109 protein-coding genes, 1 tRNA gene, 1 rRNA gene and 1 pseudogene (1 of these 112 running past the window's edge) are annotated in these 114,531 nt (G+C 44.6%); 77 read left to right on the top strand and 35 right to left on the bottom strand.

What is annotated here, in order from left to right:
- From ACN6NF_RS25440 to gyrA, 3 genes are all read right to left on the bottom strand, one after another.
- Positions 1 to 123 (bottom strand): 16S ribosomal RNA (locus tag ACN6NF_RS25440); the annotation flags it as partial.
- Between the two features lie 314 nt (positions 124 to 437).
- Positions 438 to 1,529, bottom strand: coding sequence for an HD-GYP domain-containing protein (locus tag ACN6NF_RS25435; RefSeq protein ID WP_474320315.1), 1,092 nt, complete (start codon positions 1,527 to 1,529; stop codon positions 438 to 440).
- 206 nt (positions 1,530 to 1,735) lie between these two features.
- Complete coding sequence (gene gyrA, locus ACN6NF_RS25430; protein ID WP_474320288.1) at positions 1,736 to 4,300, bottom strand: DNA gyrase subunit A; 2,565 nt, start codon at positions 4,298 to 4,300, stop codon at positions 1,736 to 1,738.
- Between the two features lie 466 nt (positions 4,301 to 4,766).
- Here gyrA and ACN6NF_RS25425 point away from each other — a divergent pair, with 466 nt between their 5' ends.
- Positions 4,767 to 5,594: a YheC/YheD family protein gene (locus ACN6NF_RS25425; protein ID WP_474320286.1), complete on the top strand. Its 828-nt coding sequence runs from the start codon at positions 4,767 to 4,769 to the stop codon at positions 5,592 to 5,594.
- Positions 5,595 to 5,735: 141 nt separating this feature from the next.
- On the opposite strand, the gene gyrB is transcribed toward ACN6NF_RS25425, so the two are convergent.
- From gyrB to dnaA, 6 genes are all read right to left on the bottom strand, one after another.
- A complete protein-coding gene (gene gyrB / locus ACN6NF_RS25420; protein WP_474320285.1) occupies positions 5,736 to 7,646 on the bottom strand; it encodes a DNA topoisomerase (ATP-hydrolyzing) subunit B in 1,911 nt (636 codons plus the stop codon).
- 31 nt (positions 7,647 to 7,677) lie between these two features.
- On the bottom strand, positions 7,678 to 7,929 hold the full coding sequence (remB, locus tag ACN6NF_RS25415; protein ID WP_007433255.1) for an extracellular matrix regulator RemB: 252 nt from the start codon (positions 7,927 to 7,929) through the stop codon (positions 7,678 to 7,680).
- 16 nt (positions 7,930 to 7,945) lie between these two features.
- A complete protein-coding gene (gene recF / locus ACN6NF_RS25410; RefSeq protein ID WP_016822439.1) occupies positions 7,946 to 9,061 on the bottom strand; it encodes a DNA replication/repair protein RecF in 1,116 nt (371 codons plus the stop codon).
- Between the two features lie 54 nt (positions 9,062 to 9,115).
- Positions 9,116 to 9,334, bottom strand: a complete 219-nt coding sequence (gene yaaA, locus ACN6NF_RS25405; RefSeq protein ID WP_016822440.1) for a S4 domain-containing protein YaaA — start codon at positions 9,332 to 9,334, stop codon at positions 9,116 to 9,118.
- A gap of 37 nt (positions 9,335 to 9,371) precedes the next feature.
- Positions 9,372 to 10,514 (bottom strand): DNA polymerase III subunit beta, encoded by a 1,143-nt coding sequence (gene dnaN / locus ACN6NF_RS25400; protein ID WP_016822441.1) that lies wholly within the window; start codon positions 10,512 to 10,514, stop codon positions 9,372 to 9,374.
- 186 nt (positions 10,515 to 10,700) lie between these two features.
- The gene (gene dnaA / locus ACN6NF_RS25395; protein WP_474320284.1) at positions 10,701 to 12,047 is read right to left on the bottom strand and encodes a chromosomal replication initiator protein DnaA; all 1,347 of its coding nucleotides are present in this window, start codon (positions 12,045 to 12,047) and stop codon (positions 10,701 to 10,703) included.
- Between the two features lie 185 nt (positions 12,048 to 12,232).
- Between dnaA and ACN6NF_RS25390 the strand changes: the two genes are divergently transcribed.
- The 12 genes from ACN6NF_RS25390 (at position 12,233) to ACN6NF_RS25335 (ending at position 23,494) form a co-directional block, all read left to right on the top strand.
- The gene (locus tag ACN6NF_RS25390) at positions 12,233 to 12,451 is read left to right on the top strand and encodes a hypothetical protein (RefSeq protein WP_155742252.1); all 219 of its coding nucleotides are present in this window, start codon (positions 12,233 to 12,235) and stop codon (positions 12,449 to 12,451) included.
- Positions 12,452 to 13,127: 676 nt separating this feature from the next.
- Entirely contained in the window at positions 13,128 to 13,262 is a 135-nt protein-coding gene (gene rpmH / locus ACN6NF_RS25385; RefSeq protein WP_007433250.1) for a 50S ribosomal protein L34, read from the top strand.
- A 260-nt stretch (positions 13,263 to 13,522) separates the two neighbouring features.
- The gene (gene rnpA / locus ACN6NF_RS25380; protein ID WP_013373922.1) at positions 13,523 to 13,873 is read left to right on the top strand and encodes a ribonuclease P protein component; all 351 of its coding nucleotides are present in this window, start codon (positions 13,523 to 13,525) and stop codon (positions 13,871 to 13,873) included.
- Between the two features lie 71 nt (positions 13,874 to 13,944).
- A complete protein-coding gene (locus tag ACN6NF_RS25375; RefSeq protein ID WP_474320282.1) occupies positions 13,945 to 14,811 on the top strand; it encodes a YidC/Oxa1 family membrane protein insertase in 867 nt (288 codons plus the stop codon).
- Positions 14,808 to 15,566: an RNA-binding cell elongation regulator Jag/EloR gene (gene jag, locus ACN6NF_RS25370; RefSeq protein WP_474320281.1), complete on the top strand. Its 759-nt coding sequence runs from the start codon at positions 14,808 to 14,810 to the stop codon at positions 15,564 to 15,566. The genes ACN6NF_RS25375 and jag overlap by 4 nt, the downstream gene beginning before the upstream one ends.
- Positions 15,567 to 15,694: 128 nt before the next feature.
- Positions 15,695 to 17,071 (top strand): tRNA uridine-5-carboxymethylaminomethyl(34) synthesis GTPase MnmE, encoded by a 1,377-nt coding sequence (gene mnmE / locus ACN6NF_RS25365; protein WP_474320280.1) that lies wholly within the window; start codon positions 15,695 to 15,697, stop codon positions 17,069 to 17,071.
- A gap of 97 nt (positions 17,072 to 17,168) precedes the next feature.
- Positions 17,169 to 19,058, top strand: a complete 1,890-nt coding sequence (mnmG, locus tag ACN6NF_RS25360; protein WP_474320279.1) for a tRNA uridine-5-carboxymethylaminomethyl(34) synthesis enzyme MnmG — start codon at positions 17,169 to 17,171, stop codon at positions 19,056 to 19,058.
- The gene (rsmG, locus tag ACN6NF_RS25355; protein WP_474320277.1) at positions 19,058 to 19,780 is read left to right on the top strand and encodes a 16S rRNA (guanine(527)-N(7))-methyltransferase RsmG; all 723 of its coding nucleotides are present in this window, start codon (positions 19,058 to 19,060) and stop codon (positions 19,778 to 19,780) included. Before mnmG ends, rsmG begins: the two co-directional genes overlap by 1 nt.
- A gap of 386 nt (positions 19,781 to 20,166) precedes the next feature.
- Positions 20,167 to 20,985, top strand: a complete 819-nt coding sequence (gene noc / locus ACN6NF_RS25350) for a nucleoid occlusion protein (RefSeq protein ID WP_474320276.1) — start codon at positions 20,167 to 20,169, stop codon at positions 20,983 to 20,985.
- Positions 20,986 to 21,171: 186 nt separating this feature from the next.
- On the top strand, positions 21,172 to 21,933 hold the full coding sequence (locus ACN6NF_RS25345; protein ID WP_474320274.1) for a ParA family protein: 762 nt from the start codon (positions 21,172 to 21,174) through the stop codon (positions 21,931 to 21,933).
- A complete protein-coding gene (locus tag ACN6NF_RS25340; protein WP_016822448.1) occupies positions 21,926 to 22,768 on the top strand; it encodes a ParB/RepB/Spo0J family partition protein in 843 nt (280 codons plus the stop codon). The genes ACN6NF_RS25345 and ACN6NF_RS25340 overlap by 8 nt, the downstream gene beginning before the upstream one ends.
- Positions 22,769 to 22,972: 204 nt before the next feature.
- Entirely contained in the window at positions 22,973 to 23,494 is a 522-nt protein-coding gene (locus tag ACN6NF_RS25335; protein WP_474320272.1) for a DUF4446 family protein, read from the top strand.
- Here the strand turns inward: ACN6NF_RS25335 and yyaC are convergent.
- Positions 23,448 to 24,053, bottom strand: a complete 606-nt coding sequence (yyaC, locus tag ACN6NF_RS25330; protein ID WP_474320270.1) for a spore protease YyaC — start codon at positions 24,051 to 24,053, stop codon at positions 23,448 to 23,450. The genes ACN6NF_RS25335 and yyaC overlap by 47 nt on opposite strands.
- 248 nt (positions 24,054 to 24,301) lie before the next feature.
- On the opposite strand from yyaC, the gene ACN6NF_RS25325 reads away from it, so the two are divergent.
- The 3 genes from ACN6NF_RS25325 (at position 24,302) to ACN6NF_RS25315 (ending at position 25,633) form a co-directional block, all read left to right on the top strand.
- Positions 24,302 to 25,252, top strand: a complete 951-nt coding sequence (locus tag ACN6NF_RS25325) for a mechanosensitive ion channel family protein (RefSeq protein WP_474320268.1) — start codon at positions 24,302 to 24,304, stop codon at positions 25,250 to 25,252.
- The gene (locus tag ACN6NF_RS25320; RefSeq protein ID WP_474320267.1) at positions 25,242 to 25,466 is read left to right on the top strand and encodes a DUF951 domain-containing protein; all 225 of its coding nucleotides are present in this window, start codon (positions 25,242 to 25,244) and stop codon (positions 25,464 to 25,466) included. Before ACN6NF_RS25325 ends, ACN6NF_RS25320 begins: the two co-directional genes overlap by 11 nt.
- A gap of 76 nt (positions 25,467 to 25,542) precedes the next feature.
- Positions 25,543 to 25,633: transfer RNA gene (locus ACN6NF_RS25315), tRNA-Ser, on the top strand.
- A gap of 210 nt (positions 25,634 to 25,843) precedes the next feature.
- Here ACN6NF_RS25315 and ACN6NF_RS25310 read toward each other — a convergent pair.
- Together ACN6NF_RS25310 and ACN6NF_RS25305 are read right to left on the bottom strand one after the other, a co-directional pair.
- Positions 25,844 to 26,161: a hypothetical protein gene (locus tag ACN6NF_RS25310; protein ID WP_474320265.1), complete on the bottom strand. Its 318-nt coding sequence runs from the start codon at positions 26,159 to 26,161 to the stop codon at positions 25,844 to 25,846.
- Positions 26,162 to 26,527: 366 nt separating this feature from the next.
- Positions 26,528 to 26,722, bottom strand: coding sequence for a YjzC family protein (locus tag ACN6NF_RS25305; RefSeq protein WP_474320263.1), 195 nt, complete (start codon positions 26,720 to 26,722; stop codon positions 26,528 to 26,530).
- A gap of 318 nt (positions 26,723 to 27,040) precedes the next feature.
- On the opposite strand from ACN6NF_RS25305, the gene rpsF reads away from it, so the two are divergent.
- The 24 genes and pseudogenes from rpsF to ACN6NF_RS25185 all read left to right on the top strand — a co-directional run bounded on the left by rpsF (position 27,041) and on the right by ACN6NF_RS25185 (position 52,542).
- Positions 27,041 to 27,325, top strand: a complete 285-nt coding sequence (rpsF, locus tag ACN6NF_RS25300) for a 30S ribosomal protein S6 (protein ID WP_007433230.1) — start codon at positions 27,041 to 27,043, stop codon at positions 27,323 to 27,325.
- A 49-nt stretch (positions 27,326 to 27,374) separates the two neighbouring features.
- Positions 27,375 to 27,866: a single-stranded DNA-binding protein gene (gene ssb / locus ACN6NF_RS25295; protein ID WP_010346813.1), complete on the top strand. Its 492-nt coding sequence runs from the start codon at positions 27,375 to 27,377 to the stop codon at positions 27,864 to 27,866.
- A gap of 21 nt (positions 27,867 to 27,887) precedes the next feature.
- A complete protein-coding gene (gene rpsR, locus ACN6NF_RS25290; protein WP_013312800.1) occupies positions 27,888 to 28,160 on the top strand; it encodes a 30S ribosomal protein S18 in 273 nt (90 codons plus the stop codon).
- Between the two features lie 528 nt (positions 28,161 to 28,688).
- Positions 28,689 to 30,428 carry an ABC transporter substrate-binding protein gene (locus ACN6NF_RS25285; protein ID WP_474320262.1) on the top strand — a complete coding sequence of 580 codons (1,740 nt, stop codon included), beginning with the start codon at positions 28,689 to 28,691 and terminating at the stop codon, positions 30,426 to 30,428.
- A 68-nt stretch (positions 30,429 to 30,496) separates the two neighbouring features.
- Positions 30,497 to 31,459 carry an ABC transporter permease gene (locus tag ACN6NF_RS25280; protein WP_016822455.1) on the top strand — a complete coding sequence of 321 codons (963 nt, stop codon included), beginning with the start codon at positions 30,497 to 30,499 and terminating at the stop codon, positions 31,457 to 31,459.
- A gap of 11 nt (positions 31,460 to 31,470) precedes the next feature.
- Complete coding sequence (gene opp4C, locus ACN6NF_RS25275) at positions 31,471 to 32,394, top strand: oligopeptide ABC transporter permease (protein WP_474320260.1); 924 nt, start codon at positions 31,471 to 31,473, stop codon at positions 32,392 to 32,394.
- Positions 32,395 to 32,407: 13 nt separating this feature from the next.
- The gene (locus tag ACN6NF_RS25270) at positions 32,408 to 33,391 is read left to right on the top strand and encodes an ABC transporter ATP-binding protein (RefSeq protein WP_474320258.1); all 984 of its coding nucleotides are present in this window, start codon (positions 32,408 to 32,410) and stop codon (positions 33,389 to 33,391) included.
- Positions 33,388 to 34,353: an ABC transporter ATP-binding protein gene (locus ACN6NF_RS25265; RefSeq protein ID WP_090889273.1), complete on the top strand. Its 966-nt coding sequence runs from the start codon at positions 33,388 to 33,390 to the stop codon at positions 34,351 to 34,353. The genes ACN6NF_RS25270 and ACN6NF_RS25265 overlap by 4 nt, the downstream gene beginning before the upstream one ends.
- A 160-nt stretch (positions 34,354 to 34,513) precedes the next feature.
- Entirely contained in the window at positions 34,514 to 35,455 is a 942-nt protein-coding gene (locus ACN6NF_RS25260; RefSeq protein WP_016822459.1) for a D-alanyl-D-alanine carboxypeptidase family protein, read from the top strand.
- A gap of 233 nt (positions 35,456 to 35,688) precedes the next feature.
- Positions 35,689 to 36,750: an LCP family protein gene (locus tag ACN6NF_RS25255; protein WP_474320313.1), complete on the top strand. Its 1,062-nt coding sequence runs from the start codon at positions 35,689 to 35,691 to the stop codon at positions 36,748 to 36,750.
- Positions 36,751 to 36,795: 45 nt separating this feature from the next.
- On the top strand, positions 36,796 to 37,224 hold the full coding sequence (locus tag ACN6NF_RS25250) for a CBS domain-containing protein (protein ID WP_013373897.1): 429 nt from the start codon (positions 36,796 to 36,798) through the stop codon (positions 37,222 to 37,224).
- A 189-nt stretch (positions 37,225 to 37,413) separates the two neighbouring features.
- Positions 37,414 to 37,716, top strand: a complete 303-nt coding sequence (locus ACN6NF_RS25245) for a MazG-like family protein (protein WP_013373896.1) — start codon at positions 37,414 to 37,416, stop codon at positions 37,714 to 37,716.
- A gap of 5 nt (positions 37,717 to 37,721) precedes the next feature.
- Positions 37,722 to 38,639, top strand: coding sequence for a DUF2232 domain-containing protein (locus ACN6NF_RS25240; protein ID WP_016822461.1), 918 nt, complete (start codon positions 37,722 to 37,724; stop codon positions 38,637 to 38,639).
- Positions 38,640 to 38,650: 11 nt separating this feature from the next.
- Positions 38,651 to 40,639 carry a DHH family phosphoesterase gene (locus ACN6NF_RS25235; protein WP_016822462.1) on the top strand — a complete coding sequence of 663 codons (1,989 nt, stop codon included), beginning with the start codon at positions 38,651 to 38,653 and terminating at the stop codon, positions 40,637 to 40,639.
- Complete coding sequence (gene rplI, locus ACN6NF_RS25230; RefSeq protein ID WP_064797509.1) at positions 40,636 to 41,079, top strand: 50S ribosomal protein L9; 444 nt, start codon at positions 40,636 to 40,638, stop codon at positions 41,077 to 41,079. The genes ACN6NF_RS25235 and rplI overlap by 4 nt, the downstream gene beginning before the upstream one ends.
- A gap of 2 nt (positions 41,080 to 41,081) precedes the next feature.
- The gene (gene dnaB, locus ACN6NF_RS25225) at positions 41,082 to 42,440 is read left to right on the top strand and encodes a replicative DNA helicase (protein ID WP_474320255.1); all 1,359 of its coding nucleotides are present in this window, start codon (positions 41,082 to 41,084) and stop codon (positions 42,438 to 42,440) included.
- A 376-nt stretch (positions 42,441 to 42,816) separates the two neighbouring features.
- Positions 42,817 to 44,103, top strand: coding sequence for an adenylosuccinate synthase (locus tag ACN6NF_RS25220; protein WP_474320253.1), 1,287 nt, complete (start codon positions 42,817 to 42,819; stop codon positions 44,101 to 44,103).
- A 230-nt stretch (positions 44,104 to 44,333) separates the two neighbouring features.
- The gene (locus ACN6NF_RS25215) at positions 44,334 to 44,990 is read left to right on the top strand and encodes a hypothetical protein (protein ID WP_090889268.1); all 657 of its coding nucleotides are present in this window, start codon (positions 44,334 to 44,336) and stop codon (positions 44,988 to 44,990) included.
- A 309-nt stretch (positions 44,991 to 45,299) separates the two neighbouring features.
- Positions 45,300 to 46,820, top strand: a complete 1,521-nt coding sequence (locus tag ACN6NF_RS25210; protein ID WP_474320252.1) for a peptidoglycan DD-metalloendopeptidase family protein — start codon at positions 45,300 to 45,302, stop codon at positions 46,818 to 46,820.
- Between the two features lie 231 nt (positions 46,821 to 47,051).
- The gene (yycF, locus tag ACN6NF_RS25205; RefSeq protein ID WP_016822467.1) at positions 47,052 to 47,783 is read left to right on the top strand and encodes a response regulator YycF; all 732 of its coding nucleotides are present in this window, start codon (positions 47,052 to 47,054) and stop codon (positions 47,781 to 47,783) included.
- Positions 47,780 to 49,540: pseudogene (gene walK / locus ACN6NF_RS25200) on the top strand (cell wall metabolism sensor histidine kinase WalK); the annotation flags it as partial. The gene yycF and the pseudogene walK, both read left to right, overlap by 4 nt.
- Before the next feature lie 65 nt (positions 49,541 to 49,605).
- Positions 49,606 to 50,943 (top strand): YycH family regulatory protein, encoded by a 1,338-nt coding sequence (locus ACN6NF_RS25195; RefSeq protein ID WP_474320251.1) that lies wholly within the window; start codon positions 49,606 to 49,608, stop codon positions 50,941 to 50,943.
- Between the two features lie 21 nt (positions 50,944 to 50,964).
- Positions 50,965 to 51,729, top strand: coding sequence for a two-component system regulatory protein YycI (gene yycI / locus ACN6NF_RS25190; protein WP_474320250.1), 765 nt, complete (start codon positions 50,965 to 50,967; stop codon positions 51,727 to 51,729).
- Between the two features lie 6 nt (positions 51,730 to 51,735).
- Positions 51,736 to 52,542, top strand: coding sequence for an MBL fold metallo-hydrolase (locus ACN6NF_RS25185; RefSeq protein ID WP_474320249.1), 807 nt, complete (start codon positions 51,736 to 51,738; stop codon positions 52,540 to 52,542).
- Here the strand turns inward: ACN6NF_RS25185 and ACN6NF_RS25180 are convergent.
- Positions 52,511 to 52,717, bottom strand: a complete 207-nt coding sequence (locus ACN6NF_RS25180) for a hypothetical protein (protein WP_013373883.1) — start codon at positions 52,715 to 52,717, stop codon at positions 52,511 to 52,513. The genes ACN6NF_RS25185 and ACN6NF_RS25180 overlap by 32 nt on opposite strands.
- A 503-nt stretch (positions 52,718 to 53,220) precedes the next feature.
- Between ACN6NF_RS25180 and ACN6NF_RS25175 the strand changes: the two genes are divergently transcribed.
- Complete coding sequence (locus ACN6NF_RS25175) at positions 53,221 to 54,456, top strand: S1C family serine protease (protein WP_013373882.1); 1,236 nt, start codon at positions 53,221 to 53,223, stop codon at positions 54,454 to 54,456.
- A gap of 86 nt (positions 54,457 to 54,542) precedes the next feature.
- On the opposite strand, the gene ACN6NF_RS25170 is transcribed toward ACN6NF_RS25175, so the two are convergent.
- The gene (locus tag ACN6NF_RS25170; protein WP_474320248.1) at positions 54,543 to 56,261 is read right to left on the bottom strand and encodes a cellulase family glycosylhydrolase; all 1,719 of its coding nucleotides are present in this window, start codon (positions 56,259 to 56,261) and stop codon (positions 54,543 to 54,545) included.
- A gap of 206 nt (positions 56,262 to 56,467) precedes the next feature.
- Here ACN6NF_RS25170 and ACN6NF_RS25165 point away from each other — a divergent pair, with 206 nt between their 5' ends.
- The 4 genes from ACN6NF_RS25165 (at position 56,468) to ACN6NF_RS25150 (ending at position 59,011) form a co-directional block, all read left to right on the top strand.
- Positions 56,468 to 57,232 carry a class I SAM-dependent methyltransferase gene (locus ACN6NF_RS25165; RefSeq protein ID WP_137079599.1) on the top strand — a complete coding sequence of 255 codons (765 nt, stop codon included), beginning with the start codon at positions 56,468 to 56,470 and terminating at the stop codon, positions 57,230 to 57,232.
- A gap of 105 nt (positions 57,233 to 57,337) precedes the next feature.
- Positions 57,338 to 57,505: a CxxH/CxxC protein gene (locus ACN6NF_RS25160; protein ID WP_013373879.1), complete on the top strand. Its 168-nt coding sequence runs from the start codon at positions 57,338 to 57,340 to the stop codon at positions 57,503 to 57,505.
- A gap of 80 nt (positions 57,506 to 57,585) precedes the next feature.
- On the top strand, positions 57,586 to 58,494 hold the full coding sequence (locus ACN6NF_RS25155) for an AraC family transcriptional regulator (RefSeq protein ID WP_474320247.1): 909 nt from the start codon (positions 57,586 to 57,588) through the stop codon (positions 58,492 to 58,494).
- Between the two features lie 28 nt (positions 58,495 to 58,522).
- Positions 58,523 to 59,011 (top strand): DinB family protein, encoded by a 489-nt coding sequence (locus ACN6NF_RS25150; RefSeq protein ID WP_474320246.1) that lies wholly within the window; start codon positions 58,523 to 58,525, stop codon positions 59,009 to 59,011.
- 80 nt (positions 59,012 to 59,091) lie between these two features.
- Here ACN6NF_RS25150 and ACN6NF_RS25145 read toward each other — a convergent pair whose 3' ends face one another.
- Both ACN6NF_RS25145 and ACN6NF_RS25140 read right to left on the bottom strand, forming a co-directional pair.
- Complete coding sequence (locus tag ACN6NF_RS25145) at positions 59,092 to 59,436, bottom strand: helix-turn-helix domain-containing protein (RefSeq protein ID WP_430209593.1); 345 nt, start codon at positions 59,434 to 59,436, stop codon at positions 59,092 to 59,094.
- A gap of 62 nt (positions 59,437 to 59,498) precedes the next feature.
- On the bottom strand, positions 59,499 to 59,843 hold the full coding sequence (locus ACN6NF_RS25140) for a helix-turn-helix domain-containing protein (protein ID WP_016822479.1): 345 nt from the start codon (positions 59,841 to 59,843) through the stop codon (positions 59,499 to 59,501).
- Positions 59,844 to 60,008: 165 nt separating this feature from the next.
- On the opposite strand from ACN6NF_RS25140, the gene ACN6NF_RS25135 reads away from it, so the two are divergent.
- The 3 genes from ACN6NF_RS25135 to ACN6NF_RS25125 all read left to right on the top strand — a co-directional run bounded on the left by ACN6NF_RS25135 (position 60,009) and on the right by ACN6NF_RS25125 (position 63,593).
- Positions 60,009 to 60,842: a DNA-binding protein gene (locus ACN6NF_RS25135; protein WP_474320245.1), complete on the top strand. Its 834-nt coding sequence runs from the start codon at positions 60,009 to 60,011 to the stop codon at positions 60,840 to 60,842.
- Between the two features lie 178 nt (positions 60,843 to 61,020).
- Positions 61,021 to 61,500 carry a 23S rRNA (pseudouridine(1915)-N(3))-methyltransferase RlmH gene (gene rlmH, locus ACN6NF_RS25130; protein ID WP_474320243.1) on the top strand — a complete coding sequence of 160 codons (480 nt, stop codon included), beginning with the start codon at positions 61,021 to 61,023 and terminating at the stop codon, positions 61,498 to 61,500.
- Between the two features lie 374 nt (positions 61,501 to 61,874).
- The gene (locus ACN6NF_RS25125; protein WP_474320242.1) at positions 61,875 to 63,593 is read left to right on the top strand and encodes a methyl-accepting chemotaxis protein; all 1,719 of its coding nucleotides are present in this window, start codon (positions 61,875 to 61,877) and stop codon (positions 63,591 to 63,593) included.
- A 128-nt stretch (positions 63,594 to 63,721) separates the two neighbouring features.
- Here ACN6NF_RS25125 and ACN6NF_RS25120 read toward each other — a convergent pair whose 3' ends face one another.
- Positions 63,722 to 64,873 carry a YhgE/Pip domain-containing protein gene (locus ACN6NF_RS25120; protein ID WP_474320241.1) on the bottom strand — a complete coding sequence of 384 codons (1,152 nt, stop codon included), beginning with the start codon at positions 64,871 to 64,873 and terminating at the stop codon, positions 63,722 to 63,724.
- Positions 64,874 to 65,002: 129 nt separating this feature from the next.
- Between ACN6NF_RS25120 and ACN6NF_RS25115 the strand changes: the two genes are divergently transcribed.
- The 4 genes from ACN6NF_RS25115 (at position 65,003) to ACN6NF_RS25100 (ending at position 69,427) form a co-directional block, all read left to right on the top strand.
- Positions 65,003 to 65,587, top strand: a complete 585-nt coding sequence (locus tag ACN6NF_RS25115) for a TetR/AcrR family transcriptional regulator (protein ID WP_474320240.1) — start codon at positions 65,003 to 65,005, stop codon at positions 65,585 to 65,587.
- Between the two features lie 395 nt (positions 65,588 to 65,982).
- Positions 65,983 to 67,947, top strand: coding sequence for a GTP-binding protein (locus ACN6NF_RS25110; RefSeq protein ID WP_474320239.1), 1,965 nt, complete (start codon positions 65,983 to 65,985; stop codon positions 67,945 to 67,947).
- A 223-nt stretch (positions 67,948 to 68,170) separates the two neighbouring features.
- Positions 68,171 to 68,812: a hypothetical protein gene (locus ACN6NF_RS25105; RefSeq protein ID WP_474320238.1), complete on the top strand. Its 642-nt coding sequence runs from the start codon at positions 68,171 to 68,173 to the stop codon at positions 68,810 to 68,812.
- Between the two features lie 87 nt (positions 68,813 to 68,899).
- Positions 68,900 to 69,427, top strand: coding sequence for a hypothetical protein (locus ACN6NF_RS25100; protein WP_474320236.1), 528 nt, complete (start codon positions 68,900 to 68,902; stop codon positions 69,425 to 69,427).
- Between the two features lie 63 nt (positions 69,428 to 69,490).
- Here the strand turns inward: ACN6NF_RS25100 and ACN6NF_RS25095 are convergent, their stop codons facing one another.
- Together ACN6NF_RS25095 and ACN6NF_RS25090 are read right to left on the bottom strand one after the other, a co-directional pair.
- Positions 69,491 to 69,871, bottom strand: coding sequence for a hypothetical protein (locus tag ACN6NF_RS25095; protein ID WP_474320235.1), 381 nt, complete (start codon positions 69,869 to 69,871; stop codon positions 69,491 to 69,493).
- 533 nt (positions 69,872 to 70,404) lie between these two features.
- Positions 70,405 to 71,493 (bottom strand): GntR family transcriptional regulator, encoded by a 1,089-nt coding sequence (locus ACN6NF_RS25090; protein ID WP_016822495.1) that lies wholly within the window; start codon positions 71,491 to 71,493, stop codon positions 70,405 to 70,407.
- Between the two features lie 290 nt (positions 71,494 to 71,783).
- Here ACN6NF_RS25090 and ACN6NF_RS25085 point away from each other — a divergent pair, with 290 nt between their 5' ends.
- From ACN6NF_RS25085 to ACN6NF_RS25065, 5 genes are all read left to right on the top strand, one after another.
- Positions 71,784 to 73,397 (top strand): xylulokinase, encoded by a 1,614-nt coding sequence (locus tag ACN6NF_RS25085; protein ID WP_474320233.1) that lies wholly within the window; start codon positions 71,784 to 71,786, stop codon positions 73,395 to 73,397.
- A gap of 1 nt (position 73,398) precedes the next feature.
- The gene (locus tag ACN6NF_RS25080; protein ID WP_031462514.1) at positions 73,399 to 74,094 is read left to right on the top strand and encodes an L-ribulose-5-phosphate 4-epimerase; all 696 of its coding nucleotides are present in this window, start codon (positions 73,399 to 73,401) and stop codon (positions 74,092 to 74,094) included.
- A 40-nt stretch (positions 74,095 to 74,134) separates the two neighbouring features.
- Positions 74,135 to 75,559 (top strand): L-arabinose isomerase, encoded by a 1,425-nt coding sequence (araA, locus tag ACN6NF_RS25075; protein ID WP_016822498.1) that lies wholly within the window; start codon positions 74,135 to 74,137, stop codon positions 75,557 to 75,559.
- 94 nt (positions 75,560 to 75,653) lie between these two features.
- The gene (locus ACN6NF_RS25070) at positions 75,654 to 76,517 is read left to right on the top strand and encodes a P-loop NTPase family protein (protein ID WP_474320231.1); all 864 of its coding nucleotides are present in this window, start codon (positions 75,654 to 75,656) and stop codon (positions 76,515 to 76,517) included.
- Positions 76,518 to 76,610: 93 nt separating this feature from the next.
- The gene (locus ACN6NF_RS25065; RefSeq protein WP_474320230.1) at positions 76,611 to 78,173 is read left to right on the top strand and encodes a sigma-70 family RNA polymerase sigma factor; all 1,563 of its coding nucleotides are present in this window, start codon (positions 76,611 to 76,613) and stop codon (positions 78,171 to 78,173) included.
- 137 nt (positions 78,174 to 78,310) lie between these two features.
- Here ACN6NF_RS25065 and ACN6NF_RS25060 read toward each other — a convergent pair whose 3' ends face one another.
- Positions 78,311 to 78,589 carry a hypothetical protein gene (locus ACN6NF_RS25060; protein WP_474320229.1) on the bottom strand — a complete coding sequence of 93 codons (279 nt, stop codon included), beginning with the start codon at positions 78,587 to 78,589 and terminating at the stop codon, positions 78,311 to 78,313.
- Positions 78,590 to 79,210: 621 nt separating this feature from the next.
- Here ACN6NF_RS25060 and ACN6NF_RS25055 point away from each other — a divergent pair.
- The 6 genes from ACN6NF_RS25055 to ACN6NF_RS25030 all read left to right on the top strand — a co-directional run bounded on the left by ACN6NF_RS25055 (position 79,211) and on the right by ACN6NF_RS25030 (position 84,646).
- Positions 79,211 to 80,710 (top strand): malate:quinone oxidoreductase, encoded by a 1,500-nt coding sequence (locus ACN6NF_RS25055; RefSeq protein WP_474320228.1) that lies wholly within the window; start codon positions 79,211 to 79,213, stop codon positions 80,708 to 80,710.
- A gap of 264 nt (positions 80,711 to 80,974) precedes the next feature.
- Entirely contained in the window at positions 80,975 to 81,589 is a 615-nt protein-coding gene (locus tag ACN6NF_RS25050) for a hypothetical protein (protein WP_474320227.1), read from the top strand.
- Between the two features lie 23 nt (positions 81,590 to 81,612).
- A complete protein-coding gene (locus tag ACN6NF_RS25045) occupies positions 81,613 to 81,939 on the top strand; it encodes a hypothetical protein (RefSeq protein ID WP_474320226.1) in 327 nt (108 codons plus the stop codon).
- Positions 81,940 to 81,950: 11 nt separating this feature from the next.
- On the top strand, positions 81,951 to 82,712 hold the full coding sequence (locus tag ACN6NF_RS25040) for a hypothetical protein (protein WP_474320224.1): 762 nt from the start codon (positions 81,951 to 81,953) through the stop codon (positions 82,710 to 82,712).
- Positions 82,713 to 83,277: 565 nt separating this feature from the next.
- Positions 83,278 to 83,856: a TetR/AcrR family transcriptional regulator gene (locus ACN6NF_RS25035; protein ID WP_474320223.1), complete on the top strand. Its 579-nt coding sequence runs from the start codon at positions 83,278 to 83,280 to the stop codon at positions 83,854 to 83,856.
- A 79-nt stretch (positions 83,857 to 83,935) separates the two neighbouring features.
- Positions 83,936 to 84,646 (top strand): SDR family oxidoreductase, encoded by a 711-nt coding sequence (locus tag ACN6NF_RS25030; RefSeq protein WP_474320221.1) that lies wholly within the window; start codon positions 83,936 to 83,938, stop codon positions 84,644 to 84,646.
- A 116-nt stretch (positions 84,647 to 84,762) separates the two neighbouring features.
- Here ACN6NF_RS25030 and ACN6NF_RS25025 read toward each other — a convergent pair whose 3' ends face one another.
- Both ACN6NF_RS25025 and ACN6NF_RS25020 read right to left on the bottom strand, forming a co-directional pair.
- Positions 84,763 to 85,830: a DUF4367 domain-containing protein gene (locus tag ACN6NF_RS25025; RefSeq protein WP_474320219.1), complete on the bottom strand. Its 1,068-nt coding sequence runs from the start codon at positions 85,828 to 85,830 to the stop codon at positions 84,763 to 84,765.
- Complete coding sequence (locus tag ACN6NF_RS25020) at positions 85,791 to 86,381, bottom strand: RNA polymerase sigma factor (RefSeq protein WP_090889178.1); 591 nt, start codon at positions 86,379 to 86,381, stop codon at positions 85,791 to 85,793. Before ACN6NF_RS25020 ends, ACN6NF_RS25025 begins: the two co-directional genes overlap by 40 nt.
- A 214-nt stretch (positions 86,382 to 86,595) precedes the next feature.
- Here ACN6NF_RS25020 and ACN6NF_RS25015 point away from each other — a divergent pair, with 214 nt between their 5' ends.
- Positions 86,596 to 86,817, top strand: a complete 222-nt coding sequence (locus ACN6NF_RS25015; RefSeq protein ID WP_474320217.1) for a hypothetical protein — start codon at positions 86,596 to 86,598, stop codon at positions 86,815 to 86,817.
- 38 nt (positions 86,818 to 86,855) lie between these two features.
- Positions 86,856 to 87,533, top strand: coding sequence for an elongation factor G (locus tag ACN6NF_RS25010; RefSeq protein ID WP_474320215.1), 678 nt, complete (start codon positions 86,856 to 86,858; stop codon positions 87,531 to 87,533).
- A gap of 62 nt (positions 87,534 to 87,595) precedes the next feature.
- On the opposite strand, the gene ACN6NF_RS25005 is transcribed toward ACN6NF_RS25010, so the two are convergent.
- Positions 87,596 to 89,041: a DEAD/DEAH box helicase gene (locus ACN6NF_RS25005; protein WP_474320214.1), complete on the bottom strand. Its 1,446-nt coding sequence runs from the start codon at positions 89,039 to 89,041 to the stop codon at positions 87,596 to 87,598.
- Between the two features lie 286 nt (positions 89,042 to 89,327).
- Between ACN6NF_RS25005 and ACN6NF_RS25000 the strand changes: the two genes are divergently transcribed.
- The gene (locus tag ACN6NF_RS25000; protein WP_164964364.1) at positions 89,328 to 89,738 is read left to right on the top strand and encodes a YjdF family protein; all 411 of its coding nucleotides are present in this window, start codon (positions 89,328 to 89,330) and stop codon (positions 89,736 to 89,738) included.
- A 145-nt stretch (positions 89,739 to 89,883) separates the two neighbouring features.
- On the opposite strand, the gene ACN6NF_RS24995 is transcribed toward ACN6NF_RS25000, so the two are convergent.
- Positions 89,884 to 90,465: a TetR/AcrR family transcriptional regulator gene (locus tag ACN6NF_RS24995; RefSeq protein WP_164964365.1), complete on the bottom strand. Its 582-nt coding sequence runs from the start codon at positions 90,463 to 90,465 to the stop codon at positions 89,884 to 89,886.
- Positions 90,466 to 90,785: 320 nt separating this feature from the next.
- Here ACN6NF_RS24995 and ACN6NF_RS24990 point away from each other — a divergent pair, with 320 nt between their 5' ends.
- The 5 genes from ACN6NF_RS24990 to ACN6NF_RS24970 all read left to right on the top strand — a co-directional run bounded on the left by ACN6NF_RS24990 (position 90,786) and on the right by ACN6NF_RS24970 (position 95,174).
- On the top strand, positions 90,786 to 91,847 hold the full coding sequence (locus ACN6NF_RS24990; protein ID WP_474320213.1) for an LLM class flavin-dependent oxidoreductase: 1,062 nt from the start codon (positions 90,786 to 90,788) through the stop codon (positions 91,845 to 91,847).
- A 26-nt stretch (positions 91,848 to 91,873) separates the two neighbouring features.
- A complete protein-coding gene (locus ACN6NF_RS24985) occupies positions 91,874 to 92,812 on the top strand; it encodes an alpha/beta hydrolase (protein WP_016324913.1) in 939 nt (312 codons plus the stop codon).
- Between the two features lie 294 nt (positions 92,813 to 93,106).
- Positions 93,107 to 94,063, top strand: coding sequence for an endo-1,4-beta-xylanase (locus ACN6NF_RS24980; protein WP_013373834.1), 957 nt, complete (start codon positions 93,107 to 93,109; stop codon positions 94,061 to 94,063).
- Between the two features lie 188 nt (positions 94,064 to 94,251).
- Positions 94,252 to 94,803 (top strand): TetR/AcrR family transcriptional regulator, encoded by a 552-nt coding sequence (locus ACN6NF_RS24975; RefSeq protein WP_474320211.1) that lies wholly within the window; start codon positions 94,252 to 94,254, stop codon positions 94,801 to 94,803.
- Positions 94,803 to 95,174 (top strand): DMT family transporter, encoded by a 372-nt coding sequence (locus ACN6NF_RS24970; protein WP_016822518.1) that lies wholly within the window; start codon positions 94,803 to 94,805, stop codon positions 95,172 to 95,174. The genes ACN6NF_RS24975 and ACN6NF_RS24970 overlap by 1 nt, the downstream gene beginning before the upstream one ends.
- A gap of 108 nt (positions 95,175 to 95,282) precedes the next feature.
- On the opposite strand, the gene ACN6NF_RS24965 is transcribed toward ACN6NF_RS24970, so the two are convergent.
- The 3 genes from ACN6NF_RS24965 to ACN6NF_RS24955 are packed head-to-tail and all read right to left on the bottom strand — an operon-like array spanning position 95,283 to position 98,918.
- The gene (locus tag ACN6NF_RS24965; protein ID WP_474320210.1) at positions 95,283 to 96,629 is read right to left on the bottom strand and encodes a GntP family permease; all 1,347 of its coding nucleotides are present in this window, start codon (positions 96,627 to 96,629) and stop codon (positions 95,283 to 95,285) included.
- 26 nt (positions 96,630 to 96,655) lie between these two features.
- Positions 96,656 to 98,194: a gluconokinase gene (gntK, locus tag ACN6NF_RS24960; protein WP_474320208.1), complete on the bottom strand. Its 1,539-nt coding sequence runs from the start codon at positions 98,192 to 98,194 to the stop codon at positions 96,656 to 96,658.
- A complete protein-coding gene (locus ACN6NF_RS24955; protein WP_474320206.1) occupies positions 98,187 to 98,918 on the bottom strand; it encodes a GntR family transcriptional regulator in 732 nt (243 codons plus the stop codon). Before ACN6NF_RS24955 ends, gntK begins: the two co-directional genes overlap by 8 nt.
- 215 nt (positions 98,919 to 99,133) lie before the next feature.
- Here ACN6NF_RS24955 and ACN6NF_RS24950 point away from each other — a divergent pair, with 215 nt between their 5' ends.
- Together ACN6NF_RS24950 and ACN6NF_RS24945 are read left to right on the top strand one after the other, a co-directional pair.
- A complete protein-coding gene (locus ACN6NF_RS24950) occupies positions 99,134 to 100,429 on the top strand; it encodes a GntP family permease (protein WP_474320205.1) in 1,296 nt (431 codons plus the stop codon).
- Between the two features lie 21 nt (positions 100,430 to 100,450).
- Complete coding sequence (locus ACN6NF_RS24945) at positions 100,451 to 101,596, top strand: glycerate kinase family protein (RefSeq protein WP_474320203.1); 1,146 nt, start codon at positions 100,451 to 100,453, stop codon at positions 101,594 to 101,596.
- Between the two features lie 164 nt (positions 101,597 to 101,760).
- Here the strand turns inward: ACN6NF_RS24945 and ACN6NF_RS24940 are convergent, their stop codons facing one another.
- From ACN6NF_RS24940 to ACN6NF_RS24920, 5 genes are all read right to left on the bottom strand, one after another.
- Complete coding sequence (locus ACN6NF_RS24940) at positions 101,761 to 102,756, bottom strand: CdaR family transcriptional regulator (protein WP_474320201.1); 996 nt, start codon at positions 102,754 to 102,756, stop codon at positions 101,761 to 101,763.
- Positions 102,757 to 103,029: 273 nt separating this feature from the next.
- Positions 103,030 to 104,148, bottom strand: coding sequence for an RDD family protein (locus tag ACN6NF_RS24935; protein WP_474320199.1), 1,119 nt, complete (start codon positions 104,146 to 104,148; stop codon positions 103,030 to 103,032).
- A gap of 105 nt (positions 104,149 to 104,253) precedes the next feature.
- Positions 104,254 to 105,201, bottom strand: coding sequence for a GNAT family N-acetyltransferase (locus tag ACN6NF_RS24930; protein ID WP_474320197.1), 948 nt, complete (start codon positions 105,199 to 105,201; stop codon positions 104,254 to 104,256).
- A 108-nt stretch (positions 105,202 to 105,309) separates the two neighbouring features.
- Entirely contained in the window at positions 105,310 to 105,771 is a 462-nt protein-coding gene (locus ACN6NF_RS24925; protein WP_474320196.1) for a MerR family transcriptional regulator, read from the bottom strand.
- Positions 105,765 to 106,493: an SDR family oxidoreductase gene (locus tag ACN6NF_RS24920; RefSeq protein WP_474320195.1), complete on the bottom strand. Its 729-nt coding sequence runs from the start codon at positions 106,491 to 106,493 to the stop codon at positions 105,765 to 105,767. Before ACN6NF_RS24920 ends, ACN6NF_RS24925 begins: the two co-directional genes overlap by 7 nt.
- Before the next feature lie 147 nt (positions 106,494 to 106,640).
- On the opposite strand from ACN6NF_RS24920, the gene ACN6NF_RS24915 reads away from it, so the two are divergent.
- Positions 106,641 to 108,593 (top strand): BglG family transcription antiterminator, encoded by a 1,953-nt coding sequence (locus ACN6NF_RS24915; RefSeq protein WP_474320193.1) that lies wholly within the window; start codon positions 106,641 to 106,643, stop codon positions 108,591 to 108,593.
- 169 nt (positions 108,594 to 108,762) lie between these two features.
- The gene (locus tag ACN6NF_RS24910; RefSeq protein ID WP_474320192.1) at positions 108,763 to 110,760 is read left to right on the top strand and encodes a fructose-specific PTS transporter subunit EIIC; all 1,998 of its coding nucleotides are present in this window, start codon (positions 108,763 to 108,765) and stop codon (positions 110,758 to 110,760) included.
- Between the two features lie 182 nt (positions 110,761 to 110,942).
- Here the strand turns inward: ACN6NF_RS24910 and ACN6NF_RS24905 are convergent, their stop codons facing one another.
- Complete coding sequence (locus tag ACN6NF_RS24905; protein ID WP_019689027.1) at positions 110,943 to 111,284, bottom strand: DUF3243 domain-containing protein; 342 nt, start codon at positions 111,282 to 111,284, stop codon at positions 110,943 to 110,945.
- A gap of 115 nt (positions 111,285 to 111,399) precedes the next feature.
- Positions 111,400 to 112,314 (bottom strand): phosphatidate cytidylyltransferase, encoded by a 915-nt coding sequence (locus tag ACN6NF_RS24900; RefSeq protein ID WP_474320190.1) that lies wholly within the window; start codon positions 112,312 to 112,314, stop codon positions 111,400 to 111,402.
- 97 nt (positions 112,315 to 112,411) lie between these two features.
- Between ACN6NF_RS24900 and ACN6NF_RS24895 the strand changes: the two genes are divergently transcribed.
- Positions 112,412 to 112,954 (top strand): hypothetical protein, encoded by a 543-nt coding sequence (locus ACN6NF_RS24895; RefSeq protein ID WP_064962829.1) that lies wholly within the window; start codon positions 112,412 to 112,414, stop codon positions 112,952 to 112,954.
- A gap of 14 nt (positions 112,955 to 112,968) precedes the next feature.
- Here the strand turns inward: ACN6NF_RS24895 and ACN6NF_RS24890 are convergent, their stop codons facing one another.
- Positions 112,969 to 113,862 (bottom strand): diacylglycerol/lipid kinase family protein, encoded by an 894-nt coding sequence (locus ACN6NF_RS24890; protein ID WP_474320188.1) that lies wholly within the window; start codon positions 113,860 to 113,862, stop codon positions 112,969 to 112,971.
- 146 nt (positions 113,863 to 114,008) lie between these two features.
- Here ACN6NF_RS24890 and ACN6NF_RS24885 point away from each other — a divergent pair, with 146 nt between their 5' ends.
- Positions 114,009 to 114,531 carry the 5' portion of an SDR family oxidoreductase gene (locus tag ACN6NF_RS24885; RefSeq protein WP_474320187.1) on the top strand. The gene runs 344 nt beyond the window's last position, so only the first 523 of its 867 coding nucleotides appear in the window; its start codon is at positions 114,009 to 114,011; its stop codon lies beyond the right edge, outside the window.

The raw sequence follows: 114,531 nt of genomic DNA, 5'->3' as shown, positions 1-114,531 counted from the left end.
GTGTTACTCACCCGTCCGCCGCTAGGTTAATTAGAAGCAAGCTTCTAATTAACCCCGCTCGACTTGCATGTATTAGGCACGCCGCCAGCGTTCGTCCTGAGCCAGGATCAAACTCTCCATTAAAGACCAACCGAGGTTGGTTATAGAAAGAGCGATAAGCTCATGTTGAAACTGACGAGATAAAATATCTCATTGTTTGATTTTGCGAACAAAATCATTTACTCACTCGTTGTTCAGTTTTCAAAGATCAAACATTCTTTGCTTGCTTTAGAGTCACTCTCGTTCCCCTTAGCAACTTTTATAGTATATCATGTTAACTAATTTTGTGTCAACATTTTTTTCAAAAGTGTTCTCCGCTTCTTTATTTCAACACTTGAAGCGACAAGAAATAATATATCATATTTTCACTATACTGTGGAACTGTTTTTTTTAAAAGCTTAGTTAAGCACAATACACTCGATATATAGCTCTCTTTGAAGCATCAGGTTAATGATCTCCCCATCTACTTGAATCAACGGACGAGTCGGGTGATCTCGATCAGCAAATATAATCTCCCCTGTACGGTTATCATTCAGACGCACCTTGGTCCCATTATTAAATTGGGTTAGCTTTTGAATAAAGACTTGCACGACACTTGGGTCCAGCTTTCCAAATGATTCTGATTTGATTTGCTCTAGAACCAGATAAGGTGATTGGGCAGGTCGGTATGTTTTCTCCAGAGTCATGGCATGGAATACATCAGCCACCCCTACGATTTTAGCGTATATGTGGATTTGCTCCCCCTTAAGGCGCAATGGATATCCAGTACCGTCCACTTTCTCATGATGCTGAAGAGCTGCCAAACGTACACCTTCGTTAATAGCCTTCACATTTTTAAGCAATTGGTACCCTAGCGATGTATGGCGGCGTACTTCTTCTTGCTCTTCTCGCGTCAGTTGGGAGGGCTTGTACAGAATGGAGGGGTCCATCTTAGCATTCCCTATATCATGAAGCAATCCGGCAAAAGCCACCTGCATCCAATCCTTTTGAGGCAACCCAATCCATTGTGCAATGGAGTAAGAGGTAAGGGAGGTTAGCACCGCATTGTGAAAAATATAGTCCACCTCGATCATAGCAGGCGGAGTATAGGTCATTACATTATAACGTTGAATATGCGCCAGCAAGGACTCCAGTTGTCCGCGCAACTCATATATAGATAAATTAGAGACAAGCACTGATTGAAACGCATTCTTAACAAGCATCACCATTTTGTCATACTCATCCTGAAATTGTTCAGATTCATCTCGCCCATCTAACGAAGCTCCCTGCGATTCAGCTGTTCCAGATCGAACAGTGGTAGGCTCGCTACTGGACTTTGCAATATCATCCGTCCCTACCTCTACTTGTTGAATCAGGAACGCCTCTAAAATCTCTAAGTCACGTGGTAGCAAAATACGCCCTTTCGGTAACAGCAAGCTGCCCATTTCAGTAAAAACGTCGCTTTGCAATTTAAGTCCTGCTTTTAATTCGGATACGGGTACAGTTGTCATGGCCAACCTCTCTGTTCTCACAACAGCTGCTCCAGCTGCCAGTTATGATGTCATTATATTACTTGGAAATGATCCTGTACATTCATTTTATGCCATTTAAAACGTACTGGTCTGAATTGGTGAGCCTGAACAAGAAAAAAAGACTCTCTTGACCAAATAGCCAGAGAGTCTCTTCAATCTAAATTTGTTGTTTCTATATTCGGGTCTTATTCGTCTTCAGAAGATTCTGATTCGTTACCTTCCGTATCTTCTGTATTCACTTCAAGAGTTGGTTCAGCAGATGATAGAGTTGGCTCCTCACCCGTTCCTCCATCCTCTAATAAATCCTCAAGCAGTTCATCTTGCTCCTCATTCTTGTTCGCACGACAAACCGTTGCAACCGAATCATCATCGCGAATATTAATCAGCCTTACACCTTGCGTATTCCGACCCATCGTGGAGATTTCCCCCATGCTAGTCCGGATCAAGGTACCACTAGCTGTAATAATCATCAAATCCTCTTCGGCTTTTACAACCTTGAGGCCGACAACTGGACCATTTTTCTCGGTAACGTTAATCGTCTTGATCCCCTTACCTCCACGGCTCTGGATACGATAATCCACAGCAGGGGTACGTTTGCCATAACCCTTGGCTGTTACGATCAGAATATCCAGGTCGGTATTGACGATATCCATGCCAATTACAGCATCACTTTCATCAAGGCTAATTCCTTTAACTCCTGTAGCGCTACGCCCCATAGATCGTACATCACTTTCAGGGAAACGGATAGACATACCTTGTGCTGTACCGATAATCATTTCCTGCTGTCCATCAGTCAGCTTCACTTCGATCAGGGCGTCATCTTCACGCAAGTTAATGGCGATCAGGCCGCCTTTGCGGATATTCGCATAGTCATCAAGAGGTGTTTTCTTAATAATCCCATGTTGGGTCGCAAAGAATAGATAACTGTCCTCCACAAATTCCTCAATTGGAATTACCGCATTGATCGACTCACCCTGTTCTATTTGAATCAGGTTAATAATCGGTGTCCCCCGAGCTGTCCGGCTTAAATCCGGGATCTCATAGGCCTTAATCCGGTATACCTTGCCCTTGTCCGTAAAGAATAACAAATGATGATGTGAATTTGTAATGAACAGGTGCTCTACGAAGTCCTCATCTTTGGTATCCATACCTACTACACCACGACCACCGCGTTTTTGACTGCGATACGTAGTAACAGGGAGGCGTTTGATATATCCAGTATGGGTTACAGTAATAATAACGTCTTCACGCGGAATGAGATCCTCATCCAGAATACTCTCTTCACCCACTGTAATTTCAGTGCGACGTTCATCGGCGAAGCGTCCTTTCAACTCATTCAGCTCTTCGCTAATGATGTTGAGTACCAGATGCTCATTCGCCAAAATTTCGCGGTATTCCATTATCTTTTGAATTAGCTCGTTATATTCGTTCTCGATCTTCTCACGTTCCAAACCGGTTAAGCGTTGCAGACGCATATCGAGAATAGCCTGAGCCTGCTCAAGAGTCAGTGAGAAACGCTCAATCAGTCCTTCACGAGCTGCTTCTGCAGTTTGGGAAGAACGAATCAAGGAAATAACTTCGTCCAGATGGTCAAGAGCAATACGCAAGCCTTCCAGAATGTGTGCTCTAGCTTCGGCCTTTTTCAGATCAAATTCTGTCCGACGACGAATAACCTCAACCTGATGCTTGAGATAATAATACAAGACATCTTTCAGGTTCAAAATCTTCGGCTCATTGTTTACAATCGCAAGCATATTGATACCGAAATTGGACTGCATGGCCGTATGTTTAAACAAATTATTCAGAACGACGTTCGGGTTCACATCTCTACGCAACTCGATCACAATACGCATACCCGTACGGTCGGATTCATCGCGAAGATCCGTAATGCCTTCAATACGCTTATCACGTACTAATTCAGCAATTTTCTCGACCAGACGAGCCTTATTCACTTGGTAAGGCAGCTCATGCACGATAATCCGTGCTTTATTGCCAATCTCCTCTATGGTGGTCTTCGCACGCATAGTCACAGATCCGCGGCCAGTCTGGTACGCCTGACGAATGCCTGAGCGACCTAAGATATAACCTGCTGTCGGGAAATCGGGCCCTTGAATGTAATCCATAAGTTCCATCGGCGTAATGTCAGGGTTTTCGATCAGTGCTTGTACACCATCGATAACCTCTCCCAAGTTATGCGGTGGAATATTGGTTGCCATACCAACTGCAATCCCGCCGACACCGTTAACCAGCAAGTTAGGATAACGTGCAGGCAATACGACAGGCTCGTTCTCTTCGCCATCATAGTTAGGCATAAAATCAACGGTCTCTTTGTTCAAATCACGGAGCATTTCCATGGCAATCTTGGACAGCCGTGCTTCAGTGTAACGCATGGCTGCTGCCATATCTCCATCCACGGAGCCAAAGTTACCGTGTCCATCCACCAACATATAACGCAGGGAAAAATCCTGCGCCATCCGCACCATCGTATCATACACGGCCGTATCACCATGGGGGTGATACTTACCGATAACTTCACCGACGATTCTTGCCGATTTTTTATAAGGCTTATCTGGCGACATGCCTAGCTCGGACATCGCGTACAGAATACGACGGTGTACCGGCTTCAGTCCGTCCCGCACATCAGGCAAGGCACGGCTAACAATAATACTCATGGCATAATCCATAAAGGATTCGCGCATTTCCACTCCGATATCCCTATTGATGATTTGCGAGTTATTTTGATCCGCCATGCTGGTCCTCCTTCTCATCCTTCAATACAGCGCTCTCTATGTGAAAAGCCTAACAAGACACTGCCTATATACTCCGCTCCTTGCGCAGGATTTTGGCTGAAATCCTCATCTGTATAATTATATTACTTTCACAAAAAGAGCACAATTAAACGCATTTGTCCTCTTTACAGCGTAAAACCCTCGTCATTCCCCTTCTGCCTGTAGCAGATTGCTATTTTCTTGTACAACTTACAAGCCCTGATTATAACAAATTCCCCTGAACTGGGGATTAGCCCCCACCCTAAGGGCCTTTTCCACATACAATACGTATACGGTCAGGGTTCTACTTAGCAAAATTCCGAAAAACGCCGTATTTCTCTATTATATCATTGTTTTACGCGCTTGTCCTTTAGTTTCCCTTGTTTTGTTAAAGGGTGTGAATTCCAGGTACATGACTCATATTTCGAAAAGAAAGGGATGAGAATACTTGTCTATTCAGCGAGTATCCAGTAAGTGGGCCAAAACAAATGCCATTCTTCCCCATCCGACATTGGCCGCTTATATACCGGAAACACGTTTGTACACGTTTGAGCATCTGAATGAAATGTTGGCGGTGTATGGAACTGTCTATATTAAGCCGGATAATGGTACTTATGGTAAAGGGGTTATGCGTGCAGAAAGGCAGACAGAGCAGCTTCCGCCGACAGAAGAAGGAGTCATCGAGGAGAGAACTTGGTATGTGCTTCGCTATGAAGTAGATATCCTCACCTTTGAAAGTCTGGATGAACTGCATAGGGTGGTTTCTTCTCGTATAAAGAAACGTCCATATTTAATACAGCGTGGAATCCCCCTTCTTCAGCATGAAGCCCGTCCCTTCGATCTGAGGGTATTAACCCAGATGAACTTGAGGCATCAATGGGAAACAACGCTTATTGTAGGACGCGTAGCTGCTCCTGACAAAGTCGTCACCAATCATCACAGCGGTGGGACAACGCGCTTTTTCAATGAACTGGTGGCTCCATACATGGATGTAAAGGAGGCCGTAAAATTGGAGCAAAAATTATCGAAAATGGGCGAGCGAGTAGCCTGGCAGCTACAAAAAAGATACCCTCGTTTAAGGGAAATCGGGTTAGATGTGGGATTGGATCAGCAAAACTATCCGTGGATTTTGGAGGTCAATACAAGACCAGCCATCAAAGTGTTCGCTTCCCTCCCAAATAAAAGCCTGTATCATAAAATATTCAGATATGCAGTAGGTTATGGCCGGTATACGCCATCCACAGGTAAACCTGTACGCTCTAAGAAAAAAGCCTAAAACATTGAAATTAAATATTCAAATCCATCCGGGCTGGTTAATGACAAGAAAAGGGACGCCCATCTGGGCGCCCCTTGTGAACTCTTTCTTCTACAATCCTAATGAACAGATAACATAGCCATCAGGACGGAATAGCACACATTAGAAATCTAGGTTTTTCACGTACTTCGCATGTTCTTGGATAAAGTCACGGCGAGGTTCTACATTGTCACCCATTAGGGTATTGAAGAGCGTATCAGCAAGCATCGCGTCACTGACAGTCACCTGCAGCATTGTACGGCTCTCTGGGTCCATCGTGGTTTCCCAAAGTTGGGTCGCATTCATCTCACCCAAACCTTTATAGCGCTGTACATTGTACTTCGCATTTTCTCCAAACTCCTTGATGATCTCGTCACGTTCCGCCTCAGAGTTCGCATAACGCACGACTTTGTTACGCTCAACTTTGAAAAGTGGTGGCTGAGCAATGTATATATAGCCCGCATCAATGATTTTGCGCATGTAGCGATAGAAGAACGTCAGCAACAATGTGCGAATATGAGCACCATCGACATCGGCATCTGTCATGATAATAACTTTGTGGTAACGGGCTTTGGTGATGTCAAAATCATCTCCGATCCCTGTACCCATTGCTGTTACCATCGACCGTATTTCATCACTGGACAAAATACGGTCCAAGCGTGCCTTTTCAACATTCAGGATCTTACCGCGAATTGGCAAAATCGCTTGAAAGTGACGATCACGTCCCTGCTTGGCTGATCCTCCTGCTGAGTCACCTTCGACGATGTACAGTTCACTAATCGAAGCGTCCTTAGAGGAGCAATCCGCCAGCTTACCTGGGAGCGAACTGATTTCCAGCGCACTTTTGCGACGGGTAAGTTCACGCGCTTTGCGTGCTGCTTCCCGGGCACGAGCTGCTTGTAATGATTTATCAACCACACGGCGGGAGACGGACGGGTTCTCCTCCAGGAATTCCTGGAGTTTCTCTGCGAACAGAGACTCGACAATTCCTCGCACTTCACTGTTGCCGAGCTTTGTTTTAGTCTGACCCTCAAACTGTGGTTCTGGAATTTTGACGGAGATAATCGCTGTCAAACCTTCGCGTACATCGTCACCGGTCAAATTGGCGTTGTTGTCCTTAATCAAGCCATTTTTGCGTGCATAATCGTTAATAATCCGGGTTAATGCACTCTTGAAACCTGATTCATGAGTTCCGCCCTCATGGGTATTGATATTGTTGGCGAAAGAATAAATATTCTCGGTATAGCTGTCGTTATATTGCAGTGCAACTTCGACTTGAATCATGTCGCGAGAGCCTTCGACATAAATCGGCTGTTCATGCAGGGCTTCTCTTTTTTGATTCAGAAACTGCACATATTCACTGATTCCACCCTCATAGTGGAATGTATCGCTGGCGCCTGTCCGTTCATCGGTCAAGCTAATTGCAATGCCTTTGTTCAGGAAAGCCAGCTCACGAATCCGCGTCTGCAGCGTATCATAGTCATATACGGTCGTTTCGGTAAAGATTTGTTCGTCCGGATAGAAGGTCGTTTGGGTACCTGTCTCTTCGGTGTCACCGATGACTCTGACATCATACTGGGGAGCACCGCGATGGTATTCCTGCTCATATACATGTCCGTCCCGTTTAACATGAACGATCATTTTGCTGGATAGTGCGTTCACCACGGATACACCAACCCCGTGCAGACCACCAGACACCTTGTACCCTCCGCCTCCGAATTTACCACCTGCGTGAAGTACGGTCATTACGACTTCCAGCGCCGATTTTTTCATTTTGGCGTGTTCACTTACCGGAATACCACGGCCGTTATCTGTAACGGTAATGCTATTATCTTTGTGAACGACAACTTGAATGCTGTTACAATAACCCGCCAGCGCTTCGTCAATACTGTTGTCCACAACTTCCCAGACCAGATGATGGAGACCCTTGGCGCTTGTGGAGCCAATATACATCCCGGGACGTTTCCGAACCGCTTCCAGGCCTTCGAGGACCTGAATCTCGCCCGCATCATAAGACGGTTGATTCATAGACATGCCTTTCACCTACTTCTATAGATTTCTATGGTTAAGCATTGGCAACAAACTGGTTTGCCCGCTTTTTGAGTGTTGTTGAGGAGATGGGGGAATAATACACCGTATTCTGAGTCACTACGATGGACTTGGCTTCCTCTTCGCCAATCATCTCGACATGCTTTTGCTGTTGGGCGTGGTTCACGTATTGTTTGGAGATTTTAGAGGATTTTTCAATCGAGATATCGAAAATAGCCACAAGCTCTGATGAGCGGATGATCTTTTCTCCACCCAGATGAATATACATAGCGATCACTCACTCCTTAGTGTTCCACATGCCCGTCGTGGACGTGATAAATATGGGCACCCTTAAGTCGTTCTGCGTTCAACGTCTCAATCCCGGTTGCCGTGATAAAGGTCTGTACCTTGCTTTGGAAAGTCTCGATCAGCTGAGTCTGACGATAGGGGTCCAGCTCGGACAACACATCATCCAGCAGCAGGATAGGATACTCTCCAATTTCCTCATGAATTAATTCAATTTCGGCCAGCTTCAAAGACAGGGCCGTCGTCCGCTGCTGCCCCTGAGAGCCATACGTATGCACTTCTCTGCCGTTAATGGCAAAGGCCAAATCATCACGATGGGGTCCCGCCAAAGTCATGCCACGGCGGATTTCCTGTTCCCTCATTTGGGATAACTTTATCATAAATCGCTCCAATAAGACAGCTTCATCTTCTTCCTCTGGCTCACCGAAGGAGGGAACATAGGTTAATTTTAACTCTTCTGTCCCACCTGCAATCCCTTCATGAATGGCCTGGGCCCACTTTTGTAGCTTTGTTATAAATTGTTTCCGCTTTTTTACAATTTTAACACCATGCTCAACAAGTTGCTCATTCCATACCTCCAGCATCAGCTGCACGGACGCCATATCTTTACCCCAAGCTTGCTTGAGCAGGTTATTTCGCTGAACCAGCACTTTCTGATATTGCTGCAAATGATATAAATACCCTGGCGCAACCTGTCCGATTTCCATGTCAAGAAACCGGCGGCGAACCCCCGGTGTTCCTTTGACAATTTCCAGATCCTCGGGCGCAAACATGACCACGTTTAACGAACCGATAAAATCGCTCAGCTTTCGCTGCTCTAGCCCGTTGATTTTTGCTTTTTTGCCTTGTGTGGATAACGAGAGATCCAATCTGATTTTCCCGTATTTTTTATCCACATCGGCAGCTAGATGGGTGGAAGTAGCCCCGAAAGAAATTAATTCCTTGTCGCGGGACGTTCGGTGACTTTTAGTCAAAGCCAATACAAAAATCGCCTCAACCAGATTCGTTTTGCCTTGCGCATTTTGTCCGATCAGCAAATTAACGGGCCCGAATTCATTCAGCTCCAGCTGTTGATAGTTCCGGTACTGCTGCAAAACAATGTTGTTCACAAACACATAGGGTCCCCCTTGTTATTCCGCACCTAAAAGGAGTCCTTGCCGTTCAGGCGATCATGCTCCTGCCGTAACCTCGAAACGTCCAATGTCCTCTACTTCTACGGTATCGCCTGGGTACAATTTTCTTCCACGACGTTCTTCTGGCTCACCATTAACGCGGACTTGTCCCTCCTGCAGCAGGGCTTTAGCCATGCCTCCTGTGGATACACAATCGGCTAATTTCAAAAATTGATCGAGCTTGATGTATTCGGTCTGTATAGATATTGGTTTCAAGGCCTGTTCATCCTTTCGCTTGTTCGGTTGGGTGGCGCTAGTTGGTTGTGCGATATGGCAGGATGATGTACAGCGCATTGCTGGAATCTGCCGGTTTTAAAATAATGGGGCTCATAATGCCAGTAAAAGCAATCGTCAGCTGCTCACTGTCAATCACCTTCAGCACGTCGAGCATATATTTGGAGTTGAACGAGATTTTGAGTGGCTCTCCCTCAAATTTAGACACATTTACTTCCTCACGCACTTTACCAAGCTCAGATGAGCTGGAGGAAATCTCAAGATCACCGTTTTCCAACGATTGCATTTTTACAATATTCGTTTTTTCCTCACGGGACAACAAATAAGCACGGTCAATAGACTCGCTCAAACTTTTTGTGTCCACAACCAGTTCTGTTTTGTAGGAAGTCGGAATAATTCTAGAAGTATCAGGATAGGTGCCGTCCAAGATGCGAGAATAAAATAACACCCGATCCACCTTAAATAATACCTGATTGTCCGCTACGACGATATCCACAAGCATATTTTGATCCGGAATAATTCTGCTGAGCTCATTGAGCGTTTTGCCTGCAATGACAACATTGCTAAAACGCAAGCCTTCAGAGGTCTCCAAATGAGCGCTGCGGGTGGCAAGGCGGTGGCGGTCCGTGGCGACAAATTTCAATTCACCCTCAGCCAGATTCCACAATACACCAGTCAAAATAGGGGTCGTTTCATGGGTAGAGATGGAGAATACCGTCTGTTTAATCATATTTTTAAGCAAATCACCTGGCACAGAGATGACTTGGTTTTCCTCAATGTTGGGAAGCACCGGGAATTCCTCAGGGTCCAAACCAACGATCTGAATTTCAGTAGCACCGGATGAGATAAAGGTTTGGAATTGGTCTTTTACCTCCATGCGGATCTCCTGAGACGGCAACTTTTTGATAATTTCGACAAAGAATTTAGCGGGCAGCACTACACTGCCGGGTTGTTCGATCTGAACGACCGTTTGGTCACCATCCTCCATTGGAATAAAGGATTGAATAGAGATGTCTGTATCGCTGGCGGTCAGTGTGACTCCCTGGTGATTCACATCCAGCTTAATACCACTCAGAATTGGAATGGTAGTCCGACTAGATATCGCTTTGGATACATGTTGTATAGCCTCGTTCAAAACGTTTTTCAGAATGCTAATCTTCATAAGTTCCTCCTACGGGTTTTAATCCTGCAAGCACGCGTTGACGCGGGCCTTATATAGGTGATGTATATCTTTAAAATATATTAGTAATAGTAATAGGCGCACTGAATATGTGGATAACTATCTGTAACCCTAATAAAATCAAGCCTATCCACATGTGTATAAATTGTGTATAGGCTCTGAACTTGTTCAGGTTGGATTTTTGATTTTTTCTATTAGGTTGTTGATAACTTTAAATAGATCCTGATCCACTTGAATGGATTTGGAGATTTTTTCGTGCGCATGAATGACAGTCGTATGATCACGTCCACCAAAAGCTTCGCCGATTTTCGGTAAAGAATAGTCGGTTAGCTCACGGGAAAGATACATGGCAATCTGCCGTGGAAAAGCTACAGCCTTCGTCCGCTTACGCGCTTTAAAATCCTCTAGCCGTAGATTATAAAATTCCCCGACTTGGTGCTGTATATCCTGAATCGTGATCATTTTTGGACGGCTGGATGGGATTATATCCTTTAACGCTTCAGCCGCGAGATGGCTTGATACATCCTGATTGGTTAAGGAAGAATAAGCGACAACACGAATGAGCGCTCCCTCCAGCTCACGGATGTTTGTATCAATTTGATTCGCGATATACATCATGGCCTCATTAGGAATATCCAGGTTTTCCGCCCGCGCCTTTTTCCGAAGAATAGCAATTCTTGTCTCCAAATCCGGCGGTTGAATGTCCGTAATAAGTCCCCACTCGAAGCGAGAGCGCAGCCGTTCTTCCAGCGTTGGAATTTCTTTAGGCGGTCGATCGCTTGAGATTATAATCTGCTTGCGTTCCTCATGAAGCGCGTTGAACGTATGGAAAAATTCCTCTTGCGTCGATTCCTTGCCCGCAATGAATTGAATATCATCAATGAGCAAAATATCAATGTTGCGATATTTATTCCGGAAACTCTCCCCGCGGTTGTCCCGGATGGCATTAATGAACTCGTTCGTAAACTTCTCCGACGATAAATAAACGACCTTGCTGGTCGGATTATGCTCCAAAATATAGTGACCGATAGCATGCATCAGATGCGTTTTCCCCAGACCTACACCACCGTATAGAAACAGCGGATTGTAAGCTTTGGCCGGCGCCTCGGCGACGGCCAGCGATGCCGCGTGGGCAAAACGGTTCCCCGATCCGATGACAAATGTATCGAAAGTATATTTGGGATTCAGCATATGGGACACAGCTTCTTCTTGAACGACAGGCTGTTGCTGAGGTTGTTGCTGAAGGTCGACCTCGGCCGGCTTGTTCTCTTCAATAACGAACTTGACCTCTAAATGTTTGCCCAAAATCTCATAAACCGTTGCTCCGACTAACTTGGTATAGCGGCTTTCAAGCCATTCCACGGCAAAAGTTGTCGGTGCAGAAATCACAAGGGAGTGGTCATTTAGTTTCGCTGCCTTGGTAGCCTTAAACCAAGTGTCGTAACTCGGCTTACTCAGCTTGGTTTGTATGATGGATAGAATTTGCTGCCATAGTTCAGAGGTATGGCTGTCCACAGACGTCACTCCTTTTAAATCCTGACATTTTACCGAATTAAGCTGCAGAGAGCTGCTCTCGGCGCTTCGGCAAAACGCCTAAAATCACAAAAATATTGTTGAAGGCCATAAAAAGACATACCGCCGCCTAAATCATGCGGCAGTGTAGTGAGAGAACGCAGCACAAAATGCCCTGAAAAATAGTAATGGAAAATTCCACTGCTGATCAGCAGAAGAAAGGCGATATTTCTCAGGAGGGAATGTGCGGCACGATCCGTTCTCTTGATCCCGCAGGCCAAAACGGGACTGCAATATGTCGAAATCAAATGAAAAATGTAGAATATATCCCCAGAATCCCGAATCCGCACAAAAATAAAAAGATGGATAAATTGAACTTGTTCACAACTTTATCCACAGGGTGTTGATAATATGGAGGGTAAAACAACATATTCACATTCAAAAGTAATATCATCATAGCAAAAGAAGCCTTGTATTTCAATGACTCGTGGTTATTTATCCACAAATTCAATCTGTTGTGTACAATTTTTATTCACAACACAAGATATTGTTTATAATTTGTTCAGTTTTCGACAATAACTCTTTTTCGCTCTAAAATGTTATGCACAGGTTATGACCATTTAAATCACAATTCCATTCTTTTTGTGGATCTGTGTATAACCTCTGTTGCCTTTTGGTTACAGTGGGTTGTTTTTATGTTGAAAATTTCCGGTAACGTTTCCGACAATATTTTTGATGACGAACTTGATGGCGGGCATCTGAAACGTCGCGGATTAAGTCGTAAATGAATAGATGAGAAAAAAGAGCGTTTTAGATTAGGAACGAAGGCTACAGTAAAATGTTGATGAATGTTGATCTGGGAGAAGAAGCGAAAAAATCGAGAATAAAGGAGAAGAAAGGAGTAGAGTGAGTGGTGGGGAGAGACGGAGAGGGATTATGAATGTGAAAAAGAGGGAGAGAATTCAGAAGTACATTGACTTTGGGCGCTATTTGTGGTTAAATGTACAAAGGTGTTTTTTGTGGAGATTGCTATGTTAGGTATATTCCATATAAAACGTATTCCTTGTAAGGAGGTGCAGCACAATGAGACCGACTTTCAGACCGAATGTCAGCAAACGTAAAAAAGTTCACGGCTTCCGTAAAAGAATGAGCACGAAGAATGGCCGTAAAGTTTTGGCAGCTCGTCGCCAAAAAGGTAGAAAAGTATTGAGTGCGTAATGCGTGCATAAAGACCACTACGGTGGTCTTTTTTTTCATAATTGAAGTATTTGTGGATCGGATTGCTTCATCTAAATGTAGAAATGTAGTGTAAAAAGAAGGACAGGTCCTGCATCCTGCTCTATATTAGATGAAGTTTTTGAAAACGGATATAAAATAAGCGAGATTACCATGTTGGAATATTGTCCATACTTCTTACTATATAAGAGGTAAGGGTTGCTTACCGATATGTGTAAAAGAGATGAGCAAGGAGAAGCGCCGTGCAAAAAAAATTGCGTCTACGAAACCGGGCGGACTTTGGGCGCGTATACCGCCATGGCAAATCATTTGCCAACCATCAGTTTGTGGTGTACTGGTTCCGCCGCAGAGAGGTAGAGCAGTTCCGCGTCGGAATTTCGGCTAGCAAGAAGATCGGCAATGCAGTTGTCCGCAACCGGATGCGCAGGATCGTTAAGGAAATCGTGCGCCATCATGAACAGGAATTGGTGGAGCAGATTGACCTGATTTTTATCGTTCGTAAGGGTGCGGTTACAAAGTCGTATCAAGAGCTGGAGAAAAGCGTGCTGCACGTTTTGCGCAAAGCCTCGCTGCTCAAGTCTACGCGCCGATAGTCAGTATCTTTGTCCTACAGGATATGGTATGATTTACGTTGGAATGGATTGGTTAAGAAAGGGGTTATGAAGTGTCGCGTTTGAAGACTCAACGAGGAAAATGGTTCCTCCTGATTGCCTTATTAGCACTTGTTGCTGTGCTGTCCGGATGTACCCAGGCGGCTCACAGTTCTTACACGACGGCAGACTTGGCCAATGGATCTTGGTGGCAAAGATATGTCGTTTACTGGTTTTCGTATGCGCTGGATACATTTGCCCAATGGTTCTCTGGAGAATATGGCCTGGCCGTACTGATTCTGGTGATCATTGTACGTACCATTATTTTGCCGCTTACACTCAAGCAAGTACGCAGTTCCAGAGCAATGCAGGCTATACAGCCGCAATTAAAAGAAATTCAAGCGAAATACAAGGATACACCTGAGCGAGTCCAGCAAGAAACGATGAAATTGTTTCAAGAAAACAAGGTTAACCCAATGGCGGGCTGTCTGCCTTTGCTAGTACAGATGCCCATCTTTATCGCGCTTTATAATGCCATTTATTATAACTCGGCATTGCGGGATCATGACTTTTTGTGGCTCCAGTTAGGTAAACCGGATCACTTGTTTATCCTGCCGATTCTAGCAGCGATTACGACTTTTGTCCAAACCTGGATGATGATGAAAATGAATCCGACGCCGCAGCAGGGACCCATGCAATTTTTGCTGTATGTCTATCCGGTTCTGATTCTATTCATGTCGTATAACTTCCCGTCTGCTTTGCCGTTGTACTGGTTCTTCAGTAATATTTACACGATTGTTCAAAACTATTTCCTTTATCGGAATAATGATAAAGACGCAGCATTAGCTAATGTGAAAACAGCTAGTCTCACGAAAACAGGTTCCTCTAATAGTAAGAAAAAAAGTGGAAAAAACACGAAGGGGGCTAAAAAGTCGAGATGACCAAAGTCGTGACATCAGGAAAAACCGTTGAAGATGCTGTAAGACAAGGACTCTCCCAGCTGGGAGTAAGCCGTGAACGGGTGACCGTAAACGTGTTGGAACAGCCGTCAAAAGGATTCCTGGGGTGGCTAGGGGTCAAAAAGGCGAAGGTGGAGCTTACGCTGCTTTCTGAGCCGTCTCCTGAAACCACACACACGGCTGAACCTCATGTATCGGCTCAAGCACCTTCTGACGTGGGACAGGCTGTATCACAAGCTGGGTCTGTTGCGCAGGAAGCACAGATGAACATGGAAGTATCCAGGGGACATATAGATCCTTATGAGGAGGCGATGCGTTTCATCCGTGAAACAGCTGCAGGGATGGGATTGGACGTCGAAGTTGATGTCCGTCATCGCAAGGATGAAAGTACACTGGATATCTCCGGTCCATCGCTCGGTATGCTGATTGGCCGCAGAGGACAGACATTAGATGCATTGCAGTACCTGACGAATATTGTTGCTAACCGTAATTCTGATAAATTTATCAGAATTGTGCTGGATGCCGAGCAATTTCGCGCACGTCGGCGGAAAACGCTGGAGGATCTGGCGGAACGATTAGCAAACCAGGCTGTTCGTTACGGCAAGGAAGTGGTACTGGAGCCAATGCCGTCCCAGGAGCGAAAGCTGATTCATGCCAAGCTCCAGCAGCATGCGCTGGTTAGAACATACAGCAAGGGGGACGAGCCTAATCGGCGCGTTGTCATTGCCAAGAAATAATCCAACGCAATGGCTCTCTGCAAGCTGCAGAAGCCATTGCTTTTTTTCTTATATTTCACACTTAAACGGGTGCCGTCCTTGATGAAGGACGGCAATGCCGTTTTTACTTGATAGGAGGTAGAAACGATATGCTGAGCGATACCATAGCTGCCATTGCAACGGCTGTCGGCGAGGGTGGCATTGCAGTTGTGCGGGTCAGCGGTCCAGAAGCGGTCACGGAAGTGGAGACTTTGTTCCGTAGCAAAACGCCCTTAAGTAAGGCTCCAACGCACACGGTTCACTATGGACATATTATAGACCCTCAAAGCCAAGAGAAGGTGGAGGAAGTTTTAGTTACCGTGATGCGGGCACCACGCTCTTTTACAACAGAAGATGTGGTAGAGATCAGCACTCATGGCGGGGTGGTAGCCGTTAAACGGGTGATGGATTTGTTACTGCTGCAAAATATACGTCTGGCTGAGCCAGGTGAATTTACGAAACGCGCTTTTTTGAATGGTCGTATTGATCTGAGTCAGGCGGAGGGCGTCATTGACTTAATTCGTTCCAAATCGGATAAAGCCTTTTCGATGGCTTTGAAACAGGTGGATGGACAGCTGTCCCAGAATATTCGTCGTTTGCGTCATGTGTTGGTGGAGACACTTGCTCACATTGAAGTAAACATTGATTACCCTGAGCATGATGTAGAATCCTTTACGTCTGAGTTAATCAAGGATAAAAGCAGCCAGGTCATAGCGGAAATTGATCGGCTGTTGCATACAGCGGAGCAGGGGAAAATTTTGCGTGAAGGGCTGACTACAGCGATTGTCGGAAGGCCGAATGTAGGCAAATCGTCACTGCTAAACACGTTGGCTCAGGGCGAACGGGCGATTGTGACCGATATTCCGGGTACGACCCGTGACGTTATTGAGGAGTATGTGACGATTAATAATATTCCGCTCAAGCTGCTGGATACAGCTGGAATTCGGGAAACGATGGACGTCGTGGAACGGATTGGGGTAGAGCGTTCGAGGACGGCAGTTAGTGAAGCGGATCTGTTGCTCATCGTTATGAATGCCAACGAACCACTGCACGAGGATGAAATGGCATTAATGGAACAAATCCGCGGTAGACAAGCGATTGTTATTATGAATAAAATGGACTTACCGGCCCAAATAGACCGGGATTTGTTGCTGCGCTATGTTCCTGAAGAGCTTATTGTGCCAATGTCTGTGAAGGAAAATGAGGGGGCAGATCGGCTGGAGCAGGCTATATCGAATTTATTCTTTAGCGGCAAGCTGGAATCGGCAGATATGACGTATGTCAGCAATGTGCGGCATATTGCTTTGCTGAAGAAAGCGCGCCAATCACTGGTAGATGCCTATGAAGCCGCTGATCAATTTGTTCCGATTGACATGATCCAGATTGATGTAAGGCTGGCATGGGAGCATTTGGGTGAGATTATAGGCGACACTGCGCATGATGCGTTAATAGATCAAATATTTTCACAATTCTGTCTGGGTAAGTAGAACATTCAAGCATGGCTGTTTTAGGCCTGCTATCGTCATAGATACACAAGAACATATTCGGGGTGAAGACTCGAATGTATAAGGAGGCAAGAGAGGTATGGGATATCAAGGAGGCGACTATGATGTGATCATCGTCGGTGCAGGCCATGCGGGCGTAGAATCCGCCTTGGCAGCAGCACGGATGGGCTGTCGTACATTGATGATTACAATTAACCTGGATATGGTCGCATTCATGCCCTGCAACCCGTCTATTGGTGGTCCCGCAAAGGGTCATGTAGTACGGGAAATTGATGCATTGGGCGGCGAAATGGGTCGAAATATCGACAAGACATTTATCCAAATGAGAATGTTAAATACTGGTAAGGGACCTGCTGTGCATGCCTTGCGCGCGCAAGCAGACAAGTTCTCTTATCAGCATGCGATGAAGGAAACGATGGAGAAGGAACCGAATCTGACCTTACGTCAAGGTATGGTTGAAGAGCTGATTATAGAAGACGGCCAATGCGTGGGTGTGATTACGAAGACGGGCACAGAGTATCGTAGTAAAGCAGTTGTCCTGACGACTGGCACCTACCTGCGCGGGAAAATCATTATGGGTGAGCTGATGTATGAGAGTGGCCCGAACAATCAGCAGCCTTCGTTGAGACTTTCTGAACATTTGAGAGAGCTTGGTTTTGATCTGGTTCGGTTTAAAACAGGAACGCCACCACGTGTGCATAAGGATACCATTGATTTTAGCAAAACAGAAATACAGCCAGGCGATGATCAGCCGAAGTTCTTCTCCTATGAAACGAAGTCCTCGGATAATGAGCAGTTGCCTTGCTGGCTGACGTATACTTCAGTGGAAACACATCAGATTATTAATGATAATTTGCATCGTGCACCGATGTTCTCTGGTCTGATCGAAGGAACGGGACCACGTTATTGCCCCTCTATTGAAGATAAAGTTGTACGTTTCAGTGATAAGCCGAAGCACCAAATCTTTTTGGAGCCTGAGGGTAAAAACACATCTGAATACTATGTTCAAGGCTTGTCAACAAGCTTGCCAGAGGATGTGCAACTAGCAGTACTGCGTACCATTCCAGGGATGGAAAAGGTAGAAATGATGCGTAACGGTTACGCTATTGAATATGATGCGATGGTACCTACTCAGTTGTGGCCTACTTTGGAAACGAAAAAAGTACCTGGCTTGTTCACAGCAGGTCAGATTAACGGGACATCTGGTTATGAAGAAGCTGCGGGTCAAGGAATTATGGCTGGGATTAATGCAGCTCGCAAGGTGCAGGGCAAAGAGCCCGTTGTACTGGATCGTTCTCAAGGCTACATTGGGGTTCTGATCGACGATCTGGTGACAAAGGGTACAAATGAGCCCTATCGTTTGCTGACATCCCGTGCAGAATACCGTCTGTTGTTGCGGCATGATAACGCGGATCTGCGATTGACTCCGATCGGGCATGATATTGGCCTGATTACAGACGAACGATACGAGCGCTTTTTGGATAAAAAACAAAAGGTAGAGCAAGAAATTGAGCGTTTACGCTTAGCTAAAGTTCGCCCGGTTGATGTAAATGAGATGCTGGAGCAAGGCGGATCTGCACCGATACAGGATGGCAGTAATTTGTTAACAGTGCTGCGTCGACCTGAGATCAGCTATGCACAAGTGGCACAAATTTCACCTTCACCTGTAGCCCTTACTGAGGAAGAGCAAGAACAGGTGGAAATCCAAATTAAGTATGCGGGCTACATTGAAAAGCAGTTGATGCATGTAGAACGCCTGCAAAAGATGGAGAAGAAGAAGCTCCCTGAGGATATCGTATACAATGAAGTTCAAGGCTTGGCCATTGAAGCTAAGCAGAAGCTTGAAAAGATCCGTCCGATGTCCATTGGTCAGGCATCCCGTATCTCCGGTGTAACTCCTGCGGATATTTCCATTTTGTTGGTTTATCTGGAGCACTATAACCGTGTAACGGCAGCGAGGGGATCTTAATGGACGCGATACAACAGCAGTTTAAGCAGCGGCTGGCAGAGCATAGCATTGTGATTAATGACGGTCAGTTAGAGCAGTTTGAAACGTATTACCGTGTGCTGGTCGAATGGAATGAAAAAATGAACCTGACGGGCATTACTGAGCGAGATGCAGTGTACACCAAGCATTTCTACGATTCTCTTTCACTTGCCTTTTATGTTCCGTTAAATGATGTGGGGAGCCTGGCTGACATTGGGTCAGGCGCTGGTTTTCCAGGTATCCCCTTGAAGATATGCTTTCCACATATTCAATTGACCATTGTAGACTCCTTGAACAAACGCATACAATTCTTAGCGCATGTTGTAGAGCAGTTGGGACTGGAAAATGTTGAGCTGATTCACAGCAGGGCAGAGGAATTGGGGCGCAAAGCAGGATATCGTGATAGCTATGATCTGGTCACAGCCCGAGCTGTTGCCCGTCTCGCGGTACTAAATGAATTTTGTTTGCCTTTTGTCCGTGAGGGAGGCCACTTTGCAGCGATGAAGGGTAGCGACCCAACCGAAGAAATCAGGGAAGCCTCCTACAGCTTGAAAGAGCTAAAGGGAAAAATCAAGCATGTTCAGGCGTTCCAACTACCTGTTGAGGATGCAGCCAGACATATGATTATAATTGAAAAAAGAGCAACTACACCACGGAAATACCCGCGCAAGCCAGGTACTCCTTTGAAGACACCTTTAGTGTAAATGTTTGAAAGAAAGTGAATGTTTCACGTGAAACATTCACTTTTTTTATGGTTTATAGATTCCTTGCTTAAGAAGGTTCCTTGCCGAATGCCCTCTACATAATTTATTCTTTTATCCTTCCGAAAAGCTGATAGAGACGATAGGATTATGACTGGAAAAGTGATAGAATAGAGATAATCGTTTTAGTATAAGTTGGCTGCTTCCCGTACTCATGATTTCATATATACATATAGGGAAGTGGGACAACAAATGTCAGGGGAGTACGTGGAGTGTACCCGCTTACGGCGCTGTTTCATATAGAAGGGTCTACAATCCCCACAAGGAACTGTTTTTCACGAAGCGCTGTTTGTATGGTGCTATTATGAAATTAGGTGGTATTATACGGAATGAAAGAACAATTTTCCAAGCTATTTGGTTTGACGGAGCGATCCAATGGGGATGAAATAAAACAAATTCCAGTTCGGGATATTGTCAGCAGTCCTTATCAGCCCCGCACCATATTTGACGACGAGAAGATTGATGAGCTATGTCAGACTATTAAGACGCATGGTGTAATTCAACCGATTGTCGTCCGTTTCCGTAATGGACAATATGAAATTATAGCAGGGGAACGTCGTTGGAGAGCTGTCACCAAGCTGGGTATGGAGACGATTCCAGCCATTGTTCGTGAGTTTAATGATTCACAAGCTGCATCCATCGCGTTGATTGAGAATCTTCAGCGGGAGGGACTAACTGCGATTGAAGAGGCTGTAGCTTATCAAAAGCTGATTGACCTGCATCAACTTACCCAGGAAAGCCTCGCTCAGCGACTTGGCAAAAGCCAATCCACTATTGCTAATAAAATACGGCTGCTTCATTTGCCGGAGAGAGTGAAAGAAGCTCTAATGGAACGGAAGGTGTCCGAGCGTCACGCTCGTGCATTATTGTCGTTAGAGACCGAAGAACTACAGTACAAGGTTTTAGATGAAGTGATTTCTAAGGAACTCAATGTGAAGCAGACAGAGGCACGAGTTGCCTTCTATAAACAAGTATCCACGACTAAAAAATCAAAGCGGATTTCCTTTACCAAGGATGTCCGGCTTGCGCTGAATACGATTCGTCAATCCATTGATATGGTGTCTGGCTCAGGGTTGGATATCAAAACAAAGGAATCTGATCATGAGGATCACTATGAGATTGTCATTCAAATTCCCAAACGTAAGTAAGGGATGAAGCGTACAGCGGCAGCAATTGCCGCTTTTTCTGTCTAACGCCAACATAAAACCGCAGCATACTCGTATTCTATTTTGAAATTGCCGTTATCCGTAAGTTAAGGACTAAGTAACGTCTTCATAGGGCTTTTGCAATCATGGAACGTAGCAGGATTCCGATTAAATTATGAGGTGAATGAAGTGTCAAAAATAATAGCCGTAGCCAATCAAAAAGGCGGAGTAGGCAAAACGACTACTTCCGTGAATTTGGGCGCCGGACTTGCTTCCCTCGGCAAAAGGGTATTGCTCGTGGATATCGACCCGCAAGGTAATACAACCAGCGGTGTGGGTATCAATAAGGCGGATGTGGCAAATTGTATTTATGATGTACTCATTAACGAGGTTGACCCTAGCGAGGCGATTATCAGTACACAGGTCGAGGGATTGGATATTATTCCGGCAACCATTCAATTAGCAGGTGCTGAAATTGAGCTGGTACCTACTATTTCTCGTGAATTGAGATTAAAAAGATCACTTCAACTCGTCAAGCATAATTACGATTTTATATTAATAGATTGTCCCCCATCGCTGGGTATTTTGACGCTCAATTCCTTGACGGCTTCCGATTCAGTCATTATTCCGATCCAATGTGAATATTACGCCCTGGAAGGATTAAGCCAATTGTTGAATACCGTGCGATTAGTGCAAAAACATCTAAACACCTCATTGCAAATTGAGGGTGTGTTGCTAACCATGTTTGACGCCCGCACGAACTTGGGTATTCAGGTGATTGAAGAAGTGAAAAAGTATTTTCAAAGCAAAGTTTATCAAACGATTATTCCACGCAACGTGAGACTCAGCGAAGCACCATCACATGGCCAGTCCATTATTACGTATGATCCCCGGTCTCGTGGGGCAGAGGTATATATTGAGTTGGCAAAGGAAGTGGTATCTTATGAGTAAACGGTTGGGAAAGGGACTGGACGCACTTATTCCCTCCCTTACAGTCAGTGACGAGGATAAGGTTGTTGACATTCCGCTCAGTCAGTTGCGGGCGAACCCATACCAGCCTCGGAAAACGTTTGATGAGGAGTCCATTAAGGAATTAGCGGAATCCATTCGTCAGCACGGTGTTATCCAACCTATTATTGCGCGTAGTGTCTTGAGAGGTTATGAGATTATAGCCGGGGAAAGACGGTTTCGGGCCTCTCAATTTTGCGGGAACCCGACCATACCTGTGGTTGTTCGCAATTTTACAGATCAGCAGGTAATGGAGATTGCCCTGATTGAGAACTTGCAGCGTGAAAACTTAAATGCAATGGAAGTGGCAGTGGCTTATCAGGGGTTAATGGATCAGTTTTCTTTAACTCAGGAAGAGTTGTCCATGAAAGTGGGAAAATCACGTTCACACATTGCTAATTTTCTTCGCTTGCTCGCATTGCCTGAAGAGGTTAAAGATCATGTTTCACGTGGAACATTGTCTATGGGGCATGCTAGAGCAATTGTCGGGCTTAAAGATCCAGACATGGTAAAACAGCTGGCCATGCAATGCATTGAGCAACAGTGGAGTGTTCGTGAACTTGAGGAAGCCGTACAACAGTTGGATCATAAGCCTGGAGAAACAAAAGCTAAAGCAAAGGTGCGAAAAAAGGACCCCTATATTGACCATATGGAAGAGTCCCTGCGCGAGCGTTTTAAAACAACTGTGAAGATCAAGCACAATAAGGATAAAGGCAAAATCGAATTGAATTATTACAGCCAGCAGGATTTGGAAAGATTACTGGAGCTATTACAGTAGTCTGTAAAAATATGGACATGTCTCCTTGAGTGAAATGGAAAGTGAGATATGTCTTTGCTTTGTCTGGAATTGCAGGAATTAGAATGGTTTTGATGGATAAACTAATAGCCTTGTGTTATTTGTCTCGCTGTTCTCAAACGTTTAAAATAAAAGGTAAGCAAAGCAGTAACATGATTTTTGAGGTAGAGGGGTAGAAACAAACATATGGCTGAATTGAATGGACTAATCATGGAGCAGCTTGCTGGAATTGTTGCAGGGATCGTACTTGTTTTGCTTATCCTGTTGATTGTTGTTATTGTACAGGGATCAAAGCTGAAGAAGATGCGGCGAAAGTATGAAACCATGATGGCAGGCAGCGGGGTAGAGAATTTGGAAACGCTGCTGATTGATTTAAAGGTACAGATGGATACGATTGAAGATGAGCAGGAAGCCCACCGTGCAAGTATGAAATCACTACGCAGCAAACTGACTGGCTTGAAGGGACATATAGGCATCAAACGCTATAATGCCTTTGGTGAGAGAGGGAGCGATCTAAGCTTCTCTCTGGCTATTGTAGACGATAATCAGGACGGAATAGTATTGACCGGTATTTATAATCGGGATGGCTCATATGTGTATGCCAAGCCTCTGGAAGCGGGACAATCTTCATATTCCTTATCACCTGAAGAGAAAGAAGCTATTACTCTTGCGCAGCAAGTAGGACAGATCGGTAATGCCACTCCTTAATTGCGGAGTATAAGCTACTAGCTATGATATCTGATAATTTCATGACCAAATTTAGTCTCGTATTTTGCAACACAAAGTATTCCATGAAGCCGCCGACGTTAACGATACCAGTCAAATGGATATCGCCGACCGGCGGTAATTCTTTATTTACACCTGCTCCCGGCTTGAGAGGACCCTCTGCAACCTGAATGTATCCAACACTGGAGGTTTGTCCAAGACATGCGTCTATGCCGATGATATAAGGCTGTTCGTATCGGTCATGTATGCCATTCAGCGTGGTTTGGAGGTTCATAGCATGTACAGGCTCATCTAATGTTCCATACAGGTTAAATAGGGAGCTTTTATAGCGTGACAAATGGGTACCCACAAGCGGGCCAAGGCAATCTCCAGTAGAACGATCAGTGCCGATGCAAATGATGACGATATTTTGAAGACTCCGCGCCTGATGCAGATGGAACAGCAAACGATGGATGATGGCTGATTGGATCCCGGGATCAGTGTGTGATATTTTTAAGCTTAGGGGTTCTTGCCCCGGAATGAAGTCAGATGGATGAGTCATGGAATCTTCCTTTCGTCCTGTAATGGAGTATGTAGGTTGTGCGCCTACCCTCAAGATTTCACTTGGCCTGCGGGTAACAATTATTCTCAAGATAGTAGCTAGTATATGGATAAACTTGCGTTTTTATACTCGGGAAAAGTAGATTATTCATAGTCGTATGTTTGAAGTCGGGAGATATGCTTATATAGTTAGGAAATAGAATGTGGGAAATAGAAAGAGTAGTTCCCTGGTTTGAGGAGGAGTACAGCTTGACCTTTATACATTGGTTGGCCGGTAATTTAGACACGGATGACGTAGTGCAAGGTGCTATTCATTGGAAGGATGCTGTATGGAAATGGCTTACAGATAGTACGATGTGGTCGACCTTTTTGTTTGTGGTTTTGAAAATCGTAATTATTTTCATCATTACACGTATCTTTATTCGAGTTATTAATAAAATTATAGATAAGTCGATGGAGCAAAAGGGAGATAACGGAAGATTCCGATTGAATACCAGACGATTAACGACTGTGGGAGAACTGCTAAAAAATGTAACAAATATTGTGTTCAATTTCATCTTGATTATGCTGGTGCTATCACAAATGGGTATAAATCTAGGCCCTCTGATTGCTGGAGCTGGAGTGCTTGGGTTGGCTGTAGGTTTTGGGGCACAGAGCTTGGTTAAGGATGTAATTACCGGATTCTTTATTATATTTGAGGATCAGTTTGCCGTAGGAGACGTCATTCAGACGGGAACTTTCAAGGGGACGGTAGAAATGATTGGGCTGCGTACAACCAGGCTGGTGAGCTGGAAAGGTGAGGTGTATATTTTACCGAACGGCTCCATTACGACGGTAACGAACTTCTCCATGTCCAACGCGTTGGCGGTAGTAGATGTGCCGATGAAGGCGGAGCGTAGTCTGGAGGAAGCCGTTAGCTTGGTCAAACAGGCGATTCAAGGCATCGAAGAGTCCAATGCGCAGATACTTAATATGCCGGATGTATTAGGCGTTCAGTCCATGACTACATCAGAATATATCGTACGGGTTGTGGCGGAATGTATGCCGAACACAGGGGCCTTGGTAGAGCGTGATATTCAGAATAATATCAAGAGGGCTCTAGAGGACGAGGAACATCGTCAGGCCGCACTGGAGACGGCAATCACCCTTGAAAAAGAAGATGAGTCAGGAAGAAAAGGGGGAGAGAAGGGTGGAGCGTAAGTCGTTTGAACTAGGGGATATTGTGCAGATGAAGAAGCCTCATCCGTGTGGAACGAACGAGATGGAAATTATTCGGATGGGGATGGATATTCGAATCAAATGCGTCGGATGCCAGCATAGTGTACTGATTCCGCGTGCCAAGTTCGAAAAGAATATGAAAAAAGTGCTGCGCTCAAAGTCCGGTACTGATGGGCAAAATGCGGAAACCATTTGAGCAGAGAAAGTGGATCATGGTGGACAAGAATCAGCTTGCGTCATGATAGCAATGATGATATAATTATCCTTGCTGCGGAAAGGTACCCAAGAGGTCCAAGGGGGCTGACTCGAAATCAGTTAGGCGTCGCAAGGCGTGCGTGGGTTCGAATCCCACTCTTTCCGCCACTAACTTCATGAACTTGATCAATCTCTTACGTCTGCTGACGTAAGAGATTTTTTGGTTTGTTTGACATAAACAACTATAAGATTGCGAAAAAGGAATTGAACGATATCGAAAAAGTGATTAAGAGTCTTTTGGTGAATTGAATAAGGCGTTAGAGCAAAAGAAAGCTCCTAACAGCGTTCGAAATAATTGCTGTTAGGAGCCTTCTTTTGTTATAGCTGGTTAGGCGGGTAATGATAGCGTTTTGTTCTCTTTGAGCCAGAGATCATCAGAAGGATGGCAGCGATCAAATGGAGTGCCCAGCCAACAAAAGGAATCCAGGCTAGCAAGGAAGTGAGTACTCCCCATACAGAACCGTAGATCGCTTCCTGATTGCGTAACGACAGGACAAGTGTTACTGCATGCAGGACAAGCATAAACCCCAGGGCTGAGTATCCAGTCCCCATGACAATAGCTCCTCCCACAATTGGTACAGCCAGCACCAATTCGAATATACCTGATATCCACTTTAATATTCGAGAATAGCTCATCTTTAAACCTCCGTAGATAGTAGGTCTTTGTACTTGGATATATTCTAGCAGAAGGAGCTGAATTAATCTGCATTTTACCAGCATATGCAAAAAGTCCGATAATGCAACAAAGGAGGACCACAAAGGTCCTCCATCGTAGGCGATACATTTTTAACAGGATACGATCTGTCCAATCACATCATGAAACTCGGTGTACTGACTATCAATACCGTGTTGAAAAGACAGTGTCCTTTTACACAAACCTAACGCTTCTAATGCCTGGAATGGATCTCCTAACAGTTTGTAAGGCTACGTCGTCCAACGGAACCACACCTCTCTGTTGTATCGCCTAATCATAATATGGCCAGGATTTCGAAGAGATATACATTAGTGGACACGAGCTTTCGTTTTTTTCTTCCACTTGCGATTATGGTTGGTGGTCTTCGGAAAAGAATCGCCTCTTTCCAACGTTATTTGCTGCGGGTCTTGGATTTCAGTATGAAAGCTTTTTTCTCCAACCTCCATATATACGCCGTCGTTTGGGACCTTATCCCCGGGTACGAACTCAGTCTTTTCACCCATACGGTTGTGCCTCCTTAGAAATGAATTTGGACTGCAACGGTTATTGTGCGCTGTCTTAAGCAGAAACATGCGAAAGCAGGGCACACAGATAGTAGTTAATCAAAAATGATTTCCTTTATATATGCAAAATTTGTGGCATGATATAAAATTGTATAAAATCAGTGATTATGATGTGTGTGAGCAGCTTTTAGCCTTATGCTTGAAATTGCAGGTTGCATTCGGATGCTCGATTTGGTAAACTGTTTTAGTGCGAGTTTAGGCTCGTTCCTTGCTCTCAACTGAGATTGAGGGCCTTATGTCCACAAGGAGGTGTAAAGAATGCGCAAATATGAAGTGATGTACATTATTCGTCCTGACATTGAACAAGAAGCTGTTCAAGCGACAGTCGACAAATTCCAAGGTATCATCTCTAACGGCGGTGGCGAAATTACGAATCACGATGTAACTAAACGCCGTCTTGCGTATGAGATCAAGAAATTCCGTGATGGTTCTTTCGTTCTGGTAAACTTCACAGCAGAACCTGCTGTTGTTACTGAGCTTGAGCGTATCATGAAAATTTCTGACGAAGTAATTCGTTATCTCATTACGAACGACGTAGCTTAATTATTGTACGTGATTATGTAATGAACAACGCTCAAAGGAGGGGATTGGATTGTTGAACCGTGTCATTCTGATCGGTCGTTTGACCAAAGATCCAGAACTGCGCTATACACCGTCTGGTGTAGCAGTAACCCAGTTCACCCTGGCTGTAGACCGTCCGTTTACAAGTCAAGGCGGCGAACGGGAAGCGGATTTCTTGCCGATCGTAACCTGGCGTCAGCTTGCTGAAACATGCGCTAACTATCTTCGTAAAGGTCGTTTGACGGCTGTTGAAGGCCGTGTACAAGTGCGTAATTATGAGAACAATGAAGGAAAACGTGTATACGTGACTGAAATTGTTGCTGATAATGTACGTTTCTTGGAATCTAACCGCGATAGCGGCAACGGTGGCGGCAATAGCGGTGGAGGTATGCGTGAGGAGTCTCCTTTCGGAGGCGGTAACAGCAATAGTGGGCGTGGGAATAATAACTCGCGAAACAATCAGGATCCTTTTTCCGATGACGGAAAACCGATCGATATTTCGGATGATGATCTACCATTTTAATTGGGAAAGGACTGACAAAGAATGGGCTTCAGACAAAGAGAAGGCGGAGACGATAACAAAAGACCAGCTCGTCGTGGTGGTCGCAACAAACGTCGTAAAGTATGTTTCTTCACTGTGAACAAAATTACTCACATTGACTATAAAGATACAGACCTGCTTAAAAAATTCATCAGCGAGCGTGGAAAAATTCTTCCTCGTCGTGTGACTGGAACAAGCGCGAAATATCAACGTATGTTGACAATCGCTGTTAAACGTTCCCGTCAAATCGCATTGCTTCCTTACACTACTGAATAGTAGTGGTTGGAAAGAAGAGATGTCCCCAATTGTGGGGACATCTTTTTTTATGATTTTTTTTATTGACAACAAGTGCCATCTATTGTAACTTACTAATAATACAATCCATGTTTACCCATTAAGTATAATTTACCTTTTAGTGGCTTAGGAAATTACAAGCTCCCCAACTCGCCAGAGTACACATTTCAACCATTCGAAATGTTATTTTATATTACATAACACTCAGTTTTTTGTCATTTTCCACAAGTAAATTTCATAAACTTTACAAAAATAGTTTTTTTGCAATTGCATATTACATAAAAAAAGATATTGACGTGATATTATTTTACACTTAAGATAAACCTTAATAAAAATGTAATGGTTGTCGGTGCACAAAATTGACCAAGGGTCTAAAACATGTGTTCTACGCTATCATTAGGAACAGTAAGGAGGATGTGCAAACTTCATTTTCAAACCTCAAGCTTTAACGAATCACCGCAGGAATGAGACAGGCTGTTAAATAAAGACCGACTAAGGGGGATTAACAGGATGGTGCAAACGAAGAAATGGGTTTCTTTGCTTATGGTGCTTACGATCGTTGGTGTTCTGTTTGCAGGATGTAGTGGAGGTGCTAATGAGGCACAGCCGCAGCAAGGCAATGCGGATAAGAAAACAGAGGGAAATGAAGGCAGCGCACCAGTTACAGAGGGTGTAATTAAAGCGACGGATTTGTCACAAAATCCTCCGGGAGCAACAAATCGGAAAGATAACATTGTAGTAGGTATGACATCACCTAAAGGGGTATTTAACCCGCTATTCTGGCAAACAACTTATGATTTATATGTAGTCAGAACAGTATTTGATTCCTTCTTACAGGTGAAGGCAGATGGTACATATGAAAATAGTTTGGCTGAGAAGGTTGATGTATCGCCGGATGGTCTAAAATACACCTTCCATCTGAAACCAGGTGTGAAGTATAGTGACGGCACTCCAGTAACCGTAAAGGATTATGCTTTTGTTCTCAAAGTGCTGCATGATCCGAATTATGATGGAGAAAGCGATATATTATCTTTTAAGATTAAAGGCGGTAAGGAATACCACGATGGTAAGGCGAATGATATCTCGGGTATCAAGGTCATCGATGATAATACAGTAGAGGTAACCGTTACAGAAGCAACAGCTTATACGAAGGATTATCTGGGTGAACAATACTTCATGCCAGAAGCTTATTACGGAAAAGGGTTCAAGAAGGGTAACCTGGACAGCATCAAGGCGCTTAATAATAAACCAATCGGCTCCGGGCAGTATGTGCTGAAGAGCTTTTCCCCGGGTCAGCAAGTCGTACTTGAAGCGAATCCAAACTACTTCAAGGGCGCACCAAAGGTAAAATCAGTAATTTTCAAAACGACAACAGATGAAACAAACCTGTCTATGCTCCAAACAGGCGAAACGGACATGGACAACATCACAGTTACGGAAGACAATGTAGAGGAATTAAAGGCTCTAGGCTTCTTGGACGTGAATATTATGCCGACCAATGGCTATGGATATATTGCATTTAATCACAAGGAAAAGAAGTTCCAGGACCCTAAAGTACGTCAGGCTTTAACTATTGGTTTAAACCGTAAAGAGATTGTACAGGGCGTGTATGGCCCATATGCGAATGTCATTAACATTCCACAATCTACAGAATCTTGGTCTTATACGGATGAAGGCATCAACAAATATGAATTTGATACAGCGAAGGCGAAGGCTTTGCTGGATGAGGCAGGCTGGAAGGTTGGCGCTGACGGGATTCGCGAAAAGGACGGCGAAAAGCTGACCATTAACTTCTCTGCGACTGCTGATAATCCAGTAGTAGAGGCCTTGCTACCAATCATGTCCAATAACTATAAGGAGCTAGGCATCAAGCTGACTTCTGAAACTTTAGATTTTAACGCCATTATGGATAAAAAGGATACAGGCAAGTTTGATATGTTCTTCGCGGCTTGGGGCTTAACTCCAGACCCGGATACAACGACTTTTATTACGAATGGTGCACAAAACGATATCGGCTACTCTAATAAAAAGGTCGATGAATTAACGATTGCTGGTAAGCATGAACTGGATCAAGAGAAACGCAAACAGATTTACAAACAGCTCTATCAAGAGCTGAACAAAGATCTGCCAACTATCTTTATGTACCAACGTAGAGATATGTGGCCAGTGAATGGACGTGTATCCGGCCTAGAAATTACGCCATACAAAGATTTTGAGTTCACTCTTCATAACGCTCAAATCGCTCAATAAGGGGTGCCAACCGTATGCTCAGCTCTCACGAGCTGGGCATATCACTTTATTCGTCTGGAGGAATGAATATGAAGCAGTATATTATTCGAAGACTGCTGCAACTCATCCCCACACTTATTGGCATATCTATTATCGTTTTTGCGATTTCAGCCATGGTGCCGGGTGATTATATTACAGCCAAGCAGAACCCGAATATGACCGCCGAGAAGGCGCAACAGCTACGACATATCTACGGGCTGGATAAACCGGAATACCAACGATATTTTATATGGGCCGGTAATATGTTAAAGGGAAATATGGGGGATTCATTACAGCATAAGCAGCCGGTAACGAAGGTCATTGGCAATTATGTATGGAACTCTTTTATTATCGCTTTTTTTAGTCTTATTTTTAGCTGGCTCATTGCAGTTGTTGCAGGGGTATTTTCAGCTAAGTTTCAATATTCGTTATTCGATAAGTTTGTGACGTTATTCATTTTCTTATGTATGTCGCTGCCTTCATTTTTTATTGGTCTATTGGTCATCAAGATATTTGCCCTGGAATGGGGAATTCTCCCGGTTGGAGGTATGACCACAGCAGGGATGGAAGCAGGCTCGTGGGCTTATATGGTGGATGTCCTCAAGCATATGTTCCTGCCGACACTCGTACTTACGATGCTAAGTACAGGAAGCCTGACTCGTTATTTCCGTACAGGCATGTTGGAGGTCATCCGTCAGGATTATATCCGTACCGCACGCGCCAAGGGCTTGAAGGAACGGACGGTTATTTTCAAACATGCACTGCGCAATGCCTTGATTCCAGCAATCACACTACTCGGATTCGAGCTTCCGGCCTTATTTGGTGGGGCGATGATTCTGGAAAAGGTATTTGTATGGCCAGGTGTGGGGCAGGTCTATCTGGAGTCGATTAGTATGCGGGATTATCCGTTTATGTTGGGCTTCACCATTTTCCTAGCTGTTCTCACGCTCATCGGCAATCTACTTTCTGATGTATTATATGGCATGGCAGATCCAAGAATTCGCTTGAAGTAGGAGGGATACTATTGTCCGCAGAAACAGTCACGATTGAAACGAATCAAAAGGCGGCGATCCGTCCTGAAGCGTCTCCATGGAGAATCGCCGTTCGCCGTTTTAACCAAAACCGTCTGGCTTTGGCAGGTCTCGTTATATTAATTCTGATGGTTGTCATTTGTGTATTTGGACCCATGGTTTCACCTTATCATTTAGATGATTACAAGCTCTCTGACAAAAACTTATCCCCTAATGCGAAGTACTGGCTCGGTACGGATAAGTTTGGTAGAGATATTTTACTGCGTACGATGCTGGCTGGCCGTATTTCTTTGACGGTGGGGCTGGTCGCTACGTTTATTTCGGTCATGATCGGGGCGACGTTGGGTGCGCTGGCAGGATTTTATCGTAAAGGCGTGGATACGGTTATTATGCGGATTGCCGATATTTTTATGGCGCTGCCTACATTGCCGCTGCTTATTATTTTAGGTGCTGTTCTATCGGATTTGAAAGTTGATCCGTCGAACCGTATTTATTTTCTGATGCTTATTATTGGGGTCCTGAGCTGGACGAGCTTGTCCCGTCTGGTCAGAGGGCAGATTCTTACGCTGCGTGAACAGGAGTTCATGCAGGCGACGGAAGCGCTGGGGTTGAGAGACCGACGCAAAATATTCCGACATCTGCTGCCGAACACGATTCCTACTATTATTGTTACGGCCACACTTGGAGTAGCTGGTGCGATTATTACAGAATCTGCGCTCAGTTACTTGGGGATTGGCGTCGTGCCGCCCACACCTTCGTGGGGGAACATGATATCGGCTGCGAATAACCTGATTGACTTCCGCAAACGGCCTTGGATATGGGTACCACCGGGAATGTGTATTCTAATTACCGTTGTAGCGATTAATCTGATTGGAGACGGTTTGCGTGACGCACTGGACCCTAAAATGAAGAAGTAGGAGACGAACGTTTATGGAAAATGCTTTGATTGAATTTCGTAACCTGAAAACCCACTTTCATACCTCTAACGGAACTGTCAAAGCGGTCAATGACGTCAGTTTTAAAATTCGTGAGGGTGAAACGCTCTGTGTGGTAGGAGAATCTGGCTGTGGTAAGAGTGTAACTGCGATGACAATGATGCGGTTGATTGATTCTCCTCACACCTCGGACGGACAAATCTGGTTTGAGGGCAAAGACCTCCTAAAACTTAGTAAAGGTCAAATGCAGCAAATTCGCGGCAATGACATTTCGATTATTTTTCAGGAACCAATGTCTTCTCTGAATCCGGTGCTTACGATCGGGGAACAGATTACGGAGCCGTTGCTGATGCATACATTAATGAGTAAAAGGGAAGCACGCGCCCGGGCAATTGAACTAATTAATTTGGTGGGCATTTCGCGATCGGAGGAAATATTCAATTCCTATCCTCATGAGTTGAGTGGCGGTATGCGCCAGCGGATTATGATTGCTATTGCTTTAAGCTGTAATCCGAAGCTGTTGATTGCGGATGAACCAACAACGGCACTGGATGTAACGATCCAGGCCCAGATTCTCGATTTAATGCGGGATTTGAAGGATAAGCTTAAAACGTCCATTATGCTGATAACACACGACTTGGGTGTCGTGGCAGAAATGGCGGATTATGTGGTCGTTATGTATGCTGGGAACGTTATTGAAGAGGCTCCTGTCATTGAGCTGTTCAAAAATCCGCAGCATCCATATACTCAAGGGCTATTAAAGGCTAAACCTGTCATTAATCAGAAAATGGATCGGCTGTATTCCATCCCAGGACAGGTGCCAAACCCCATTGAGCTGGGCGAAAATTGCCATTTCCATGATCGGTGCGCACATTGTATGCAAATATGCAAGGATCAGGTCCCTCCCTTGAATGAAAAGGAGAATGGCCATAAGGTTGCCTGCTGGCTATATGAGAAAGAAGGAGGGCAACGGATATGAGTGAGCCTTTGATTCAAGTGGAAGGACTGAAAAAGTATTTCCCAATCACAGGTGGGGTTTTTCAGCGTACGGTCGGACATGTCAAGGCGGTCGATGATGTATCCTTTCATATTCATAAGGGTGAGTCCTTTGGTCTGGTAGGAGAATCGGGCTGCGGTAAAAGTACGATTGGACGCACGATTCTCAGATTGATGGATAAGACAGAGGGATCAGTACGGTACAAGGGTGAAGACTTGCACGCATTAAACAAGGAGCAGATTCGTGCGCTTCGTCCGAAACTGCAAATCGTCTTCCAGGACCCCTTTAGCTCACTGAACCCGAGAATCAAGGTGGGTGAGGCGATCGGAGAGGCTTTGCTGGATCACGGGTTGATTGATCGTAATGAGCTGCGGCAGAAGGTCAACGAAACGCTGAACATTTGCGGGCTGTCCTCGTATCACTATGATCGGTATCCGCATGAGTTCTCTGGCGGTCAACGGCAGCGGATCGGGATTGCCCGGGCCTTGATTTTGAATCCTGATTTTATTGTGGCTGACGAGCCGGTATCGGCTCTGGATGTATCGATTCAGGCCCAAATCATTAACTTGTTAAGCGATTTGCAGCAGGAACGCCAACTGACGTACCTGTTCATCTCGCATGATCTGAGTGTAGTCGAGCATCTGTGTAGCCGGATCGGTGTGATGTATCTGGGCTCAATGGTAGAGTTGGCCTCCAAGGAGGAACTGTTCAGGAATCCGCTTCACCCGTACACCAAGGCGTTGCTATCAGCAGTACCGATTCCAGATCCGACGATCAAAAGACAGCGGATTGTGTTAAAAGGGGACATCCCGTCTCCGGCTAATCCGCCGTCTGGATGTAAGTTTCATACACGCTGTCCTATGGCGGAAGCGCGCTGTAGAACAGAGGCTCCGGTATACCGAGATGCAGGCGACCAGCATTTTGTAGCCTGTCACTTTGCCTGATACGAGATACTGAAGAAGCAAAATATCCGCCATCCTGTAACAAGGATTGGCGGATATTTTGTCGTGAAATAAAAAAAGGTAAAAAAATTGTATCTTTTTTTCGAAAAATTGCAGACAAAATGGATTTTTCATCGTCTAATAAGGTATGGAGGTTATTGCGATGATGAAAAAACATTGGTTACGTTGGGCTATTGTCGTCCCTGTACTTATTATATTGATTTTTATTACACTTGGACCCCGTTTGTTGATCGGAAAGCCGAATGTGGATGCAGACGCTGCAGTGCTGATGGACATGCACACCGGGGAATTACTGATGGATGTGAATGGTGATAAGCCTATGCCCTCGGCAAATATGTCCAAGCTCATGACCGAGCTACTGGTACTGGAGGATATTCGGACCGGACGGTTAGGCTGGAATGATGAGGTGCGAATTAGTCGTTATGCCAGTACGGTAGGTGGCGTTAATCTCTCTCTCCGGTATGGCGAAAGAATGACCGTTTCGGAACTGTTCCAAAGTATGGTTGTGTATTCAGCGAATGACGCCGCTGTAGCGCTGGCAGAGCGTTCATCAGGGAATGAGTCCGCTTTTGTGAAGCGCATGAATGAAAAGGCTGCTCAAATTGGGTTGTCACCCGGTAGTCGTTTTAGTAATGCCTCTGGGGCTGGTCAGAGTGAATTGGGGCCGAACCATCCTAAGGATATTCGTGGAGAAACGAAAATGACGGCAAGCGACACTGCAAAGTTGGCCTCTTACTTGATTACGTCACATCCTGAGATTCTCAGAACATCCAGCCGTACACAGATGGAATTGAAGGATAAGGGCATTTACATCAGTAATACGAACTGGATGCTGCCTTCCTTGGCTGGACCATATTCTTATGCAGGGACGGACGGATTAAAAGCAGGGTACACAAGCGATGCTGGATACTGTTTTACTGGTACAGCTGAGCAGCATGGCAAACGATTAGTTGCTGTAGTGCTGGGTGCACCGAGCAAGGAAGAGCGTTTCGCACAGACACGGAAGCTGTTTGATTATGGTTTTTCTCTGTCCACCTCTTTTCCGGTACGATTGCAAAATTTGGTGAAACTGTCTCTGCATTAAGATAAAAGAAAACTTTGAAAGCTACATAGGATACTTATATACACGTAAATGAGGGCTTTGACCGTGAGGGCGAAGCCTTTTTTGTCTTGAATTTGAGGAACTGACCATGCCATGGCACTTTTGACAACAAGGTAGCAGACCTTTTATGCTTTGAGGGGAAGTTTTCGCTTCATGAGGGACTAATCCGGTTTAATGAAGAGATGGGATTTGTGGACGAAAGAAGGAAGGAAGCCATGATGGAGAGAAGACATAAGAGAAGGACTCGTGGAAAGACCAAAAAGAAAAAGAGGTTTACCGCTCTATATATTTCATGTATTGTCTTGTTTTTGTGTGCAGTGGGAGGCTATTTATTCCGCAAACAGTTGACGCTCGTGGCTTTTGACTGGTTTGTATCACCGACGCTGGAAAGTAAGCTGGAGAAATCCTACCAGCCTCGTCAATCCAAGGAACAGCAGCCCCAAGAGACAGTAGCTTACCAGAAGGAGCCTTTTTCGGTGTTGTTACTGGGAACGGATCAAAGGCCGAATGAAAAGGCACGTGGTCGCTCAGATACGGTGATATATGCTGCTGTACGGCCCGCAGAATCGCGTGTACTCTTGGTTTCCATTCCAAGGGATACATATGTACAGATTGCCGGACATGATTCGAATCGAGATGGCGAGGATGATTTTGATAAGTTAGGGCATGCTTATGCGTTCGGAGGCGAGGATATGTCCATGGCCACCGTAGAGAAGCTGATGGAGCATAAGGTCGATTATTATGCTACGATTAATTTCCAGGGTATTCAGGATGCCGTGAATGCAGTGGGTGGAGTAGTGCTTCCTATCGATCAGCCCATCGAGAATAAAAACCCGCTGCATATCAAGTTCCGTATTGAGGCGGGCAAGCCGCTTTATAATGGTGAAGAAGCCATGTATTATGTTAGGTATCGGGAAGATAGCGACTTCAACCGCACAAAACGTCAGCAAATTTTTTTGAACGCAATGGCGGATAGGCTGCTGAATATCGACGGAATCACCAAGATCCCGGAGTTGCTCGATATCATGGGGGCCAATTTCACAACGGATATGGAGCCTGCCTTTATTACTGGGCTTGGCAAGCAAGCTATTTCACAAGGGAATCCACAAATCTCAAGTTTTACGATTACGGGGGAAGGGTTCAAAAAGAAGGGCCTGTACTATGACCGGGCTAATGAACAGGAACTTGAATATGCCAGACTTATGATTGCGAACTGGCTAGACTCTGATACAACCCCGCAGACGCTGAGGCTTCCCGACAAACAGGACATTCAGTGAGTAATCAATGGATTTATATTTGATTTTGAGGGGGATTCGTTTCTCATGAATATTGCTTTTTTCTTGCTTCCCAAACAAGAGGTCGCTTGTGTAACGGCGGATGCTACTCTACGGCAAACATTGGAACGAATGGAATACCACCGGTTCACAGCGGTTCCTATTTTGGATAAGGAAGGTAGATATACGGGTACGGTTACAGAGGGTGACTTATTGTGGCATATGAAAGAGTCTGAGGGAAAAATCACCTTTGAAAACGCTTCTAAGTTTATGCTTAAGGACGTTCCGCTGCGGGTTTCGATGAAACCTGTATCCATTGATGCCAATATGGAGGATTTGATTAATTTGGCGAAGGTACAGAACTTTGTGCCTGTCGTCGATGATATGGAACGGTTCATCGGTATCGTGCGCCGCAGCCAAATTATTGAGTATTGTGAGAAATTTGTGTCTAAGGAATCGCTTAATACTTCAAGCTAAAATAAGCAACAAAGCCGCACTGAAGATTACTATTACCCTAGGGGCTAACAGTGTTGACATGGGCTTATAATAAGCAGCAAAGCTGCTCTGAAAATAACGATTTACCCTATGGGGTAACAGTTATTTTCAAAATAGGATATGCTATAATGGAGAATAAAGCTTTTTCAGAGGGGTGTGACTCTTCATCATATGCCTAAAGAAATGGATGTAGTTAAACGAGCCAAGGTTATTGAATGGCTTAAAACAGAGGTGCTTGACCAAGTCTCCCGTCTGTTTAAGGCGATGTGGGAAGGCAGTACAGTCCGTATTGGTGATTGTTTGGCCAGCCTGGTGATGAGCAGTTATATTCTGGGAAGGCGTCTTGGGGTGTCTTACCGTGAATTGGATGATCTACTCATCGACAAGCTAAGAAAGCACAGAAAAGAAGGACACCAGCTGGAGGATTGGTATCAGGACATTTCCGCACTGGAAGAACATATGCGTAAGAGGTGAAAACGTTGAAATTCCGCTTGGCCACTGTAGCATGGAGCGTTATTTATTTGCTTCTGCTGCTGACTCTATTGACACCATTTAGAATTATTACCGTATTTTTTCTGATTGTGCCTGGCGCTGTATTGTTTTCATCGCTGCCTTTCAAAGGATTTCTGGTTCACGTCATACCGGTGCTTTTAATTATAGCGCTACTCGATGTGTATTCGCTGCTTCCTGCGATTTACTTTCTGATTCCTTCTATATTGATGGGACGGATATATAAAAAGGGAGGATCTGCTTTTCAGGCGTTGATGACCGGAACGGGCATTATTTTAGCCGAATTGTTGTTTGTACTGTTTATCGCTACGTATTCCTTCGGGTTTGATCTTTCGCAGTCCCTTCGGGATCAGGCTGAGATATCGGCCAGTATTGTACAGCAGATTTTAAGTGCGAATCCGATGTTTGCGAATATGAGCTGGACAGCTGAAGATACGCAGAAACTCGGTACAATGCTGATTGGTAAAGTTCCATATGTGATGATCGTCAGCTCGTTTATACTGGCAGTGATCACACATGCTTTGGCACGTCCAGCATTGAGCAGTCTCGATGTGCCGGTACGTAAAATGAAGCCTGCCCGCGAGTGGATGCTACCACGCACGCTGATCTGGTACTATCTGCTGGCAATTGTAATTGGATGGATAGCGGATTCCTCCGATAGCAGCTGGATTCAAACGGTTTCCATTAGTATGCTACCGCTGATCCATGCATGTTTTATTATCCAGACAATTGGTTTTGTATACTTCTGGACGCATAGCCGTAAAATGAGCCCAGTGATTGCGTTGCTGCTGTCGCTCGTCGTTCTGGTGTTCCAGCCGCTCCGCATTATAGGTATTATTGATTTGGCCTTTCCGCTGCGTGAAGCTATTACAAGATCAAAGAAATAGGGTGAACAGTCATGCCTAAATTTCTACAAAAACGCTGGCACGGCTATCAGACGGTCTGGGCGTTTTTACTGCTGCTGGTGCTTGTCATATGTATTTCCATGTACAACTGGGAACTGGGTGTGATAGGACTGCTGCTATCATTCTTGCTCGGCGGATTGATGCTGAAGACTGAGCTGGATTTCCGTCGGGAACTGAATCAATATATCAGTGGCCTTTCCTTCCGGATCAAGCGGGTGGAGGGAGAAGCGATCAGTACACTGCCGTTCGGTATCATTTTATACAGTGAAAATCGGACGGTAGAATGGCACAATCGCTTTGCCAGTGAGATGTTCGAGGAGCAATCGTTGATTGGAGAGCCCCTTCAAGATTTGTTTCCTCAACTCGCAAACGCTCTAAGCACTAAAAAGGAAACGAAAGAGTCTGCTCGTGAACTAAAGGTGGAATTACAGCATGATGAGCGTCATTATCAGTTTCTAATCGTGCCTGATGAGCGTCTGATATATTTGTATGAAGTGACGGAGCTCGCGGTACTGCGCAAGCAGTATGAGAACGAGCGGTTAGCGCTTGGTATTGTCATGCTTGATAATATGGACGAGGCTGCTCAGGGAATGGACGATCAGCAGCGTACCGCGCTTATTGCGAAGGTTTCCAGCGAGATTACGTCTTGGGCCAATCAATACAATATTTATTTGCGCCGGTTGTCATCTGAGCGTTATCTTATTATGCTGAATCATAAAGCACTCCAGGAGCTGGAGCAAAGCCGATTCGTCATTTTGGATACCGTGCGGGAAATGACAGCAGATTTGAAAGTACCGATGACATTGAGCATTGGCTTGTCTTTCGGCGCAGAGAGTATCAAGGAGCTGGGCGAGCTAGCTCAATCCAGTCTAGATATGGCGCTTGGACGTGGGGGAGATCAGGCAGCAGTGAAAGCGGGACAGCGCCTGTCCTTTTACGGAGGCAAGTCCAATGCTGTCGAGAAGCGTACCAGGGTGCGTGCCCGAGTCATTGCGCATGCGTTGCGTGATCTGATGCAGGAGAGCGACCGTGTGCTGATTATGGGACACAAAATACCGGACATGGATGCAATAGGAGCAGCTATCGGTGTGTGGAAGGCTGCGGCACTTTACAATGTAGAGGCCCATATCGTACTGGACAAATCCAATCCGTCTATTGACCGAATGATGGAGCAGGTAAACAAGGATGAGAAGCTGTCGCAAGCGCTCATGACACCGGAGCAGTCGCTTCAGGTGATGACCGAGCACAGCCTGCTGGTTGTGGTGGATACGCACAAGGCGTCAATGACGATTGAGCCGCGTCTGGTGCAGACGGCCAGCCGGGTGGTGGTTGTGGATCATCACCGTCGGGGCGAGGAATTTATTAATGATTCTGTTCTGATCTATTTGGAGCCATACGCGTCATCGGCCTGTGAACTGGTGACTGAGCTGCTGCAATATATCCATGAAAAGGTCCAGCTGACACCGCTGGAGGCAACATCACTGCTGGCGGGGATTACGGTGGATACCAAGCATTTCTCCCTGCATACAGGCTCACGCACGTTTGAGGCAGCTGGCTTCTTAAGACGTAGTGGAGCAGATACAGTGATGATCCAGCGCATGTTAAAAGAGGACCTGGATGAATATATTGCTAAGGCGGAAATTATTAAGCATGCTAAAATGATATATGGGCATATCGCAATTGCGGTGACCGAGCCCGGACAAAAAATACCGCAGCTCCTGATTGCTCAGGTGGCGGATTCATTACTCAATATGACGGATGTACTGGCCTCCTTTGTGGTCAGTGAACGTCCTGACGGCCTGGTGGGGATCAGCGCCCGATCACTCGGACGCATGAACGTACAGGTCGTCATGGAACGGCTAGGCGGCGGAGGACATCTGACGAATGCGGCGGTTCAGCTGGATTGCTCGCTGGAGGAAGCTAAGCGCAGAGTGGTCGACGTACTGGCCGAAATTGATGGGGAAGAGGGGTTATTTGAATGAAAGTAATATTCATTAAAGATATGAAGGGCCAAGGTAAGAAGGGGCAGGTTAAGGAAGTATCCGACGGTTATGCAGCGAATTTTCTGTTGCCGCGTGGGATTGCCCGTCCAGCAACGGAAGGAAATATGAAGACGCTGGAAAACCAAAACGCTGCTGAGGAAAAACGCAAGCAAGAGGAAAAGGAAGAGGCGCAAGTACTCGGCAAAAAGCTGGAAGAGACTACAATTCAGCTCAAAGCGAAGGCTGGAGAAGGCGGACGGCTGTTCGGTGCGATTACAAGCAAGCAAATCGCAGAGGCGGTTGCCAAAACGGGCATCAAACTGGATAAACGTAAAATCGAGCTGGAAGAACCGATTCGTACGTTGGGCGTGACTCAAATGACCGTCAAGCTTCATCCTGAGGTCAAAGCTACGCTGAAAGTACAGGTGATAGAAGAATAATTATGGGCGGCGAATTTTTTGATCGGATTCCTCCGCAAAATCTGGAGGCTGAACAGGCGGTTATCGGGTCTATTTTGCTCCAGTCTGAAGCACTGATTACCGCAATGGAGCGGGTACAGACCGAGGACTTTTACGATAAGGCTCATCAGATGATATACGAAGCAATGATTGAGCTGGGTGAATCCGGGCAGCCGATTGACTTGGTTACGCTGACCTCGAAAATTCAGGACAAAGGTCAGCTGGAGGATATCGGCGGTGTCAGTTATCTGGCGAAGCTAGCTCACGGGGTGCCGACAGCGGCTAACGTGGACTACTATGCCCAGATTATTGAAGAAAAAGCGATGCTTCGTCGCTTGATTCGCACAGCTACGCAAATTGTGAGTGAAGGCTATAGCAACGGCGAGGATGTGGCCGGTATGCTGAGCGATGCCGAGCGCAAGATCATGGAAATCTCCAATGGTCGCTCTGGCAGTGGTTTTATCGCCATCCGCGATGTCGTGATGGAAGTGTTCGACCGTGTCGAAATGCTGCATCAGAACAAGGGAAATACAACCGGAATTCCATCCGGATTCGTCGACCTAGACAAGATGACAGCAGGTTTCCAGCGCAATGACCTGATCATTGTAGCTGCCCGTCCATCTGTAGGTAAAACGGCATTCGCCCTGAATATTGCCCAAAACGTTGCCGTACGGGCAAAAGAGACGGTTGCCATTTTCAGTCTGGAAATGTCAGCCGCTCAGCTCGTGCAGCGGATGATCTGTGCCGAGGCTAACTTGGACGCGAACGTTATGCGGACCGGTGAATTTAAAGGCGATGACGATTGGGCGAAGCTGACGATGGGCATTGCAGCCCTGTCGGAGGCAGAAATCTATATTGACGATACGCCTGGTGTCACCGTGGCTGATATCCGTGCCAAATGCCGCCGTCTCAAGACGGAAAAGGGACTGGGTATGATCGTAATTGACTACTTGCAGCTCATTCACGGACGCGGTAAAGCGGGCGAGAACCGACAGCAGGAAGTATCCGAAATTTCACGGACATTGAAGCAAATCGCCCGTGAGCTTGAAGTGCCTGTCATTGCCCTTTCCCAGCTGAGCCGGGGTGTGGAGCAGCGTCAAGATAAGCGGCCTATGATGAGTGACTTGCGGGAATCGGGTTCCATTGAGCAGGACGCCGACATCGTTGCGTTTCTGTACCGGGATGATTATTATAATCAGGAAACAGAAAAGAAGAATATTATTGAAATTATCATTGCCAAGCAGCGTAACGGCCCGGTTGGTACGGTAGAGCTGGTATTTCTCAAAAATTATAATAAATTCGCTAATTACGAGCGTGCCCATTCGGATGCGTTCGCCGGTTAATATATTACGACAATTAGAAAAGGCTCTTTCGACGCGGATATCGCGATTTCGAGAGAGTCTTTTTTATAAAATTCATATATTTTCATAGAGCGATTGAAACTCTCAATTACGAACAATACTATTTTCATGTAATATAATGTTCGCTTTTTATTTGACTTTGAAAAATGGTACTGGTACACTTATAGTGCTGCTTCAACGCAGTGGGAGATCATTACGCCCGGGGCTTTCCGAACTTGCGGAATGCCTGCGACGGACGTTTTTTCCTGCTGTCCGAGAACGCTCCATGTCTGCCCGCTGAGGCGGTTGAAGCCAGATATGTGTTAGCGTGTCAGCTCAAAATCAGAGTGTCTGTGGGCACTCCACGGAGGAATGAAACATGTCAACTGTAGTCGTTGTGGGAACACAATGGGGAGACGAAGGCAAAGGTAAAATCACGGACTATCTGGCGGAAAGCGCTGAAGTGGTGGCCCGTTACCAAGGCGGAAACAATGCTGGTCATACGATTCTCATTGACGGTAAAAAGTATAAGCTGAGCCTGATTCCATCCGGCGTTTTTTATGAAGATAAAAAGTGTGTTATTGGCAACGGCATGGTAGTGAATCCAGCCGCTCTTATTGAAGAAATTACTTATATTCATGATAATGGATTTTCCACGAAAAATTTGGTCATTAGTGACCGTGCGCATGTCATTATGCCGTACCATATGACGCTGGATGTGCTGGAAGAAGACCGCAAAGGTCCTAACAAAATTGGTACTACCCGTAAAGGGATCGGTCCTGCTTATATGGATAAAGCTGCACGTAACGGTATTCGTATTGCTGATTTGCTGGATGCAGAGGAATTTGAAAAGAAACTGCGCCATCAAACGAAAGAAAAAAACCAAGTGATTGAGCAAGTATACGGCGGCGAGCCGCTGGATGTTGAAGAAATATTGAAACAGTATCTGGAATATGCTGAGTTTATCCGTCCTTATGTAGCGGATACGTCTGTTGTACTGAACGATGCAATCGACGCCAATCGTAAGGTGTTGTTTGAGGGTGCACAAGGCGTTATGCTCGATATCGACCAAGGTACGTATCCATACGTTACGTCCTCTAACCCATCGGCTGGCGGTGTATGTATCGGTTCCGGTGTAGGCCCATCCAAAATTCAACAAGTGATCGGTGTAGCTAAATCGTACACAACCCGTGTAGGTGATGGACCCTTCCCAACGGAATTGAACGATGAGGTCGGCGATTTCATTCGTGAAACAGGTCATGAGTACGGTACGGTTACAGGTCGTGCTCGTCGTGTTGGCTGGTTTGACAGCGTCGTTGTGCGTCATGCTCGTCGTGTTAGCGGACTAACAGGTCTTTCTCTGAACTCGCTGGACGTTTTGACAGGCCTGAAAACAGTTAAAATCTGTACAGGCTACAAATACCGCGGCGAGATCATCACGCATTATCCAGCTAGCTTGAAAATGTTGGCAGAATGCGAAGCGGTATATGAGGAATTGCCAGGTTGGAGCGAAGATATTACTGGCGTGAAAACACTGGAGGAACTGCCAGAAAATACACGTAATTATGTACAACGCGTATCCGAGCTGACAGGCATTCCAATCGCTATTTTCTCGGTTGGTCGTAACCGCGATCAAACGAACCAAGTGCTTCCGATTTATTTGTAAGACATCCGTATGATTCTATGAAGGCATCATGCCTGTTCGTAAATATAGCTATTTCTGTACGATCAAGGAGAGAGAGGCGGTTAATGCCTTTCTCTCCTTTTTCTGTGTAGATGTGTTTATGCTAGTTTTACATATTCCAAGGGTTAAAAATCGTCATATCTCGTCAATACTGGTCTATATGCACTTCATGATGTACACATGGCAAGATGCGTATAAGGAGGTAACGGGATATGAGGTGGCTTGGATGGCTGCTTAAAAAAGGAATGACGGTGGTGCTGGTCAGCGCGCTGACACTGGCAGTGACCGGTGTGGTCGTGAATGCTTATGTTCAATCGCTGCTACGGCAATTCAACATTCAGCTTGATCATCAGCCGATATGGGGATGGGGCTGGCTAAAAGGCAGCGCTGGTACTGATCAAAGTACAGGCACAGGGAAGAGCAAGACGACAGGGAGCGACTCTGGAAGTGTAACACCGCCTGATAATGCTTTGCCTGTCATGGGACAGGGCTTAGAAGAAAGCGGAAATAAGACAGGTGGTGCATCCGATGACAAGGGATCTCAGGAAGGGGCCACGTCGGCGGGAACACCAGGCAGCGAGTCGCGTCAGCAGGCAGAAGGCACAGCTACACCTGAAACGAGTATCGAAGGCCATGACTTGGTCATTACGCCCGACCATCTGACAGAGAAAAAGAACAATTTACCGGCGGCTCAGAAGCAAGAGATTTTTACGATTCTCATGAATAAACTACCGCCGGAAGAGATGCAGAAAATATCAGCCGCGATGGAAGGCGGTCTCACCGAGCAGGAACTTCAAGATATTCAGCAGGTGCTAGCGAAGTATTTGACCAAAGAGGAATATAATAAATTGATGGGTATGCTTAAATAATGCATAAATAAAACGCATGAATGTATGGGCAATGTTCATGCTCAAAACAGGACTATAGAATCCGCGCCGAGCGCGGATTTTTTTGCGTGCTAGGAAGTAATTGGAGTGCAGTTGAATTCTTTGTAAAAGCTATGTTAAAGTAAACTGTGTTGTGAAAAGGTTAAATTTTTGAAACCTTTTACGTAACTATGCAATGCTAGATAGAGACTATTATCATAGATAAGCTTGTAAAACGGCTACTTTTATCATGTAAAAGGACAATAATGAACGCATTTAATAGAGATAGGATATGCTGAAAAGGAGAGAACCATGGAGGTTTCTAAGGGGAAGTTATCACCAGACAGGAATGGAAATTCAAGTGTTGAAGGCAATTCTGCTGATAAAGCAGGGAAAATAGCAACATGGTGGAGCGGACGGAAAAGATGGTTAAGTTGGACGGCAGGCGGCATTGTGATTGTGGGCGGTCTTATTTTTGCTAGCAATCAGTATGTTGGAGCCAATACAGTTCCTTATTATAAAGTGTATGTTAAAGGCGTTGAGGTTGGCAGTATCCTGAATGAGCAGCAGCTTAAGCAGTTGTATTCAACGAAGAGCAAGCAGTATAAAGACAAGTATCCTGACGTGGAAATGGTGCTCAATACGAGCGCGGTCACGACGAGCACAGAAAAGGCATATAAGGCGGATATCGATAGCGCAGCCACGCTGAAGAAGCTGGACGGCATGCTGACTGCCTATGCCAAAGGAGTAGAAGTGAAGGTCAACGGACAGATGGTTGGCATTGTAAAGGATAAAGCGACGGCACAAGCAGCTTTAAAGCAAGTGCAGAAGAAGTACACACCTGCGGGTGAAGGTACGGCTTCTGGCATCAAGGGGCTAGTTCGCAAAACATCCGTGGGGAGTAGTCATGCTAGCGCAAGCACGAAGGCGCCTAAAGCATGGCTGGAGTCTGCTGGTATCCGTGAAAAGATTGCGTATGAGCCTGTGAAAGCAGATCCGAACAAGGTGCTGACGGAGGAAGAAGCGGTTAAAGTATTGACCGAGGGACGTGAAGCTCCTACAACCTATACGGTGCAGGAAGGTGATTCATTGTCGTCGATTGCCACCAAGTTCAATACGACGGCTTGGGAGATTAAGCAAAACAATCCCGGTCTGCGTGAGTTGTATTTGCAAATTGGGGACGAGTTAAAGGTCACAGCTCCCAAGGTACCTGTTACGGTACGAACGGTAGAAAAGGTCGTCGAGCAGATCGCCATCGAGCCTGAAATAGAGATTCGCCAGAGCGATGAATTGAAGGCAGGAGTTACGAAAGTCGTCAGACCGGGACAAGCAGGTCTTAAAGAGATGGACTACCGTTTGACCAAAGAGAACGGTGAAGTTATACAAGAGGAATGGCTTGGTCAAAAGGTGCTGAAGCCCTCCGTTACCGAGGTAGTTCTGAGAGGAACGAAGGTCGTGGGGGAAGGCTCCGGACAGTTCGCTTGGCCGGTGTCTGGCGCTACAATGTCGAGCAGCTTTGGCGCACGTTGGGGACGTATGCACGAAGGGGTCGACTTGGTCGGCAGTCCTGACATTCACGCATCTGATGAAGGCGTGGTGTCATTTGCAGGTCAGCAGAATGGATACGGCAAAGTCATTATGATCGATCATGGCAACGGATACCAGACGGTGTACGGTCATTTGAGCAGCATTGGCGTTCATGTAGGTCAGGTCGTTCAACAGGGCGAGTCGATCGGAGTCATGGGGAGCACAGGACGCTCGACAGGAACGCATCTGCATTTTGAAATTCGCAAAGATAATACGCCACGCAATCCCATGACGTATTTAAGATAGATTTGACGCTTATATCGTTAGCTACATGATTGATGAAGATCAAGAAGAAAGACCATGTTTTCTGCATGCTTAACAGCCAGGTGCAGGCATGGTTTTTTCTGCGTAAAGAAAAGGGTCTGGAAAAGTAATGGAATAGCGTACGGGTATGATAGAATAGAATCAGCATCTTATGGGCGCTGACAAACGAAAGTTAATGATAGATGATGATCCGTGAGAAGAGGTGAATGCTGTATGCAGGGGACGATTCTAGTAGTGGATGATGAACAACCTATCGCTGATATTTTGAAATTTAATTTGGAAAAAGAGGGCTACGAGGTGATTTGCGCCTTCGATGGAATCAGTGCGGTGGATATCGCAGTTAAGCAACAGCCAGACCTGATTTTGCTGGACCTGATGTTACCGGGCATGGATGGTATGGACGTATGCCGCGAGGTGCGCGGACATCAGCTTCAAACGCCAATTATTATGCTGACTGCCAAGGACGGGGAAATCGACAAAGTGCTAGGGCTGGAGCTGGGGGCGGACGATTATGTGACGAAGCCGTTCAGCACACGGGAATTGCTGGCACGGGTAAAGGCACAGATGCGCAGACAGCAACGTGGTATGGCGGGCACGCCGGAAAACCGCCCACAGGAGGAAAAGCAGGGGCTGCGTGTAGGCGATCTCTTTTTTGATGCGGATATGTATACAGCCTATAAAAATGGAACTCCACTTGACCTGACGCACCGCGAGTATGAACTTCTGTATTATATGGCGAAAAATGCAGGCAAGGTCATGACTCGCGAGCATTTGCTTCAAGCGGTATGGGGGTTTGAATACTACGGGGATGTGCGGACGGTAGACGTGACGATCCGGCGGCTGCGCGAGAAGATTGAGGAAAACCCGAGCAAGCCGGAGACCATCCTGACACGCCGCGGCCTCGGATATATCGTTAGCGGGGGAAAAGGTGGCCTGCGGGCATGAGATGGCTGTCCTTCTTTCGCACCATTCATGCCAAGCTGATTATTATCTATGTGCTGCTAATCTTGGTGGCCATGCAGTTGATTGGAGTCTATTTTGTCAGCTCGATGAAGAACTCGTTGACGAGTAATTTTACGCAGGATTTGCAAGCACGGGCGGAGATGCTGTCCGTGCTGGCGGAGCAGGATCTGAGCGGCAGTGATGGCAAAATGGAGGAAGATAGCGTCGAAAGTCTGCGTGCACGCGTGAATAACTTGTTTGATTTCAGCGGCGCGGAAATTCAGGTGCTGGATGCCAGTGGCAAAGTACTGATTACTTCTCAAGGCTCTCATGCTGACTATGTCGGACGTAAAAATACACAGACAGTGGTTAGCCGCGCACTCCAAGGAATTCGTGATAACGAGGAATATATGGTGGACGAGGATAACGTCCGCAAGAAGGTCGTCGCCAAGCCTGTCATCAGCCAAGGCAAAATCGTCGGTGCAGTGTACATCGCTGCTTCGATGGCTGAGTTGTACGATACGATGAAACGCATTAACAATGTGTTTCTCTCAGGTATGCTGATTGCGCTTGCGTTGACGGCTGTGCTGGGCGTGGTGTTGGCCCACACGATTACGCATCCAATCAAAGTAATGACACGGCATGCGACGGAGGTCGCTGAAGGCAAGTTTGACCAGCAGATGCCAGTGTTTGGCGAAGATGAAATCGGTAGGCTGAGTGTGGCCTTTAACTATATGACAGGACGTCTACGTGAGGCCCTGTCGCAGAATGAGGAGGAGAAGGAAAAGCTCTCCTCCATCTTGACCAATATGAGCGACGGTGTGGTCGCTACCGACGATCATGGCCGGGTCATTCTGGTCAACCGCCGGGCCAGCGCCATGCTGGGCGTGAACGAGAATGAAATGACCGGTAGACATATCGCGGTACTGCTGGGGATCGACCCCGAGGAAACCGAGGCTCTGTACAGCGGATCGTCGGCTTCTACGCTCTTGCAGCTGGAGCCGGTCGGTCAGGATGAGCCCATCGTCATCCGCGTGACCTTTACGCCAATTCATCGGCGGGAATTTGGCATTACGGGTACGATTGCCGTGCTCCAGGACGTGACAGAGCAGGAGGAAATGGAGACGACGCGACGGGAATTCGTAGCTAATGTATCCCATGAGCTACGCACACCGCTGACGACGATCCGCAGCTACGCTGAAGCGCTGGATGACGGCGCGATGGCTGAGCCGCAGCTCGCAGAGCGTTTTGTGGGTGTTATACGCAATGAGACGGAGCGTATGATCCGGTTGGTTACAGATTTGCTGCATCTGTCGCGGCTCGATTCCAATGAAGCGCCTTTGCGGATGCAGCCTGCCGATGTGATGGAGATGCTGGACGAGGTCGCGGATCGGTTTTCTTTTCAGATGAAGGAAAATCACATTCGCTCAGGCATGTTCGTAGAGCAGGGGATTGGCAAGGTCGTAATCGACCGCGATCAGATTGATCAGGTGCTGGACAATCTGATGTCCAATGCATTGAAATATACGCCAGAAGGTGGAAGTATTCGGATCGAGGCTCGCCGCAACAATGAGGGCATGCTGGCTATTTCGGTGCAGGATACTGGAATTGGTATTCCCAAAAAAGATCTGGACCGGATTTTTGAACGGTTTTATCGTGTGGACAAGGCGAGATCGCGCAATATGGGTGGCACGGGACTGGGGCTGTCGATTGCCCGGGAAATTGTAAAGGCCCATGGAGGTCAGATTTTCCTGGAGTCCGAATATGGTCAGGGAACTTGTACGACTTTTACGCTGCCTATGTCGGGTGAAGGGAGGGAAGCACAGTGAAGGAACGTTTGAAGTCCTGGACGCTTGTTTTGCTGGTAGCTTCCAGCCTGGTTCAGACTTATTTTTTGATCTACCGTCTTCCGGGCAGTGATTCTGTACTCACTTCAGAAACGAACTATGTCAAAACCGAGAGCATGGGGCAGGAGAAAAAGATTGAAAATCTTGTATTCCCTGATAGGATGCTAATTCATCAAGGGGAGAAGAAACATACCGTTTTTTATCCGGGGGTTACTTTTTACGATTTAATTTATACACGGCTGGAAAGCCGAAGCTTTAACAATTTCCAACGCCGGAGTATCCAGTCAGCAGATTGGGCACGGATTCGCAGTGAGAATGAGGGGATCGAATTATCATTTTCCGGCGGGGTTCCGGTTTCATTGCTGGAGCGGGTCATGCGTCTGACGCCGGATTCAGTATTTCAGGGGGAGACGATTAACCGCATCTGGATCTATATCGACGAAGAGAATGCCAAGCCGCACGCGCTTTTTTTTAGTGCCAGAGGCGATGTGGTGTATGAGGCGAACCAGTTTGATATGACCGTAGAGGACATTCGGCAGCATGTGAATTTTGGGAAAAATGCCCCGTTGTACAAGCTGGTGAATAATCAGTATTACATTCCCGTGAATGACCTGGAGACTGTACAGCCTGTGGTATATGCTGGGTTGTTTACGACGGAACAGATGCAGCGGAATTTATTTTTCGATCCGGGCATTACACGCAATATTCAGGAAAAAGACGGTTCGCAAATTTATACAGATAGCAAGCGTAGCTTACAGATCAAGCAGGATCAACGTTGGATGAGCTATACCGATCCTAGTGCACCGGGAGCGGATGGAAGCAGCCCAATTAGGGACGTGTTGGCCGCAGTTGATTTTGTAAATCAGCATGGCGGCTGGGATGCTTCATATCAGATGAAATTGAGAAGCAGCGATGAAAATCGCACGAGTGTGATATTCCAGCAGTATTATGGCGCTTATCCGGTGCTGGACACGCCATCGTTCCGCTTTGGTACGATCTCCTTGCAAATCCAGCAGGAAACGGCATCTGTCTATGATCGTTCGTTGCTGTATCTCAAGGGTGGGGAGCAATCATCGAAGAAAGTGATGCTGCCAGGCGGTGAGAGCTTGGAGAAGCAACTGCAAACGGTCGGCGACGGCAAGTCGATTAGAGATCTGACTCCTGTATATCAGCCAGAGCTGATCAATGACGGATTAAAGCTTGTCCCTGAATGGCGTGTTACGTTCGGCGATGGTTCTGTTGCAGAAATTCATGCTGTTCCTGTAACGTCAGCATCCAATACAACTCCAACGAAGTCAGACCAAGAGACAAAGTGATAATAGGAAGGGGGAACGGGAATGGATTGGAGCCGCGCTAAAAACGTACTGATCTGTACATTTTTGCTGCTCAATGTGGTATTGGGTTATCAACTGTGGCATGATGCGCAGGAAACGGCCGGGCCGAATCTGGATTTTACTTCACTGGATGAAAACACGCAGCGTTTAATGGAAGAGAAAAGCATTCAGGTGTTGGCTCCGATTCCCGGGGATACCCCACAGCTGCCCAAGCTGTCTTACACCTATGTCCATAGTGGAGAGAAGGATGAACTTGTACAGCTGCTGAGACCGGTGGACAGCAGGCTGGTATTCACTCATGATGCGCTAGTGGAGGCATTGGAGCCGCAAATCAAGGATATCGATAGCTATCAGTATGATCCGCTGGATGTCCAGGAGGAGCTTGTATCTGGACAGGCAGATGCTTTTGTAATGCATCCGTTGGTACAGGGCAAGTGGCCGCTCTTTAATGTGAAGCTGGCTCTGTTTTACAGCAATCAGAAGATTACAGGGTATCGCAAAATTCAAGTAGAGCTCCAGCCCTCGGATGAGGCAAAGAAAATGCTGCCTGCGTCCAAAGCCTTGGCGAGGCTGATCGACGGCTATTTGCCGCGTGACTCCGTAGTGAAGGATATCCGGCTCGGATATTACGGACAGACCTTTAACTCCGATAGCCAGGTGGCTGCGCCGGTGTGGCGGTTTATGCTGGATAACGGAAAAGGCGTGTATTATGTGCAGATGAACGGAGATGTCATTAGTCCAAAGACAGAACATACAGAAGGGTCTTGAACAGATATGGGTATTTCTTTTACCGTGCTGTCGAGCGGTTCGACCGGCAACGCTACCGTTGTACGGAACGAAGACACGACATTGCTCATCGATGCAGGTCTCAGCGCAAAGCGTATTGACGAATTGCTGAAAGAACGCGATCTGAGCGGAGAAGATTTGGATGGTATTTTGGTCACGCATGAGCATTCCGATCATGTTAAAGGACTAGGCGCCATGGCGCGTAAATATAATTTGCCTATATATGCTAACGAGAAGACATGGTTTGCCATCAGCAACGCTGTTGGGCAAATCGCGGATGATAACCGTAGAATATTGGAGACAGGCGCGACACGGGAATTTGAGTCATTGCGTGTAGAGTCTTTTGGCATCTCCCATGATGCGGTTGAGCCCGTAGGGTACAGCTTTTATGATGGGGCAGAGAAGCTTAGCGTAGCAACCGATCTCGGCTATGTCAGTGATAAGGTAAAACAAGCGATATCAGATGCAGATGTATTGGTGCTGGAGGCTAATCATGATGTAGAAATGCTGCGTATGGGTCGTTATCCTTGGAACATCAAGCGCCGTATTCTCAGTGATATCGGCCATTTATCCAATGAGATGGCAGGAGCGATTCTTAGCGAGCTGTTGACCGGACGGACAAAGCGAACGTATCTGGCACACTTGAGCCGCGACCACAATATGATGGAACTTGCGAAGATGACTGTACGCGATGCGATGGAAGACCGCGGCTGTTTTTACAGGGATAGTGAGTTTCGATTGTGTGATACGTATTATGATCGTCCTACACCTTGGGATAAGGTAAGTGAGCCATAAAGCTGTCCAGCTCGGCGGCTTTGCGCTCGACCTCTTCACGGGTCACTATGCCTTTGTCTACCAGTAGTTCAATCAATGTACTTAGTGCCAGTGTATTCCGGTAGTGCTCGTCTTTCAAATCCGCAAGCTTGGCAGCCATGCGAACTTCATCCATAGCGGAACGATGGGAATTCATCTTATATTCCTCCTGTAAAAATATTTTTAAAATGGCGTGCAATAAGCTTGGTTCTGCCTGTGGTTTTGCCAGGTGCTGTGATACAATAAAGCTAACAACAGAAAGCTTTCTGAAGGAAGGCTCTCATCGAAAGTATAGGCTGCTTTAAGCGGACGGGAACAAGCCAGAACGTCTCTATGAGACGATCATTTTGTAATAGAATAGAAGACTTGTTACTATTGTAGTCCATTGGTTTGGAAATCATTCCTCTTTTTCCCTCTATTCGGGGTCAAATTTGGCGTGTATGCTAATTTATGAGATTTGGTTGCTTAGGAAAGTGCTATTTGTGGTGATTAATAAGTAGACCGAAACGATTAGTTGCTGAATTCCGATGGTGGGGGATATTCAATCCATTTGTGATGTTCAACGGAGCAGGTTCTCTGTAGCATAGGTTGGCGCAAGCCCGAATAGCCCTAATTTTTTAGTGAGTGTCGGTGCATGACAACGAAGGGGAGAGGATTAGCATGGGCTTGTTTGAAGATGATTTTTATTCAACGAAGGTGTCCACACGTGCGGCTAAAAAAACAGCATTTAAAGCACGTCGCGGAGGACGGGGACGTTGGCCGCACAGGAATCGCCGGGTAAGTCCGGTGCAGGCTGCTGTCATCAGCGGTGCGGTTAGTGCAGTGGTTGCCGTGCTGCTGTTCAGCTTTATTACAGGTCTCCCCTCCACTACAGCAGTAACCGGAGCAAGTCATTATCCCTTGCGGCAAGCAGCGGGCGATCCGTATGACCGGATTGTGCAAGCGGCAGCCAAGATACGCCCAGCTGTCGTCAGCATCGTAAACCTGAAAGGGGAAGACGGTAACAGTACGGAACAATCAGCGCTTGGATCGGGCGTCATTTTCCGTGTGAGCTCAGGCAAAGCCTTTATTATGACGAACAACCATGTCATCGAGGGATCGGATGATCTGGATATTGTAACCGTAGACGGTGTCAGAAAAGAAGCGAAGCTGGTCGGAAAGGATCGCATTAGTGATATCGCTGTACTGGCCGTTGATGATAAAGGCATTAGCACAGTAGCGGATATCGGGGACTCCAGCAAACTTCGTCTGGGCGAGACGGTCATTGCGATTGGCAATCCACTCGGATTGGGAGACACGCTGACCTCTGGCATTGTGAGCTATACGAATCGGATTATTCCGATTTCCATCAATCAGGATGGTGTATATGACTGGGAGCAGCATGTGATTCAGACCGATGCAGCGATTAATGAAGGAAACAGCGGTGGAGCGCTGGTCGATCTGGACGGACGCGTGATTGGCATCAATACGATGAAAATCGCCGATACAGGTGTGGAAGGATTGGGCTTTGCCATTCCCGCCAATGAAGTAATGAAGACGGTGAATGAACTGGTTGAGGACGGCAAGATCACCCGCCCTTATCTGGGGGTGTACACGGTGGATCTTAATAATGAATATGCACCGCTGGATGAAACTCAGCGCAAGGAACTCAAGCTGCCTGACAGCGTGAAAGATGGGGCCGTTGTTCTGGAGGCCCATGGTCCTGCCAAGGAGGGCGGCTTGAAGCTGAACGATGTCATTACGGCGTTTGATGGCGAACCGATTAACTCTACGCTTGATTTGCGTCGCTACCTGTACGATAACAAGAAGATTGGCGATGAGCTGAAAGTTACCTTTTACCGGGCAGGCAAGGAAGAGTCGGTGACGTTAAAATTAACAGATAAGCCGGAAGGCTAAGGTTGAAGGATAGGCTTAACTATAAAGAAGGCGCTCTCCGGCTTATTTCCGGGAACGCCTTTTTTCGTTTTCTGCTGTGCCTTAGATTAAGACGTCACGCCCGTCACACGGGTTCCGCTCTTGGTGATTTTGTATGTCACCACATCTCCGCTCCAGAAGTGGAACTTCAACGTGACTTCGCCATCCTTCACACTGTTGAAAAATTCAGGCAGCAGCTTGATATCGTTGGCATCATAGGCAGGGGCAAAAGTATTGCCAAACTCTTTATAAGGTGTCCAATCCTGTGGACCGGCATTGCCACCATTCGTATACACGGCTTCCATCGTCGCAAGCTGGCTACCACGGAAGTCTGTTGGAATGGTAAAGGCTTGAGTAGTCCCTTCGACAGCACTTAATTTTGGTGTATCATACACAACGACTCTAAAATTCCAATCCGCCCCCTTATTAAACTTGGCGGTCATTACGGCATTCTCACCATATTTACCGGAAGTTATTAGGCCGGTGAGCAAGCTGGCTTTGAAGGTTAATGTGTCTCCACTCAGCGTGTAGTCGGTCCCCTGTTTCAGTTGCTTGCTGTTGGCATGGAGTGATTTCAACTGGTTGCCGTTCAGGTTTAGAGTGACCTTGGTTTCCTGAACAGGAGAGCCTTTTTTCAAATGAATGAGATCACTAGCTGCATTGGAGGAACGTCCTTTCAGGCTGGCCTTAATAACATTAAAGAGTTCAGGATCAGACCACTTGTACGTTGTCCGGTTCAGGTGCTGGCCGTTATCCCAGAGCATACCTGTTACTTTCTTCTTTTTCATATAATAGGTCACAAACTCAAAAAATTTCAGCTTTTCGCCCTGTTCAATAACACCTGTATGCTTATCGAAGCCGAGCAGGCCATATTCACCGACAATAACCGGAATTCCCTTGGCTACAAAGGTGTTATAGACATTATCAAACGTTTGAATAATATCATCTTGGGCAACTTTATCAAATGTTGTATTCCCGGCAATGTTTACACTGAAAGGCCAAAAGCCATAATAGTGAACGGTCGCAATCAGATTGGGATCGTTCAGCCCAGTAATTGTGTTGTAAAGCTGGCTGATCTTGGCTTGGGCAGGTGAAGCATCCAGACCGGATAGAACAAGAGGACGAGTGGCATTCTTACCACCGGAGGCGCGAACGATTTTGTGGAAGGATACATTTAGCTCATGAAGCATCTGATTCATTTTCGCTTCATCCGTTGTTCCCCCTTCAGAAAACCGGGGCTCATTAATACTTTCAAACATCAACTTGTGAGGCTGATCTTTAAAGCGGTCGGCAATCTGTGTCCATAATGCCTTATAGCGAGCTAACACTTCATCATGCTTGGGCTCCATACTGCTTACCCACGTCCATGAATCATGATGGACATTAATCATGACATACAGATTGGCATCCAGTGCCCAGCGAACGACCTCTTCTACACGGTTCATATAGGTAGATTCAACGGTATAATTGGGTGCGGCTCCAATATGCTTATCCCAGGTGACGGGAATGCGAATACTTTTGTACCCTTGTGCAGCAATTTGCTGAATCAAAGCTTGGGTAATGCGCGGATTGCCCCAGGCTGTCTCATCCGCCCCGACAGCATCCAGCGAATTTCCCAAATTCCATCCGGGCTGCATGGCTTCCACATATGACTGCATATTGCCGATGGCAGCGGCTGGCTGTGCTTGTCCGTCCGTTTCAGCAGCAGCAACGGATGCGAACGTGGATAACAATAAGGTAATGGCAAGCGTCAACGACAGCAATGAAATGGGTCTTCGTTTTAACATAACAGGCCCCTTTACAAAGTTATTTTTGAAAGCGCTTTCCATTAAACACTATCATATTATTTTAATATGGAATACCTGTATAATTCATGTAAAAATCATGTGCTAATTAGATATTTTAATTTTGTAAGCGTTATTATTGAAAAAATACAGAAATGAGTGTAGAATCTATGGCCCCCTCAAATACCAAAAGAAAGAAGGAGATGAATATGAATAAGTGGAACACCGAAGAGGCCATTCGACGCTGGAACATGCATGCAGAAAACTTTACTGCCAAGTACACCGAAGAAGGGGATCGGTCTCGTGAAGTGTTGCTAAATCCTGCTTTGCAAGAGTGTATGGGATTGATCGCAGGTAAAAAAGTGCTTGATGCCGGGTGTGGCGAAGGTTACCTGAGCCGGAAAATGGTTCAGGAGGGCGCGTTGGTGGAAGCTGTCGATTACTCGACAGAGATGCTGAAGCTTGCAAGAGAGCGGACACCGTCAGCAATGGGAATTACATATCACCACGGCAATCTGGAGAGGCTGGAGATGTTCGAAGACCAGAGTTTTGATCTGATCGTATCCAATATGGTCATTCAGGATTTGGCTCATTATGAGCTGGCGATTGCCGAAATGCGGCGGTTATTAGTTCCAGGGGGCAGCTTTATTTTTTCTATTCTGCATCCGTGCTTTCTGACACCGCAGAGTGGATGGGTGAAGGATGAGACAGGGAAAAAGCTGTATTGGAAAGTGGATCAGTATTTCAACGAAGGTCCCCTGGAGCAAGCGATTCCTTATGATCAGGAGGAAAAGCTTTTGTATTTTCACCGTACGCTGGGCAGCTATGTACAGACCATTGTGGAGGCGGGTTTGTTGTTGGAAGGGATGATCGAACCGAAGCCGTCTGCTGGTATGCTGGAGAAATATCCCCATTTCCGTGAAGACCTGAACGTCAGTAATTTCCTCATTTTTAAGACCAAACGTCAGGGATAGTGGGCAAGCCCTTTCCTTTCCGCGTCAAGTGTGGTAGAACAAAAGAAGGCGGTTTTGACACACCTACAACAGGAAGAGCTTCAAACGGAAAGGGATGCAACTGGAATGTACGTGGTATGTAAAGAGCATGTGGAACTGGCAATTGATATGTTCGTCGATGAATACGAGGATGCACCGGATGTCGTCGATCTCAAAGAAACGAAATTTTCGGATTGGGACCCTCCAGTGAAGTGCAAGGAATGTGAGAAGAAAGCAGAGTTTTTGGTCGTCTAAAAAACAAGCACGGGCGTTTCGGGGAGAAACGTCCTTTTTGTATTTATTCCTACCACATCTGAGACAGGAGTGAACGATGGATGGACCCTTTACTACATTCACTGTTTCGTCCGCTTCAAGTCAATGGAAGTGACCCCTATACATATTATATTGAGCAAAAACCGTCTGCTGCGCTGAGAGCTTACGTAGCCTGTTATTGGGAGTCTGGCCCGGTTACTAAAGAAGTCCCTGAAGGGAATATGAGAGTATCGGGTAGAGAGGCAGTGGACCGAGTATTACCTGACGGTTGTACGGATATTCTATTAGAATACGACCCGGTGAGTAAGCATCAGGAACTCTCATACTGCGGGACATTTACGCATCCGTTCGTGTCTACCAGACAAGCAGGGTCCGAGACACGTATTTTTGCAGTGAGATTTTTCCCCGGTGGAGCACATTATTTTCATGGGATGCCGACTTATTTGTTTACAGGTGGTAATTATCGCTTGGAAGAGATATGGCCTGAAAATGTCGAGATCATAGGTGAGCGTATTTTGGAGGCACGAGACTTTAATGAACGGGTGCGCATAATGGATCAGTATCTCAACCAGCTGCTACTGAGTCGTAGGAAAAGCGATTGTGACCTGATGAAAAACCTGCTGCATCACATCTTTGTGAGCGGTGGGAGTGTGGGGGTTAAGGAGCTTGCGGAGCGTGAGGCGATCAGTGAAAGACAACTCAACCGCAAATTTGGGCAATGGATCGGGATTAGCCCCAAGAAGTTCAGTGAAGTCGTCCGCTTCCAGAGCGTTCTGCACAGTATTCAGAGTGGTGGTTCTGTCGATTCAATGGAGCTTGCATTGAAGCACAGCTTTTTTGACCAAGCGCATCTGATCCGTGATTTTCGTAGATTTTATGGAGCTTCTCCGCTTACTGCGGCTAAAGACTTTCGGAAGTTGTCCGTTTTTTACAATACATGTTCGGAGCCCTCGGCTATACTCAAAATATGAAGAAGAATAGCAAAGGAGAGATGAGAATATGAGTGGAACACTGCAAGTTCGCGATCATCTGCTGAATGAACTGGAGACCGGAGTACGGACGGGGGAAGCCTTGATTCGTAAAATACGCCCAGAGGATTGGAGCTTTCGCCCACAGGACAATTTCCGCTCGTTGCTGGAGTTAGTGCATCATTTTGTGCTTATTCCGGCTTCGGATCTTGCGATTATGCAGGAGAAGTCCGAGGCAGAAGTGGGAAGCATCGAAAATAGCCTGTCCGGAATGGAAGATCCCGAGCGCTTGGCTGCGACCTTCAAGCAGAATTTTGAGGCTTATAAGGCTTACATTCTTTCGCTTAGCGAAGATGATTATCTGAATCGTTCGACGAAGGCCTTTTATATGGAGCATGGGCATTTACAGGTTCAATGGCAGATTGAGACCGTGACCCACGTATTCCATCATCGTTCGCAGATCTACAATTATCTGAAGCAACTGGGACATGAAGTGAACTTTTTTATGTTGTATGCTTAAGTTTTTTATATAAAAAGGTTTGAGGGCACCTGTGGGGTGCTCTTTTTGGTTTTATTTAAGACTTTTCAGGGTGGAATGGCTTAGTCGAACGCACGTGAAACTTCTTTACTAACACGACTAAGAATCCTGATTTGTTCTTCGTTCAATCTGCTGGTCAACGCAACAAACTCATCTATGGCCTCTTGCCGAATCATTTCGTCTGCAGTCATATGTTCTTCGGAAAACATCAACTCGCTGATAGACACGTTTAAGGCGGTTAACACCTTCTCCAAGGTATCAATCGAAAAGTTTCTTTCTCCTCTTTCTAATGCACCAATATATCTATAGTCCAAGCTTGCGATGTCAGCTAGCTTTTGCTGTGTAAGTCCCTTTGCATTTCGAATAGCCCGGATTCTTGTACCGATTTGCTTGCGTAATTCAGCCATATTACCACCTCATAACAAGCTTATGGAAGATGAAGTGTAAAAGTCAGGTAGAAGGGAATAGTTCAAATCTTTTTATGCTGTAACTCAACTAAACCAACAATGTTTTTAGTAATAGTAGTAAGAATTTCGAGTTCTGTTGTTTCTCTTGAATTTATGAGTAACATAAGTTCATTTATGATTTGTTTTCGATCCGTAGGTTCATCGAATTGAAAAAGTTCAAAGGCTGGAACTTTTAGCGCTAAAATAATTTTTTCCAACGTCTCCAATGAAATATTTCGGTCTCCACGTTCAACTCCGCCAATATAACTGTAATGAAGTCCTGCGGCTTCTGCCAGTTGTTCCTGTGTCCATCCTTTAGCCTTTCTTAGCTCCCGTATCCGGTTTCCGACACTTTCTGGTAAACTCATGTGATCACCTCCACTTAAGGTTAGAAGAGGAGAGAATATCGTTACAGACCATCTTATGCAAAATAAAAACACATAAAATTGTACTCTTAAGTACTTTTTGTATTGACCTCCTATTCCAATTTCTATACAATTGGCTGTACATGGGAATATGAGGAGAGGCTATTCTTGGAAACTTCCATCCTGAAATCACTCAAACCGGATATCATTGTTGAAATGTTGGAGATGGCTGTGGCTTTTGAAAATTGGAAAAAGGTGATGGAGACGGCGGATATTTTGTACCAATGTGTACAGCGTATCTATGAAGAACGACAGTATCATAAAGCAATGGAATTACCCCTTCCGCATGTCAATTTAGAACGTCCGTTGGTATATTATTTTGGGCTCAGTCACCTGATGTGCGGAATGGCTCACCAGAATCAGGGTGCATATGAACAGGAAAGGGAGTGCATCTATAAGTATGCTGAGCTAGGGTGGATGGAGGATTTAGAGGAAGAAGACAATCAAGTTGTCGAGGAATTCAGGTTTTTAGCCAAAACTAATTTATATGCAGTGGATATTTTGTCTGGCAATATAGGGCTGATCGAGGAGTACGTAGCCTTTTTGCAGGATAATCTAGAGGAAATATTACCGGGGCTTAATACCATATTACAGGCAGCGCTTATGTATCATTTGGATGTGGCAGATATTTTACATACGTTTGCAGAGCAGATTAATGAATTCGAGAGTTATGAAGACGCAGAGAACATATCTTACTATTATAGCTACTGCTATCACTTGGCTTTGTACTATCGGAAGTGCGGCAGATTACAGGATGCAGTGGGACTTACTGTGCAGGCGATGCAATTAGCTGATCAGTCGGGTAACGATCGAAATTTCAAGAAATGTACAGCATTGTTCGAATCAATACGCGAGTCAGCGACAGCGGAGCAAATCAGCAAATATCGAAAGATGTTGATGCAGTGTCTTGATGAATACGAAACGGATGGCATTTCATTGTGAAGAACGTAAATGAATGATCCGCTATGATCTGAACAGGGAATAGGCTCATAATGGAGAGGAAATAGATAGGTAAGAGACGTTTCAGATGCTAAAATAACTATGTTACAGGTATGTTTTTAAGTTTAGGATCGTAAATACGATTTTACATTATTATTCGACATAGATAGGGGTATGGAATTTGTTTATTCAGCTTATAGGTGTGGGCAAGTTAAAAGAGAAATATTTGGTCATGGGCATTCAGGAATACGCTAAACGGCTAGGACCATACATCAAGTTCCAAATGATCGAGGTAGCGGATGAAAAGGCTCCTGATACACTAAGCGAGGCGGAAGTTCGACAGGTTAAGGAACGGGAAGGAGAGCGCATCCTTGCTCATGTGAAGAGTGAAGCACATGTCATTGTGCTTGCCATCAACGGCAAACTGTGGAGCTCGGAGGAACTCGCAGAGGAATTGGACAAGCTCGGCACCTACGGTACAAGCCATGTTGTCTTCGTCATTGGCGGAAGCCACGGACTCTCTGACGAAGTCCTCCGCCGCGCCCAGCAGAAGCTCAGCTTCGGAAGGATGACCTTGCCACATCAGCTTATGCGATTGGTGCTGGTGGAACAGATTTATCGGGCGGTAAAGATTAATCGGGGTGAACCGTATCACAAGTGATGGCTGAATTTTTGGCTAAACTTATTAAATCTATAAGCCTCATTGGTTTGAGAATCTAATACAGTACACCATTTTTTAACCACTGACCCTTCTGCAATCCATGCAGAGGGGTCCTTTGCTGTCAAAATGAAGTGAAGGATTAAGGGGCAGAGTACTTCGATTGTGATTTAAAAATTAAGCATTCCTTCCCTAGGGAGAATGGGATTTGGAAGCGTAATCCCATGTGCGTGACTCTTGGTTTCTAACAATTTCACGATTTCGCCATAACTCTGCTGTATAGAAAGGTGTTTGGCAAACGATGTCGAATATTATTTCATGTTACCTCGAGAGGGACTAGATGGGAGTGAGGCATAATGAGAGGTAGGAAGTTCACGATGACGATCAGGAACAAGGTAATTCTAACGATCGTCGTTACTGTAATCACTAGCCTAGTGATCGGAGGCGTTGGGATTTACAATCTGAAGCGGGTACAATCCTCGCTTGAGGAGAGCCTTAGTATTAGGGCGGAAGTCATTGATCTCATTCGTACAGCGGATGTCGACCTATATCAGATGCTGTTGGCAGAACGATCGCTGTACAGTTATGAACCAGGGTCGGAGCAATTTTCGAAACAACTGGAGGATTACGAAAAACAAAAGGAGTCAGCAAAGAAGAAACTTAATAAGTATAAGTCATTTGGAACAATTTTTGATAATGAGGAAAAGTTAATTCAAGACTACGAAGCAACGGTTGCAGCGTATGAATTGGTCTCCAAGAAAGTGATTGACGGATTATCGTCAAAGGATTCAACTGTCCGTCAAAGGGCGAATCTTCTTTCTTATCAGGAGGGGAGCGAAAAGTTTGACCAGATGGAAGACGCTTTGGATCACATAGGCGATCTGTACTACGATGATAATCAAATCATGTTAGACAGCACACAAAAACAATACAGCTTCCTGCGATTGATCAGTATCCTCTTAACATTGGCAGGCTTGATCGCTTCATCGTCGCTTGGCTATTTGATCATCCGATCCATCCATCATCCGATCCGTTATTTGCGTGGACGTGTCCGAGAGATTGCGGAGGGCAATCTGGCCGTCGATATACGTACCTTCTCCCAGGATGAGCTTGGGGAATTAACTGCCGATTTTAATATAATGGTATCTCGTATGAAAGAACTCATTTCGACAGTAAGCCAATCGATTGGCCGTGTAAATACTTCCGCTCATGAACTTACCTTTATCGCGGAACAAACAACGGCAACCGGCGAGGAAATGACGTCAGGCATTAATGAAATTGCAGTTGGTGCTTCCGAGCAAGCGTCCTTGACAGAGGCAACGAGCCGTGAAACGATGGCGCTTTCAGACACGATTGAAAAGGTAAATGTAAGGAACAAGAAAATGACCAGCTTGTCTTCGGAGGCAGAAATCGTCTTAAGAGGCGGCATGGATAAAGTAAAGAAATTACAGGATCACAATCTCCAAACGACAGAAGCAAACCAACTGGTCGTACAACATATTGAAGGCCTGGCAGAACAGATGCTTACGATTTCCACAATCGTGCAAACGATTAATGAAGTATCCGAGCAAACGAAGCTCCTCGCATTAAATGCGAGCATAGAAGCGGCGCGTGCCGGCGATTCCGGAAAAGGATTTGCAGTCGTCGCTACAGAAATTCGCAAGCTGTCGACCATGACTTATGAATCAACAGAGAGAATTAACACAACTATTGCACGCCTCAAGGCAGAAGTTTCTCAAACGTTGCAGGTCATGAATCAGACAGAGGTAATTATCTCCGAACAATCTCTTATTGTTCAGGAGTCGGGAACGGTATTTGAATCGATTATGGATATGCTAAAGGAAATCATCAGTTCGATTCAAGAGATGGATGGGGATATAGGGCAGATGAATGTTAGCAGGGAACAGGTCATCTCATCCATTATCAAGATATCCGATGTAGCTCGAGACGCAGCTTCTGCCACAGAAGAGATAAGTTCGGCTTCTAACGATCAGAGTCAAGCGTATTCCCATCTGCATAATGCAGCTGAACAATTGAAACAATCAAGCCAACAAGTGAGCGAAATGATTAGCAGATTTCGAATTGTACAAGAATAATTCGTACTGAGAATAAGAAAAGGAGCTATCCCACTAGGGATGGCTCCTTTTCTGCCCTCGTTGATGAAAAGCGTGCGTATCGTCTCACCTCAAGGTGGGGTGGGTGGTGCACATGATTATCAATGCTTTTATTCAGCTTTAGTTGCTTGTACACGTGCTGGTTTAAAAATAGACAGTAGGAAAATGACTAAACCGGCAATACCAATTCCTAAAATGATGTTGAAGGACTGGCCAGTGTAGAAGCCACTACCAAAGTAGAAAATTTCACGTAACCCCTCAGATGCAAAGCGAATCGGCACCCATGGACGAATAAAGTTTACGAAGAAACTTGGAAGCATCTCTTGTGGTGTCATTAGAACACCCATACCTAACATCATAACTACCATGAATAATGTAATGGCTGGTTTTCCAATCCATGCAGTAATAGCTGATACTAATAAGAAGAAACAGAATGCTGCAAACGTTACAAAGAAAGCAATTAAGAAGTAGCTTGGCATGTTAATACCAGCCATTTGTGCAAGTGTTGCAACAGTAAAGCCTGAAAATAGGGCAATAATAAGACCGAATAAAACTTGACCACCTATTAGGCGTAATGTTTGTTTACGTGTTAACATTTCCTTTTTAAGAATGCTTGATGATGCTAGGAATACAATGAAACCACCGATTAATGCACCTACCCAAGCAGGTACGGCCATTAATGTTGGTGCACTACCATTTGCTGTAGCAGTAGTGATGGCATTGAATACTTTTTCTTCAGAAACAATGGGGTGTACAAGCACGGATGCTTGATTAGCATCGATTTGTTGATCGCCCATTTGTGCTACAAAATTTGTTGAATACTTGCTGCTGATTTGCGTAATTAGACCATTTAAGGCAGTTTTTGCGAAGTTTGCACCTGTCATGTTAAAGCCTTGGTTAATATATACTTTTAAGGTTGCTGGCGTGTTGCTTGTCATGGCATTTTGTACGGCATCATTATAACCCTCAGGAATAACTAATGCTGCATAATACTCTTTATCAGCAAATAATTCTTCGATATCTGCTTCTTTTTCATTTGTAAAAGCTAACATCGGTTCTTCACCGGCAATACCTTTATTCATTTGTTCGATTGCTGCTTTTACAGTGTCAACGTGATCTCCCTCATCACTCGTAATAAGTGCAACTGGCAGATTTTTTACTTGTGGATCTCCTTGAGCAAATAAGTTTAATGAGAACAGAGCAATAATTAATATAACAGCGACGGGAGCAGCCCATGCTAATTTTTCTTTAAATAATCTCAATGGATTTCACCCTTTCTCAATTTTCAACATGTTGTTCAGTAGCATGCATTTATCTTATAATTTTTAAGAGTGTATAAGCAATGAACAAAACTGAACAGATTGTTGAATTTTAAAGCGGGGGTGATCCTTGTGAGCATTTATGCAGAGAAAAATCGAAAAACAAAACAACTCATTCAAACGTCATTTATACAAATTTTACAAAAAAAGTCATTTGAATTGATTACGGTAGGGGACATTACGAAAACAGCACAAATTAATCGCGGGACATTTTATTTGCACTATAAAGATAAATTCGATTTGCTAGAGCAAATAGAACAGCAGTTGTTTGAGGATTTAGGAAATCATATTGATGAATTGCAATCTCGCTATTCGTCTACTCATACGTTTGAAAAAGGACAAGAGCAATTAGCTGCTACATTATTTAGCTCTCTTAAAATGCATTCGCCAATATTAAAGATATTTTTAAGTGATCATGGCAGAACGGGTTTTCATCTTCGATTTAGAGATGCCTTTTCAGAAAAGGTGCGTTTTAATTTAGAGAAAAATGAAAGTTTCAATGCAAATTTAAAGGTGCCCATGGAATACTTTTTATCTTTTATAACGTCTGCTTTTTTAGGATTAATAGAACAATGGGTTCAAAATGGATTAGATAAAACCCCTCAAGAAATGACCGCATTATATATCGATATTATTTCCTTTATTCAAAAGAGATAATGAGGCGCCGAAGACCCATAAATATTCATCTACAATTATTAAGGCGATGAAAACATGTTCGAACAGATTGATTTAAAGAATCAACAACTAGATGTTAAGTGCTCGTTAACAAAGTATACAGTACAAGGCTTACTTGAAAGACTGTACCGTATCATAAGTAATGGTGGGGGATTTGGAGGATGGAAATGATACAATTGAGGGCATCCTAAACCGTTTATGTAAGCACTATTTTCAAAGAGGCCATAATTTTTTTACAGATTCATTAAACGGTTACCCTTATTTTTCAATTTATGGGAAAATGACCTCTTTCAAAATCAACTACCTACCCACGCTCCCAATTTCTATGCTTTAATAAAATGAGCAGTATCAACAAGAAGCGTTGAAAGTGGGATTCTATGAAGCGACTAACGATTGGCCTGTTCGCCCATGTGGATGCAGGTAAGACGACTTTTGCCGAACAGCTGCTGTACCATACGAACAGTATCCGGTCGCGGGGGCGGGTGGATCATCAGGATGCGTTTCTGGACAGCCACGACATCGAGCGGGCAAGGGGCATTACGGTGTTCGCAGATCAGGCAATAATGGAATATAAAGGAGACAATTATTATTTAATAGACACGCCCGGACACGTCGATTTCTCTCCAGAGATGGAGCGGGCGATTCAGGTCATTGATTATGCCATCCTGATTGTAAGCGCAGTTGAAGGTGTCCAGGGCCATACGGAGACGGTCTGGCAGCTACTGCGTAAGCATCGGATTCCGACGTTCTTCTTTATCAACAAGACGGATCGGATCGGCGCGGATGTAGACAGAACCGAGGCAGATATCCGACAGCAGTTGACTGGGGAAGTATGCTGCATTACACAGAGCTTGGCTGACGGCATAGTCGGTGAGCCGTTGCGGGAGGCCATGGCGGAGCGAGACGAAGCATTGCTGGAAGCATTCCTGGAGGGGAGAGAGGATTCCGGCTTCTGGCTGGAGGCCTTGCAGAGGATGATAGCGGTGGGTCTTCTCTTCCCCTGTGCTTACGGCTCTGCGCTTCAGGATACAGGCGTCATTGAATTTCTGGATCAGCTGCATCTGCTGACGACATCCACTTATGACGAGAATGCTTCGTTCCAGGGACGGGTTTATAAAATTCGGCACGATGCGGGCGGAGCGAGACTCACGTTCATTAAGGCGCTGGGTGGTCAACTGAAGGTGAGAGAACAGCTTAGCTACGAGAGTGGCGGCGTTCAATATGACGAAAAAGTTACGCGGCTCTTCATGTTTAACGGCCTTAAATCGCAGCCGGTGGAACAAGTGGAGGCCGGCGATTTGTTTGCAGTTGCCGGATTGACCGCCGCCGAGGCCGGACAAGGTCTGGGGTCGATATCGGACAAGTTAGCTTACGATTCGGAGCCGACGTTACAATCGAAGGTATTATTCGACAACTCAATACATGTACAGAAGGTGCTTGGTGCTTTTCGCACGCTGGAGGCGGAGGAGCCGTCTCTGAACGTCGTTTGGGATGAAAAATTGCAGGAGATTTCTATCCGCGTCATGGGATTGATTCAACTGGAAGTGCTGGAGCAGCTTGTTAGAGAGCGGTTTGGCCTTGCTATCTCTTTTGGACAACCGGAAATCTTGTATAAGGAAACGATTCAATCGGCTGTGAAAGGGTACGGCCACTTCGAACCGCTCAGGCATTATGCGGAAGTGCATCTGCTGATTGAACCGGGAGAAAGGGGCAGCGGCATTATGTTCGATAGCAGATGTCATGCCGATGATCTGAATGTCAGCTATCAGAATCTGATTCGGAATCATCTCTATGAACGGGAGCATCACGGACTGCTGACCGGCATGCCGGTCACCGACGTGAACATTACGCTGCTGAGGGGCCGCGCGCATAAAGAACATACCCATGGCGGCGATTTTCGTGAGGCTGCCTTTCGAGCACTACGGCAAGGCCTGGAGAAGACGGACAACGTGCTGCTGGAGCCCTATTACGATTTCAAAATCAAGGCCGCTATCGATGAAATGGGCAGGGTGCTGTCCGATATTCAGCGTGCTTCAGGTACTTTTAATCCGCCGCAGACAACCGGAACGCAAGCGGTGGTCACAGGCAGGGTGCCTGTATCGACTTTCATGAACTACAGTGCCGAATTTGCATCCTTTACGCATGGACGAGGCAGTATCCGCTGCGTGTTCAGCGGCTACGACCGCTGCCATAATACGGAGGAAGTCATAGAGCGGATGGGCTACCGCAAAGGGGCAGACCCACTGTATACATCCTCCTCTATCTTTTGCGCCAAAGGGGCGGGTTACTCGGTGCCATGGGATGAGGCGGAAGCCAAGATGCACCTTGAATTAGAACCTTGATGAGCATTCTAATGTAGATGAAACTCCGGGTAGGAGAGCGATAACCCATACCTCTAATAGAAATAAGATATATATTTTATAGGGCTAAGGGGTGAATGTCATGAAACCGACGCAAGAGATAGAAGCGCTGGCAGCGGAGATTGCCGATTCACCAGCTATGCAAGCATGGCTGGTGGAAGCAGCGGAGTAAGGGGTTTCGCATTTCTTGAGGGAGAGTTGTAAAATGCCTAATGAATATCAAATGAATATTTTAGCTGAGAGAACGGAATGTATTCTTTATTATGCGGGGTCGATCCTATCGAACGAGCATAGTGCGGGCTGGATCGGCGGGAATGCGCCCGAATTTTTTGATAATCAATCGGACCTCATCCACGAAGATAACCAAAAATATGTTTTTTACTTGAGCCTCGTCCATCCCTTTAAACCGGAGAGCATGATTTCGATCTTCATCCCTGAAGACTATCAGGAGTATTTAGAAAACAACATTTATCCTAATTGCTCGGTCAAGGTGATTGAGCATCCCACTTCAACTGAAAGTGTCAAAGATATGTTTACTAACCCAGGGCTTGTAAAGCATGCAATTTCAGATGGGAAATTAATCCATGACAAAAAATCGATGGATCAGCCTTTTTTGATCAAAGTAGGCGGAAACCCGAGACTTATTCAAAATGAAGACTATTATTTTACGAAGCTGAAAGAGGAGTTCTTTTCCTTTTTATTGCAGGTAGATGAAGATGGTTACCCCGAAACGTTGCTTCAAAAGGATTACAATTATCCTTTTAGTTTTGGATCACTATATATTTTCGCCAAAATGGGGACGACTAAGATACACCATCCAGTAGCAGGTTTTTGGCAATTCTCTTGATTTAGCGTGCTTATGCCCCATTCGCACAAGCAGGTAACCCGCCCCTGGCGTAAACTGAATTATAATCAGTGAGCGAGGTGAACTTCCATGGCACAATCGAAAGAGATGCGTGCACGGGCTAAGAAGTTTCAAGGCCGTCCGGTCTGTGTCACCCTGCACAGCGGAGAGACTTACGTCGGCTACATCACCGACGTTAATCGTGGCGGATTGGTACTTGCCAGTGCTGAAGCTCCCCCACGTGCTTCTTCCGGGAAGCCAGACTCCCGACCTCTCAAACGCAGAGCTCGTGCGCATATCCCGAGCGTTCGTCTGGGCAAACGGAGAAGCGGTGCACGCAAACCGTCTGGCCGTTCGCGCTCCCGCAAGCCGGATGCCAAGGTGTCGGCATTCCTGCCGATGATGGGCTCGCTGTTGGGCGGACTTGGTGGTGCCACTGCAGGTGCAGGAGGGCTTGGCGGTATGCTCGGCGGCGGTCTGCGGTTGTTCGGCATGATCCAGAAATTTGTCCCGGTCGTGAAAATGGGCTACGGCATGATCAAGTCCATTCGCCCGTTTCTCGGTGCCGTTAAAGGCTTAATGCCTTCAGCCAGTCCGGCCACGCCGGATAACGAATAATCGTATACCTGTTTTAAGCCCCCTTTGAGTAGTCAAAGGGGGCTAACCCACAAACCATTACGACTACCACTGTCTAATCCAAATTGGTTTGAAATCGGAATAGCCCATTTCTTTTAGTAAATCCCAGGCATTATACAGAACTTTAGGCTTCCCCTGGCTCCAAAGCTCTTGTCGTTTGGCCATCAAGTAAGAGATGATTTCAGCGATATGCTTGGGTTTACCCAGATGGATGACAGTTTCCATTTCATTATTTTGTGCTGAAATGTCATAAAAGGCCCAATAAGTACGAGGCTCTTCATCGGGAGAATCTGCCTGGAAGATGAGCGTGATTTTGATGTTTTTGTTCTCTTTGGGAGATAAATTTAAGATAAAGCGAGACCCGCCTGAATACCAATAAACGAATGCATACCCGTCGACCGTAATATTTCTTAATTGGCTTTTCATTATTTTCTCTCCCCACTATATGTTGTTTAAAATGGTCTGCGTTTGATGAGTTTAGTTAATGGAATCAGTGCGAGTGTGCCATATACAATAATAAAGAGGACATTAGTTTCTAGCAGAATTAGAGTTCTATTGCCTCGTTGGAAAATATAGAAGTATTAATTTAAAGATAGGATAATATAATTACGTCGTTGATTTCCATGAAATGCGTAGTGAATTAAATGAATAATGGTCGATAAGTTATTTCGCTTCTCATCTGTCGAGGAAGCCGAAAAAAGCTAAAACGCTACTGACATCTCGTTGTCGGTAGCGTTTTTGTATATTACGAGTATGCGAATATCGCAGTGCTTTGGAGATAGGCGACCTTTCTCGAAATCTTATCATAGAGGTGGAATTTAATTGTGAGCAATTTCAATTGGGGAGTGGATTAGGACCATCGCCTTCCCAAATCTTTCGATCTGTGCAAGATTCATATGAAAATATTCTGGTGACGATATGGGCCATGTATTTTTGTTTTTCTTTTTCAATGAACCCCTTTACTTCAATTTCTTCTTTACCGTCTCTCCCTCAATTAACACGGGCTGATAATAGGTTTGGTTGCTTAGATCCTTCTTCCCTTGTAGTTTCTTAATAACCCAGTCGGCGGCATCACGGCCCATTTGTTCCTGTGGGTGTGTCAATGTTGTTAGTTTGATGTTTGCATTTTTGGAAATATAGGAATTGTCTTGGCCAATAATGGACAAATCTTCGGGAACGGATATACCAAGTTGTCTGCATACATGTACAACTTCTAGTCCGACCTCGTCGTTATAGCAGACAATTGCGGTTAAATCGTCTCTTTGTTCGGTCAAGAATTTCTTCAAATTGGTGGACAGATCCTGCTTCGTTTCTGTATAGAATGAGAGCACTTGCTCGGGGTGAAAGCGTAATTTGGCTTCTCCAAGCGCTTTGATATAACCCTTCATTCGATACTTCCCTTGTAAATCATCCATTTTGGCAATGATGCCAATCTGTGTGTGTCCGTTAGCGATCAATTCTTTGGTTGCCAGATAGCTGGATTGTACGTCATCGAGACAGAAGTAAGGAACCTCCAACTCTTCATAATAGGCATTAATCATGATGAATGGAACATCCTGTTCCTTGAACGTCAGATAGTAAGCGATATTGGGATTATATAGATTGCTCTTCGTAGGCTCAATGATCAAACCATCGACACCAAAGGACAGCATCATCTCCAAAGCTTTCTTTTCCTGTGCGACATCATTATTGGTACTGGCTAATAGTAATGAATAATTATCTTCGTTCAATCTGGCTTCAATCCCGCGAATAATAGAGGGAAAGATGTAATCAGAGATGTAGGTTGTGATGACTCCGATGGTTTTATTGCTGGAATTGCCACCGGTTTTTGACCGAAATTGGTTGCTGACATAGGTGCCAGATCCTTTTTCACTTCTTAAAAAACCTTCGTTAGATAGTTCCAAAATAGCCTTTCGAACCGTCTGGCGACTAACTTTATACTTATCCTGCAAAGCGAATTCCGTTGGAATTTGTTCTCCTACGCTGTATGCCCCTGAAAGAATGTTGCTTTTTATATCCTCAAGGATGACCTGATACTTTGGTTTCACTTTATTCCTTCTTTCCAAGTTGTTCTAATACTAATTAATGTATCTATAATATTTGTATGTACATATTTTAGCATAATTATGAGTTTATTATAATCTATTGTCCTATCTGTATAAATACTAAAGTTAAAATAGAAAAACACTCGATTCGTCAAAGTATTTGTAAGTATAACTATGGTTTTGTGTTGACAAATGTACGCACAAAAAATATACTAAGGCTGTAAACAAAAGAAAGCGCCTTCTTTCAATTATTGCGATTATAACAGTTGTTCAGAGAGAGGAGTAACGTGAGCATGGATCAAGACATTAAACAAGCGATTACTAAGGGAGAAACCTCACTTGGTATCGAATTTGGATCCACACGTATCAAGGCAGTGCTGATTGATCATCGTTTTGAAACAATCGCATCTGGAAGCTATGAGTGGGAAAACCTCTTGGTAGATGGATATTGGACGTACAACTTAGAGAGCATTATTACAGGTCTACAAGAGGCTTATCGTGAAATGAAACAAGAGGTTGAACAAAAATACGGAATCACCCTTCATACGGTTGGTTCTATAGGATTCTCTGCAATGATGCACGGCTATATGGCTTTTGACAGCAAAGGTGAATTACTTGTTCCGTTCCGGACTTGGCGGAATGCGACGACCGGTGCTGCAGCAAAAGCTTTAACTGATAAATTCCAATTCAACATTCCTGAGCGATGGAGTATTGCTCACTTGTATCAAGCGATATTGAACGAAGAACAACATGTTCCTCATATTAATTTTATTACGACGTTGGCTGGATATATTCACTGGCTGCTGACTGGCAACAAAGCCATTGGCATCGGAGACGCTTCGGGGATCTTCCCAATTGATGAGACTACACATGATTATAACGAGTCGATGGTTAAGCAATTTGATGAACTCATTGCAGCCAAAGGCTACGATTGGAAATTACAAGACATTATTCCTAAAGTTCATATCTCAGGCGAGCAGGCAGGTGTACTAACCGCAGCGGGAGCCAAAATCTTAGATAAATCCGGAGATTTACAACCAGGTATTCCGCTTTGTCCTCCAGAAGGTGATGCGGGAACAGGAATGGTCGCTACGAATAGTGTGAGAAAACGTACGGGCAACGTCTCTGTGGGAACCTCAGTTTTTGCCATGATCGTATTAGAGAAGGATCTTTCGGCGGTATATCCGGAAATTGATCTGGTGACCACACCGAATGGTAATCCGGTCGGAATGGTTCATGCTAACAACTGTTCAAGTGATCTCAATGCTTGGCTGGGCTTGTTCCGTGAATTCTATGAGGCCATGGGGCAAAAGGCGGACCCGAATCAATTATTCAGCGTGTTGCTGAATAAGGCCCTGGAAGCAGATCTAGATGGCGGCGGCTTACTTAGCTACGGCTATTTGTCAGGAGAAAACATCACCGGAATAGAGAAAGGCCGGCCATTGTTTGTCCGCTCCCCTGAGAGCCGTTTCAATTTGGCTAATTTCATGCGCACTCATCTGTTCACTGCATTTGCTGCTTTGAAAATCGGGATGGATATTTTGACGAAGAAAGAAAATGTCGCAATTGACAGCATTCTGGCTCACGGCGGTTTATTCAAAACCCCTATCGTTGGACAAAAAATTGTCGCGGCAGCTATGGATGTTCCGGTATCCGTGATGGCAACAGCTGGAGAAGGCGGAGCGTGGGGTATGGCTATTCTGGCTTCTTACATGATGAACAAGGATCAGCAAGAAAGTCTGGAAGAATTCCTCGACCAAAAAGTATTCAGAGATGTTGAGGGACAAGAAATTCATCCCGACGGTTCCGATGTTAAGGGATTCGAAACATTCTTGGAACGCTACACACAAGGCCTGGCGATTGAGCAGGCTGCTGTAGATAATCTAGTGGAAAACTGGAGGAATTGACGTGTTAGAGCAGCTGAAAGAAGAAGTATTTCAAGCCAATCTGGATTTGCCTAAACATGGACTCGTGAAATACACCTGGGGTAACGTAAGTGCTGTTGATCGTGAGCGCAGCTTATTCGTTATCAAACCGAGTGGTGTTAGCTATGACACGATGAAACCTAGCGATATGGTAGTTGTTGATTTTGACGGCAATGTTGTTGAAGGAGAGATGAGACCTTCATCGGATACACCGACTCATGCCGTACTTTACAAGCACTATGCAGAAATCGGCGGTATTGTGCACACGCATTCGACCTGGGCGACCGTTTGGGCTCAAGCCGGCCTGGACGTACCTGTAATGGGGACTACTCATGCAGACACCTTCTATGGTTCTGTTCCTTGTGCCCGTTTCTTGACACAAGACGAGATTGATCGTGGTTACGAAGCCGAAACAGGCCGTGTCATCATCGAAACTTTTGAGCAGCGTGGGCTGGATATTTTAGCAGTGCCAGGTGTCCTGCTTAAAGGTCATGCTCCCTTCACTTGGGGAAAAGATGCGAAATCTGCAGTTATGAATAGCGTCGTGTTGGAAGAAGTTTCGAAAATGAACCTATTCGCACGGGAATTGAATCATTTTGCTGAAGAATTGCCGCAGCGTATTCTAGATAAACACTATTTGCGCAAACATGGGAAAGACGCTTACTACGGGCAAAAATAAGACAACTATACTAACAAACGAAGAAAAGAGGATGAATGTTATGTCAACAGTAGGTACAAAACAGTTCTGGTTTGTCGTAGGTTCACAACATCTGTATGGGGAAGAAGCATTAGCAGAAGTGAAAGCACACGCACAAGAAATGACCGATGCCTTAAATAAAAGCGGTGTGTTGCCTTATCCGCTCGTATTGCAGGATCTGGCAGTTAGTGCAGACAAAATCACCAGCCTCATGAAAGAAGTCAACTATCGTGACGAGGTTGCTGGTGTCATCACTTGGATGCATACTTTCTCACCTGCAAAAATGTGGATTCGCGGTACTAAATTGTTGCAAAAACCGCTGCTTCATTTGGCTACTCAGTATAATGAAAGCATTCCTTGGGCTACAATTGACATGGACTTTATGAACCTCAACCAGGCAGCTCATGGTGACCGTGAATATGGATTTATCAATGCCCGTCTGAAGAAACAGAATAAAGTGGTTGTAGGATATTGGGAACGTGCGGAAGTGCAAAAGCAAATCGCAGAATGGATGGATGTAGCGGTTGCTTATAACGAAAGCTTCAATATCAAAGTTGCCCGTTTTGGCGACAACATGCGTAACGTTGGTGTTACGGAAGGGGATAAAGTCGAGGCCCAAATCCAATTTGGATGGACCGTTGACTACTTCGGAATTGGCGACCTTGTTCAGTACGTCAATGCTGTGAAGGAAGAAGAAATTGATGCTTTGTTCGCAGAATACTCCGAACTCTATGAATTTGATTATGGTACTTACAGCAAGGAAGCTTGGGAATCCAGCGTAAGAGTGCAAGCAAGCTATGAAATTGCTATTAAACGATTCCTGGATGATGGTGGTTATACTGCCTTCACTACAAACTTTGAAGATCTCTACGGTATGAAACAGCTTCCTGGTCTTGCCGTTCAACGTTTGATGGCACAAGGATATGGCTTCGCTGGTGAAGGAGATTGGAAGACTGCAGCGCTGGACCGTCTGCTTAAAGTCATGAGCCATAACCAATCCACTGGCTTTATGGAAGACTACACCTATGAATTAGCAGCTGGTCAGGAATCGATCCTTCAATCGCATATGCTTGAAGTTGATCCAACGTTGGCAAGCAACAAGCCTAAAATTATCGTTTCTCCGTTAGGTATCGGCGATCGTGAAGACCCAGCCCGTCTGGTGTTTGACGGTAAGGCAGGAGACGGTGTGGTTGTTTCCATGGCTGACTTTGGCACACATTATAAACTGCTGATCAATGAGGTTACTGCATTTGAACCAACAGTTCCTGCTCCCAAACTTCCAGTGGCCCGTGTACTGTGGAACGTGAAGCCGAACTTCCAAGATGGAGTTAAAGCATGGATTGAGAACGGCGGCGGTCACCATACTGTAGTTTCCTTGAATCTAACTACAGACCAAATTGTTGCTTATGCAAAACTGGTTAACCTGGAATACGTAATTATTAAATAATTATAGATCATCTATAACAGCATTGGGTCAGTCCTCAGGACCCAATGCTTTTTATTGTTTCTCAGAGGATTTTAATTCTTAAGGATGTGATACTATGGCGAATTTACCATCTGCGGCAACAAAATTGGTTATGGTTGAAGGGATACCTGGCTCTGGAAAATCTACATTATCCCAATATATACAGGACACCTTAAACACGCATCGAATAGAATCGGAGCTATTTTTAGAAGGGAACTTACGACATCCCGCTGATTATGAATCGGTTGCATGTGTGCCGAATGAGGAACTTGATAGGCTCCGGTCTAGCTATGCCGATGTATTTCATGATATTGATCCATTTGTATCGCTAAGCGGTAACGACTCATTAATCGCATACGCGCTTGCGCAGCAATCAGCTCAAAATGAAATTCCTTCTAGTTTGTATGAGGAAATCCGGCGCTATGAAATCTACGATGGAATACCTGTAGAAAAATATTGCGAGTTGATGGTTCAACGTTGGAGTTCTTTTGCTAAGAATCAGCGAGAAAAGGATAAGCTGGTCATACTCGAATGCTGTTTTTTACAGAACCCAGGGTGTGCATTACTCGCTCGACATGATGCTGGAGATGATCGATTTGTTCAGCACGTATTACAGATTGCGGAGCAAATTCAGGACCTTAATCCAATTTTGTTTTATTTGGAGCAACCTAGTGTCCGTGAGACGATTGAGCGAGTGAAAACGATGAGGCCTCAAGAGTGGCTAGATTTTGTGATTTGGTACCATACGGAGCAGGATTATGGAAAGAATAAGGGGTTGCACGGGTACGATGGATATATACAGTTCCTTGAACATCGACGAGAGCTAGAATTTCACATTATTGAGCAGCTTCCTTTTCAAACTTTTATAATGGATAACTCCGATTATGATTGGGAGAATCAACAGCGGACTGTTTCGAACATCATGATGAAGTATTTATAATCTCGGGAAACGATAGTTTAATTAGACAAAGTAACCATTTGCAGCCTTACCGGCACTTATATATAGAATTTACATACAGAGGAGGTGCAAGAGGTGCAGCGATGGATTGAGGAAGCTCGGCTAGGCGACCAAATCGCATGGGAGCAGATCGTGCAGCATTTTAGTGGGATGGCCTTTTCAGTAGCATTTACCAAGCTGGGTGACTGGAGCATAGTTGAGGATGCAGTTCAGGAAGCGTTCACTGAGGCTTTTGCCAATCTCCATAAGTTACAGGAAGCAGAGGCGTTCCCTGGATGGTTCAAGATCATTGTCGAACGCCAATGTCATCGTCTTCTGCGCCGCAAGAAGCCGACGATGATGCCGTTGGACGAAACTATAGTCATGGATGTAGGAAAATTTGATGTGGAGCTTATCGCTGAAAGAAGGGAATGGCACCAAAAGCTTCATCAATCCGTCGAGGGTTTATCTGACAAGTTAAAACTGGCGGTTCAGCTGTACTATTTTCAAGGGTATTCAATCGGTGAAATATCAAGCTATCTATGTGTATCTCCATCCGTGCTGAAAAAACGATTGTTCGATGCCCGCAATAAGCTGAGAGCCTCGCTGCTTGTCAGCGACTTTGTATCCATGTTTAACGATATTTACGAAGGAGGAGAATCGGTGCTACATATAGTCAACGGAGACCATGTTGGTGACAAGCTGAGGAAAGGGAACATTCGCGGAGATATCCTGGTCTGGAGAGAGGTGTATCCGGTAGGTCCGGTTTTCCTTGAAATGGGCGAGCCCTCATCTAGAGCAGCAAGAGTGGAATATTTGGAGAGAACTCTCGGGATTCCAGCAGAAGAATATGTATCCAATTGCAAGGCTCAGGAGCAGACTCTGCATAACTTTCATAAGTACGACGAAGTCGTGCTATGGTTTGAGCACGATTTGTTCGACCAGCTGATGCTAAGTTACTTGTTGTACTGGTTTTCAATGCAAACTCTAGGCCAAACCAAACTGAGCTTGCTGTGTATCGGCAACTACCCAGGTATTGAACCGTTTAGGGGCTTGGGACAGCTTACAACGAAGCAGTTAGAAAAATTGTCAGGCACGTGGCAGCAGATTGGCCAGCAGGAGCTTGAGATGGGCAAAAGAATCTGGGAAGCATATACCTCCCCGGATATAACGCGGCATATTGATATTTTGCACGAAGACACATCTGCCCTGCCTTTTGCTCATGCGGCACTTGAACTGCACCTATCTCGTCTACCTTCTACCGCCAATGGGCTGGGCATCGTAGAGCAGACAACTTTGGAACTCATCCAGCAAGGAGTAAATACTCCACAAGAATTGTTTAAGCAGATCGGGAACCGAATAAGTGGTTTGGGCATGGGTGATTTGGAATTTTGGTATCGTTTGAGGAATATGTCGGAGCAACCACATGCACTATTGGAGATTCAAGGTCGCCACTCATTTTCTGATCATCAAAAGAAAACAACCCCATTCTTTGACCAATGCGTTGTTGCATTAACGGAAGTAGGGAGGAATACAGTGGCGGGAGTACATGACTGGGTGAAGATAAAGGGAATAGACGAGTGCTATGGTGGTTTATGGCTGCAAGGTGATTTGGCATGGCGTTGGGATTCAGAGGGAAAGCAGTTGGTGTATACGTAACTTATCCTAAATAACAGCAAGTTCTCTATAAAGTGACTAAGAGTGAGGCATGAAAAATGAGGTGTCTTTCCATAACAAATAGGCCATTCCTTCGGGGAAGGCCTTTTGCTTGATTTAGAATGTGGAACAGGCTTAGTTCATATCAAAAGTCCAGTCACATCCTGATACCCCATACTAACCAACAATTCATTACCATTTAGCTCATGCACTTTCTTCACTGTCACATCTAACTCCATATCAAGTATATACTGCAACACTTCAGCAACATACTTAGGTTGGTTCAGATTAATAGAATATTGTTTACCCTCTTTCATCACCCCTAATCCCTCATTCAAAGGGCTACCAGTGACAATTGTATCTTTAGTAGTAAACTGAATTATAAATTTTATATCTTTATTTTCTGAAATAATAGTCAACTTGGATCTACAGTAAATATCTCTGACTGTTTTATAACTCCACAAGTACGTATTCCCACTAACTACTATTTTCCTCATAGCACTCTAGTCCCCATTCCTACAAGGTTTACAGAATCATTACAGATTCTGCTTCTTCAGCATTTCAGTTCGAAAACCGTTCTTCCCTGACAAAAGAAAATATTCCAACAATAGCCCAGGTCATGGGGGATCTTCGCCTTATGTCCCTTATTTTACTTGATTTCTATGCATTGTACAGTTTGCGTACAGTCCCAAGATGGATCGCGCATTAATTCTTGAAATCCTACATAACAATTCCTGGTTATTCATATACATAAACTGTTGATTTAATTATTGGGAAGCTGTATTTCATGAGAGTAACAAAATCAGCTATGTTTCTTATAAAAAGCTGAGTTCAATTTTTATTTTCGCAAGAAAATTCTCACTTTTTAGCAGAAATGATTTATAATTATCAGATAAAAGTAGATATAATTTTTAAATGATTATATTTAAGTTATAATGGAGATAGAAAAGGTATGTTCCTGAGTGGAGCCTTGCTTCTTGAGTCAGTTAAGCAGGAGGGCCTGCTCTTTTTTGCAAATATAAGAGATAAGGAAGGTTTTTATGAATAGTATTCAGAAAAATACAGACGTTATCTTAATTGGTGCCGGAGTCATGAGCGCGACTCTGGGATCATTGCTGAAAGAGTTAGCACCGGAATGGGAAATTAAAGTGTTTGAGAAACTGGCAAGTGCAGGAGAAGAAAGCTCTAACGAATGGAATAATGCAGGCACGGGTCATGCTGCACTGTGCGAGCTGAACTACACATCCGAAAAAGCGGACGGATCTATAGATATTCGTAAAGCGGTTAATATCAACGAACAGTTTCAGCTCTCAAGACAGTTTTGGTCTTTTCTTGTCAACAGTAATTTGATTCGTAATCCACAGGACTTTATCAGGCCCATACCCCATATGAGTTTGGTAATGGGTGAAAAAAACGTATCTTTTTTAAAAAAGCGCTTTAAAGCGCTTTCAAGTGTTTCGCTATTTCAAGGCATGGAATTTTCCGATGACCCTGAAAAGCTGAAGGAATGGATTCCGCTAATTATGGAAGGTCGTACATTGAATGAACCGATTGCGGCAACCAAAATCGACTCTGGAACAGATGTCAACTTTGGTGCTTTAACACGCATGTTGTTTGACCATTTAAAAAGCAAAAACGTCGAGATTAAATACAAGCATAGTGTAAAGGATATTAAACGTGCGAGCGATGGCTCGTGGAAAGTCAAAGTGCATAATCTGGATAACGGAAAAATCGAATATCATACTGCCAAATTCGTTTTTATCGGTGGTGGGGGCGGAAGTCTACCTTTACTCCAAAGAACCGGCATTCCTGAGTCCAAATATATCGGGGGATTCCCGGTAAGTGGACTATTTATGGTATGTAACAATTCTAAAGTGGTCGCCCAGCATCATGCAAAAGTATACGGTAAAGCGAAGGTCGGTGCTCCTCCTATGTCTGTCCCGCATCTGGATACTAGATACATCGGTAACCAAAAAGCGCTGCTGTTTGGACCGTTTGCCGGCTTCTCACCAAAGTTCCTGAAAACGGGTTCAAATCTGGACCTGATTGGTTCCGTAAAACCCAATAACCTCATCACGATGTTGGCGGCAGGGGCAAAAGAGATGGCATTGACCAAATACCTGATTCAGCAAGTGATGTTATCGAATGAAAAGCGCCTGGAGGAATTACGCGAGTTTATTCCCAACGCCAAAATTGAGGACTGGGATATCGTGGTAGCAGGTCAGCGTGTGCAGGTGATCAAAGATACAGAGGGCGGTAAAGGAACCCTTCAATTTGGTACGGAAGTGGTTAGTTCCGCTGACGGCTCGGTGGCTGCATTGCTCGGTGCTTCTCCGGGGGCTTCTACTGCTGTTCACGTTATGCTGGAGGTATTAGAGAAATGCTTCCCACAACATATGGAAGAATGGGAGCCAAAAATAAAAGAGATGATTCCTTCTTATGGATTGTCGTTAGCGGAAAACCCAGAGCTTTACCAACAGATCCATAATACCACTACAGAGGTGCTGGGTCTGGGCGAAAAAGAACCGCTGCATCGTTAATTATTGGCTGCAGATACGGATTTTAAATTTTATTCGATAACATTATTACCTTGCCTTTCAAAGATGACTATTTTTCCTAAAAACCGATTGTAAATGAATCTATACGATTGAAAAGTTTCTTGAGTTTAAAATACTGTTCCATGAGCGGTGGAGAGTCTCCCCACCGCTAAATTACTTGCTTATGAATATAGAGGTTATTAGTAATTCCTTATATATAAAAATTAAATTTTTATTATAATTATTTAGCCAAAAGGATGAACTAAAATGGACTTTTCTTCTATAATATCGATTGATAAACTTCAGGATGGGCTTATTAAATGGTCTAACCATAAAAATAATTATGATCAATATAATCCAACAATGAAAATCAATGTAGATAGATTCTTTGATTATTTATATTCAAATGCGTTGTTTTTTTCTGGAGAAAATAGTGAGCTTTTGTTTCAGATATTTTTTATTGCTGAAAAATATAGTACTTGTAGTCATTCATTAAATATGATTGATCTTCAAGATGAGATTAATTTGATAGAATCAAAAACGATTGAATCTTTATCTATTCCTGGACATATAAATTGCTCTATGGAAGAAAATTTGTATGCTATTTTAAATAGTCTCTGCAATAAATATAAAACAACATTAGTAAACTTACTTTCTTTTCATTCTAGAGAAAATCTTTTAAAAAGCTTTTATATGAATGCTAGTATTGTGAGTTATATCTCTGCCCAAGCTTATAATTGGAAACGAGATATTAATATAGAAGCAAGGACGGATATCAGTTATATAAACTTGATTTCGGAAACATTCTCCACTATATACGAAAAAAATAAAAATATAGTAAGTAATTTTTTTGGTAGTGAAAAAAATCTTTCGAGTATTTAATTCATTTTATCTTAAATAGCCAAGTGGATTTTGCAAAAAGAAATAATGAAACGATTGAAATAAGAGAAATATTAAAAATTACTAGGTTACTTATTAGTACAGAACAATTACGAAAAAACCTTTCGTATATATACGAAATAGGTGGGTCAGTAAAATTAGAGAATAATCAAATATTAGTTGAAGGATCGCTAAATGATAAGATTCATAGTTATCTAAATATTAATAAAGAAAAAATAATTAACATACAAAGTGAGGAATTAAGAGAAATTTATAAGGAATTTGAGGAAAAAAGAGGGTATTCTCCATTTTTATTAGAAGAGTATTTGTATAACTATGATACAAAGTTTTAGAAACAAGAACATTGGCGACACTAATTGAAGAGGATGCTCTAATTGAAGATATATATTCAAAGACTAAGCAATCTAAACTAGAAATAAGTAATATGTTGGGGGATTTAACTTTAAAACCCACTGATGAAAACAATATTTATACTATAATTTTTAGAAATGATAATAGACTTTTTCGTACGCCATTAATAAAAGTCTCTAATTATTTTCTGATTTCGTTTTTTGTTCTTATAGAGTCTGCAATCTACTTTAGGTATAGAATTCTCAAAAATGAATTAGATGAAAAACTAGATAAAAAGACAAAGAATTTGGTGAAAGAAAAGTTTGATGAAATAGATATAAAAGAACTAAAGGGAAATTTTGAAAAGAGAGACGTTCATTATGAAATTAATTATCCACTGAATCAGCAATTAAAATGTAAGCATTTATTTGAGAACAAAAAGGGGATTCCTCAAGAAATAGACTGCTATTTTATAAAAAATAAAAAGTTGTACATTATGGAATTGAAAAATAGAGATTTCCAGAGAAATTTACACGAAATTAGTAGAGCATTCCAAAAAACAAAAAAACATTTAATTGGCTTAAATAAGCTTAGAGATATTATTAATCAAAATAAGAAACTAATGGAAGAAGTTCTTGGTGGAGAATTTAATGAGATTCATATATTTTTAACTCATAAATTTCCACATTTCTTAGATGGAACTTATGATAATGAGAATGAAGTTAATATATGCTCCTTTGAAGATTTCCTGAGTTTTTGCAAAAAGACCATTTGATATTCAATTGAATAAATCACAAGTAATAGTAAAATACAGAAAGAAGAATTGCTAGAGTTTGAAATCATCCGTTTACGAGAACAATTTTCGACCGATAGGATGTTATAAATTAATTTTTAATGAATACTTTGAATTTTGGGAAGCCGTTTTCTAAAGAAATAAAGGAAGCATCTTCTCTTCTGATGCTTTTTTTCTCCATGATCCTTTTATGACTTGACGTGATTAAACTATTTCTCACTAAATATACTTGTCCGTACTCATCGTAAATGATTCATGATAATTAACCCCACATTTGAGGCTGTCTTGGAGAATTCAGGTGAACATTGAGAAGCTATTTAGTAAGTTTTCTAGGTAACAAAAAGTCAATTATAGGGATTTCTTAGGCATGTATCCAGAATAGAAGATATAAGATTGGTGAAGTAATTCTTTACCGATCGTTCCCAATATGTTAGGATAAAGCCAGACAGAGAAGAAAGACATATCAGCGACCAATGTAGAACGATCGTTTCCAAAAGGTCATGCAAATTAATCCAAACATATTCTAAATGGTCAGGGGGTAGCTACAATGGCCAGAAGCAAAGAATTTGAGGAAAACGTTGTTCTGGAAAAGGCTATGAAGCTGTTCTGGGAGCAGGGGTATGAGAAAACCTCGATGAATGATCTTGTCGAGCACATGGGGATCCATCGAAGAAGTATCTATGATACTTTTACCGACAAGCACACCCTGTTTCTCAAAGTGATGGACCGATTCGGAGAGCGAGTTAGCGGTAGATGGGCGGCAGTGATCAAGCGGTCCCAGACGGCTAAGCAGGCGCTTCAGTTCATTTTCGACTTTATCATTAATGGTGAAGAGGACGTACCGCCCGGCTGCATGTTCGTAAATTCGGCTGTCGAATTAGCAGTTCGGGATGAGGAGATTGATGCGATAGCGACGAAGGCCTTTGCAAAGTCGGAGGAACTACTTGCAGAAATCGTAACGTGGGGACAGCAAAACGGCGAATTCACACAGCAGTACGAAGCGAAGGAATTGGCTGAGTATCTGCAAAATGCCTTAGCGGGACTGAGGGTGATGGTGCGGACTTCCGTTCCGAAAGAAAAGCTGCAACGGATAGCCGAGTTAAACCTACGTATTTTAGAGACATAGACGATACACAAAAACAATTTTTTTTCATGTTTTTAGAACGATCATTCTCAATTATATAAAAATGAGGGGAAAATAAATCATGACAAACAAAATCGCGTTAATCACCGGAGCAAGCAAAGGAATCGGACTGGAGGTTGCCAGACAGTTGGGGCGGCAAGGGATAACGGTATTGGTTGCTGCGCGTACGAAAACAGCAGCAGATGAAGCAGCAGCGGGGCTGTTGCAAGAAGGCATTCAGGCAGTCGGCGTGAAGCTGGAAGTTACGAATTCTGCACATATCACGGAATTGGCCCAATTCATCGAGAACACTTATGGACGGTTGGACATTTTGGTCAACAATGCAGGCATTTTGGCAGAGAAAGCGGGTTATGACGGGGATGCCTTCAGAGATACTTTTGAGGTGAACACGTTCGCACCCTATTTGATTACAGAAGCACTGTTGCCATTACTGTTAAAGAGCGAAGCAGGCAGAGTCGTCAACCAAAGCAGCGCTATAGGCTCGATTCAGTTCCAACTTTCCAATGAACGGGTGCAGCGGCTTGCTACCCCGGCTTATGCAGCCTCCAAAGCAGCTTTGAATATGCTGACGGCCTACTGGGCACAAAAAAACAGTGGGACGCATCTGAAGGTTAACTCCGTACACCCCGGCTTGGTCAAAACGCAGATGGGTGGGGAAAAGGCGGAACTGTCGGTGGAGGATGGAGCAAAAACGGCGGTCCGACTGGCGACCCTGCCAGAGGATGGTCCAACAGGCGGATTCTATTACATGGATGATCAGCTTCCGTGGTAAAGCATTGATTATGGTGTATGCGGTAGTGGTTTGTGAGGAAATGGTATAGGGACTATTCTTTAAAAAGAGACTGCCCTTGGCGAAGGGCAGTCTCTTTTTAAATCTTACCGTTGCAGCTATTGTGGTGAACCATTAAGCAAATCTTCGGCTATTTTAACCAAATCTTCTTTGGTCAGCGGGCTGTCTTGGTTATCGGATATGTTGTAGTGTAAATGTCTTTTTTCATCGAGCCATCCCAGTCGGTTTTTTCCTGCTTCCAAGGGCTTGCTTGCTTCACTTGCCCTGATGTAATAGGCCTTGGTTCCTTTGATTGTCAATTGCTCTGCCGAATCCTGTTCATTTTGCATGATGGTCGTCTTCGTGACTTCAGGAGTGTATTTGGTGACGGTAATGTTTACATAGTCTTTTCCTCTCACATACCGGGCAAAGGAGGAGTCTGACTTGTCCCAGCTTAGCTTTTGAATAAACAGATTTTCACCCTCCGGTGCAGCTTTGGCCTGTTGCATCAGTTGATCGGTTAAAGCGCGATATTCCTTTTTATCCATCATTCCAGGATATGCAGCGACTGGATAGACGTATCCAAATTCAAACTGATAGCCATCCGGTAGGTGAGTGGGGTTGTTGAATAAAGGAGCCTCAGTCCGCTTGATTTCATCTTGTAAGCTGTTGAAACTTGAAAGTTCAGCCGGTTTGTACGCAAACAGGGCCGGATTAGATAGTTTTTTTTGATTCATAGAATCGTCCTTGACGTAATAGGCAGCATACTCTCCTGGCTGCAAACGGCCTTTCACCTCTTTGTCCCACTGTGCGTAGGTCGAGGTATATGCTTTGGAGGCGTCCGTTTCGGTAGGGGTTTTGGCGGTATTTAATACGACATTACCCGTGCTGTTACGGAATTCCAGATATTGTGAAGCTGCGTATCCGGTCACAGAGGCCCCTACTACAAAAAGCAAAATCATGATGGGGACAGTCGAGCGAGGCTGAAAATGGATTTTTCCGATATTTCCTTTTTTGGGCATCGCCTTTTGGTAGACCTGTTCCATCACTTTGTCAGAGACGTCAAAAGCCTGAATTTTCAAAGCGTTCTCTGGCTCGGTCAGCTTGTCCATGTTTTTGAACCCCCTGTCTTGCAGATCGGTGTATTTCAGGCTTTGTTTTTGAATTCTGTCTTGTAACTCACGCATTTTTGGTCCTCCTTTAGGGGCTCCATTATTTTTTTGAGCTTTGTTTTTGTCCTGCCGTATTTTTTCTTGATAGCGTCCTCGCTTTTGTTCATGATTTCCCCGATTTCTCCAAACGTTTTTTCTTCAAAAATGCGCAGCACCAGCAGGTTACGCTCCTCCGCGTTCAGTTGGTCCAACGCCCGGCTCAGCGGTTCACTGAAAAGCTGACGTTCCATAACTTGCGCTGGACTGTCTGAAGTCATGTTAGTTGAGGTGAACAGGGTAAGTTTAAATTTGCGCTGTAGATTCTTCCTGCGAATTAGGTTCAGGCAGTGATGATAGGCCATTTTATACAGCCAGGAGGAGAAGCCCACTGTCGGCTTGTACCTGCTGATTTGCTCAAAAGCATTGACGAAAATATCCTGCACAGCCTCTTCTGCCTCCTGCTCACTTCCTAATAGCCTCCAGCAGTACACAAAAATCTGACGCTGATACTCCTTTACAATGTAGGCGTAATCCTGGATTTCGCCGGCTTGAACTCGTTTGATTCTGTATTCGATGTCCTCATTCAAAGATTTAGGCACCCCCTCTGATCAAAAAGCAAACTATATCTGTATAACAAACGAAGATGACCAAAAGGGACACCTTGCCTAAAATTTTTTTTAGTGTGCTATCAACTCTTTAAGAGAATACGATAAAGCAGAACAATTATCACCCACGTAGTTAGTTTTATAGAGTTAAAGGTATATTGTGGAAGACCATGTGATGCTTTACCTTCATGATCAAATGAAGCTGCTGCCTAACCTAGAATCAAAATACATTGGATTAACCATGCCATTTCCTCGACAAGCTGCACTACGGAATAGGATGATTGAGAGTATTGAGACATTGATAGCACACGATGAGGACGTTTGTATTGCTGTTCATTTTAATCAATCTGCTGCTGGGGCTATTGAATATGAGAAAATAACACCTGCATACTTTATAGAGAATGTACTGCTGACTTAAACATAAATTTAAAAGGCAATCATTCCAGAATAACAAGTTTGAATGACTTATTTGCAGGAGTCGAAATTCATATTGATCGTTTAGAGGCTGGAATGGGATATCAATATGAAAATAAACAAGTAAATGAAGATATTATTCACTATTGCTGTCATAAAGATGATGAGGAAGGTAAGGAGCTTGGATACCAATTATTCGTAAAATCGTTAGATTACTTTTCCAAGAAATTATTAGCTGAAGGATTTGTATTAGGGTATCCTGCTGTAGATTCTAAAATTAAAATAATGAAGGCCTCTTGTTCAATGTGTTTTTATCGAGATTATTATTACATTAGTGGAGCACATATATCACTCAAAACCGCCATGCAGCAAGCAGATTGGCAAATATGCGAACCATTGATGCAGGTCCATATGACCTGTAACAAGCTATATTTTGAAGGAAACTCCTTTTTTAGAGGGGTAGAAAATCTATGTATACTCAAGGACGAAGATGATTATAAGTTATCGTTTAAATCTAGACTTTCCACAATCATTGATATTCTAGAAGAGATGTATAACCATAAAAAAGATATTTCGGACTTCCATATAGAATTGGACAGCTATGTGCCAGTTGAAGGTGTTACTCAGTTAAAAGAGAAATTCAAAGTCATTTATAATATCGCTAAATGGAAAGATGAATTAGAGGAGCAAGAGATGAACTCGGCCATCCCGCCTGTATAGCTTACGAAAACCTTCGGCTGTTCTGGACGGGATGGCCTCACTCTTTTTATGCAGCGTACCTTCTACTTATGCCCTTTGCGTACCTTTAACAGCTTGCCCTTTACGGTCGTATTCTTCATAATTTCAAGCACAAGTGGGCCCTTGCCATTCAGAATCTCAACATCTGTCACATTATCCAGAATCGTAATGATCCCGATATCATCTGCTGTTACCCCGTCAAGCTTAGCGATGGTACCCACAAAGTCGACAGCTCTAAGTTTTTTCTTCTTACCGCCGTTAAAATTGAGCTTCATAATCTGTTGGTTTAATTGCTCTCGCTTGTCATTTTTGAGTACAGTTCTCACATGTAGGTTCCGCTCAAAATCTTCTCTGCGGAGATCTACAGCCTCTTCTGAGGGGGCTTTTACTTGTGGAATTGCAAATCCAATATATGCTTCAATATCAGCTAATCGGTTGCTATCTTTAGGAGTGATTAGAGTAATGGCTTTCCCCGTTTTGCCAGCACGTCCTGTACGCCCTGTACGATGAACATAGCTTTCCTTTTCAAGGGGAATATCGTAGTTGATGACATGGGTGATATTCGTGATATCAATCCCTCTGGCGGCTACATCCGTTGCGATCAAGTAACGAAATTGTCCCCTTCTGAATGCGTTCATTACCTCAAAGCGCTCATCCTGCTCCATGCCGCCATGAATGCGATCACATGGATATTCGAGGTCAGCCAGTGCTCTGAATAGTGTATCTACATGCTCCTGCGTACGGCAGAAAATGATGCAACTGTCAGGGTTCTCAACAATGAGCAGATCCTGTAGCAGAGCCAGCTTATCCGCCTCCCGCACCTGAATAAGAGAGTGATCAATCGTGGCTGTGGTTACACCCGTCGCCTTAATCTCAATTCCCACAGGATCGTTCATATATTTACGTGATAGTTTGGCTACATCCTCGGGATAAGTAGCGGAAAACAACATCGTAACCCGGTCACTAGGCAACGCCTGAATAATCGACTGAACCTGCTCGATAAAGCCCATATTCAGCATCTCGTCAGCTTCATCAATCACGAGATAGGCAATTCGATTTAAGGAAAGTGTGCCTCGTTCAATATGATCCAGTACACGTCCGGGCGTACCTACAGCCACATGTGTTCTTTGTTTTAGCTCGGCCTTTTGTATATGAAAAGGATGTTTCCCATAAAGGGGCGTTGCTTTGATCCGCTTAAAGCGTCCAATATTCGTGATGTCTTCAGTAACCTGTAATGCGAGTTCACGAGTTGGTGTCAGGATTAAAGCTTGGGGCTTATTCTCATTCCAATCTACTAGCTCACAAAGTGGAATACCATATGCTGCTGTTTTGCCGCTGCCTGTTTGCGATTTGGCCACAAGATCCTTCTTCGCAAGCGCAACGGGAATAACCTCCGTTTGAATCTCTGTTGGCGTCTCATAGCCCAAGCTATTCAGAGCCCTCACAATTTCTTCACTTAATGGATAATCTGCAAAATGCTTCTGACTCATTCTCAACCTCTTCTGCGCTATATTTAAGTACCATTACATATATCATGTCATCGTGTACCGAACTTATACTCATCTAGTATACTCTATATCCAGGTTCACTCTAATACATATCAGCGATTAACTTGCTGTTTTCCAGTAAGGCAACTATACTTTTTCTGAGACGAAAAAACACAGTCTGGTTGGTAGTCCAGACGCATGGACGACTCTATATTAGCAAGAGTGCCATGTCAGTAACCTTCCCCCCTCGGGATGTCCATCGTTTCGATTTAAAATGAGGGGGATTCAAATGAAGCTTACGATTTATCATGATGGACAGTATTGGGTTGGAGTCGTGGAGGAGCAGGACCAAGGGAAATTGAAGGCAGCCAGGTACATTTTTGGTACAGAGCCTAAAGACGAAGAAATTCTCCATTTTATCCGAGAGGAAATGTGTGAACTTGTTAGTCGGCTGTCACAAGAGGTGGCTGTAAAGGGGTCTGAAACGAAGAGGGTCAATCCAAAGCGGCTAGCAAGGCAGGCAGCGTATGAATTAAGGCGAAAGGGAGTCTCCTCCAACGCACAAGAGGCCTTAAAGTTAGAGTATGAGAAGCGTAAGTTGGAGAAACGTACTTACTCCAAACAACAAAAGGAATCTATGAAGGCACGGATAAGGGAATTAAAGGAGAAAAAAGCGAAAGAAAAACATCGCGGACATTAATAAAACCTCCATACTTATCCGCAATTGTAACGCATGTTTTATCTCGGCATATGTGAAAACATGTGTTACACACAAAGGGCACCCGACTGGGTGCCCTTTAAACTGTTGTATAGAGATTTATCCGCTAAAATGAATCCATTCCAAATTACTTAAGCAATGTCAGTGTTACTTCTATTGTATTATCAATAAATGATCGTTCTGGACGAGACTTTATCATGACGGTCAGACCAATTAACGATACAACTAATGCCTGTGATACAGCCTTCGCATCTAGTCCGATCTCAAGCTCACCTAATTGTATCCCTCGTTCAATGGTTTCTTGAAAAATGACTGCTAGGTACATTTGATGCTCCCTTGTAAGAATTTCAAACTTCTCATCATGGGGCGCAAGTTCAACCATTGTATTAATGCAAAAGCATCCTTTTCTAGGATTTTCCGCATACTCCTCTTCAACCACACCCTCAAAAAAAGTACGAAATGCTTCTTTTACAGATGGAATGCTTTGAAGTTTGGTTCGGATCAGAGAAGCACGGGACATCGTGTATTTGCGTAGCGCGGCTTCGAACAATTCTTTTTTGCCCCCAAAAGTGGAATATATACTGGGGCGTTGAATTTCCATTCTGGAAGTTAAATCACTTAATGAGGTGGCTTCATATCCCTTTTCCCAAAATATTTGCATAGCTGCATCTAAAACTTTCTCTTCGTCAAATTCGCGGGTTCGTCCCATAACAATACCTCTCGTTACTCATGATTTTATTCTTAATGGCTCCATGTATCTGATTATAATGTTCAGTGACATTTATTTGATTACCAATTGGTACGTTATTATCTTATAATTAGTCCTTGGAATTGTCAAATGAAGGTTGGTCTTTCCCGAAAAGGGGAGGTAAATATGAAAGAAAATCAAAGTGGATTTACTATGATTGTTGACAGTATTCTTTTTTGTGAGTTATATTTACTGGGAAAAATAACTTACCGATTGGTACGATATTTTATTGTTATTCAATTGGTACACAAAGAAAGCTATTAGAACGGGAGAGATGGACCATGGAGATAGGTATTACCTCGTTTGTAGAGACAAAGCCTGATGTTCAGACAGGCGAAGTGATAAGTCACGCACAGCGGTTGCGTGAAGTTGTCGAGGAAATTATCCTTGCTGATCAAGTGGGACTTGATGTGTTTGGTATAGGTGAGCATCATCGAAAGGATTATTCGGCATCTTCACCAGCAATGGTGCTGTCCGCGGCTGCAGCGCAGACGCAACGGATTCGGCTAACCAGTGCAGTGACGGTGCTTTCTTCAGCTGATCCGGTGCGCGTTTTTCAAGACTTTGCTACGCTGGATGGTATTTCAAATGGACGTGCCGAGATTATAGCGGGTCGGGGTTCTTTTATTGAATCTTTTCCTCTGTTCGGCTATGACTTGGATGACTATGATGAGCTGTTTGAACAACATTTGGAACTTCTCCTTAAAATACGGGAGTCCGAAAAGGTAATCTGGAAGGGCGGTCATCGGCCAGCCATTAACAATTTGGGCGTGTATCCACGGCCAGTTCAGAACCCTTTACCAATATGGGTAGGCAGCGGGGGAAGGCAGGATTCTGCTATTCGTGCAGGTCTGTTAGGACTGCCCTTGATGCTGGCGATCATTGGAGGAAACCCGATAAATTTTGCACCGCTTGTCCAGCTTTATAAGAAAGCAGCAGCGCACGCTGGTCATGATGAATCGCAGCTTAGGGTTGGGTCGCACTCGATAGGATTTGTCGGAGAGAATAATGAGCAAGCGGCAGATACATATTTCCCTTCTACGATGGCAGGTATGAATAGATTGGGTAGGGAGCGAGGCTGGGCGCATTATGATCGTTCCAGCTACGATGCCGCGCGCAGCTTTGAAGGTGCGCTGTATGTTGGCGATCCCGAGACGGTTGCCCAGAAGATCATTCATCTTCGCAAGCATGTAGGTGTTACACGCTTTATGCTGTATGTTCCGTTAAGCACGATGCCGCATGCCGAGGTGATGAGAGCCATTGAGCTACTTGGAACAGAGGTAGCACCCCGAGTGCGGAAGGAAATAGCCAAGTGGGAAGCGGAGACGGAAAAAAGACTATAAAATAACCTAACATAGGAGTGATTCGCATGGATTTTGAAAATCGTTTATTACCAGAACTAAGGTCAGTAATTGCACAATTCCCCGGTTTCCAACTGGAGGAGAATTTAGAACTGAGCAGAAGTTATTTGTCGAGTCCGCCTATTGAGCAGTCGGAACACGTACGCACGACAAGCCGGATGATTCCGAGCGTTGCAGGCGAGATATTAGTCAAAATCTACGAACCTGCCCAGCGAACTGATGTTAAGCTTCCGGCCATGCTGTGGATTCACGGGGGAGGCTATGTAATGGGGCATCCTGATATGGACGATGCTTTGTGCGAACGCTTCGTGCAGGCGGCTAATTGCGTCGTCGTATCGGTCGATTATCGACTTGCTCCCGAGCACCCCTACCCAGCTGCCATCGATGACTGTTATGCCGCTTTGACGTGGATGACCGATGAAGCTGAGCTGCTGGGCATCGACTTGGACCGGGTTGCAATTGCTGGTGCAAGCGGGGGTGGCGGTCTAACCGCAGCACTTGCTTTAATGGCTCGTGACAAAGGCGGACCAGCCCTTATCTTCCAAATGCCGCTATATCCGATGATCGACGACCGCAATGTTACGGCATCAAGTCATGAAATTACGGCCGATAATGCACCATGGAGCCGGAAGAACAACTTGACGGCCTGGAACATGTACTTGGGTAATCGTACCGAAGATAGCGAGGTTTCCCCATATGCGGTGCCGTCGAGAGCAGAAAGCTTGGCTGGTCTGCCGCCGACCTACACGTGCGTAGGGCAGCTCGATCTATTCCGAGATGAGACGATCGAATATGTGGCACGCCTTGCCCAAGCGGGCGTTGACGTCGAATTTCATCTGTATCCCGGCACATTCCACAATTTTGAAGGGATGGTTCCTCAAGCAGAAGTAAGTCAACGCGCCAGCCAAAGTTATGTAGACGCGATTGCAAGAGCGCTTAATCCTTAAATAATTAAGGAGCGGTCTTCAGGTGATATGCTCCCAAGAAGATAGACAGGTTGAATAATAAAACCTACTACTGTGAAGGGAGTATATCACTTTTCGCAGCAGCCTTTTGTTATCGTTTCAGAGTTGTTTGGGATTCGTGTTGTGGCTGTTCTGCAATGATGTAAGATTTTTCGGGTAAAATCTATACTTTCACATGTAGCAGAAAACAACTATTCATTCTTATAATTGGAAATGTAAGCGCTTAAATTATTGAGGAAGAGTATTATCAAATTATACGTGTGAGGAGGAGATTTTATGTTAAGAACTAAAGTGGGCAAGCTGGTGAGCAGTTTGGCGTTGGCGGGTGTGTTGTTATCATCTGTTCTGGTCAACCAGGCTGATGCTGGCCTGGCAAATGGAAGCAAATTTCTGGGGAATATCATTGCGGGCAGTGTCCCTCCTAGTTACGGGACATACTGGAATCAAGTGACGCCGGAGAACTCGACTAAGTGGGAATCGGTTGAAGGCAGTCGTAACAACATGAACTGGTCGCAGGCGGATACCGCCTACAATTATGCCCGTAGCAATGGTTTCCCGTTCAAGTTCCATACGTTGGTATGGGGTGCCCAGGAGCCAGGATGGGTTAAAGGACTGTCGGCTGCTGATCAGAAAGCGGAAGTGACTCAGTGGATTAAAGCAGCAGGTCAGCGCTATCCGAATGCGGCGTTTGTAGATGTGGTGAATGAGCCGTTGCATCAGAAGCCGTCCTACCGCAATGCCATTGGTGGTGACGGGTCGACCGGATGGGATTGGGTCATATGGTCGTTTCAACAGGCTAGACAAGCTTTCCCGAATGCCAAACTGCATATAAATGATTATGGTATTATCAACGACCCTTCTTTAGCCGACCAATATGTCAATATTATTAATCAGCTCAAGAGTAGAGGTCTGATTGACGGTATTGGCATTCAATGCCACCATTTCAGTATGGACAACGTCTCAGTCAACACGATGAATACTGTACTAAATAAGCTGTCGGCGACCGGGTTACCGATCTATGTGTCGGAACTGGATATAACTGGGGATGATAACACCCAACTTGCCAGATACAAAGAGAAGTTTCCAGTCCTTTGGCAAAACCCCTCAGTGAAGGGAGTTACGCTTTGGGGGTATATCCAAGGACAAACTTGGAAAGATGGTACACATCTGCTGAACTCTAACGGCACGGAACGCCCTGCGCTCCAATGGCTGAGACAGTATCTGAAGAGATAAGCTATAGGTGGCACTTAAAACCCAACAGATGCGGACTTTTGCTAAATATCCGGGCTGGGTAGTTGTTTATTTGAAGAAGTCTTGGCTGAAATGTTACACGCCCAAGGCTTCTTTTTATTTAGCTTAAACGTATCTTTTGATTGAAATAAAACCGTCTGGACGGTATAGTAAAATAGGTGGTGATCAGAATGAATACAACTAAAAAAACATTAAAAAGAGAATTAATCCTTAAAGCGGCTTCTATAATTGTACAAGAAGAAGGAGTAGAAAAATTAACGTTAGAAGCGGTGGCTAAGAAAGCGGGAGTAAGTAAGGGAGGATTGCTTTACCATTTTCCGAATAAAGATGAATTGATTCTGGGAATGGTTGAACAGCTATCGACCAGCTTTATCACTGAATTTAATGAAAGGGCAGAAAACGATACACATTCCCAAGGTAGATGGACTCGCGCTTATATGAATACGTCATTTTCCGGGGATCAGGATGCAAGTGACCTGTATACCGCTCTCTCGGCAGCACAATTTACGAACCCTCACATGCTCAAGCTGCTTCAGGATGAGTATGCGAATATCCAAAATAAAATCGAAAACGACGAATTGGACCCGGTCCGTTCTACGATCGTCCGATTAGCTATAGACGGTTTGTGGTTTGCCGAAATGTTTGGACTTGCTCTTCCCAATGAAGAATTGAAGCAAAAAATTATAGAAGAATTAAAGACATATATAAAGGAGAATGAATGATGGCTTATTTTTTCTTGGCAATCTCTATTGCTAGTGAGCTTATTGGTACTTCAATGCTAAAAGCTTCTGAAGGTTTTACGAGACTGTATCCGACTCTATTCACGATTGTCGCGTTTGTAATCTCTTTCTTCTTTATTTCACTAACCCTCAAGACACTTCCTCTTAATATGACCTATGCCATCTGGTCAGGGGTGGGTGCTGTTGCTACAACGGTGATTTCAGTATTGATCTGGAAGGAGAAAATCAACACAGGAAGTATCGTAGGGATTGCTTTAATTGTTATTGGCGTGGTGGTATTGAACCTATTTGGTGCAGGACATGGTGAGGCAAAAGGAACAACAGAAGCAACCAGTTCAATCGTTCAAAAGTGAAATAAGGTGATATCACTCCAGTTCGTAAATAGGCGGTAGTTCCTCACTTATCGACTTAGAAGATTCTAAGAATGATAAGTGGGGAATCTACCGCCCGGAAATCATGGTTTATACGAATAAACTTAGTATTAAGATGAATCCTAATCCGGCTACAGAAATGATGGTTTCAAGCAATGTCCATGTGGCAAAGGTTTCTTTCATGCTTAAACCAAAATACTCTTTAAACATCCAGAACCCGGCATCGTTAACATGGGAAGCTATTAAGCTACCCGCTCCCGTGGCAAGCACGACTAAAGCAAGATTAACGTCGGATTGCCCTAACATCGGAATCACTAAACCAGCGGTTGTTAAAGCTGCAACAGTTGCAGAACCCAGGGAAATACGTAAGATTGCAGCGATGATCCAGGCTAGCAGAATTGGTGATAATGTAGTTCCATTGAATAAATCGGCTACATAGTCACCTACGCCGCCATTAATCAGTACTTGTTTGAAGGCACCGCCTCCCCCAATGATCAAGAGCATCATTCCAATATGAGTAATAGCCGTTGTACAAGATGCCATTACATCTTTGATTGGAATTTTTCTTGCGATTCCCATGGTGTAGACGGCAACCAGTAAGGAAATCAACATGGAAGTGGATGCATCACCAATAAATCGGATCGCGGCCAGTAAACTATTATCTTCAAACCCCATTGTTTTTTGAAGCAAAGTAATAATCGTAGCAATCGACATTAAGATGACAGGAAGCATTGCCGTAAATACACTGATTCCGAATCCAGGAGTTTCCTCAGACTTAAATACTTTTTGTTCTCCTAAAGAGGCAATATTACCGGTTTTCGTAAATGAGGCAGGTACGAGTTTTTTAGCAAGCTTCGTAAATACAGGGCCAGCCAAAATAACAGTTGGAACAGCAATAATGAAGCCATAGAGTAAAACCTCACCCAGATTCGCGCCATATTCACCAGCAATAACAGTCGGTCCCGGATGTGGAGGTAAGAAACCGTGTGTTACGGATAAAGCAGCGACCATCGGAATACCGAGATATAAGATAGAAACCTTTAATTCTTTTGAAATGGCAAATACAATTGGGATTAATAATACTAACCCTACTTCGAAAAATAACGCAATCCCGATAATGAATGAAGCAGCTACGACCGCCCATTGAATATTTTTTTCACCAAATTTGTCAACGAGGGTCATGGCAATTCTTTGGGCACCACCAGAATTCGCGATCAACTTCCCTAACATCGCTCCGAGTCCAAAGATTAACGCTAAGTGACCCAATGTTCCGCCCAATCCAGCTTCAATGGTTTTAACAATTTCCTCTAATGGCATTCCAAGGGCTAAGGCTACACCGAACGATACAATGATTAAGGAAATGAAGGTGTTTAATTTGAAGCCCATGATTAAAACGAGTAATGCTAAAATTCCAATCCCTACAACGACTAATGGCATTGTAATTACCCCCTGTATTTATCCTTTTAATGTTTAATTAAGCCTCTTTGGTAATGAGCAATCCGTGTATAATCTTCTTCCAATACTCTGGATAGGTTAATGAAAATCGGTAGCAACTTCCTATATTCCTTGGTTGCTTCTTCTTTGGGTGCATGTTTGTTGGTACTGCCAATCATTTCAGAAACCACTTCAAATGATTGGATTTTTCCAGTGGCATACAAGCCTAAAATACAAGCTCCTAGACAAGAACTTTCGTAGCTTTCTGGAACGACGACTTCAGATGCGAATATATCAGACATCATTTGCCGCCAAACATCTGACCTTGCAAAGCCTCCTGTAGCTTGGATTCGGGTCACGGGACCATCCATGCATTCGGTTAAGGCCAAAAATACGGTGTATAAATTGTAAATGACTCCTTCTAAGGCTGCGCGAATCATATGTTCTTTCTTATGCGACATCGTTAAACCGAAGAATGAGCCACGTACGTCTGGATTCCATAAGGGAGCACGTTCACCAGCTAGGTAGGGATGGAATAACAATCCATCAGACCCTGGCCTTACGCGTTCAGCAATTTTGGTTAACACATCATATGGATCAATTCCTAGTCGTTTGGCTGTTTCTACTTCTGATGAGGCAAGCTCGTCACGAATCCAGCGAAGGACCATCCCGCCATTATTTACCGGTCCGCCAATGACCCAATGCTTTTCCGTTAAGGCATAACAAAATATTCTTCCCTTTTCATCTGTTTGCGGCTTGTCTATGATGGTTCGAATGGCACCGCTTGTCCCAATGGTGACGGCAACTTCGCCTTTTCGTATCGCATTGACACCTAGATTAGAGAGAACTCCATCGCTGGCCCCAATGACAAATGGTGTTTGTGGATCGATCCCCATCTCTTTTGCTAAATCTGAATTGCAGTCGGTAAATATTTTGGTTGTGGGTACAAGCTCAGACAATTGAGAAGGGGTTATACCCGCAATTTTTAAGGCTTCTTCATCCCAATCCAGCTTTTCAAGATTCATCATGCCCATGGCTGAAGCCAGAGAATAATCAACAACATATAAATCAAAGAGTTTTTTGAAAATGTATTCTTTAATTCCGATATATTTTTTAACTTTGATAGCGATTTCAGGAAGGTCATTCACAATCCAAGCTATTTTAGTTAAGGGTGACATGGGGTGAATGGGTGTTCCTGTTCGTCTGTAGACCTCTTGGCCGTTCAACTCATCCTTTATATGATGTGCCCACGCTTCACTGCGATTATCTGCCCAAGTGATACAAGGCGTAAGTGGCTGGTCATGTTCATCCATGGCAATGACACTATGCATGGCACTGCTAAATGAAACAAACGATAGCTTTTTCTGTGAGTGATGTTTCATGATATTCGAAGTCGCTTGTAGGACTGCTTGAAAAATCTCCTCAGGATTTTGTTCAGCTGTCGCTATATCTGGTGTATAAAGCGGGTACCCGATATTTTCTTGTTGGATGACTTCGCCTTTTTCGCTAAATAAAACGGCTTTCGTACTAGTGGTTCCGATATCTATACCTAACATGTAGTTAGTCATTTTGTGGCACGACTCCTTTGGACAGCAGTTGTTGGGACATCCATAAGTCTTCTACTTTACCTTGAACATCATCAAAGTTTTCATGTAAAGACTTGATCATAAGGTCTCTATCTTTTGCCTGGATTGCTTCAATATAAATCTCATGATTTTTTACAATCCGCGAAAAGTCTTCATACTTTTCTTTGAAGCGCATACGCATGGACAAAAGAATGAGGCTCTCCATCACGGGCTTTAAATTATTCCAGATCATCAGGATGTATGAATGATTAACTGCACGAATAATCGTTTCATGGAACAAGACATCTTGATATGAAAATTCATCGGCATCACTATATTTGACCGCGACCTTCATCATTTCGAGTATTTTACTAAGTTCCTTTGCTAAATCATTCGTGTCCATCTTTATAAGACGTTCAAATACGAAGGATTCTATAAGTAGACGAACATCATAAATTTCTTCTATCTCTTTCTCTGATAGACCAATAACGACCGCACCCATTCTTTCTAAGCGGATAATATTTTCAGATGCCAATATTTTTAACGCTTCGCGAATAGGTGAGCGACTTACAGCAAAATCAGCAGCTAATTTATTTTCAGATAGTATGGTACCGCTTTCAATTGCGCCAGAAATGATGCGCATTCTAAGCTCGGATGTTACACGATCACCAGCAGAGGCTTTGAGAAGCCATTTGGAGGGATATAAGAGTTCACTGGGCTGAACCATAAATTCACCTTCTCATTAATCAAGTATACTTGTATACAAGTATTATAATCTAAAATTTTAAATTTGCAAGCGTATTCATTAAATTGATTTTATAAGCCCGTTCTGGCTTTTTTTGTGCAAATGCACAATCAATTTCGTCTGTTCTTCAATATGATTCACACGCTGCACTCGATATAATGAAAGCGTAATCAAAAATTGCCCGGGGGGTTAGACATATGGAAGGGTTAACGATCAGTTGGATAGGAGCTCTGGCAGGGCTGGCTATTGCAATTCTTTTGATATTAAGAAAGCTGAATCCGGTTTATGCTTTATTTTTGGGAGCTATTGTAGGCGCTTTATTGGGCGGAGCCAACCTGGAGCAGACGATCAGCGTGTTAATTAGTGGTACACAAAGTGTGATGGGGACGGTCATTCGTGTGCTCGCCGCAGGTGTATTGGCAGGCGTGATGATGGAGTCTGGGGCAGCGGAGACGATTGCACAGGCTATTGTGAAGAAGTTTGGCGGCAGTAAAGCGATTCTCGCATTGGCCTTAGCAACGATGATTATTACGGCGGTAGGTGTATTTATTCCCGTGGCCGTGCTCATTGTGGCACCTATTGCCTTGTCGGTTGGGAACAAAATGGGGATTTCCAAGCTGGCTCTCCTGCTGGCCTTGTCTGGTGGCGGAAAGGCGGGGAACATTATCTCTCCGAATCCCAATACGATTGCGGCGGCGCGCGGGTTTAATCTGGATTTATGCCACGTTATGTTGGCGGGTGTGGTGCCTGCGATATGCGGATTAATTATGACTGTTCTGGTGGCGTCTATGTTGAAAAACAAGGGCGTGAAGGTATCCGAACAGGATATTATGGATAGTGATGTCGATACATCGAAGTACCCGGCATTGGGACGGGCAATTGTAGCTCCGTTAGTAGCTGTTATTTTGCTGATGATTAACCCGATTGGTTCGATCTCTGGCATTGAAGCACTGTCAAATTTCAAGGTCGACGCGATGTACATTTTGCCGATCGCCGGGATTGTGGGTATGCTGGCCATGGGACAAGGTCGCAATATTCTGAAGTATTCAGCTTTCGGTTTGAATAAAATGACGGCAACCGTGCTCATCTTGATCGGTGCAGGTGGGATTGCGGGTCTGATCTCTGCGTCTAATTTATCTGCTCAGGTAGTTGGCTTGATTGAAGCTTCGGGAGTTTCTGGCACATTTTTGGCACCGCTTGCAGGGATTCTTATGGCGGCCGCCACAGCATCGACTTCGACTGGCGTTATTTTGGCGACCGGGTCGTTTGGGGAAGCCATTCTGAACATGGGGACAGCCCCGTTAGCTGCCGCTGTGATGGTGCATACAGGAGCTACCGTCATTGATTCCTTACCACAAGGCAACTATTTCCACGTTACGGCAGACAGCATGAAAATGAGCATTAAGCAACGGATGGGATTAATCCCTTATGAAGCTATTGTGGGCGGAACTATGGCGATTGTAGCAACAATATTGTATGGATTCATACTTTAATATTCACGATGGGGTGACAAAATGAGAGAGAAAACATTTGTACTGGCACCGGATTCTTTTAAAGAAAGCATGACGGCAAAGGAAGTGTGCATCGCAATGGAGAAAGGATTGCGCAAGGTCTATCCGACAGCCCATTATGTCCACGTTCCGATGGCAGACGGTGGTGAAGGAACAGTGCAGTCACTGGTGGATGCGACAGGCGGACAGCTTCGTTACATGGAGGTGACAGGGCCGCTTGGAGAACCTGTAAAAGCGGCATATGGCTTGCTGGGAGACGGCACCACTGCGGCAATCGAAATGGCATCTGCTAGCGGAATCCATCTGGTTAATAAGGACAACAAAAACCCGTTAAAGACAACAACCTATGGTACGGGTGAGTTAATTTGTGAGTGTCTGAACCAGGGAATTCGAAAAATTATCATCGGCATTGGCGGAAGTGCGACGAATGATGGCGGTACAGGTATGGCGGAAGCGCTGGGCGCTAGATTTCTGGATGCAGCAGGCAATACTCTTCCGCGCGGCGGAGGCAGTCTGGGCGAGCTGGCCAGTATTGATATTTCATCACTGGATGACCGCTTGCAGCAGGTGCAATTGATTGTAGCCTGTGATGTGACAAATCCGCTGTGCGGAGAGCATGGTGCATCTCGTGTATTCGGCCCACAAAAAGGGGCAACCCCGGAAATGGTGCAGCAATTGGATGCCAATCTTGCCCATTATGCAGATGTGGTGAAGCAGCAGCTGGGCAAGGATGTGCGCGATCTTCCAGGCGCTGGTGCAGCAGGTGGATTAGGTGCCGGTTTATTGACTTTTACTCAGGCGACGCTGCAAAAAGGCATTGAAATCGTGATTGAATACACTGGCTTAAAGCAGAAGCTAGTCACGGCTGATATCGTATTGACGGGGGAAGGCGGCATTGATTTTCAGACCAAATTCGGTAAAACTCCGTACGGAGTAGCTCAGGCAGCCAAACAATCGGGAAAAAAGGTCATTGCGGTTGCAGGTTATATCGGGGAAGGGATCGACACACTGTACAAGGAAGGAATAGATGCGGTGTTTGGCATCGTGCCGGGAGCCTCAGAGCTGGGTAAGCTGCTGGCTGAAGGACCGCAAAACGTAGAGCGCACATGCGAGAATATCGCAAGAGTGCTTCAAATCAGTGAGAAATGAACAGCTGATAAGCGAGGAACATAAAACGTCATCATACAAATAATGTATAATACGGGCGCTCGCCTGTAACCCCGGTTTTCTTTAGCCAACGGAGATTGGCGGAGAAATTCGGGAGTGACGGCGAGCGCAAACTATCGCAGCATGCTCTGGCGTGATACAGCAGTTCATTGATACAGCGCCAATAAGCCGTGCGTAAGCTCAAAAAGCTGCAGGAGATTCCGGGGATCTTTGCCAGTTAAGGTATGGATGCGCTTCAAGCGGTATTGCAGTGTATTTCGATGAATGTTTAATTCATCTGCAGTGAAGGAGACACTACCATTATGGTTAATTAAGCTTCGCAACGTATCCAGCAAATCCACGGTATCTTCCAGCTTGCTGACCAGATGGATCGTGTTGGTCAGGCTGGTTTGGCTCAGTTTGACCAGAAATTCGACTTCTGCAAAAGAAACGATGTGCATAGAGGGACGCAGAGCTAGTAAAACATTCATAGCGGACTTGGCTTGCATATAAACATCCGCAATGCTGTGCTCTTGTCTACTGATGGCAATCAGCACATCGGGATGGCTGCGTACAAGTGGTTCCAGCAGCTTGGCGGTCGGTTCCTGGTTTTGCATCAGGATGAGATAGCTGTCTTCCTCCATACGGAAGGATGGATGCTGCATGAATATATTGGACAACTCGGCCAAATGAGCAGGGTCGGAAGGAAGATGCTTTACATATACGGCCGAAGTTTTGAGAAGCAAATCAATGTGATATTGAGCAGCTTCTTTTTTTATTTTTTGGGTATAGGCTCCCTGATGGTTTAACAGCATTTCTAGTACGGATTTTTTGCGGTTGGCCTCGTGGGCCAGATGCTCCAAGGAAATACGCTGTTCAATCAGGAGAGACACCGTAGTTTTAACAATGTTGCAAAAAGGACGCACTTCGTCGGGATTGCCTGAAATACCGATGACACCGACTAACTCATGATGAATGACAATTGGTTCATTGGTTCCTTTTTTCTCGTAATGTCCGTCCTGCCACACTTCAATCATTTTTCCGGTTTCGAGCGCCTGAACAGCCCCTTGGTGAATGGTTCCGATTCTTTCACTCTCGCCGCTGCCAATGATGATGCCTCGTTCATTCATAATATTGATGTTGTATGGAATATCCTTCATCATTTTGTCTACGATGTCTTGGGCTTGTCTTTCGGAGAGCGGAAACAGATCGGATTCCTCCTTTATCTAGTGACGTAAGGTGTTTTACTGTATCATTTTTTGAAAGGGCTTTCAAATTGTTGTGCATCTGAACAATATAATAAAACAGGGCGCCGAACATGTCAGCCTATTTTATCATAGATATCAAGAATAGCTGTATGCAAAAAACAGGGCTCCGAGGAGCACCTGTCTTTTGCGTCTTATTCTTTCATTATTCATCATGACCCGTCACGTGGCCTAAGGTCGAACCTCACGGAAGCTATAGGTAATATCATGGATTTCCTTCTTTAAACGGCTATATTTTGATGCAGGCGTATACCCGATGATCTGGTAGAAATTATTTTCAGTCTCAATAATGGCTACATGGGCGACATAATGGTTTATATCTTTCTGTCCTTTAATCGTGAACTGAGTGGCAGGATATCCTTGAATCGTTGTGTTGGATGAAGGTCCTACCGTAGAGAGATTAAACTCTTTGGTCATGTTGTTTTGAATTTTCTTTGTGTAGTACTGGCGCGTCACATTACCCAATTTCTCCTTCGAATTGGATCGTACGATAACAGACTTTTCAATGTAGGGATTGAATATCGCAATATCTGCTTTTCCTTCCCGATCCGGGTCTGTTGACCAATCTAACGGAGCTGAGATCTGAACATGTCCATCTCTACTTACAAAACTCTGCTCCTGCTTGCTTACCGGAGCTTCATTGGACTTGTAACTGTTTGCCAGTACAAAAATAGCATTTACAAAAGAGGCTCCCAAGATCACCATTGCGGTAATAAATATGAAGAGCGACCGTCTCATTGCCTTTTTGCTAATCGGCTCTAAATCCCGTACCTTTACCACATATGTACCTGCAGCTAAATCACCAATTCGTTGTCTTGATGCAGTTACTAACACGCTGATACCAGCAGGTAGTGAACCCATTAGCAATGGATTGGTGTCTATTAACCTAAGCAACGTGCGAATGAGTGATTTAAGAAAACCAGGAGGTTTTCCTTCTCCGTTAACCACCTTAATACGAAAAACGAATTTGCCAAGCGTATAGCCTGTGTAACCTTCCAAAAGCAAATAATAGCAGAAGAAAGCTATAATCAGAATGCAACGGGAAGCAATCGCTAAGGGCAACAACCATCTGTCGGTTACCTGAATGACTGAGATAAAAAAACAAATATAACCGATAACAAAAAATATGAAATCAAAAACCGTTGCCCCCCAACGTCTAAACAAAATAGACGAACCGTAGGTTTTTGATATTTCGGCCATTCTGTTTGTTTCTCCATAGTTTTGCCCATGCCGAATGTACTTCTCTCTTGCTGTTGCCTGTGAAATCTGTGGTATGTGCTGGTCTTCCAAATCGTACACCTCATTTTAATAATCCATAATTTAAAATCACACTCCTTATATAACGGTCATTTTATCATCCATGATTAGGAAAACATTCTATAAACAAAGAACTAATTATAAATATCCCTTTAGAGGTATTCTTTCATTTACTTTATAATTGGAAGAAGAAAGTAATGATAATCGAATATTGAACTTAGGAGGTGTAGTTGGATCAAGCGGTATACACATTTCATATTGCTCAATAGGGTCCTTCGAGAAGCCTGTTTTTTGGATAAAGCCTTCAAGAGAGTTATTGTCGGACAGGCAGATATATACCTTCTCGACCTCTTGGATTTCTGCCGCTTGATGAAGTAGGGTACGTCCAAGGCCTTGGTTTCGATGTTTGGGATCGACCCAAAGAAAGTTGATTTTACCTTGAGCACTCATAGCGATCATGCCGAGTCTGGTTTGGTTCACTGCGTAGATGCCGAGAAAAACTTCCTGTGTGCTATTAGCGTAATAAGGTGTGTCACTTTGCCAATGGATGTGACAGTCGGTGAGAATTTTACGAAAAGCTGCGACATCGTCAAACATGAGCTCTTTAACAATGTACGATGATGAGGGAGCGGGAGAGACCGATAGGACAGTACCGTTGTAGTATTTTAGCGTATAGCGTACCTCATAGCCGTGCTTTTTATAGAACTGGACAGCCCGATGATTATCTGAAATGACTTCGAGCCATAGCTGCTGACAGTTCTCGGAGATGGCCGTTTGTTTATGCAATTCGAGCAACCTGTTGCTAATACCCTGGCCACGATAAGCTGGACCGATGCATAGCGTGCCGCAACGCATGGTCTTGTACCCGTCAAACTGCCGGATACCGCCTAGAATCAAGCCAATTGGCTGATCTTCATCCATGGCAAGGAAAGAGTGGCTCCGTAAATTACCCTCTGGACCGAAAAAACGTGCCGCAAAATCGTCTTGTTCCATGGTCAGGCGAATAGAATAGTCTGAGAATCCGAGCAAAAATGCCTGGAAAATGTGCTCCATGCTGACTTCATTGCATATCAAATAGGTGATCACTGTTACTCCCCCTAGAAACTTAGGTTATATTTCGATTGTAGGGTATTACGGGGGCTCCATCAATCTCCTAGTTAAAATGGAAATAACCCCTTTGAAAAGGGGTTATTATTATAAGTTTTCCTTCGTTGTAGGGTTGCAATTAGTGTCGGTAAGATCAGGGTTGGTAGAGAGGTCACGATAATGATTGAGTTTATATTCAATAATTTTTTGGGTTTCCATCAGTCTGGAGATTTCTCCTTGAATCTTCTGATTATGTCTTTCAAGTAAGGAATGTCTGATCGGGATGGTGCTGTTACCTTGCATCGAAAGTTCTTGATAATGTTTCATTTCTTCTATGGTCATTCCAGTAGCTTTTAATCGGGTTAGAAAGATAATCCCTAGAATCTGATCTCTACTGTAGAACCTGTGTCCGTTAGCCTTTCGTTCTGCATAAGGTAGCAAGCCAATTCGCTCATAATAACGTATGGTATCCTCTGTTAAACCTGTTAATTCAGCAGCTTGACTAATAGAGGTTACGGTCTCTGGAATTTCCTGCAAAGTATCCACTCCCTTAATTGTAACAATTACCAAGGTACTTCTCCACTCGCATCGAAAAACCCTCCTGTCGGACCATCATCGTGTAAAGTTGCTAAACGAACAACGATAGCAGCAGCTTGTTGTACCGAACCCGGTCCTGTAAAGCCGTTTAAGTCGGTGGCGGTAAAGCCGGGGTCAGCCGAATTAATTTTGAGAGGTGAGTCCTTGAATTCCTTGGCAAGTGTGACGGTTAGCATATTAACCGCTGCTTTGCTGCTATTGTAGGCAAGCAAATTAAATTGGGCATGCTCGTGCTCAGGATCGCTATTATAGGTTAACGAACCAAGGCCACTTGATAAGTTAACAATTCTGCCGCGTGGAGATTTTTTCAATAAAGGAAGTAAGGCTTGAGTCACCGCAACCAAACCGAAAAAGTTGGTTTCATACGTTTCTTTTAAATCGGTTAAAGAGAATTGACTTGGAGGAGTGGCTCCCCCCAGAGATACTCCAGCATTGTTGATGAGTACATCAAGGGAACTGAATTCTTGTTTGATCTGATGGACTGTGGAATCAATCGTACTTTGATTCGTCACGTCTAACAAAATCAATCGGGCTTCTACTCCCTCATTAACCAACTTAGCCACCGCTTCCCGGCCACTCTGCTCATTCCGTGAGCCAATCAAAACTGTAAAACCTGTATCCCCCAATTGCTTGGCCGTTTCATATCCGATCCCTTTGTTGGCCCCCGTGATAAGCACTGTTTTTCCAATATTCATGAGCAATCCTCTTTTCATCAATCTTAAATTTGGCGGCCACCATGCTTTAAATGTACTACTTGGAGTATACTTAAAGTCAACACAAAACCAACGAATTATAGCCTGGTATGCCTGAACATTCTTTATTTTGGAAGATAGGAGATCAGAATGAACAGAAGGCAAGTAGAAATTTTTCGCAAGTTGTTAACTGAATCGAACCGACTGTGGTTAGTGCAGGATCTGGCCGATCAGACGGATTGCTCAGAAAAGACGATTCGAAACGATCTAAAAGTGATTGAAGAATATTTAGTCAAGCACTCCGATGCCAATCTGGTGAGAAGACCGGGACGTGGCATTTATTTAGAGATCAGTGAAGCGGAGCAGGCTGATTTATTTCACCGGCTGTATGCAGGCGAGAGTACAGCCCAGCATGAATCGGATGAGGAGAGGGTGCTGCATCTCGCCTATCGGCTCTTGATGGATGCCAAGCCTGTCACGATACAAGATCTGGCCTCTCAGTATTATGTGAACAAAACGGTGATCCGTAGAGATATGGAGAAGATTGATGACTGGCTGCACAGCTTTGATCTTGCCTTGATTACCAAGCAGCGGGTAGGATTGACCATTCAAGGCACTGAGAAAAACAAGCGGATCGCTTTGGCGCGGATGAATCAGTTGATTGATAGTCCTGAGTTAACGGGACAGATGATGCGCAAGCAGTTTGAGCCGCACGAGATTGCAACCATCCATTATGAATTAAAAGCATTTCAAAAGCATCATGAACTCAGCTTTACGGATGAAGCTTTTGAGGGTTTAATGCTCCATATTCTCTTAATGGTCAAACGAACCAAGCTGGGACAGCCCATCTCTCTCTCCGAGCAAGACATTGCCTTTTTGCAGGAGAAGGTCGAGTTTACGTGGGCTACTTCGTTTTTAGGGCAGCTGCAAAAGCTGTTTTCCGTACCTTTTTCCAAGGAAGAAACGGCCTATCTAACCCTGCATTTGCTGGGCGGAAAGTTCCGTTACCAGCAAGAGGACAGAAATGGAAAACAAAGCGATCTGGCAGACAGCCATCCGCTTTTACCTAAGCTGATTGAGCAGTTAGTCCGGCGGATGTCGGAGCTGAATATGATTGACTTTTCCAAGGATAAGATGTTGCTGAAAGGGTTGAAACTCCATTTATATACGACCCTGAACCGGCTTCAATATGGGTTGACGGTGTCCAACCCTATGCTGACTGAGATCAAGAAGATGTACCCTTACATGTTCGACCGGGTTATTATTACGCTGGAGGAAGTAGGAAATTTGGTCCGGTTATCATTCCCTGAGGAGGAAGCGGCGTATTTAACGCTACATTTTCAGGCTTCTGTGGAGCGACTTCACCAGAAAGAAAGTCATCCTCAGAGGGCCATCATCGTGTGTCACATGGGCATCGGTATGTCCCAACTGCTGCGCACAAAGGTGGAGCGTAAGTTTCCGGCTGTACATGTGGAGACAACTCTTTCGAAGGCAGAAGTCCAGGACTATCTGGCAACCCGTGAGGTGGATCTGATTATTACAACCGTGGATCTTCCAGAGCTGAGTGTTCCACACATTCTCGTCTCCCCATTGCTAGATGTCAAGGATGAGCGTCGACTGGAGCAAGTGATCAGACGAATGGATGAGCCGGAATCTAGAGTCGCAGATGAATCTGTATTTTTTAAGTACACAACCCCTTTTTTAGTCTTTCCCCAACAAGAAGTGCAGCGTCCGGAACAATTGATTTCCAAGCTGGCGCAAATACTGGAGGACAAAGGATATGTGGAGACAGGTTATGTGGACAGCGTGTTGGCACGAGAAAAAATGTCAGCTACGACGATTGGAGGAGGCATAGCCATCCCGCATGGCGGCTCAGAGTGGATAAGGCAGTCCGCCATTGTAGTCGCTACTTTAAAGAAGCCACTTACTTGGGGAACCGAGAAAGTGGAGCTTGTGTTCTTGCTTGCGGTAAAACAGGATGGGCGGGAAGAAATGCGGCAGTTATTTAAGGAATTGTCCCTAATCAGTGAGCAGCCAGCTCTAGTTCATGCTTTATCCAAGGAAACCGATGCGATGAGACTATTAGGGAAGCTAAAGGGATAAACTAAATTTAAAGCCATGCTTTGGAGCAGGACTTATAGATAAGTCCTGTTTTTTTGTCCGTATTATTCTATTTTTCCGAAAGTTCCGGTAAAAAGTTCGCCCGATAACGGCAAAAAAGGCGGTTATACTATCAATGTAAGCGGAAACATCAGAGAGAAGGGGAATGACTATGAAGATATTAGCGATTACCTCATGTCCTAACGGAATTGCACATACGTATATGGCGGCTGAGAATCTGCAAAAGGCAGCAGCCAAGCTGGGGATCGAGATGAAGGTTGAGACACAAGGCTCCATTGGAGTAGAAAATCAACTCACTGAGCAGGAGATCCGTGAAGCGGATGGCATTATTATTGCAGCGGATAAGACGGTGGTCAAAGACCGCTTCGTCGGCAAGAAACTGCTGGTCGTTGGAGTACAGGATGGGATTCGCCGTCCGGAAGAATTGATCCAGCGGGTGATGAAGGGGAATGTGCCTGTGTACCAGGCAGAGTCACGTACCTCCGAAGCTAGCTCACAGGAGAATAAACCGAAGCAAAATCCTATCTACCGCCACTTGATGAATGGTGTATCCTATATGGTACCCTTTATCGTCATTGGGGGATTGCTCATTGCCATTGCGTTGACGATTGGCGGTGAGAAGACACCAGGCGGTCTGGTTATACCGGACGGTTCATTTTGGAAGACGGTTCAGGATATCGGTTCGGCTTCGTTTACCTTTATGATACCCATCCTCGCTGGATTCATCGCGATGAGTATTGCGGATAGACCGGGGCTTGCACCGGGTATGGTTGGCGGATTCATTGCTGCGAACGGCAGTTTTTATGGAAGTGAGGCAGGAGCCGGATTTATCGGCGGAATTATCGCTGGTTTCCTGGCGGGTTATGTTGCACTGGGTATTCGGAAAATGAAGGTTGGGCGAGCGTTACAGCCGATCATGCCTATTATTATTATCCCTGTGTTGTCATCTTTAATTGTAGGATTAATCTTTGTCTTTATCATCGGTTCTCCAGTCGCACAATTGTTTGAAGCTTTAACGGGTTGGCTTGCAGGTATGCAAGGTACAAGTTCAATTTTATTGGCACTGATTTTAGGTGCGATGATCTCCTTTGATATGGGTGGTCCAGTCAATAAAGTAGCATTTTTATTCGGTTCGGCCATGATTGGGGAAGGAAATTACGAAATTATGGGACCGATCGCCGTTGCGATTTGTATTCCACCGATTGGAATGGGACTTGCAGCAATGATCAACAAGCGTAAATTTGCACCAGCAGAACGCGAGGCTGGGAAAGCGACATTCACGATGGGTCTATTCGGTATTACTGAAGGAGCGATTCCCTTCGCTGCCCAAGATCCATTGCGTGTTATTCCTAGTATCATGGTAGGGTCTATGGTCGGTTCAGTCATTGCGATGCTGGGAAATGTAGGAGATAAGGTAGCTCATGGTGGACCGATTGTAGCCGTCCTTGGTGCAGTGGATAATGTATTGATGTTCTTCATCGCCGTTATTGTCGGCGCAGCTGTGTCGGTCATCCTGGTGAGTCTGCTGAAAAGAGATATTACAACTGCAAATCCAGCTGTTGCTGGAGAAGAGACATCTGGAGATTTTGCCGCAGTAACGGAACAATCTACGATGACTACGACTGCCGCCGAGTCATCAGCTGTAGCAACTGCAAATAACGATCCAGCCGTATCTTCGCAAGCCATTCACATTGAGAAGTTGACAGATATTGTAACAATGGATCTGATTAATCTGGATCTGGAAGGAATGACACAGGATGCCGTGATTGATGAAATGATCGGAACTCTTGAGAGAAATGGAGCCGTAAGTTCTGCCAGTGGCTTTAAACAGGCCATACTGGACCGAGAGAAGGAAAGCTCCACAGGCATTGGAATGAATATTGCTATCCCTCATGGTAAATCGGAAGCTGTTCTGAAGCCAAGCGTGGTCTTTGGAGTGAAGCGGAGCGGAGTGGACTGGAAAAGCTTGGACGGCAGTGAAGCGAAACTGATCTTCATGATTGCTGTTCCGCGTAATAGCAAGGATAATGCACATCTCAAGGTGCTGCAAATGCTGTCTCGTAAGCTGATGGACGATCATTTCAGAGAAGCACTTCTGGCGGTTACTACCAAGGAAGATGCATATGAATTGTTGGCCCAGGTGAACTAATTTCATGCGCTAAGACTCGTATCCAAGAAAAGAGCTTCCCTAAAGTGATAGCAAGAACAGAACATATTGTAATCACTAGAGGAACGCACTGCAACGATAGTAAACGCAAGAGCAGTCTATCCTCATCCAAGGATAGACTGCTCTTTTATAGTAAAATATTATTCTTCATCAATTAAATATGGCTACGAGGATTGAGCCACGCGTACGAGCATATGAGCAAGCGCGTGCTGCTGCTCTTTGTCCCCTACCTTCCACAATTCCTGAAGAAGCTTCTCCTCGCTATTGCGCGGTTCTTCCTTGGCTGCCAGATAGCCTGCGATCTTCTCAGCTGCTTTTGCCATCACTTCTTCATTTAAGCCGATTTTTTGAGCCATTTCAATTTTGTCGCTCAAATAACTTTTGAATGAATCAAAGCTGCCCAAAATGTCATCCTTTTTGCTGTCGTCTATCCGATTTAATGTGTCATCTATCTTGTTCAGGGCCACTTCGCCTTCCTTATTCACAACATGATTATGCTCTGCCATTTCTAACGCCTCCTCAAGATTGTTTTCTAGGATAAGGACTGCTTCGGTACAGTAGTACTTACCCCGGCTCACGAAAATGAAAACGGTGAGAAGCGAAGTGCAGCAGAGACAATTGCTACATAAAGTCGAAAAAATAACGAATTACGTGAAAAAAGACGGGCGAGGTGTAGGTCAAGCTATCCACCCGGCTTAAGTAGCTTTTTTTCAAAGCATCGAACTTCTCATCATCGCCGATTAATAAATCTCGCTTCAGCACGGAAACCGTTAAGCTCCCGAAGAAACCGCTCAAGCTAATCAACATGCCGAAAATAATCCCAAATTTCAGATCAAACGGCGTCAGGTACGGATAGATTAGATAGGAAGCCGCTATGGTTACGGGAAAAGCGAATGCAAAGCCTTCCCAAGTGATATTGGGATTGGATGTCGGCACGATTTTTTGCTTGCCGAAATAGAGTGATGCCAGATAGTGTGCGACATCATTGAGCTGTGTCAGTACCACTAGAAAAAGTACAAGTTTCGCTCCGTATTGCGGCGTAGCAAACTGAAAATAAGCCAGGTGACTCAGTCCAAAAACCATTAGCATGAGTCCCCATTGGGTTGAGCTGACACTGCGCAAGAAACCAACGGTTCCTTTATTGATCAATCGCGGGAGCGGCAACAGCAAGAATACATAGATAGGGATAAAGACAATAAACATTCCATACCACCCGATATAAATCCAATAAAACTGTACAGGAATCGTCAAGTATGCCCATAAAAACAACCGGCGGTCAGCTTTTCTGGATCTAATCATGGAGAAGTATTCTTTTAGCGCAAAGAAAGTAAGCACCATCAAGGAAAGCAGTGAAACGATCGGATTGAAAAGTGTCGCCAAGCAAAAGATAAAGAACATGCCCCACCAGGTCTTGATGCGAAGTCCAATAGCTGCATAGTCTTTGTTGGGCTGTGTTTTGACTACCACTATATAAATCAGATGGATGATTAATAAGGCTATACAAATGAGGGTTAACGTGAATAACGAACTGTCCATTGCGACTCACCAACTTATAGCGAAATAGGATTCCATGAAGGGGGTCCTATGTTATTATGAAGGAATAATTCAAACTTGATAAGGGGAAATTTCGTAAATGGTAGCTGATCAATCGGTTTTTATCTTGCTTACGAATACCGGAACGTTTCTTACGAGAGTCATTAAAAGCTATACAAGAGCGCCATACAATCACGCCTCCATTTCCTTCAATCGAGAACTTTCGGAGTTATACAGCTTCGGGAGAAAGACCCCCAGCAACCCTCTGGATGGTGGTTTCGTGAAAGAGGATATTAAGACAGGTACATACAGCAGATTTCCCAATACAACATGTGTCATCTACGAGCTTCAAGTAACTAATCGCGAAGTCGAGAAAATGAAGAGAGTTCTACACGTTTTTATCCGAAGCCGACAAAAATATATGTATAACTTACTGGGCTTGATTGGCGTTGCACTCAAAGAACCAGTCGAGTTCAGTAATTCTTATTTTTGTTCGCAATTTGTCGCGGAAATTTTACAGCGATCCGGCATAAAAATATGGAACAAGTTGCCCGCCCTTATTACTCCAGACGATTTTCGGCAAAGTGACCGGTTCCATTTGATCTATGAGGGGAAATTGAGCGAGTATGAGCCTCAAGCCTAAGGATATGCACTATATTACTCACAATCCTCAGGCACAATCACCTCGATATGACGCGGTAGAATACGAACCTCAATAGGCAAAGACGGTCCTTCCTCACCATCTACATTCGTACTGACCGATTCTGCGGAGCTGACACTTACATGCTTTGCGGTAAAGTAAACGACATCTTTATGATCCTTCAGGTTGCCTAAAAATAGGGATATGCTGGCTGTCACCGTGTTCAATAAATTGAGGTTTTGGAAAATAAAGCAGTGAAGCAGGCCATCGTCAACAGCAGCCCCGGGGGCCAGTTTCTCAAATCCGCCAACTGAGTTGGTTAAAGCAGCAAGAAAGAGTGGAGATTCGCCTTCCCAGGTCTTGTCATCGTAGCGGACGATAAGCGGGTGGATAGGGTGGCTGATAAGTTCTTTCATGCCTTCTTTAACGTAGGCAAATGTGCCAAACATAGATTTATCGTCTGACGACACAGCGGATAGCGATTCAGCAAGCGAGCCAGTAGCAACAACATTGGCAAACATTCGACCGTTTAGGAGACCCATATCTACGGCTTTCACGCGAGTAGAAGTGAGTGTACGGATCGCCAGTTCGGGACTTAGCGGAATTTGTAAGGCACGGGCAAAATCATTGACGGTCCCAAGAGGGATGACCCCCAGTTTTGGACGATGGTCTTGATCCATGAAACCGTTAATAGTTTCGTGAAGCGTGCCATCTCCACCGAGGGAAACGACTAGATCATAAGTTTCCTGACATGCAGTGACGCAAAAACGGGTGGCATCGAGTTCTTGTGCCGTCTCTTCGACAGTAACAGCGTATCCTTGCTCACGTAGAATTTCTTCTACGTTTCTGACATGTTGGAGGGAGTCCTCTTTGCCGGAAGAGGGATTTACAATGACCATAGCTTTCTTCATACACATATTCCTCTCTTTGGGGAAAGTCTGGGTTACCAGGTTACCAACCTTTACCCGAAAAGCATACCTTTAGACTCTAATTTAGACATGTATCATATTTTTAGTTACTATATAAAAGTAAACAAAATCTGAATGGAGGATTTCGCATGAAAATCGCATTAACAGGAGCAACGGGGCAACTGGGTTCCATTGTGGTAGATACATTGCTTGCATCCGTCCCGGCACAAGATCTTATTGTTAGCGTAAGAAATCCGGAAAAAGCAGAGGGGTTACGTAATCGTGGCGTTGACGTTCGTCATGGCGATTTTGATAAGCCGGAAACGCTCGATCAGGCATTTGCTGGTGTAGACCGACTATTGATTATATCCGCAGATGGAGATAATGATACTAGAATTTGTCAGCATAAAGCGGCTGTTGATGCTGCTGTGCGTGCGGGAGTGGGCTTCATTGCGTATACCAGTGCTGCCAATGCCGCTGACAGCACTCTATTCCTTGCACCCGTACATCGTATTACGGAGGAGTTCATTCGCGAGTCGGGTATTCCTTACTCCTTCTTGCGTAATAATTGGTATCTTGAGAATGAAGCAGGCACGATCCAATCCGTACTCGCGGGAGCTCCATGGCTAACTTCAGCAGGGTCCGGTAAAGTAGGTTGGGCTGCCCGCGCTG

The organism is Paenibacillus sp. TSM33 (assembly GCF_056099025.1).
Note: the sequence above shows the minus strand (reverse complement) of the source record. Positions and strands in the feature narration are given on the sequence as shown.

Bases quoted from the DNA above. Each gene is read 5' to 3' on its own strand.
- ACN6NF_RS25160 (WP_013373879.1), top strand. From the start codon at position 57,338: ATGTACGTGGTATGTAAAGAGCATGTGGAACTGGCAATTGATATGTTC.
- ACN6NF_RS25210 (WP_474320252.1), top strand. From the start codon at position 45,300: ATGGAGGTTTCTAAGGGGAAGTTATCACCAGACAGGAATGGAAATTCA.
- ACN6NF_RS25270 (WP_474320258.1), top strand. From the start codon at position 32,408: ATGGAAAATGCTTTGATTGAATTTCGTAACCTGAAAACCCACTTTCAT.
- ACN6NF_RS25280 (WP_016822455.1), top strand. From the start codon at position 30,497: ATGAAGCAGTATATTATTCGAAGACTGCTGCAACTCATCCCCACACTT.
- ACN6NF_RS25140 (WP_016822479.1), bottom strand. From the start codon at position 59,843: ATGAGTTTACCAGAAAGTGTCGGAAACCGGATACGGGAGCTAAGAAAG.
- rplI (WP_064797509.1), top strand. From the start codon at position 40,636: ATGAAAGTAATATTCATTAAAGATATGAAGGGCCAAGGTAAGAAGGGG.
- ACN6NF_RS25335 (WP_474320272.1), top strand. From the start codon at position 22,973: ATGGCTGAATTGAATGGACTAATCATGGAGCAGCTTGCTGGAATTGTT.
- dnaN (WP_016822441.1), bottom strand. From the start codon at position 10,514: ATGAAGATTAGCATTCTGAAAAACGTTTTGAACGAGGCTATACAACAT.
- ACN6NF_RS25125 (WP_474320242.1), top strand. From the start codon at position 61,875: ATGACGATCAGGAACAAGGTAATTCTAACGATCGTCGTTACTGTAATC.
- ACN6NF_RS25235 (WP_016822462.1), top strand. From the start codon at position 38,651: ATGCCTAAATTTCTACAAAAACGCTGGCACGGCTATCAGACGGTCTGG.
- ACN6NF_RS25285 (WP_474320262.1), top strand. From the start codon at position 28,689: ATGGTGCAAACGAAGAAATGGGTTTCTTTGCTTATGGTGCTTACGATC.
- ACN6NF_RS25265 (WP_090889273.1), top strand. From the start codon at position 33,388: ATGAGTGAGCCTTTGATTCAAGTGGAAGGACTGAAAAAGTATTTCCCA.
- ACN6NF_RS24990 (WP_474320213.1), top strand. From the start codon at position 90,786: ATGGAGATAGGTATTACCTCGTTTGTAGAGACAAAGCCTGATGTTCAG.
- rpsF (WP_007433230.1), top strand. From the start codon at position 27,041: ATGCGCAAATATGAAGTGATGTACATTATTCGTCCTGACATTGAACAA.
- ACN6NF_RS25035 (WP_474320223.1), top strand. From the start codon at position 83,278: ATGGCCAGAAGCAAAGAATTTGAGGAAAACGTTGTTCTGGAAAAGGCT.
- ACN6NF_RS24980 (WP_013373834.1), top strand. From the start codon at position 93,107: ATGTTAAGAACTAAAGTGGGCAAGCTGGTGAGCAGTTTGGCGTTGGCG.
- ACN6NF_RS25170 (WP_474320248.1), bottom strand. From the start codon at position 56,261: ATGTTAAAACGAAGACCCATTTCATTGCTGTCGTTGACGCTTGCCATT.
- ACN6NF_RS24890 (WP_474320188.1), bottom strand. From the start codon at position 113,862: ATGAAGAAAGCTATGGTCATTGTAAATCCCTCTTCCGGCAAAGAGGAC.
- ACN6NF_RS24900 (WP_474320190.1), bottom strand. From the start codon at position 112,314: ATGGACAGTTCGTTATTCACGTTAACCCTCATTTGTATAGCCTTATTA.
- ACN6NF_RS25220 (WP_474320253.1), top strand. From the start codon at position 42,817: ATGTCAACTGTAGTCGTTGTGGGAACACAATGGGGAGACGAAGGCAAA.
- ACN6NF_RS25015 (WP_474320217.1), top strand. From the start codon at position 86,596: ATGAAGCTGCTGCCTAACCTAGAATCAAAATACATTGGATTAACCATG.
- mnmE (WP_474320280.1), top strand. From the start codon at position 15,695: ATGCTGAGCGATACCATAGCTGCCATTGCAACGGCTGTCGGCGAGGGT.
- ACN6NF_RS24940 (WP_474320201.1), bottom strand. From the start codon at position 102,756: ATGATGAAGGATATTCCATACAACATCAATATTATGAATGAACGAGGC.
- rpsR (WP_013312800.1), top strand. From the start codon at position 27,888: ATGGGCTTCAGACAAAGAGAAGGCGGAGACGATAACAAAAGACCAGCT.
- ACN6NF_RS25340 (WP_016822448.1), top strand. From the start codon at position 21,926: ATGAGTAAACGGTTGGGAAAGGGACTGGACGCACTTATTCCCTCCCTT.
- ACN6NF_RS25095 (WP_474320235.1), bottom strand. From the start codon at position 69,871: ATGAAAAGCCAATTAAGAAATATTACGGTCGACGGGTATGCATTCGTT.
- yyaC (WP_474320270.1), bottom strand. From the start codon at position 24,053: ATGACTCATCCATCTGACTTCATTCCGGGGCAAGAACCCCTAAGCTTA.
- noc (WP_474320276.1), top strand. From the start codon at position 20,167: ATGAAAGAACAATTTTCCAAGCTATTTGGTTTGACGGAGCGATCCAAT.
- ACN6NF_RS25255 (WP_474320313.1), top strand. From the start codon at position 35,689: ATGATGGAGAGAAGACATAAGAGAAGGACTCGTGGAAAGACCAAAAAG.
- ACN6NF_RS25110 (WP_474320239.1), top strand. From the start codon at position 65,983: ATGAAGCGACTAACGATTGGCCTGTTCGCCCATGTGGATGCAGGTAAG.
- gntK (WP_474320208.1), bottom strand. From the start codon at position 98,194: ATGACTAACTACATGTTAGGTATAGATATCGGAACCACTAGTACGAAA.
- ACN6NF_RS24945 (WP_474320203.1), top strand. From the start codon at position 100,451: ATGAGAGAGAAAACATTTGTACTGGCACCGGATTCTTTTAAAGAAAGC.
- ACN6NF_RS25215 (WP_090889268.1), top strand. From the start codon at position 44,334: ATGAGGTGGCTTGGATGGCTGCTTAAAAAAGGAATGACGGTGGTGCTG.
- ACN6NF_RS24895 (WP_064962829.1), top strand. From the start codon at position 112,412: ATGGTAGCTGATCAATCGGTTTTTATCTTGCTTACGAATACCGGAACG.
- ACN6NF_RS25250 (WP_013373897.1), top strand. From the start codon at position 36,796: ATGAATATTGCTTTTTTCTTGCTTCCCAAACAAGAGGTCGCTTGTGTA.
- yycF (WP_016822467.1), top strand. From the start codon at position 47,052: ATGCAGGGGACGATTCTAGTAGTGGATGATGAACAACCTATCGCTGAT.
- ACN6NF_RS24915 (WP_474320193.1), top strand. From the start codon at position 106,641: ATGAACAGAAGGCAAGTAGAAATTTTTCGCAAGTTGTTAACTGAATCG.
- ACN6NF_RS24975 (WP_474320211.1), top strand. From the start codon at position 94,252: ATGAATACAACTAAAAAAACATTAAAAAGAGAATTAATCCTTAAAGCG.
- rsmG (WP_474320277.1), top strand. From the start codon at position 19,058: ATGGACGCGATACAACAGCAGTTTAAGCAGCGGCTGGCAGAGCATAGC.
- ACN6NF_RS25005 (WP_474320214.1), bottom strand. From the start codon at position 89,041: ATGAGTCAGAAGCATTTTGCAGATTATCCATTAAGTGAAGAAATTGTG.
- ACN6NF_RS25055 (WP_474320228.1), top strand. From the start codon at position 79,211: ATGAATAGTATTCAGAAAAATACAGACGTTATCTTAATTGGTGCCGGA.
- rpmH (WP_007433250.1), top strand. From the start codon at position 13,128: ATGAGACCGACTTTCAGACCGAATGTCAGCAAACGTAAAAAAGTTCAC.
- ACN6NF_RS24995 (WP_164964365.1), bottom strand. From the start codon at position 90,465: ATGGGACGAACCCGCGAATTTGACGAAGAGAAAGTTTTAGATGCAGCT.
- dnaB (WP_474320255.1), top strand. From the start codon at position 41,082: ATGGGCGGCGAATTTTTTGATCGGATTCCTCCGCAAAATCTGGAGGCT.
- ACN6NF_RS24965 (WP_474320210.1), bottom strand. From the start codon at position 96,629: ATGCCATTAGTCGTTGTAGGGATTGGAATTTTAGCATTACTCGTTTTA.
- ACN6NF_RS25150 (WP_474320246.1), top strand. From the start codon at position 58,523: ATGAGTGGAACACTGCAAGTTCGCGATCATCTGCTGAATGAACTGGAG.
- ACN6NF_RS24920 (WP_474320195.1), bottom strand. From the start codon at position 106,493: ATGAATATTGGAAAAACAGTGCTTATCACGGGGGCCAACAAAGGGATC.
- ACN6NF_RS25180 (WP_013373883.1), bottom strand. From the start codon at position 52,717: ATGAATTCCCATCGTTCCGCTATGGATGAAGTTCGCATGGCTGCCAAG.
- ACN6NF_RS24910 (WP_474320192.1), top strand. From the start codon at position 108,763: ATGAAGATATTAGCGATTACCTCATGTCCTAACGGAATTGCACATACG.
- ACN6NF_RS25165 (WP_137079599.1), top strand. From the start codon at position 56,468: ATGAATAAGTGGAACACCGAAGAGGCCATTCGACGCTGGAACATGCAT.
- ACN6NF_RS25100 (WP_474320236.1), top strand. From the start codon at position 68,900: ATGGCACAATCGAAAGAGATGCGTGCACGGGCTAAGAAGTTTCAAGGC.
- jag (WP_474320281.1), top strand. From the start codon at position 14,808: ATGACCAAAGTCGTGACATCAGGAAAAACCGTTGAAGATGCTGTAAGA.
- ACN6NF_RS25435 (WP_474320315.1), bottom strand. From the start codon at position 1,529: ATGACAACTGTACCCGTATCCGAATTAAAAGCAGGACTTAAATTGCAA.
- ACN6NF_RS25000 (WP_164964364.1), top strand. From the start codon at position 89,328: ATGAAGCTTACGATTTATCATGATGGACAGTATTGGGTTGGAGTCGTG.
- ACN6NF_RS24955 (WP_474320206.1), bottom strand. From the start codon at position 98,918: ATGGTTCAGCCCAGTGAACTCTTATATCCCTCCAAATGGCTTCTCAAA.
- ACN6NF_RS24950 (WP_474320205.1), top strand. From the start codon at position 99,134: ATGGAAGGGTTAACGATCAGTTGGATAGGAGCTCTGGCAGGGCTGGCT.
- ACN6NF_RS25050 (WP_474320227.1), top strand. From the start codon at position 80,975: ATGGACTTTTCTTCTATAATATCGATTGATAAACTTCAGGATGGGCTT.
- gyrB (WP_474320285.1), bottom strand. From the start codon at position 7,646: ATGTCTATGAATCAACCGTCTTATGATGCGGGCGAGATTCAGGTCCTC.
- ACN6NF_RS24970 (WP_016822518.1), top strand. From the start codon at position 94,803: ATGGCTTATTTTTTCTTGGCAATCTCTATTGCTAGTGAGCTTATTGGT.
- ACN6NF_RS25145 (WP_430209593.1), bottom strand. From the start codon at position 59,436: ATGGCTGAATTACGCAAGCAAATCGGTACAAGAATCCGGGCTATTCGA.
- ACN6NF_RS25305 (WP_474320263.1), bottom strand. From the start codon at position 26,722: ATGGGTGAAAAGACTGAGTTCGTACCCGGGGATAAGGTCCCAAACGAC.
- ACN6NF_RS25310 (WP_474320265.1), bottom strand. From the start codon at position 26,161: ATGAGCTATTCTCGAATATTAAAGTGGATATCAGGTATATTCGAATTG.
- ACN6NF_RS25260 (WP_016822459.1), top strand. From the start codon at position 34,514: ATGATGAAAAAACATTGGTTACGTTGGGCTATTGTCGTCCCTGTACTT.
- ACN6NF_RS24905 (WP_019689027.1), bottom strand. From the start codon at position 111,284: ATGGCAGAGCATAATCATGTTGTGAATAAGGAAGGCGAAGTGGCCCTG.
- mnmG (WP_474320279.1), top strand. From the start codon at position 17,169: ATGGGATATCAAGGAGGCGACTATGATGTGATCATCGTCGGTGCAGGC.
- ACN6NF_RS25085 (WP_474320233.1), top strand. From the start codon at position 71,784: ATGGATCAAGACATTAAACAAGCGATTACTAAGGGAGAAACCTCACTT.
- ACN6NF_RS25245 (WP_013373896.1), top strand. From the start codon at position 37,414: ATGCCTAAAGAAATGGATGTAGTTAAACGAGCCAAGGTTATTGAATGG.
- remB (WP_007433255.1), bottom strand. From the start codon at position 7,929: ATGTATATTCATCTGGGTGGAGAAAAGATCATCCGCTCATCAGAGCTT.
- ACN6NF_RS25070 (WP_474320231.1), top strand. From the start codon at position 75,654: ATGGCGAATTTACCATCTGCGGCAACAAAATTGGTTATGGTTGAAGGG.
- ACN6NF_RS25185 (WP_474320249.1), top strand. From the start codon at position 51,736: ATGGGTATTTCTTTTACCGTGCTGTCGAGCGGTTCGACCGGCAACGCT.
- ACN6NF_RS25030 (WP_474320221.1), top strand. From the start codon at position 83,936: ATGACAAACAAAATCGCGTTAATCACCGGAGCAAGCAAAGGAATCGGA.
- ACN6NF_RS25175 (WP_013373882.1), top strand. From the start codon at position 53,221: ATGGGCTTGTTTGAAGATGATTTTTATTCAACGAAGGTGTCCACACGT.
- araA (WP_016822498.1), top strand. From the start codon at position 74,135: ATGTCAACAGTAGGTACAAAACAGTTCTGGTTTGTCGTAGGTTCACAA.
- ACN6NF_RS25025 (WP_474320219.1), bottom strand. From the start codon at position 85,830: ATGCGTGAGTTACAAGACAGAATTCAAAAACAAAGCCTGAAATACACC.
- ACN6NF_RS24985 (WP_016324913.1), top strand. From the start codon at position 91,874: ATGGATTTTGAAAATCGTTTATTACCAGAACTAAGGTCAGTAATTGCA.
- ACN6NF_RS25105 (WP_474320238.1), top strand. From the start codon at position 68,171: ATGCCTAATGAATATCAAATGAATATTTTAGCTGAGAGAACGGAATGT.
- gyrA (WP_474320288.1), bottom strand. From the start codon at position 4,300: ATGGCGGATCAAAATAACTCGCAAATCATCAATAGGGATATCGGAGTG.
- ACN6NF_RS25390 (WP_155742252.1), top strand. From the start codon at position 12,233: ATGGAAAATTCCACTGCTGATCAGCAGAAGAAAGGCGATATTTCTCAG.
- yycI (WP_474320250.1), top strand. From the start codon at position 50,965: ATGGATTGGAGCCGCGCTAAAAACGTACTGATCTGTACATTTTTGCTG.
- ACN6NF_RS25155 (WP_474320247.1), top strand. From the start codon at position 57,586: ATGGACCCTTTACTACATTCACTGTTTCGTCCGCTTCAAGTCAATGGA.